The sequence below is a fragment of the Rhizobium sp. BK602 genome (assembly GCF_014195095.1).
Classification (GTDB): domain Bacteria; phylum Pseudomonadota; class Alphaproteobacteria; order Rhizobiales; family Rhizobiaceae; genus Rhizobium.
Map to the genome: position 1 here is coordinate 662,547 of NZ_JACIBC010000002.1, position 112,007 is coordinate 774,553.

Annotated in this window: 112 protein-coding genes and 1 tRNA gene (2 of these 113 cut by a window edge); 43 read left to right on the forward strand and 70 right to left on the reverse strand. The window is 62.0% G+C overall.

Annotated features, from left to right (window positions below):
- The 3 genes from FHX11_RS08775 to FHX11_RS08785 form a co-directional block, all read right to left on the reverse strand.
- Positions 1-362, reverse strand: partial view of a PIN domain-containing protein gene (locus FHX11_RS08775; protein ID WP_184357045.1) — the 5' portion only. 4 nt of this gene lie to the left of the window's left edge; only the first 362 of its 366 coding nucleotides appear in the window; the start codon lies at positions 360-362; the stop codon falls past the left edge of the window.
- Complete coding sequence (locus tag FHX11_RS08780; RefSeq protein WP_184357047.1) at positions 359-556, reverse strand: type II toxin-antitoxin system VapB family antitoxin; 198 nt, start codon at positions 554-556, stop codon at positions 359-361. The genes FHX11_RS08775 and FHX11_RS08780 overlap by 4 nt, the downstream gene beginning before the upstream one ends.
- A gap of 102 nt (positions 557-658) precedes the next feature.
- Positions 659-1,561, reverse strand: coding sequence for a DMT family transporter (locus FHX11_RS08785; protein WP_184357049.1), 903 nt, complete (start codon positions 1,559-1,561; stop codon positions 659-661).
- Between the two features lie 145 nt (positions 1,562-1,706).
- Here FHX11_RS08785 and FHX11_RS08790 point away from each other — a divergent pair, with 145 nt between their 5' ends.
- Positions 1,707-2,180 carry an Lrp/AsnC family transcriptional regulator gene (locus tag FHX11_RS08790; RefSeq protein ID WP_184357051.1) on the forward strand — a complete coding sequence of 158 codons (474 nt, stop codon included), beginning with the start codon at positions 1,707-1,709 and terminating at the stop codon, positions 2,178-2,180.
- Between the two features lie 49 nt (positions 2,181-2,229).
- Here FHX11_RS08790 and mgtE read toward each other — a convergent pair whose 3' ends face one another.
- Positions 2,230-3,603, reverse strand: coding sequence for a magnesium transporter (gene mgtE, locus FHX11_RS08795; protein WP_184357053.1), 1,374 nt, complete (start codon positions 3,601-3,603; stop codon positions 2,230-2,232).
- A 354-nt stretch (positions 3,604-3,957) separates the two neighbouring features.
- Entirely contained in the window at positions 3,958-4,971 is a 1,014-nt protein-coding gene (locus FHX11_RS08800) for a zinc-binding alcohol dehydrogenase family protein (protein ID WP_184357055.1), read from the reverse strand.
- 103 nt (positions 4,972-5,074) lie between these two features.
- On the opposite strand from FHX11_RS08800, the gene FHX11_RS08805 reads away from it, so the two are divergent.
- Positions 5,075-5,482, forward strand: coding sequence for a helix-turn-helix domain-containing protein (locus FHX11_RS08805; protein ID WP_184357057.1), 408 nt, complete (start codon positions 5,075-5,077; stop codon positions 5,480-5,482).
- Here FHX11_RS08805 and FHX11_RS08810 read toward each other — a convergent pair.
- A complete protein-coding gene (locus FHX11_RS08810) occupies positions 5,444-6,661 on the reverse strand; it encodes an MFS transporter (protein ID WP_184357059.1) in 1,218 nt (405 codons plus the stop codon). The genes FHX11_RS08805 and FHX11_RS08810 overlap by 39 nt on opposite strands.
- Before the next feature lie 331 nt (positions 6,662-6,992).
- On the opposite strand from FHX11_RS08810, the gene FHX11_RS08815 reads away from it, so the two are divergent.
- Positions 6,993-7,940: a diacylglycerol kinase family protein gene (locus FHX11_RS08815; protein ID WP_184357061.1), complete on the forward strand. Its 948-nt coding sequence runs from the start codon at positions 6,993-6,995 to the stop codon at positions 7,938-7,940.
- A 6-nt stretch (positions 7,941-7,946) separates the two neighbouring features.
- Here FHX11_RS08815 and FHX11_RS08820 read toward each other — a convergent pair whose 3' ends face one another.
- A complete protein-coding gene (locus tag FHX11_RS08820; RefSeq protein WP_184357063.1) occupies positions 7,947-9,287 on the reverse strand; it encodes a glutamine synthetase family protein in 1,341 nt (446 codons plus the stop codon).
- Positions 9,288-9,369: 82 nt separating this feature from the next.
- Between FHX11_RS08820 and FHX11_RS08825 the strand changes: the two genes are divergently transcribed.
- The gene (locus FHX11_RS08825) at positions 9,370-10,737 is read left to right on the forward strand and encodes an aspartate aminotransferase family protein (RefSeq protein WP_184357065.1); all 1,368 of its coding nucleotides are present in this window, start codon (positions 9,370-9,372) and stop codon (positions 10,735-10,737) included.
- On the opposite strand, the gene FHX11_RS08830 is transcribed toward FHX11_RS08825, so the two are convergent.
- The 3 genes from FHX11_RS08830 to FHX11_RS08840 are packed head-to-tail and all read right to left on the reverse strand — an operon-like array spanning position 10,734 to position 13,881.
- A complete protein-coding gene (locus FHX11_RS08830) occupies positions 10,734-11,357 on the reverse strand; it encodes an NUDIX hydrolase (RefSeq protein ID WP_184357068.1) in 624 nt (207 codons plus the stop codon). The two genes, FHX11_RS08825 and FHX11_RS08830, sit on opposite strands and share 4 nt — an antisense overlap.
- Before the next feature lie 15 nt (positions 11,358-11,372).
- Positions 11,373-12,869, reverse strand: coding sequence for a glycosyltransferase family 39 protein (locus FHX11_RS08835; RefSeq protein WP_184357070.1), 1,497 nt, complete (start codon positions 12,867-12,869; stop codon positions 11,373-11,375).
- Positions 12,862-13,881 (reverse strand): glycosyltransferase family 2 protein, encoded by a 1,020-nt coding sequence (locus tag FHX11_RS08840; protein ID WP_184357072.1) that lies wholly within the window; start codon positions 13,879-13,881, stop codon positions 12,862-12,864. The genes FHX11_RS08835 and FHX11_RS08840 overlap by 8 nt, the downstream gene beginning before the upstream one ends.
- 94 nt (positions 13,882-13,975) lie before the next feature.
- On the opposite strand from FHX11_RS08840, the gene FHX11_RS08845 reads away from it, so the two are divergent.
- Positions 13,976-14,935, forward strand: a complete 960-nt coding sequence (locus tag FHX11_RS08845; RefSeq protein ID WP_184357074.1) for a lysylphosphatidylglycerol synthase domain-containing protein — start codon at positions 13,976-13,978, stop codon at positions 14,933-14,935.
- Positions 14,936-14,941: 6 nt separating this feature from the next.
- Here the strand turns inward: FHX11_RS08845 and FHX11_RS08850 are convergent, their stop codons facing one another.
- Genes FHX11_RS08850 through FHX11_RS08865 form a run of 4 tightly spaced genes read right to left on the reverse strand, consistent with a single transcriptional unit; the run spans position 14,942 to position 17,322 of the window.
- A complete protein-coding gene (locus FHX11_RS08850) occupies positions 14,942-16,183 on the reverse strand; it encodes an RNA polymerase sigma factor (protein WP_184357531.1) in 1,242 nt (413 codons plus the stop codon).
- Between the two features lie 24 nt (positions 16,184-16,207).
- Positions 16,208-16,570 (reverse strand): YciI family protein, encoded by a 363-nt coding sequence (locus FHX11_RS08855; protein ID WP_184357076.1) that lies wholly within the window; start codon positions 16,568-16,570, stop codon positions 16,208-16,210.
- Between the two features lie 19 nt (positions 16,571-16,589).
- On the reverse strand, positions 16,590-16,952 hold the full coding sequence (locus tag FHX11_RS08860; RefSeq protein WP_184357077.1) for a YciI family protein: 363 nt from the start codon (positions 16,950-16,952) through the stop codon (positions 16,590-16,592).
- Between the two features lie 10 nt (positions 16,953-16,962).
- Complete coding sequence (locus FHX11_RS08865; RefSeq protein ID WP_184357079.1) at positions 16,963-17,322, reverse strand: YciI family protein; 360 nt, start codon at positions 17,320-17,322, stop codon at positions 16,963-16,965.
- A gap of 154 nt (positions 17,323-17,476) precedes the next feature.
- Here FHX11_RS08865 and FHX11_RS08870 point away from each other — a divergent pair, with 154 nt between their 5' ends.
- Positions 17,477-17,707 carry a hypothetical protein gene (locus tag FHX11_RS08870; RefSeq protein ID WP_184357081.1) on the forward strand — a complete coding sequence of 77 codons (231 nt, stop codon included), beginning with the start codon at positions 17,477-17,479 and terminating at the stop codon, positions 17,705-17,707.
- A gap of 33 nt (positions 17,708-17,740) precedes the next feature.
- Here the strand turns inward: FHX11_RS08870 and FHX11_RS08875 are convergent, their stop codons facing one another.
- The 3 genes from FHX11_RS08875 to FHX11_RS08885 all read right to left on the reverse strand — a co-directional run bounded on the left by FHX11_RS08875 (position 17,741) and on the right by FHX11_RS08885 (position 20,148).
- Positions 17,741-19,243 (reverse strand): AMP nucleosidase, encoded by a 1,503-nt coding sequence (locus tag FHX11_RS08875; protein ID WP_184357083.1) that lies wholly within the window; start codon positions 19,241-19,243, stop codon positions 17,741-17,743.
- A gap of 119 nt (positions 19,244-19,362) precedes the next feature.
- Positions 19,363-19,542: a hypothetical protein gene (locus FHX11_RS08880; protein WP_184357085.1), complete on the reverse strand. Its 180-nt coding sequence runs from the start codon at positions 19,540-19,542 to the stop codon at positions 19,363-19,365.
- Positions 19,543-19,809: 267 nt separating this feature from the next.
- Positions 19,810-20,148 (reverse strand): DUF2147 domain-containing protein, encoded by a 339-nt coding sequence (locus FHX11_RS08885; RefSeq protein ID WP_184357087.1) that lies wholly within the window; start codon positions 20,146-20,148, stop codon positions 19,810-19,812.
- Between the two features lie 518 nt (positions 20,149-20,666).
- On the opposite strand from FHX11_RS08885, the gene FHX11_RS08890 reads away from it, so the two are divergent.
- On the forward strand, positions 20,667-20,930 hold the full coding sequence (locus FHX11_RS08890) for a sel1 repeat family protein (RefSeq protein ID WP_184357089.1): 264 nt from the start codon (positions 20,667-20,669) through the stop codon (positions 20,928-20,930).
- A 295-nt stretch (positions 20,931-21,225) separates the two neighbouring features.
- Entirely contained in the window at positions 21,226-22,965 is a 1,740-nt protein-coding gene (locus FHX11_RS08895; protein WP_184357092.1) for a rhomboid family intramembrane serine protease, read from the forward strand.
- A gap of 98 nt (positions 22,966-23,063) precedes the next feature.
- On the opposite strand, the gene FHX11_RS08900 is transcribed toward FHX11_RS08895, so the two are convergent.
- Entirely contained in the window at positions 23,064-24,176 is a 1,113-nt protein-coding gene (locus tag FHX11_RS08900) for a pyridoxal phosphate-dependent aminotransferase (RefSeq protein ID WP_184357094.1), read from the reverse strand.
- A 91-nt stretch (positions 24,177-24,267) separates the two neighbouring features.
- The gene (locus FHX11_RS08905; protein WP_184357095.1) at positions 24,268-24,660 is read right to left on the reverse strand and encodes a PilZ domain-containing protein; all 393 of its coding nucleotides are present in this window, start codon (positions 24,658-24,660) and stop codon (positions 24,268-24,270) included.
- A 204-nt stretch (positions 24,661-24,864) separates the two neighbouring features.
- Between FHX11_RS08905 and FHX11_RS08910 the strand changes: the two genes are divergently transcribed.
- The 3 genes from FHX11_RS08910 to FHX11_RS08920 all read left to right on the forward strand — a co-directional run bounded on the left by FHX11_RS08910 (position 24,865) and on the right by FHX11_RS08920 (position 27,402).
- Positions 24,865-25,311, forward strand: coding sequence for a host attachment family protein (locus FHX11_RS08910; protein WP_184357097.1), 447 nt, complete (start codon positions 24,865-24,867; stop codon positions 25,309-25,311).
- A gap of 222 nt (positions 25,312-25,533) precedes the next feature.
- Positions 25,534-25,977: a glyoxalase superfamily protein gene (locus FHX11_RS08915; RefSeq protein ID WP_184357098.1), complete on the forward strand. Its 444-nt coding sequence runs from the start codon at positions 25,534-25,536 to the stop codon at positions 25,975-25,977.
- Positions 25,978-26,040: 63 nt separating this feature from the next.
- Positions 26,041-27,402 carry an MATE family efflux transporter gene (locus tag FHX11_RS08920; RefSeq protein WP_184357100.1) on the forward strand — a complete coding sequence of 454 codons (1,362 nt, stop codon included), beginning with the start codon at positions 26,041-26,043 and terminating at the stop codon, positions 27,400-27,402.
- A 51-nt stretch (positions 27,403-27,453) separates the two neighbouring features.
- Here FHX11_RS08920 and iolB read toward each other — a convergent pair whose 3' ends face one another.
- The 5 genes from iolB to FHX11_RS08945 form a co-directional block, all read right to left on the reverse strand.
- The gene (gene iolB, locus FHX11_RS08925) at positions 27,454-28,251 is read right to left on the reverse strand and encodes a 5-deoxy-glucuronate isomerase (RefSeq protein ID WP_184357102.1); all 798 of its coding nucleotides are present in this window, start codon (positions 28,249-28,251) and stop codon (positions 27,454-27,456) included.
- An 85-nt stretch (positions 28,252-28,336) separates the two neighbouring features.
- Positions 28,337-29,254, reverse strand: coding sequence for a myo-inosose-2 dehydratase (gene iolE / locus FHX11_RS08930; protein ID WP_184357104.1), 918 nt, complete (start codon positions 29,252-29,254; stop codon positions 28,337-28,339).
- 68 nt (positions 29,255-29,322) lie between these two features.
- A complete protein-coding gene (gene iolD, locus FHX11_RS08935; protein ID WP_184357106.1) occupies positions 29,323-31,173 on the reverse strand; it encodes a 3D-(3,5/4)-trihydroxycyclohexane-1,2-dione acylhydrolase (decyclizing) in 1,851 nt (616 codons plus the stop codon).
- A gap of 24 nt (positions 31,174-31,197) precedes the next feature.
- Complete coding sequence (gene iolC / locus FHX11_RS08940; RefSeq protein ID WP_184357108.1) at positions 31,198-33,132, reverse strand: 5-dehydro-2-deoxygluconokinase; 1,935 nt, start codon at positions 33,130-33,132, stop codon at positions 31,198-31,200.
- A 183-nt stretch (positions 33,133-33,315) separates the two neighbouring features.
- Positions 33,316-34,191: a MurR/RpiR family transcriptional regulator gene (locus tag FHX11_RS08945; RefSeq protein ID WP_184357110.1), complete on the reverse strand. Its 876-nt coding sequence runs from the start codon at positions 34,189-34,191 to the stop codon at positions 33,316-33,318.
- A 235-nt stretch (positions 34,192-34,426) separates the two neighbouring features.
- Between FHX11_RS08945 and FHX11_RS08950 the strand changes: the two genes are divergently transcribed.
- The 3 genes from FHX11_RS08950 (at position 34,427) to FHX11_RS08960 (ending at position 37,127) form a co-directional block, all read left to right on the forward strand.
- Positions 34,427-35,545, forward strand: a complete 1,119-nt coding sequence (locus FHX11_RS08950; RefSeq protein ID WP_184357112.1) for a Gfo/Idh/MocA family oxidoreductase — start codon at positions 34,427-34,429, stop codon at positions 35,543-35,545.
- A gap of 142 nt (positions 35,546-35,687) precedes the next feature.
- Entirely contained in the window at positions 35,688-36,905 is a 1,218-nt protein-coding gene (locus FHX11_RS08955; RefSeq protein WP_184357113.1) for an FAD-dependent oxidoreductase, read from the forward strand.
- A 132-nt stretch (positions 36,906-37,037) separates the two neighbouring features.
- Positions 37,038-37,127: transfer RNA gene (locus tag FHX11_RS08960), tRNA-Ser, on the forward strand.
- Positions 37,128-37,203: 76 nt separating this feature from the next.
- On the opposite strand, the gene arsC is transcribed toward FHX11_RS08960, so the two are convergent.
- On the reverse strand, positions 37,204-37,629 hold the full coding sequence (gene arsC, locus FHX11_RS08965; RefSeq protein WP_184357116.1) for an arsenate reductase (glutaredoxin): 426 nt from the start codon (positions 37,627-37,629) through the stop codon (positions 37,204-37,206).
- A gap of 691 nt (positions 37,630-38,320) precedes the next feature.
- On the opposite strand from arsC, the gene FHX11_RS08970 reads away from it, so the two are divergent.
- Together FHX11_RS08970 and FHX11_RS08975 are read left to right on the forward strand one after the other, a co-directional pair.
- Complete coding sequence (locus FHX11_RS08970; RefSeq protein ID WP_184357118.1) at positions 38,321-39,382, forward strand: porin; 1,062 nt, start codon at positions 38,321-38,323, stop codon at positions 39,380-39,382.
- 581 nt (positions 39,383-39,963) lie between these two features.
- A complete protein-coding gene (locus tag FHX11_RS08975) occupies positions 39,964-41,031 on the forward strand; it encodes a porin (protein WP_184357120.1) in 1,068 nt (355 codons plus the stop codon).
- Between the two features lie 132 nt (positions 41,032-41,163).
- On the opposite strand, the gene FHX11_RS08980 is transcribed toward FHX11_RS08975, so the two are convergent.
- Positions 41,164-42,054: an alpha/beta hydrolase gene (locus FHX11_RS08980; protein WP_184357122.1), complete on the reverse strand. Its 891-nt coding sequence runs from the start codon at positions 42,052-42,054 to the stop codon at positions 41,164-41,166.
- Positions 42,055-42,134: 80 nt separating this feature from the next.
- A complete protein-coding gene (locus FHX11_RS08985) occupies positions 42,135-44,189 on the reverse strand; it encodes a lytic transglycosylase domain-containing protein (protein WP_184357124.1) in 2,055 nt (684 codons plus the stop codon).
- A gap of 217 nt (positions 44,190-44,406) precedes the next feature.
- Here FHX11_RS08985 and dapA point away from each other — a divergent pair, with 217 nt between their 5' ends.
- Positions 44,407-45,291 (forward strand): 4-hydroxy-tetrahydrodipicolinate synthase, encoded by an 885-nt coding sequence (gene dapA, locus FHX11_RS08990; protein WP_184357126.1) that lies wholly within the window; start codon positions 44,407-44,409, stop codon positions 45,289-45,291.
- A gap of 133 nt (positions 45,292-45,424) precedes the next feature.
- On the forward strand, positions 45,425-45,904 hold the full coding sequence (smpB, locus tag FHX11_RS08995; protein WP_184357128.1) for an SsrA-binding protein SmpB: 480 nt from the start codon (positions 45,425-45,427) through the stop codon (positions 45,902-45,904).
- A gap of 249 nt (positions 45,905-46,153) precedes the next feature.
- Here the strand turns inward: smpB and FHX11_RS09000 are convergent, their stop codons facing one another.
- Positions 46,154-46,735 (reverse strand): NYN domain-containing protein, encoded by a 582-nt coding sequence (locus tag FHX11_RS09000; protein WP_184357130.1) that lies wholly within the window; start codon positions 46,733-46,735, stop codon positions 46,154-46,156.
- Positions 46,736-47,044: 309 nt separating this feature from the next.
- Here FHX11_RS09000 and rpoZ point away from each other — a divergent pair, with 309 nt between their 5' ends.
- From rpoZ to recO, 10 genes are all read left to right on the forward strand, one after another.
- On the forward strand, positions 47,045-47,449 hold the full coding sequence (gene rpoZ, locus FHX11_RS09005) for a DNA-directed RNA polymerase subunit omega (RefSeq protein WP_184357133.1): 405 nt from the start codon (positions 47,045-47,047) through the stop codon (positions 47,447-47,449).
- Between the two features lie 101 nt (positions 47,450-47,550).
- A complete protein-coding gene (locus tag FHX11_RS09010; RefSeq protein WP_184357135.1) occupies positions 47,551-49,782 on the forward strand; it encodes a bifunctional (p)ppGpp synthetase/guanosine-3',5'-bis(diphosphate) 3'-pyrophosphohydrolase in 2,232 nt (743 codons plus the stop codon).
- Positions 49,783-49,973: 191 nt separating this feature from the next.
- Positions 49,974-50,123 (forward strand): DUF3563 family protein, encoded by a 150-nt coding sequence (locus FHX11_RS09015; RefSeq protein WP_184357137.1) that lies wholly within the window; start codon positions 49,974-49,976, stop codon positions 50,121-50,123.
- A 223-nt stretch (positions 50,124-50,346) separates the two neighbouring features.
- Complete coding sequence (locus tag FHX11_RS09020; RefSeq protein WP_184357139.1) at positions 50,347-50,934, forward strand: DUF2062 domain-containing protein; 588 nt, start codon at positions 50,347-50,349, stop codon at positions 50,932-50,934.
- A gap of 36 nt (positions 50,935-50,970) precedes the next feature.
- Positions 50,971-51,375, forward strand: a complete 405-nt coding sequence (gene acpS, locus FHX11_RS09025) for a holo-ACP synthase (protein WP_184357141.1) — start codon at positions 50,971-50,973, stop codon at positions 51,373-51,375.
- A 115-nt stretch (positions 51,376-51,490) separates the two neighbouring features.
- On the forward strand, positions 51,491-52,237 hold the full coding sequence (gene lepB / locus FHX11_RS09030; protein ID WP_184357143.1) for a signal peptidase I: 747 nt from the start codon (positions 51,491-51,493) through the stop codon (positions 52,235-52,237).
- Entirely contained in the window at positions 52,234-52,953 is a 720-nt protein-coding gene (gene rnc, locus FHX11_RS09035) for a ribonuclease III (RefSeq protein WP_184357146.1), read from the forward strand. The genes lepB and rnc overlap by 4 nt, the downstream gene beginning before the upstream one ends.
- 8 nt (positions 52,954-52,961) lie before the next feature.
- Entirely contained in the window at positions 52,962-53,906 is a 945-nt protein-coding gene (era, locus tag FHX11_RS09040; protein ID WP_184357148.1) for a GTPase Era, read from the forward strand.
- A 689-nt stretch (positions 53,907-54,595) separates the two neighbouring features.
- The gene (locus tag FHX11_RS09045; RefSeq protein ID WP_184357150.1) at positions 54,596-54,970 is read left to right on the forward strand and encodes a response regulator; all 375 of its coding nucleotides are present in this window, start codon (positions 54,596-54,598) and stop codon (positions 54,968-54,970) included.
- A 58-nt stretch (positions 54,971-55,028) separates the two neighbouring features.
- Positions 55,029-55,808: a DNA repair protein RecO gene (recO, locus tag FHX11_RS09050; RefSeq protein ID WP_184357152.1), complete on the forward strand. Its 780-nt coding sequence runs from the start codon at positions 55,029-55,031 to the stop codon at positions 55,806-55,808.
- An 84-nt stretch (positions 55,809-55,892) separates the two neighbouring features.
- Here recO and FHX11_RS09055 read toward each other — a convergent pair whose 3' ends face one another.
- The 3 genes from FHX11_RS09055 to FHX11_RS09065 all read right to left on the reverse strand — a co-directional run bounded on the left by FHX11_RS09055 (position 55,893) and on the right by FHX11_RS09065 (position 60,255).
- Positions 55,893-56,741, reverse strand: coding sequence for an MOSC domain-containing protein (locus FHX11_RS09055; protein ID WP_184357154.1), 849 nt, complete (start codon positions 56,739-56,741; stop codon positions 55,893-55,895).
- Between the two features lie 10 nt (positions 56,742-56,751).
- The gene (locus FHX11_RS09060) at positions 56,752-57,405 is read right to left on the reverse strand and encodes an HD domain-containing protein (protein ID WP_184357156.1); all 654 of its coding nucleotides are present in this window, start codon (positions 57,403-57,405) and stop codon (positions 56,752-56,754) included.
- A 72-nt stretch (positions 57,406-57,477) separates the two neighbouring features.
- Entirely contained in the window at positions 57,478-60,255 is a 2,778-nt protein-coding gene (locus FHX11_RS09065; protein WP_184357158.1) for a DUF2339 domain-containing protein, read from the reverse strand.
- Positions 60,256-60,557: 302 nt separating this feature from the next.
- On the opposite strand from FHX11_RS09065, the gene FHX11_RS09070 reads away from it, so the two are divergent.
- Together FHX11_RS09070 and FHX11_RS09075 are read left to right on the forward strand one after the other, a co-directional pair.
- A complete protein-coding gene (locus FHX11_RS09070; RefSeq protein WP_184357160.1) occupies positions 60,558-60,920 on the forward strand; it encodes a hypothetical protein in 363 nt (120 codons plus the stop codon).
- A 141-nt stretch (positions 60,921-61,061) separates the two neighbouring features.
- Positions 61,062-61,568 (forward strand): superoxide dismutase family protein, encoded by a 507-nt coding sequence (locus FHX11_RS09075; protein ID WP_184357162.1) that lies wholly within the window; start codon positions 61,062-61,064, stop codon positions 61,566-61,568.
- A gap of 40 nt (positions 61,569-61,608) precedes the next feature.
- On the opposite strand, the gene FHX11_RS09080 is transcribed toward FHX11_RS09075, so the two are convergent.
- The 7 genes from FHX11_RS09080 to FHX11_RS09110 all read right to left on the reverse strand — a co-directional run bounded on the left by FHX11_RS09080 (position 61,609) and on the right by FHX11_RS09110 (position 65,774).
- Complete coding sequence (locus FHX11_RS09080; RefSeq protein WP_184357164.1) at positions 61,609-62,142, reverse strand: tyrosine phosphatase family protein; 534 nt, start codon at positions 62,140-62,142, stop codon at positions 61,609-61,611.
- On the reverse strand, positions 62,139-62,756 hold the full coding sequence (locus tag FHX11_RS09085; RefSeq protein WP_184357166.1) for an HD family hydrolase: 618 nt from the start codon (positions 62,754-62,756) through the stop codon (positions 62,139-62,141). The genes FHX11_RS09080 and FHX11_RS09085 overlap by 4 nt, the downstream gene beginning before the upstream one ends.
- A complete protein-coding gene (locus FHX11_RS09090) occupies positions 62,753-63,595 on the reverse strand; it encodes a folate-binding protein YgfZ (RefSeq protein ID WP_184357168.1) in 843 nt (280 codons plus the stop codon). Before FHX11_RS09090 ends, FHX11_RS09085 begins: the two co-directional genes overlap by 4 nt.
- Before the next feature lie 73 nt (positions 63,596-63,668).
- Positions 63,669-64,436 carry a hypothetical protein gene (locus FHX11_RS09095; RefSeq protein WP_184357170.1) on the reverse strand — a complete coding sequence of 256 codons (768 nt, stop codon included), beginning with the start codon at positions 64,434-64,436 and terminating at the stop codon, positions 63,669-63,671.
- A 15-nt stretch (positions 64,437-64,451) separates the two neighbouring features.
- Positions 64,452-64,709, reverse strand: a complete 258-nt coding sequence (locus FHX11_RS09100) for a hypothetical protein (RefSeq protein WP_184357172.1) — start codon at positions 64,707-64,709, stop codon at positions 64,452-64,454.
- A 104-nt stretch (positions 64,710-64,813) separates the two neighbouring features.
- A complete protein-coding gene (locus FHX11_RS09105; RefSeq protein ID WP_184357174.1) occupies positions 64,814-65,251 on the reverse strand; it encodes a TIGR02301 family protein in 438 nt (145 codons plus the stop codon).
- Between the two features lie 103 nt (positions 65,252-65,354).
- Complete coding sequence (locus FHX11_RS09110) at positions 65,355-65,774, reverse strand: NUDIX domain-containing protein (RefSeq protein ID WP_184357176.1); 420 nt, start codon at positions 65,772-65,774, stop codon at positions 65,355-65,357.
- 147 nt (positions 65,775-65,921) lie between these two features.
- On the opposite strand from FHX11_RS09110, the gene FHX11_RS09115 reads away from it, so the two are divergent.
- On the forward strand, positions 65,922-66,242 hold the full coding sequence (locus FHX11_RS09115; RefSeq protein ID WP_184357532.1) for a YnfA family protein: 321 nt from the start codon (positions 65,922-65,924) through the stop codon (positions 66,240-66,242).
- Positions 66,243-66,285: 43 nt separating this feature from the next.
- Positions 66,286-67,050 (forward strand): SOS response-associated peptidase, encoded by a 765-nt coding sequence (locus FHX11_RS09120; protein ID WP_184357178.1) that lies wholly within the window; start codon positions 66,286-66,288, stop codon positions 67,048-67,050.
- Between the two features lie 89 nt (positions 67,051-67,139).
- Here the strand turns inward: FHX11_RS09120 and FHX11_RS09125 are convergent, their stop codons facing one another.
- The 6 genes from FHX11_RS09125 to FHX11_RS09150 all read right to left on the reverse strand — a co-directional run bounded on the left by FHX11_RS09125 (position 67,140) and on the right by FHX11_RS09150 (position 74,159).
- A complete protein-coding gene (locus FHX11_RS09125) occupies positions 67,140-67,283 on the reverse strand; it encodes a hypothetical protein (RefSeq protein WP_184357180.1) in 144 nt (47 codons plus the stop codon).
- 280 nt (positions 67,284-67,563) lie between these two features.
- Positions 67,564-68,424, reverse strand: coding sequence for a CDP-diacylglycerol--serine O-phosphatidyltransferase (gene pssA, locus FHX11_RS09130; protein WP_184357182.1), 861 nt, complete (start codon positions 68,422-68,424; stop codon positions 67,564-67,566).
- A gap of 20 nt (positions 68,425-68,444) precedes the next feature.
- Positions 68,445-69,143: a phosphatidylserine decarboxylase gene (locus FHX11_RS09135; protein WP_184357184.1), complete on the reverse strand. Its 699-nt coding sequence runs from the start codon at positions 69,141-69,143 to the stop codon at positions 68,445-68,447.
- 146 nt (positions 69,144-69,289) lie between these two features.
- Positions 69,290-69,988, reverse strand: a complete 699-nt coding sequence (locus tag FHX11_RS09140; protein WP_184357186.1) for a phosphatase PAP2 family protein — start codon at positions 69,986-69,988, stop codon at positions 69,290-69,292.
- A gap of 75 nt (positions 69,989-70,063) precedes the next feature.
- Complete coding sequence (locus FHX11_RS09145) at positions 70,064-71,950, reverse strand: ABC transporter ATP-binding protein/permease (RefSeq protein ID WP_184357188.1); 1,887 nt, start codon at positions 71,948-71,950, stop codon at positions 70,064-70,066.
- A gap of 199 nt (positions 71,951-72,149) precedes the next feature.
- Positions 72,150-74,159: a LysM peptidoglycan-binding domain-containing protein gene (locus tag FHX11_RS09150; RefSeq protein WP_184357533.1), complete on the reverse strand. Its 2,010-nt coding sequence runs from the start codon at positions 74,157-74,159 to the stop codon at positions 72,150-72,152.
- Between the two features lie 155 nt (positions 74,160-74,314).
- Here FHX11_RS09150 and FHX11_RS09155 point away from each other — a divergent pair, with 155 nt between their 5' ends.
- Complete coding sequence (locus FHX11_RS09155; RefSeq protein WP_184357190.1) at positions 74,315-74,938, forward strand: TIGR00730 family Rossman fold protein; 624 nt, start codon at positions 74,315-74,317, stop codon at positions 74,936-74,938.
- Between the two features lie 28 nt (positions 74,939-74,966).
- Here FHX11_RS09155 and rarD read toward each other — a convergent pair whose 3' ends face one another.
- From rarD to FHX11_RS09230, 15 genes are all read right to left on the reverse strand, one after another.
- Entirely contained in the window at positions 74,967-75,878 is a 912-nt protein-coding gene (rarD, locus tag FHX11_RS09160) for an EamA family transporter RarD (protein ID WP_184357192.1), read from the reverse strand.
- A gap of 109 nt (positions 75,879-75,987) precedes the next feature.
- Entirely contained in the window at positions 75,988-77,604 is a 1,617-nt protein-coding gene (gene cimA, locus FHX11_RS09165) for a citramalate synthase (protein WP_184357194.1), read from the reverse strand.
- A gap of 77 nt (positions 77,605-77,681) precedes the next feature.
- The gene (gene pip, locus FHX11_RS09170) at positions 77,682-78,641 is read right to left on the reverse strand and encodes a prolyl aminopeptidase (protein ID WP_184357196.1); all 960 of its coding nucleotides are present in this window, start codon (positions 78,639-78,641) and stop codon (positions 77,682-77,684) included.
- Complete coding sequence (locus tag FHX11_RS09175; protein ID WP_184357198.1) at positions 78,638-79,114, reverse strand: GFA family protein; 477 nt, start codon at positions 79,112-79,114, stop codon at positions 78,638-78,640. Before FHX11_RS09175 ends, pip begins: the two co-directional genes overlap by 4 nt.
- Complete coding sequence (locus FHX11_RS09180; protein WP_184357199.1) at positions 79,107-79,598, reverse strand: GFA family protein; 492 nt, start codon at positions 79,596-79,598, stop codon at positions 79,107-79,109. The genes FHX11_RS09175 and FHX11_RS09180 overlap by 8 nt, the downstream gene beginning before the upstream one ends.
- The gene (locus FHX11_RS09185) at positions 79,595-80,077 is read right to left on the reverse strand and encodes a GFA family protein (protein ID WP_184357201.1); all 483 of its coding nucleotides are present in this window, start codon (positions 80,075-80,077) and stop codon (positions 79,595-79,597) included. The genes FHX11_RS09180 and FHX11_RS09185 overlap by 4 nt, the downstream gene beginning before the upstream one ends.
- A gap of 148 nt (positions 80,078-80,225) precedes the next feature.
- Positions 80,226-81,617 (reverse strand): cysteine--tRNA ligase, encoded by a 1,392-nt coding sequence (gene cysS, locus FHX11_RS09190; RefSeq protein ID WP_184357203.1) that lies wholly within the window; start codon positions 81,615-81,617, stop codon positions 80,226-80,228.
- 225 nt (positions 81,618-81,842) lie between these two features.
- Positions 81,843-82,583, reverse strand: a complete 741-nt coding sequence (locus tag FHX11_RS09195) for an SDR family NAD(P)-dependent oxidoreductase (protein WP_184357205.1) — start codon at positions 82,581-82,583, stop codon at positions 81,843-81,845.
- A gap of 69 nt (positions 82,584-82,652) precedes the next feature.
- Entirely contained in the window at positions 82,653-84,137 is a 1,485-nt protein-coding gene (gene purF / locus FHX11_RS09200; RefSeq protein ID WP_184357207.1) for an amidophosphoribosyltransferase, read from the reverse strand.
- Between the two features lie 163 nt (positions 84,138-84,300).
- Positions 84,301-84,921 carry a CvpA family protein gene (locus tag FHX11_RS09205; protein WP_184357209.1) on the reverse strand — a complete coding sequence of 207 codons (621 nt, stop codon included), beginning with the start codon at positions 84,919-84,921 and terminating at the stop codon, positions 84,301-84,303.
- 71 nt (positions 84,922-84,992) lie between these two features.
- Entirely contained in the window at positions 84,993-86,417 is a 1,425-nt protein-coding gene (gene radA / locus FHX11_RS09210; RefSeq protein WP_184357211.1) for a DNA repair protein RadA, read from the reverse strand.
- A 195-nt stretch (positions 86,418-86,612) separates the two neighbouring features.
- On the reverse strand, positions 86,613-86,930 hold the full coding sequence (locus tag FHX11_RS29835; protein WP_348649691.1) for a type II toxin-antitoxin system RelE/ParE family toxin: 318 nt from the start codon (positions 86,928-86,930) through the stop codon (positions 86,613-86,615).
- A complete protein-coding gene (locus tag FHX11_RS09220) occupies positions 86,927-87,181 on the reverse strand; it encodes a type II toxin-antitoxin system ParD family antitoxin (protein WP_184357213.1) in 255 nt (84 codons plus the stop codon). Before FHX11_RS09220 ends, FHX11_RS29835 begins: the two co-directional genes overlap by 4 nt.
- A gap of 44 nt (positions 87,182-87,225) precedes the next feature.
- Positions 87,226-88,389 carry an alanine racemase gene (alr, locus tag FHX11_RS09225; protein WP_184357215.1) on the reverse strand — a complete coding sequence of 388 codons (1,164 nt, stop codon included), beginning with the start codon at positions 88,387-88,389 and terminating at the stop codon, positions 87,226-87,228.
- Positions 88,390-88,500: 111 nt separating this feature from the next.
- On the reverse strand, positions 88,501-89,997 hold the full coding sequence (locus FHX11_RS09230) for a replicative DNA helicase (RefSeq protein ID WP_184357217.1): 1,497 nt from the start codon (positions 89,995-89,997) through the stop codon (positions 88,501-88,503).
- Positions 89,998-90,344: 347 nt separating this feature from the next.
- On the opposite strand from FHX11_RS09230, the gene FHX11_RS09235 reads away from it, so the two are divergent.
- From FHX11_RS09235 to FHX11_RS09245, 3 genes are read left to right on the forward strand one after another with little or no spacing between them, the layout of a single operon-like run.
- Entirely contained in the window at positions 90,345-90,788 is a 444-nt protein-coding gene (locus FHX11_RS09235; RefSeq protein WP_184357219.1) for a MarR family transcriptional regulator, read from the forward strand.
- Between the two features lie 8 nt (positions 90,789-90,796).
- The gene (locus FHX11_RS09240; RefSeq protein ID WP_184357220.1) at positions 90,797-92,443 is read left to right on the forward strand and encodes an MFS transporter; all 1,647 of its coding nucleotides are present in this window, start codon (positions 90,797-90,799) and stop codon (positions 92,441-92,443) included.
- A 17-nt stretch (positions 92,444-92,460) separates the two neighbouring features.
- On the forward strand, positions 92,461-93,525 hold the full coding sequence (locus tag FHX11_RS09245) for an HlyD family secretion protein (RefSeq protein ID WP_184357221.1): 1,065 nt from the start codon (positions 92,461-92,463) through the stop codon (positions 93,523-93,525).
- Positions 93,526-93,669: 144 nt separating this feature from the next.
- Here the strand turns inward: FHX11_RS09245 and rplI are convergent, their stop codons facing one another.
- The 6 genes from rplI to FHX11_RS09275 all read right to left on the reverse strand — a co-directional run bounded on the left by rplI (position 93,670) and on the right by FHX11_RS09275 (position 98,439).
- On the reverse strand, positions 93,670-94,251 hold the full coding sequence (gene rplI / locus FHX11_RS09250; RefSeq protein ID WP_184357222.1) for a 50S ribosomal protein L9: 582 nt from the start codon (positions 94,249-94,251) through the stop codon (positions 93,670-93,672).
- 20 nt (positions 94,252-94,271) lie between these two features.
- Entirely contained in the window at positions 94,272-95,252 is a 981-nt protein-coding gene (locus FHX11_RS09255; RefSeq protein WP_184357223.1) for a DUF2232 domain-containing protein, read from the reverse strand.
- Between the two features lie 163 nt (positions 95,253-95,415).
- Complete coding sequence (gene rpsR / locus FHX11_RS09260) at positions 95,416-95,664, reverse strand: 30S ribosomal protein S18 (protein ID WP_004122103.1); 249 nt, start codon at positions 95,662-95,664, stop codon at positions 95,416-95,418.
- A gap of 12 nt (positions 95,665-95,676) precedes the next feature.
- On the reverse strand, positions 95,677-96,123 hold the full coding sequence (rpsF, locus tag FHX11_RS09265; protein WP_112506918.1) for a 30S ribosomal protein S6: 447 nt from the start codon (positions 96,121-96,123) through the stop codon (positions 95,677-95,679).
- Between the two features lie 294 nt (positions 96,124-96,417).
- The gene (locus FHX11_RS09270; RefSeq protein ID WP_246780929.1) at positions 96,418-97,053 is read right to left on the reverse strand and encodes an FkbM family methyltransferase; all 636 of its coding nucleotides are present in this window, start codon (positions 97,051-97,053) and stop codon (positions 96,418-96,420) included.
- 342 nt (positions 97,054-97,395) lie between these two features.
- Entirely contained in the window at positions 97,396-98,439 is a 1,044-nt protein-coding gene (locus tag FHX11_RS09275) for an aldo/keto reductase (protein ID WP_184357226.1), read from the reverse strand.
- 196 nt (positions 98,440-98,635) lie between these two features.
- On the opposite strand from FHX11_RS09275, the gene fabD reads away from it, so the two are divergent.
- The 7 genes from fabD to gmk all read left to right on the forward strand — a co-directional run bounded on the left by fabD (position 98,636) and on the right by gmk (position 105,496).
- Positions 98,636-99,580, forward strand: coding sequence for an ACP S-malonyltransferase (fabD, locus tag FHX11_RS09280; protein ID WP_184357228.1), 945 nt, complete (start codon positions 98,636-98,638; stop codon positions 99,578-99,580).
- A gap of 83 nt (positions 99,581-99,663) precedes the next feature.
- Positions 99,664-100,401, forward strand: coding sequence for a 3-oxoacyl-[acyl-carrier-protein] reductase (gene fabG, locus FHX11_RS09285; RefSeq protein WP_184357229.1), 738 nt, complete (start codon positions 99,664-99,666; stop codon positions 100,399-100,401).
- A 289-nt stretch (positions 100,402-100,690) separates the two neighbouring features.
- Positions 100,691-100,927: an acyl carrier protein gene (locus FHX11_RS09290; RefSeq protein ID WP_184357231.1), complete on the forward strand. Its 237-nt coding sequence runs from the start codon at positions 100,691-100,693 to the stop codon at positions 100,925-100,927.
- A gap of 111 nt (positions 100,928-101,038) precedes the next feature.
- A complete protein-coding gene (gene fabF / locus FHX11_RS09295) occupies positions 101,039-102,301 on the forward strand; it encodes a beta-ketoacyl-ACP synthase II (RefSeq protein ID WP_184357233.1) in 1,263 nt (420 codons plus the stop codon).
- 221 nt (positions 102,302-102,522) lie between these two features.
- The gene (gene mltG, locus FHX11_RS09300; RefSeq protein ID WP_348649692.1) at positions 102,523-103,740 is read left to right on the forward strand and encodes an endolytic transglycosylase MltG; all 1,218 of its coding nucleotides are present in this window, start codon (positions 102,523-102,525) and stop codon (positions 103,738-103,740) included.
- A 202-nt stretch (positions 103,741-103,942) separates the two neighbouring features.
- Positions 103,943-104,830 (forward strand): YicC/YloC family endoribonuclease, encoded by an 888-nt coding sequence (locus FHX11_RS09305; RefSeq protein WP_184357237.1) that lies wholly within the window; start codon positions 103,943-103,945, stop codon positions 104,828-104,830.
- 3 nt (positions 104,831-104,833) lie between these two features.
- Entirely contained in the window at positions 104,834-105,496 is a 663-nt protein-coding gene (gene gmk, locus FHX11_RS09310; protein ID WP_184357239.1) for a guanylate kinase, read from the forward strand.
- A 61-nt stretch (positions 105,497-105,557) separates the two neighbouring features.
- Here gmk and rsmA read toward each other — a convergent pair whose 3' ends face one another.
- From rsmA to lptG, 5 genes are all read right to left on the reverse strand, one after another.
- On the reverse strand, positions 105,558-106,388 hold the full coding sequence (gene rsmA / locus FHX11_RS09315; RefSeq protein ID WP_184357240.1) for a 16S rRNA (adenine(1518)-N(6)/adenine(1519)-N(6))-dimethyltransferase RsmA: 831 nt from the start codon (positions 106,386-106,388) through the stop codon (positions 105,558-105,560).
- Positions 106,388-107,410: a 4-hydroxythreonine-4-phosphate dehydrogenase PdxA gene (pdxA, locus tag FHX11_RS09320; RefSeq protein WP_184357242.1), complete on the reverse strand. Its 1,023-nt coding sequence runs from the start codon at positions 107,408-107,410 to the stop codon at positions 106,388-106,390. The genes rsmA and pdxA overlap by 1 nt, the downstream gene beginning before the upstream one ends.
- An 8-nt stretch (positions 107,411-107,418) precedes the next feature.
- Positions 107,419-108,312 carry a peptidylprolyl isomerase gene (locus FHX11_RS09325; RefSeq protein WP_246780949.1) on the reverse strand — a complete coding sequence of 298 codons (894 nt, stop codon included), beginning with the start codon at positions 108,310-108,312 and terminating at the stop codon, positions 107,419-107,421.
- Between the two features lie 263 nt (positions 108,313-108,575).
- Complete coding sequence (locus tag FHX11_RS09330; protein ID WP_184357246.1) at positions 108,576-110,954, reverse strand: LPS-assembly protein LptD; 2,379 nt, start codon at positions 110,952-110,954, stop codon at positions 108,576-108,578.
- Positions 110,955-112,007, reverse strand: partial view of an LPS export ABC transporter permease LptG gene (lptG, locus tag FHX11_RS09335; protein WP_184357249.1) — the 3' portion only. Its footprint extends 33 nt past the window's final position; the window shows 1,053 of its 1,086 coding nt (coding positions 34-1,086); its start codon lies beyond the right edge, outside the window; its stop codon occupies positions 110,955-110,957.

Below are 112,007 nucleotides of genomic sequence, written 5' to 3' on the forward strand. Positions count from 1 at the left end.
AGTCGTGGCGAGATTCCGAGGTTCTCGACAATGCGTTGAAGTCGCTTGTCGCGGGTCCAAAGATAGGTTCCGGGTGTGAGCATCGCGGCGGCGGCAAGATGCGCATCGACATAGCCGATTCCGGCACCCTGCAATTTATTGCTCCGGATGAAGTAAAGGACATCGTCATCCGACGCTTTTCCAATCGAGTGCAGCCGTTTCATGCTTTGCATGACGAGATCATACTGTCGCAGATTGCCAAGGCCGATTTCGCCGATGACGAAGGGATGGACAAGGACTTGCTTCTGTTCCAGCAGGGATTGGAGACGAGCGTCCAGCGAATGAAAATGATCGATCCAGATCGATGTATCGACCAGGATCATTCGGCGCCAAACTGACGGCGAGGAGGGGCGGTGATATCAGGTTCCGTACCGCCGAGACGGATCAATGTTCTTGCCGCTTCGCGTTCGACGAGGGCCTTCAATGCTTCGCGCACGATCGCCGAGGTTTCGGCCAAGCCGGTCACTTCGCGTGCATCCGCAAGCAGCTTGTCGTCGATGGCGACCGTGGTTCGCATGGAAATCTCCTTCGTCATCAAAATTAGCATCGGATGATGTCGCTTTCAATGCCGAGGGCCGCCCGTGGGCCGCCCTCTTCCGGTCTTCTGCGAATGGTGCGTCTATTTCCGCGACAGCAATCCGGTCGACAATGCCACGCCCATTCCAGTGACGGCTGCTGCTGCAATCTCCGCCAGGCCGAGCGGCTCGCCGAGCAGCAGTCCGCCGCCGAAGGTGGCGAGGACCGGGGTGATGGCGGTGAAGGCGGCGGCCTGCGTGCCGCCCAGCGCCTGTACGGCAAGACCATAGGCGAGGGTGGCGGCAAGCCCGGAAAGCAGGCCTTGGCTCACGACCTGCAGCCCGATTTCCGGCAGTGGCACCGAGGCGAGCGAGCTGCCGAAGACGAAAGCCAACGCGACATGGATGAGGAACGACCAGGCCGCGATAATGGCGCTTGCCTGAATGGCGTTCAGGCCGGAGCGGCGAAACGCGTGGGTGTAACCGGCCCAGAGCAGGGCGCCGAGCGGCAGCAGCGTGAAGCTCACCCAGGAAACCTCGGCGCCGGAAAGGCTGCGCACCAGAAGAATGACGACGCCGGCGACGATGCCGCCGAGACCGAGCCAGCGGGTGATATCCGGACGCTCGCGAAACAGCAGCACGCCGATCAGCGCGGCCGCCAGCGGCATGGACCCGCCGAGCAGAATGCCGGCCGAGGCGGCGGGCGTGAAGTGGATGGCAAAGGTGGTCAATTGGAAGAAAAGCGCGCCCGAGCCGCAGACCATCAGCGCCAGCAGCTTCAGCGGTATGCCTTTCGGCAACAGTCCCGTGCGCAGCCACACGGGGGAGAGCACCAGCGCCGGAATGCCGTAGCGGATCAGGCCGAGGTCGATCGTGCCCATCTGCGTTTCAGCAGTATGGCGCGTGGCAAGAATCCAGTTGGCCCAGATCAGCACGGTAATGATGGCGCCGGCATAGCCGATCGCGGTGGGCATCGTCTTGCGGGAGGAGAAAGCCAAAGCGGTCATCGACATATCCTTTCTAACCGTCCGGATCATCATCCGGTTGAAGAAAAGATAGCGCCGGAGGCCGAGGCATGTCCTTGCTAGTTATGGCTCAGAGAAAGTGCTATGAGCAATGATCTGCCAATAGAGGCGATGAAAGTTTTTAGAAATGCCAAAATTGGATAAATTCGATATCGCCATCCTCAACTGCCTGCAGGAGGATGCGCGCGCCACCAATGTCGAGATTGCCGAGAAGGTGAATCTTTCGCCGTCGCCCTGTCTGCGGCGCATCCGCAATCTGGAGAAATCCGGTCTCCTGCGCGGTTACCGCGCCGATATCGACCGCAAGGAGGCAGGCCTCGGCTTGACGGTTTTCGTCGAGCTCAAGGTCGGGCATCACTCGAAGGAAAATTCGGAGGCGCAGCAGGCGGCATTGCTCGCCATACCGGAAATCGTCGCCTGTCACCTGATTTCGGGAACGGCCGATTTTCTGGCGGAAGTGGTGGTTGAGGATCTGGCTGCCTATGAGAAGGTGATGTCGGAAAAGCTTTTGGTTCTTCCGGGTATCGTCGATCTGCGCTCGAATTTTGCCATCCGGACCATCAAGACCAATGGCGCGCTGAAGCTGCCGCCGCCAGACTGAAACGGAAAAAGGGCCGCAGCCGGCCCTTTCAATGTCGGTATTTTCGTCGTCAGAGCATCGTGCCGCTGAGGATCAGCAATGCCACGGAGAAGTAGATGACCAGCCCCGTCACGTCGACCAGCGTCGCCACAAAGGGGGCCGAGGCGCTGGCCGGGTCGAGCCGCAGCTTCTGCAGCAGGAACGGCAGCATCGAGCCGGCCAGCGACCCGAAGGTGACGATGCCGATCAGGGCGGCAAAGACCGTGATCCCAACCAGCTGCCAGTGCGGACCGTAGTCGAACAGGCCGATGCTCTGCCACAGCACGATGCGGGCGAAGCCGACCAGGCCGAGGATGGAGCCGAGCACGATGCCGGTCGGCAGTTCGCGCAAGGCGACGCGCCACCAGTCGGACAGCTTGAGTTCGCCGAGCGCCAGCGCCCGGATGATCAGCGAGGTCGCCTGCGAGCCGGAATTGCCGCCCGAGCTCATGATCAGCGGGATGAACAGCGTCAGCACGACGGCCTTTTCCAGCTCGCCTTCGAAATGCTGCATGGCGCTTGCCGTCAGCATCTCGCCGAGGAAGAGGGCGGCGAGCCAGCCGGCGCGCTTGCGGATCATGCCGGCAAAGCCGATCTTCATATAGGGCTGGCCGAGCGCTTCCATGCCGCCGAACTTCTGTGCATCTTCCGTCGTGTCGGCGATCATCGTGTCGATGACGTCGTCGACGGTGACGATGCCCAGCATGCGACAGTTTTCGTCGACCACCGGCAGGGCCAGCAGATCGTGGCGGCGGATGAGGCGGGCGACGTCTTCCTGCTTCATCAGCGGCGGCGCCGTCACCGGCTGGCCTTTCTGCGCGACCGTGAGGATACAGGCATCCGGCTCGCCGGTGATCAGCCGGCGCAGCGTTACGACATGCAGCAGCGCATGCGTCTCGTCGTCCAGCACGTAGATGGCATAGACGGTCTCCCGCGAGCGTTCGACCTGGCGAACGTGATTGAGGGTCTGCGCGACGGTCCAGCTTTGATAGGCGCTGACGAACTCCGTCGTCATGATGCCGCCGGCGGTACGCGGCGGATAGCCCATCAGGCCCTGGATCGCGACGCGGACCGGCTCGTCGAGGCGGGCGAAGAGCCGGCCACGAGTATCGCCATCCAGCTCCAGCAACACGTCGGCGACGCGGTCGTTGGACATGCCATGCAGCAGCCGTGCCGCATCCGCATTGCTCATGGTTGCCAGAATAGCGGAAGCGTTGCGCAGCTCCGGCCGGTCGAGAATACGCACGGCGCGCTCTTCCGGCATCTTGGCGAGGATGCGAGCGGCCTCTTTCGCTTCGATCGCGTTCAGCGACTCAACGCGTTCCGCGATGGTGACGGCGCGGTTGTTATTGATGAATGCACGAGCGGCATTGCCAGCCCGCACGGGAAAGCTGTTGATGTTCATTATAGCTCGCCTTTCCAGTCGATCTGCCGTCGTGGCGGATCGTGGCGAGCCGACAGGAGTCGGTTACTGCACGAAGGCCACTGACGGCAAAGGCAATCGACTACTACTGTCGCTAGGCATCGTAAGATGGCTCCGGTTAATCGGCATGGAAAACGCCGTTCCCCACGTAGGGGCAGAAGTCGCTCCGAAGTGGCGAAAAGTCAAGTGGCGGAGACGGTTAATGCCATAATGTCGCAGTAAAATTTTCTTTGGGCGGCTAACGGTTTGTGCATTGCAGCAACCACTGTTGCAAAAAGGTCGAAAGCAGCGTGGCCGGGCGGCATGCACCCGGCCGTTCGAGCACGTGAAGGCGCTTCAGAAACCAGCCAGAACGACCTTGCCTTTCATCTTTCCCGTCTCGACCAAAGCATGCGCCTTCTTGAGATTGGCGGCGTTGATCGTGCCGAGCGTTTCGGTGAGCGTCGTTCGGATCTTGCCGGTATCGACCAGTTCGGCGACCTTCGTGAGCAACTTGTGCTGTTCGATCATGTCGGCCGTGTTGAAGAGCGGGCGGGTGAACATCAACTCCCAATGGACCGAAACCGATTTGCGCTTGAAGGGGACGATATCGAGCACCTTCGGATCGTCGATCAATCCGAAGCGGCCCTGCGGCGCGATGGTCTCGACGATCGACGCGAGATGATCGCCGGTGTTGGTGGTCGAGAAGACGAAAGCCGGGGCGCCGATGCCGAGGGCGGCGATCTGCGGGGCCAATGGCTTGGCGTGATCGATCACATGATGGGCGCCGAGTTCCTTCACCCATGCCTGGGTTTCCGGCCGCGAGGCGGTGGCGATCACGGTCAGGCCCGTCAGCGCCCGGGCGATCTGGATGGCGACCGAGCCGACGCCACCAGCGCCGCCGATGATGAGAATGGCGTTGGCGGCGCCCGAAACCGGGTGCTGCACCTTGAGGCGATCGAACAGCATCTCATAGGCGGTGATCGAGGTCAGCGGCAGGGCCGCGGCAGCGGCGAAATCGAGGCTCTTCGGTTTGGCGCCGACAATACGCTCATCCACCAGATGAAACTCCGCGTTCGAGCCGCCGCGATGGATGGCGCCGGCATAGAAGACCGCGTCGCCGGGCTTGAACAGGGTGACCTCCGGGCCGGCAGCCTTGACGATACCGGCCGCGTCCCAGCCCAGCACCTTGTATTCGCCGTCAGCGGGAGCGACGCCGGCGCGGACTTTGACATCGACAGGGTTGACGGAGACAGCCCAGATTTCGATCAGCAGATCGCGGCCCTTGGGGTCGGGGATCGGGAGATCGATGTCGACAAGCGACGTTTCGGCGGAAATGGGCTGCGGGATCTTGTAGGCGACGGCACGCATGGCAAAGCTCCTGTCTTCGTTGCACAGGGTCCAGATGCGTCTTATGATCGGATGATGCAAGAATGCACAAATTCTGTACGTAGTACCCAAAAGGATACTGTCGATGTCTCTGCCTCGCGCCAAGCTGGTCAAGAATTTCCCCGGTTGCCCGGTCGAGGCGACGCTGAGCCTGCTCGATGGCAAGTGGAAGGGCGTAATCCTGTTCCATCTGATGGAGGGGACGCTGCGCTTCAATGAGATCCGCCGCAAATTGCCATCGGTGACGCAGCGCATGCTGACGAAGCAGCTACGGGAACTGGAAGTGTCCGGCCTGGTGTCGCGCACCGTGTTCCCGGTGGTGCCGCCACGCGTCGACTATGCGCTGACGCCGCTTGGCGCCAGCTTGGAGCCGATCATCAAGGCGATGGCGGTCTGGGGTGAGGAAAATGTCCTATGTCATGCCGGCAGGCAGGAGCTGCGGCTTTCGCCCGCCTCATGCGCTCCGGCCGCTGCGCTCCAGGGCAACCGATAGGCCGAAGACGGCCAGGCCGAGAACGGAGAGGACCGCGCCGACATAGCCGGTCGCGGCCGCCGTGAAGCCCCAGGAGATCACCAGTCCGCCGAGCCAGGCGCCGAGCGCATTGGCGATGTTGAAGGCGGAATGGTTGGAGGCGGCGGCGAGCGTCTGCGCGTCGGCTGCGACATCCATCAGGCGCGTCTGCACGGCAGGGCAGGCGGCAAAACCGCAGCCGATCAGGAAGACGCAGAGACAGAGCATCACCGGATTGGCGGCGGTCAGCGAAAACAGCGTCATGATGATCACGTTGAAGACCATCATGCCGCCGATCGTGCCCTTGAGCGAGAGGTCGCCCAGACGCGAGCCGACGACATTGCCGACATTCATGCCGATGCCGAAGAGGGCAAGCACGAAGGGCACCATGCTCGCTCCCATACCGGCAACCTGTGTGGTCGTCGTCGCGACATAGCTGAAGATCGAGAACATGCCGCCGAAGCCGACTGCGGCGATGCCGAGCGTCAGCCAGACCTGAATGCGGCGCAAGGCTCCGAGTTCGCGAGTGATGCTGGCGCCTTCCTCGACCTTGTCTTTCGGCAGGAACAGGGCGATGAGCAGCATGGTCACCAGTCCGACGCCGCCGACCATCATGAAGGCGGCCCGCCAGTTCAGGATCTGTCCGAGGAAGGTGGCGATCGGCGTGCCGATCAGCGTGGCGATCGTCAGGCCGAGCATGACCTGGCCGACGGCGCGCACGCGGCGATGAACCGGCACCATAGAGGCCGCAACGAGCGCCGCGACACCGAAATAGGCGCCATGCGGCAGGCCGGTGATGAAGCGCAGCGCCGCGAAGCTTTCGAAAGTCGGGGCGAGGGCGCTGGAGATATTGCCGGCGGCAAAGATCGCCATCATCAGCAAGAGCAGCGTGCGCCGCGCCATTTTCGCCGCGAGAATGGCGATGACCGGCGCACCGACGACGACACCGAGCGCATAGGCGCTGATGACATGGCCGGCCTGTGGGGTGGAGACGCCGAAGGCATTGGCGACCTCGGGCAGCAGGCCCATGATGACGAATTCGCCGGTGCCGATGCCGAAGCTGCCGACGGCGAGCGCCAGCGTCACGAGGGCGATCGCGGTGCGCGACGGCGCCTCGAGCGCGGTTTGGGAATCGACGACGTCGGCGGTGATATCGCTCACGAAAACTCCATGGCGGTGATCATGCGCAAGTGCCGCGAAGCGGGCAGTAAAACCCGGCATGCGGGGTTCGGGCACAGCATAAAATGAAAAGATCGGAAGGCACGAACATGCCTCATGCGATAGTATCGGACAGGCTGTTGCCTCTGTCGCGTGCATTTTTTGCAGCGCAGCATGTCGTTTGGCGCATATGTATCCGGGTCATGCGCCCGCGGCGATTGCCGCGAGCGGCGGCGAATGCTTGAAATCGCCCGCGTTGAAACCATCTGAGAGAGACGGGCGCGGGAAATCGTTCCTTCCCGCGAGACAATCAGGCGCAAAATCCAGAGCATCGATGAAACTGATCGGCTTTTTCAACCGCGACGGCGGCACGTTCAAGACCACGGATATGACCGCTTACGAAACGAGGGCGGAGCAGGTTTTCCGGGATGCCGGCCATGATTTCGAAGGCGTGGTCGTCTCCGGAAACGAGGTCGTCGCCGCCATGGAGCGGGCGGCGCGGCGCGACGATATCGACGGTATCGTCGCCGGCGGCGGTGATGGCACGATTTCCGCCGCAGCGGCCGTCGCCTGGAAAAACGGCGTGGCGCTCGGCGTCATTCCGGCCGGCACCATGAATCTCTTCGCGCGGTCGCTGAAATTGCCGCTGGATATCTGGCAGGTGCTGGAGGTGCTGGCGACCGGCGAGGTGGAGCAGGTCGACATCGGCAGCGCCAATGGCCGGCCTTTCGTTCACCAGTTCTCGGCTGGCCTGCATGCGCGCATGGTGCGCTATCGCAATGGCTATACCTACCGTTCCCGCATCGGCAAAATGTCGGCCAGCACCAGGGCCGCATTGGGCGTTATCGTCAATCCGCCGGAATTCGATGTCGATTTCGAAGCCGAGGGCGTTCGTGAGCGCCGGCATGTTTCGGCGATTTCGGTCTCCAACAATCCGTTCGGCGCCAATGCGTTGCTCTATGCCGACGACCTCCGTAGCGGCGAGCTCGGCTTCTATACGGCAAGACCGCTGCGGCCGCTTGGTGTCGCCCGGCTCGCCGTCGATATGCTGCGCGGTCGGTTTCGCGACAATGCCGACGTCATGGTGATGCATGCGCGCGAGGTGCATCTGCACTTCCCGAAGCTGCGCAGCCTCGCCAATTGCGTCATGGACGGCGAGCTGCTGCCGCTGGAGCGCGACGTTACGCTCAAGCTGCATGCTGGCGAGCTGAAGGTGATGATCCGGCAGGGTACGGCGGCGCGTTCTGCCGAGGAAGAGGCGATCCGCAGTGCGGTCGTCTGACGTTCTTCAAAACCGCGGCAGATAGGTCCGATAATCGAAATCGGAGACGGTGCGCAGGTGGCGGATGGCTTCCTTGCGCTTGGTGTCGCCATAGAGCCTCTGATACCGCTCCCCGAAAATATCGGCGATGAAGGAAGAGGCGCTGAAGCGCTCCACGGCGGTCAGGAAATCATGCGTCAGCCGTGGCGCATCGTTGGGCACATGGCTCGGCGTCGTCTCCTCGCCGGGATCGAGATCACGCTCCAGTCCGAGCAGCATGCCGCCGAGGATCGCCGCCAGCATCAGGTAGGGATTGGCGTCGGCGCCGGCAACGCGATGTTCGATGCGCGCGCCCGGCCCATCCTTTTCGGGGATGCGCACGGCCGTGCCGCGATGGCCGTAACCCCAGGTGAGGTCGACCGGCGCGAAGGAGCCCGGCTGGAAGCGGCGATAGGAATTGGCGAAGGGCGCGAAGACGAGCTGCGCTTCCTGTAGTGTTTGCAGCAGGCCGGCGCAGACTGATTTCAGTTTTACCGGCTCGCCGCCCGCCGCATCGAGGATATTGCGGCCCTGGTCGTCGACGATGCTGGCATGCACATGCAGGCCCGAGCCGGCATGATCGCTATAGGGTTTCGCCATGCAGGTTGATTTCAGGCCATGCTTGCGCGCTGCCTGTTCGGCGACCCGTTTCAGCAGGATGCAGTCGTCGGCGGCGGCAAGGGCATCCGGTCGATGCAGCAGATTGACCTCGAACTGGCCGGGGCCGAATTCCGCTGTCGTCGCGTCGGCCGGGAGGTTCTGCGCCTTGGCATAGGCGCGCAGGGTTTCGAGATAGTCGCCAAGCAGGTCGACGGCATCCATGTCATAGAGCTGATAGCCGTTCGGCTCGCCGCGATAGGTCAGCGCCGGCGGTGGCGAAGGGATGCCGCGCTCGCGCCAGTCGCCGGCGAGAAGATAGAATTCCAGCTCGGTGGCGACGACAGGCGTCAGGCCAAGCGCCTTGTAGCGCTCGAGGACGGAAATGAGGATCGCGCGCGGATCCTGGAAGCTCGGACTGCCGTCGAGTTCGTGCATGGTGGCGAGAACCTGCTTCGAGCCGGCCGGAGCCCAGGGCATGTCGGAGAGCGTGCGCGGATCGGCGACGCAGGTGCCGTCGGGATCGCCGATGGTTAGCGACAGGCCGGTGAGGTCGTCATTGTCGTCGCCCCAGATATCCAGTGACTGCGTCGAGGTCGGCAGGCGCACCGCGCCGGACCAGACCTTCTTTTCCGCTTCGATGGGGATCTGCTTGCCGCGCAGCCGGCCATTCATGTCTGATATCAGCACTTCGATGCGTGCCATACCCTTGGTCGCGTTGTCAGCCGCCATGCCCTTGTCATTCCCCGATGCTCACGTCATGGTCGTAAACGATCGAAGCCAGCCTTTCAATCCGATAGGGATTCTGCAAACGATGTCCGATACTTCCAGCCGCTCCAATCTCGCCGCCATCGATGCTGCTCATCATCTCCATCCCTTTGCTGACATGAAGAAGCTGAATGCCGACGGCGCGCGGATCATCCAAAGTGGCGAGGGGGTCTATATCTTCGACAGCAACGGCCGAAAATATCTCGATGGCTTTGCCGGGCTCTGGTGCGTCAATATCGGCTACGGGCGAACGGAAATTGCCGATGCCGCCATCCGGCAGATGAACGAGCTGCCCTACTACAATACCTTCTTCGGCACGACGACGACGCCGGCGACGCTGCTCTCGGAGAAGGTCTGCGCCCATGCCGGGCCGCATTTCAACCATGTCTTCTTCACCAATTCGGGCTCGGAAGCCAACGACACCTGGTTCCGCATGGCGCGCGTCTATTGGAGCGCCGTGGGCAAGCCGACGAAGAAGGCGGTGATCGCCCGCCGTAACGGCTACCATGGGTCCACCGTCGCGGGTGCCAGCATGGGCGGCATGAAATACATGCATGAGCAGGGCGATTTGCCGATCCCCGGCGTCGTTCATATCGGCCAGCCCTATTGGTACGGCGAAGGCGGGGATCTCTCGCCGGACGAGTTCGGCCTCAAGGTCGCCCGCGAGCTGGAGGAAAAGATCGACGAGCTGGGCGAGGACAATGTCGCGGCCTTCATCGCCGAACCGGTGCAGGGCGCCGGCGGCGTCATCATTCCGCCGGCGACCTACTGGCCGGAAATCGCCTGCATCTGCAAGGCGAGGAACATTTTGCTGGTCTGCGACGAGGTGATCTGCGGCTTCGGAAGGCTCGGTTCCTGGTTCGGCTATCAGCATTTCGCGGTCGAGCCCGATCTCGCGCCGATCGCCAAGGGCCTGTCATCGGGCTATCTGCCGATCGGCGGGGTGCTGGTCAGCGATCGCGTCGCCGATGTGCTGATCAACGATGTCGGCGAGTTCAATCATGGCTTTACCTATTCCGGCCATCCGGTCTGCGCCGCAGCCGCGCTGGAAAATCTTCGCATTATCGAGGATGAGCGGCTGATCGAGCGCGTCCGCGACGATATCGGCCCCTATTTCGCCAAAGCCTGGGGCAGTCTCGCCGATCACGACATGGTGGGCGAAGCGGTGAGCATCGGGCTGATGGGCGCGCTCCAACTTGCCGCCGACAAATCCACCCGCCGCCGCTTCGAAAAGCCGGATGCCATCGGTTCGGCCGTGCGCAACCACGCCTTGACCAACGGTCTCGTCCTGCGCGCCACTGCCGACCGCATGCTGGCCTCGCCGCCGCTGATTATCAGTCGTGACGAGGTGGACGCCATGGTGCGCATCACACGGCTGGCGCTCGATGCGGTATGGGCGGCGGTAAAGGGCTAGTCAGCCCTGGCCGTCGTGGGAGGCGCATCCCATTTGCCTGCCCTGTGCAGGGCAAGCGTCAGCGCCGCGACATGGATGACCTGGATCATCTTGCCTTCCAGCGCCAGCTCGACCGCCTGCCGGATCGGCATGCGGACGAGGCGGATGCGCTCCGTCGGATCGTCCGCCGGCCTGGCCGTGAGTTCGACATTGCGGGCGAGCACGATATGGCAAAGATTGGTGTGGGTGGCCGGATTGGCGGCTAGGCTGCCGACATGTTCCCAATCGGCGGCGGACAGGCCGGTCTCTTCCCGCAACTCCCGCGCCGCCGTCTCGATCGGGCTGGCATCGCTCGCATCCACCGCTCCGCCGGGAAGCTCCAGCGCGACCACGCCGAGACCGTGGCGATATTGCTGGACGAGATAGATGTTGTCCTCGGCATCGAGGGCTATCACTTGTACCCAATCAGGATATTCCAGCACGTAATAGGGCGCGATCTCGATGCCTTCCGCCGTCACGCAGCTATCGGCCCTGACCTTCAGCCAGCGGTCGCGATGCACATATTCGGAGCTCTTGACCTGCCAGGGCGGCAGATCCGCTATAGCGTTGACGATGCTTGACGGTCTGTCGGTCGGGTCCATGCGTGCTTCCCGCGCTTATTTCGGATAGATCCAACAATAGGCGAAAGAAGCCATGTCGCCAGCTTTGCCGTGGATATAGGGTAGATCCATGAGCCTGATGTCGGGTGTCGCATATTGCGGGCCGAGCGTGTCATGCAGCCAGCTCGTCAACATTGCCGGCATCGCCGCATCGTTCGGCCCCGGCCGCCAGGCAACGAGGATCGGCCTGTCGGCGGTCCACTGGTAATCGGCCTTCAGGTTTCCGAAGAAGAGCGACATGGTCGGCACGTCGGGCAATTGCAGATGCAGGTTGCCGCCCGGCAGCCAAGTGTCCGTCAGCACCAGTCCGGGCCGTTTGCCCTCCGCCGCCACGACCTGCCGCACGAAGGCGGGGTAGGGGGTGTTGTAGTGATCGTAGGAGCCGAAGAGCGTCGGAAACACGACGCGGGCGAGCAGCAGCGCCGGGATAACCAGCATCATCACCAGCGGGATATAGACGAAACGCCTGCAAAAATCCGCCGGCTTGACGCCGGCCAGTTCCATCTTCAGGCAGAGATAGATCGGCATGAGGAAGAGGAAGGGCAGCAGCCAGCGGTCGCGCAGCGCCGTCATGCCGATCGTGACGATCAGGACCAGCACCAAAAGGCCGATGACGACGAACAGCACGTCGAAGAAACGCGTCCACTCGTTCGATTGCCGCAAGCTGCCGAAGAAGGTCCTGCCGAAGACGAGCGCATAGACGGCGAGCGTCGGCGCGCAGATCACCACGACCAGCTTCACGAATTCCAGCGGCCCCTTCACCAGCTTGGAGAAGACGCCCTTGGGCGCATCCTGCTCCATGATCCCCAGCGTGCGGCCGGAAGCGATGTCGAGATTGTGGATCAGCCAGAGCCCATGCGGCAGGAAGATCAGCGCAGCGAACAGCAGGGTGAGCAACAGGCGCTTGTCGAAGACGCGTGCCCGGCCTTGCGGATGCATCAGCACGGCGACGATGGCGGCGGCAGCAAGCAGGACGAAATTATACTTCGACAGCATGCCGAGGCCGAGGGCGATGCCGGTGAATATGTAAGCACCGGCACTCGGCGCCTTCAGCGTGCGCACTATTCCGTAGAGAAACAGGTTGATGGTCAGGAGCTGCATGACCGTATGCGTAAGGTCACGCTGCGCCTCCCAGAAGAGCTGCGGGATCGTCAGCAGCGACAATGTGGCGATCGCCGCGAAGAGCTTGTCCGACAGGATCTCCCTGGCCAGTCTGTAATAGCTGACATAGACCAGGAACAGGATGACGTTCTTGACGATGGAGATCGCCGCCAGCGACAGTCCGAAGGCGGAGACCGTGAGCGTCTGTATCCAGTTGTAGAGCGGCGGCTGGGAATCGTAGCCGAGCGTCAGCCACTGCGAGAACAATGCCTGCTGCGATTCATCGAAGCGCAGGCCGTAGGGCATCGTCAGCCGCACCGCGAATTCCAGAAGAAAGTAACCGGCAAGCAGGAGGAGGATAGCATCTGGCCGGCGGACCAGAAGTCTATGCATCCACATCGTTCCGATCGAATATCTTGCGCACGATATAGTTCGGCGAGAGATCGTCGCGATAATAGATGCGCGCGATCATTTCCGAGAGAATGCCGGTCGTGATCATCTGCACCGACGACAGCAGCAGCACGACGCCGACCAGCAGCAGCGGCCGGTTGCCGATATCGTCGCCGAAGATGAACTTGGCGATGAAGAGCCAGAGCAGGATCAGCCCGGCGAGCGCTCCTAGGCCAAGGCCGAGCGAGCCGAAGAAATGACCCGGTCGCGCCTTGTAGCGCATGAAGAACATCACCGACAGCAGGTCGAGGATGACGCGGAAGGTGCGCGATATCCCGTACTTCGATGTGCCGTGCTGGCGGGCGTGATGCGTGACCGGGACTTCGCCGATGCGCGAGCTCGGCACGACGCCGGCGACCCAGGCGGGGATGAAACGGTGCATCTCGCCCATCAGCTTCACCTGCTTGATGATCGAGGCGCGGTAGATCTTCAGGCTGCAGCCATAATCATGCAGCTTGACGCCGGTGATGCGACCGATGAGGTAATTGGCGCACCAGGAAGGGATCTTGCGCAGCAGCAACCCGTCCTGGCGGTTCTTGCGCCAGCCGACGAGCAGGTCGAGCTGCCGGCGTTCCAGCTCCTCGACCATCGAAGGGATATCCTTCGGATCGTTCTGCAGGTCGCCGTCCATGGTGGCGATCAGCCGGCCAGCGGCGGCATCGATGCCGGCCTGCATGGCGGCGGTCTGGCCGAAATTGCGCTGGAGCTCGACGATGCTCAGCGTCAGTCCCTCGCGTCCGAGCGAGCGGCGCGCGTTGACGAGCGTGGCATCCGTGCTGCCGTCATCGACCAGGATCAGTTCCCACGGCCTGGCGAAGCCCGCCATGGCCGAACAGATGCGTTCGATCAGCGGTCCGACGCTTTCTTCCTCGTTAAAGACAGGCACGACCAGCGAAAGCTCCAAAGCGCTTGCCGTATCGGTCAGGGGGCGGGTCGACTCTGCCGTTGTCTGCAACTCTTCTTTCTCCTAAAAGACCGGCAGAACCGGCCGGACGGAACGAGCGACATGTCCGGCATCAGCCTCCGCTCGCACTGGGTGCCCTAACTACATGAAGACTCCGATGGTTGCCAGCCGACAGAATTGGTTTATTCGCAACCGAATGACGCTGCTGACGCTTGCCGTCGTGCTCGCCTATGCCGCCTTCATCGAATGGTTCTGGGGCTGGAGCTCGATCCTGGCGCAATGGGGCAAGGTCGGCGCCTTGCCCATCCTCCTCGCACTGGCGCTTCTGACTGGCACCTATTTCCTGCGCACCTGGCGCATCTACGATTATTTCCCGAAGGAGACCGGCGGCCATTTCGCCGCGCTCTTCCGCGTGACGCAGGTTCACAATCTCCTCAACATCATGATGCCCTTCCGCACCGGCGAGACCAGTTTCCCGGTACTGATGCGCTCCGAATTCGGCATTCCGCTGGCGCGAGGAACCTCGGCGCTGTTCGTCATGCGGCTGCTCGACCTGCATGCGTTGCTGGCCGCAGCCGGCATCGGCCTCGCGCTTGCGTCTCCCTACCGCATGCTGGCCTGGATCGGCTGGCTCGCCTTCCTGCTCCTGCCGGTCGCGGGCTTTGCCCTGCGCCGCCCTCTGATCCGCCTTGCCGCGAAGCTATTGCCGAAGAAGATGCAGGGCCTAGTGCATGAGCTGGAACGCGGCCTGCCGGCCAATGCCGGCGCCTTTGCCCGCGCCTGGCTGACGACGGTGGTCAACTGGCTGGTGAAGGTGGCCGTGCTCGCCTGGTCACTCGGCCTGATGAACGTGACGCCGCTTTCGGCGAGCTTCGGCGGGGCGCTCGGCGGCGAGCTGTCGTCGGTGCTGCCGGTGCATGCGCCGGGCGGTGTCGGCACCTATCCGGCCGGTATCACGGCTGGGGCCATGGCCTTTGGGGCATCGAGCGCAAAGGCGGCAATCGACAATCTGGCGCAGGCCAGCATCAACGCGCATCTCCTGATCATCGTCTCGGCGCTGACGGGCACGGCGCTCGGGCTGCTCGTTTCCAGAAAACGCTCCTGAACGGACTTACGGTCGGGGTTTGCTGACAAGCTCCGCCAGCCGGTTGCGAAGAAAGGCCTGTTCGGGCGCCTGCCGGCAGAGTGAAAGCGCCGTTTCATAGGATTGCCTTGCCTCCTCGGTGCGGCCAAGTTGGCGCAGGAAATCGGCCCTGGCGGCATGGGCCAGGTGATAGCGCGCCATTCGCTCCTCGCCGAGCAGGCTATCGACGATATCGAGCCCGGCCGCCGGCCCTTGGCACATCGAGACGGCCACGGCCCGGTTGAGCTCGATCACCGGGGATGGATGGGCCAGCAGCAGCAGATCGTAGAGCGTCACGATCTGCCGCCAGTTCGTTTCTTCCGGCGTTGCGGCCCGCGCATGTTCGGCGGCGATGGCCGCCTGCAGGGCATAGTTGCCGACGCTTTCGGCCGCCATGGCCTCGGCCGCAAGCGCGAGACCCTCGTCGATCTTCACCGTATCCCAGAGCGTGCGATCCTGTTCGGCAAGCAGGACGAGATCGCCGGAGGCGCTTGTCCGCGCCGACCGCCGTGAATCCTGCAGCAGCATGATCGCCAGCAGGCCGGCGGCTTCCGGATCGGGCAGAAGCGTCAGGAGCAGGCGACCGAGCCGGATTGCCTCGGCGGCGATATCCGCGCGCACGATCGCCGCGCCGGAAGAGGCGGAATAGCCCTCGTTGAAGACCAGATAGATGACATGCAGCACCTGCGCCAATCGCTCGGGCAATTCGGCCCTGGCGGGGACTTCGTAGGGAATATGGGCAGCGCGGATGCGGTTCTTGGCGCGGACGATGCGCTGGGCGACGGTGGGGGCGGGAACGAGGAAGGCATGGGCGATCTCTTCCGTCGTCAGGCCGCAGACCTCCCGCAGCGCCATTGCCATCTGCGCCTCGGCGGGGATCAGCGGATGGCAGCAGGTGAAGACCAGCCGCAGCATGTCATCCTCGATCTCCTCGTTTTCGGCGATCTCCATGATTTCGCCCTCCGGATAAAGACGGTCGGCGATATCGGCCCTGGACGTGTCGAACCGCGCCCTCCGGCGGATATGGTCGATGGCCCGGAAGCGTCCGGTCGAGACCAGCCAGGCATAGGGATTGGCCGGGATAGTCTCCGGCGTCCATTGCTGGGCGGCGGCCATGAAGGCATCGTGCAGCGCCTCTTCCGCCCGGTCGAAATCCCCTAGCAGCCGGATTAGCGTTGCCAGCACGCGGCGCGACTGGTTGCGGTAGATATCGTCGATGGTTGCGTTCAGGGACATGGCTGCCGTTCTCGCCCGTCAGGTGTCGGGAAGGGTCAATAGCCGGATCGGGCGGATTTCGACCGCGCCGTGCCGCGCGGAGGGAATGCGACGGGCAATCTCGGTCGCGGCGGCCATGTCGGCGGCCTCGATCAGATAGAAGCCGGCCAGATGTTCCTTCGTCTCGACGAAGGGACCATCCGTCACCGTAAGCGTCGTTCCGCGGGGACGAATGACGATCGCCTTGTCGGGCAGCTCCAGCGCGTCGGAGAGGATCAGCGTGCCGTCCCGCCGCAGACCGTCGTCATAGGCGAAATGCTCGGCGACGAGGCTGTCCATCTCCCCGGAGCTCAGCGTTCCGTCCACATCGATGGACGTATGGATCATGCACAGGAACCGCATGTTCTCCTCCCTCGCTCGTCTATTCGTCCGGAAAGCGGATGTCGTAGGCGGGGCGCACCTCGATCATGCCATAGCGGGCGACGGGGAAGGTGGCAGCGATGCGGGTCGCTTCCTCCATGTCCTTCGCCTCGATCAGCACGAAACCGCCGAGATGTTCCTTTATCTCGGCGAAGGGGCCGTCGGTCACCGCCGTTTCGCCCTTGCGCACGCGCACCGTCCGGGCGGTCTCCGGTTCGCGCAGGGCATTGGCGACAAGGAGATGGCCGCTTTCGCGCAGCCGGTTGTCATTGTCGACGGAGTCCTGCGTCAGGCGCCGCCCGTCTTCCTCGCTGATACCGTTGATTTCGGCGGTGTCGAACCAGACCTGGCAAAGAAATTTCATCACCGTCTCCTTAAAGTCCGGGACCGAAGGAATAGATCGGCCGTACCTCGATGGCGCCGAGCTTTGCCAGCGGAATGCCGGCTGCGACACGGATGGCGTCGTTCAAGTCTCTGGCTTCGATCAGGATGAAGCCGCCGAGATATTCCTTGGTCTCGATGAAAGGGCCGTCCGTCACGGCTGTCTCGCCGTTGCGCACCCGCACGGTCACGGCCGAGCTCGGCGATTGCAGTGCTTCGGCATGGATCATCTGGCCGCCGGCGACGAGATCCCGGTCATAGGCGAGTGAGGCGGAATCGAGCCTCTGTCTTTCCTCGCTCGTCATGCCATCGAGTGTCGTTCCGTCGAACCAGACCTGGCAAAGATATTTCATCGCAGCCTCTCCTCTTCCATTCGCTGACAGCCATAGACGAGCGGGCCGCGCGCAAATCGACATCCCCTCGGGCAGCATGACAAAAAAATTCAACGCTGTCGAAAAGAGCCGCGCCCGCTCGACTAGGTCCGTCGTCAACAAAGGAGAGACGGACATGTACACGCTGGAAGCAGCCCTGGTGCATCAATGGTGCCACAAGGCGATGTCGGAGGAAGAGTTGATGCGGTCGGCCGATCTCGGCAAGGTCTTTCGCCGCACCGCGATCGGGTTCGCACTGTTTGCCATGCTGATCTTCCGCCTGAGCTGGGCAGGCGATCTGATGGCCGAACGGCCGCAGGTGGCAACCGCTGATCACCCGCGGCCGGCGCCGCAGGCGAGTTATTAGGAAGCTATGTGCCTCTCGATTCCCGGCGCGTTCCTACTGGAACGCCGTCTCGAAGAAGCTGCGCAGCTTGCGCGAATGCAGCGCTTCCGGCGGCATGGCGGCCAGTTTCTGGATGGCGCGGATGCCGATCTGCAGATGCTGGTTGACCTGGGTGCGGTAGAAGGCGGTCGCCATGCCCGGCAGCTTCAATTCACCGTGCAGCGGCTTGTCGGAAACGCAGAGCAGCGTGCCGTAGGGAACACGGAAGCGGAAGCCGTTGGCGGCGATGGTCGCCGATTCCATGTCGAGCGCCACCGCGCGGGCCTGCGACAGCCGCTTGACCGGTCCTGCCTGATCGCGCAGTTCCCAGTTGCGGTTGTCGATGGTGCCGACCGTGCCGGTGCGCATGATGCGCTTCAGCTCGAAACCTTCATAGCCAGTGATCTCGGCGACCGCCGCTTCCAGCGCCACCTGCACTTCGGCGAGCGCCGGGATCGGCACCCAGACCGGCAGGTCGTCGTCGAGAACGTGATCCTCGCGCATATAGGCATGCGCCAGCACGTAATCGCCGAGACGCTGGCTGTTGCGCAGGCCGGCGCAATGGCCGAGCATCAGCCAGGCATGCGGGCGCAGCACCGCGACATGGTCGGTGATCGTCTTGGCGTTGGACGGGCCGACGCCGATATTGATCAGGGTAATGCCGGCATGACCCTTCTTCTTCAGATGGTAGGCCGGCATTTGCGGCAGCCGCGGCGGGGTGGTGTCCCCCTCGGGCTGGCTGGAGCCGGCGGGCGTGATGATATTGCCGGGCTCGACGAAGGCGGTATAGCCGTCGCCGCCCTTGGCCATCAGGTCGCGCGCCCAGTTGCAGAATTCATCGACGTAGAACTGATAGTTCGTGAACAGCACGAAGTTCTGGAAGTGCTTCGCGCTCGTCGCCGTATAGTGGGAAAGGCGGGCAAGCGAATAGTCGATGCGCTGCGCGGTAAACGGCGCGAGCGGCGAAGGCTCGCCCGGCGGCGGGATATATTCGCCATTGGCGATTTCGTCGTCGGTGGTGTTCAGGTCCGGCGTATCGAAGAGGTCGCGCAGGGGAATGTCGTCGAAGCCGGCGGCGGAGGCTTCCACATGCGCGCCCTCGCCGAAGGCGAAGTGCAGCGGGATCGGCGTCGTCGATTCCGACACCACCACCGGCACATTATGGCTGCGCATTAGCAGCGTCAGCTGCTCCTTCAGATAGTGCTTGAAGAGCTGCGGCCGTGTGATCGTGGTCGTGTAGACGCCGGGCGCGGTGACATGCCCGTAGGACAGGCGCGAGTCGACATGGCCGAAGCTCGTCGTCTCGATGCTGACCTGCGGATAGAAGGCACGGTAGCGCGCGGTGATCGGCGCGCCGTTGGCGAGCTTGGTAAAGCTGTCGATCAGAAAGGCGGTGTTGCGATCGTAAAGCTCGGTCAGCGCCTCCACGGCCTTGCCGGGATCGGTAAAGCTGCGCGGCTGGAATGGGGCTGGCGAGGAGATGTCGAGGGGTGAAAAAGGGGAGATTCGGTTGCTCATGCGCCATTATAGAGTGTCGTCTTTAACAAGCAAACGACGATGCGAGGCATGGCTGAGGATTTTCGCAGCTATTTTATATCGCCGCCCTTTGGCGGTGACGGAATGCCGGCTGAGATGGCCTATTGCACGGTGGTGCAATAGGCGCTGCCCGTTTGCAGGCATGTGAAGCTGGCGCCGAAATGCGATTGCGCGCCGCTGCCGCGCCCGGTGTGATCCACCGCGACCGAAAAGCTGACCGCAAAGATGGCGGCAAACAACATGATGATGGCGAGACGCCGCGCCATGATGATCGTATCCATGTTCCTGGACCTACCCGTGCCCTATACTGGACACTGTTTTGCCATGGTCAGGCTGAACAGGTGCTGAGATACCGGTTCATCTAGCGTTCAGGAAGATTACCGCGGGATTGCGCCAGTATAGAAGATTGAACCATCAGTATTGAGGGCCTCGGAGCGCAAAATGGGACGCTCCGCATGTGCGCGGCAACATGAATTCGGCACGGAAATTGCGAGAGCCGAACAGGAGCATGTCTGTCCAGGCCGGCTCTCGCGATGGAAACGGTGTTTTTAGAGCTTCGTCCAGGTCTGTGACTTGCAGAAGATCTTCAGGACGCAGCCTTTCATCCTGACGGTATTGCCGCTCACCGTGCCTGAGCCGCTATAGGTCTTGTCTTCGGCCGGGTCGGTGAGCTCGCCGACATAGCTGTCGCCCTTGCCCTGCATCTTGCCGATCTGCCGTCCGGAATATTTGCCGGTCTTCAGCGTCACGCAATAGCTGCCGCCGCAGGATGCGATGGCGGCAGTCTCGCCCGAGGCGGTCTTCCAATTGCCGACGATCGGCTCGTCGGCAAAGGCGGTGCCGGCGCTGATAAGCAGTGCTGCGGCGATGATGGTGGCACGGATCATGTCTTTCCTCCCCGAAAGTCTTCCGCTCCCGTAGCCGGGATCGCGATGAAATTAGCTTACGCGAACGTAAAGGTAAATATGCCCTAGAGCATGATGCCGAAAAGTGTGAGCGGTTTTCGGCATCATGCTCTACTTCTTTGATCCTAGAGCCGGATTTCTCCATTTTGCCGGCCATTTTCGCCGACGGAAAACAGTCTCTCTTATCGCTGCGGCTTTTTTTGTGGTGAAGGAAGGGTTTATTTCCGGATCTTAACAGAAGGTAAAGCCTGCGCGAAAATCCTTAATTTGCAAGGGAAGCGATGTTTAACAAAATCCCAAGTTTACCAAGCATTTGTACTTTGTTTGCATCGAATTAAGCATGCATTTTAGGCGTTTTTTGAAAGCCGTCTGCGATAGTGAAGCCATCAAACGAGCGGGGCAAACCCGCCGGCCGGAAGGACCATCAAGCCGCGATAGACGGCAAGGTCCGGACCGGAAAACAGGGCAGACGCAACAAGACTGAAACAGGGATAAAACCGATGGCACGCTTCGAAACTCCGATGTCTGAAATGGCCATGATGGGTGGCAACAGCGCCGACGCCCTTTGCGAGCTGGGCGTGAACTACGCGACCGGCAGGGGCTGCAAGGCAGACCCGGTTGCCGCCCACAAATGGTTGAATATCGCCGCCATCAAGGGCAGCGACCGCGCCGCCGAGCTTCGCGCCGACGTCGCCGCCACGCTGACCAAGATGCAGCTCGCCGCAGCGCTGCGCGCCGCCCGCGAGTGGATGACCATGCACTGAAGCGTGTCACACCCGATCTAAAACAATGACCCTGGAAGAGGGGGACCGGTAGCGTGGCGGAGAGGCGCGCTGCCAATATCAAGAAAACCGCGACCGGCTGAGAACAAGGCCGGCGCGGTTTTCTTGATATTGGCAGCGCATTCGTTTTGCCTCTCAAGACGCATCTGTCAGTGCAAACGGCGAGCGCGTTATAATCGATCTATAGTTGCGCTCTGGGTTGTGATAAAGCTCTCTGAATTCGCTGCAAACGAGTAGACTTACACTCTGTTGAAGACCTTTTCTTTGAGACCTCTAAATGAACACTCAACTGTCGCTGAGATTTGAGTTTGCCTATGATAAGGGCAGATTGCTGCTATTTTCCTTGATTCTTTCGGTTTTTGCGGCTGGTTGCGTATGGATATCCTATCGCTCCGTCAGGACGGGAAACCCTTTTATCAGCCCGATCCTGATGTGGCCGTCGGCAGCGCTTTTTGGCCTTGCTGCGCTTAGTTTGCTGGTCAAGCTGTTTAAAAACGAGCCGGGACTGGTGATTTCCGGCGCCGGAATTCACATCGCGAGCTTCGCTGCCGAAACGATACCGTGGCTGGCCCTACGAGACCTCGAAAGATTTCAGGGCAGGGGAACGGACAACCTTGTACTTCGCCTCGATCCAGCCGTCGCCAGCACTTTGAGCCGACGCGGATTGATCAGCAAGCTTCCGAAGGTGCTTCGGGGTTCAGGGACGAAAGCGGGGATTTCGCTGAAAATCCTGCGGGGCGATCCGGACTGGATATTCGAGCAATGCTGGGATTTCCTAAGAAGGGCTCGCGAGGACGACCGCGCCGCCGCGATGAAAACCGGCGCCGCTACGGTATTCGATGCCGATCTCGAGACGGTGCATGCCGCCGCAACACATGGTCAGCCGTTGTTCACCTATGTGCTGATTGCCGTCCTAGCCGGCATTTATGCCGGGGAACTCGCCTTTGGCGTCGAGGCTCCAGACAAGGGTTCACCGACAATTCAAACGCTGCTGATGTTCGGAGGAATCTTTCGCAGCAGCATTCTCGTCGATGGTCAATGGTGGAGGCTTTTTACCGCGCCTTTCCTGCATGGGAATCTCCTTCACCTAGCCTTTAACTGCGTCGCTCTATGGCTGGCGGGCAGGCTGCTCGAGCGACTGGTCGGCTGGCGCTGGTTCGCTGGCCTGTTCTGTATCAGCGCCCTCGGCGGGTCCATAGCCTCGTTGCTGATCAATCCTGCCAATATCGTGGGCGTTGGAGCCTCCGGCGGGATCGTCGGCCTGTTTGCCGCCATTATCGTTCTCAGCTTTCATTTCCGCTCCGGTTCGCTGCCGACGTCACTACGAACAGGGGCAATCCGAATATTGATACCGTCCTTGATACCGTTCATATCGCAAACGCGGGACGGCATGCAGATCGACTACGCCGCGCACCTGGGGGGAGCCGTGGCCGGCGGGGCGATGGCGCTGATATTGTTGACCGCCTGGCCTCGCGTGCTTCCGCGTCCTCGTTTCAGTGTTGCGGCATTAACAATCAGCATCGCGTTTGCCGTCGTTGCAGCCGTCTCGCTCTGGCCCATCAGCCAGATTCGTGCCCAAGTTCTCACGAACCCGTTTTCACAATATTTCCAGGGCCAATATCAACTGGCGGCACAATACTTCGCCGTTGAAGCGCAACAGGACGAGAAAGCGGCTCCTTATTATCATCTCTGGCGCTATATTGCTCAAGAGCAGGGCGGAGACGCCGAGGCCGTAACCGACCTTCGCGCCGAGGCCGGCAAGCTTGATCAAGCGAAATGGCCCTACCCCGTTTACAAGCTCTTCCTCGGCGAATTGAAGCCCGCTGAGGTCATTGCCAAAGCCTCTGGCAACAACGACCTTTGCGAAGCGATCTTTTATATCGGCGAATGGCATCTGCTTCGGAAAGAGGTTCCGGATGCCCGCCAGCAATTTCAGGCCGCGTCGCTGTCCTGTCCTTCAACCTTCATGGAATATGACGGTGCCCAAGGAGAGTTGCGGAGACTTGCCGCACGGTAGTTCTCAAAACGATCCGGCGCGGGTATCGGCTTGCAGAAGTGAGGTCGATTGCTGGGCCGGCGGCAGAAATCGCAGAGGATTTTCAGCCGCCCTTGTGCTCAGCCGATCGCCTTCAGCACCTTCGGCAAGGCTTCCGCCAGGAGATCGAGATCCCGGTCGGGGCCGACGCTCACTCGGATGCAGCGATTGAGCGGCGCTACCCCCGGCATGCGGATGAAGACGCCATGCTGGATCAGGCCGTCGACGATGGCGCGGGCATAGGTGCCGTCGCGGCCCGCGTCGATGGCGACGAAATTGGTTGCCGAGGCGAGTGGCACGAGGCCGTTGTCGCGGGCAATCCCGCCGATCCGGTCGCGGGCGGCGTGGATCTTCGCAACGACCTCGGCGAGATAGGCCTGGTCCTTGAGGGCGGCGAGTGCCGCCACCGTCGCCAGCCGGTTCATGCCGAAGTGATTGCGGATCTTGTCGAAGGCCAACACTGTCTCCGGAACGCCGATGGCATAGCCGACACGGGCGCCGGCGAGGCCGTAAGCCTTGGAGAAGGTGCGGGTACGCAGCACGTTCGGCAGGTCGATCAGCGCCGAGATGGCGGGTAGGGAGCCTGCGGGGCCGGTTTCGCTATAGGCCTCGTCGAGAATGAGCAGGCAGCTTTCCGGCAGGGCGCGGGCGAAAGTGACGATTCTGTCGGCATCCCACCAGCTTCCCATCGGATTGTCCGGATTGGCGAAATAGACGAGCGGCGCGTTTTCGCGGGCGACCGCCGCCAGCAGCCCGTCGAGATCCTCGCGATCATCGACGTAGGGCACAGTCACCAGCCGCCCGCCGAAGCCGGCAACGTGGAAATTGAAGGTGGGATACCCGCCGAGCGAGGTGACGACGGGCGTTCCCGGCTCGATGACCATGCGCGCGATCAGCCCCAGCAGGCTGTCGATGCCTTCACCGACGGCGATGTTCGCAGGCTTGACGCCGAGATGCGCGGCCAGCGCCGCCTTCAGCGCGAAATTTTCCGGGTCGTTGTATTTCCAGATATCGCCGGCCCGTTCGCGCATCGCGGCAATGACCGAGGGCGCGGGGCCGAAACCGTTTTCATTGGCGCCGATGCGCGCCTGAACGGTCAGCCCGCGCTGACGCTCGATCGCTTCAGGGCCGACGAAGGGCACGGTGGAGGGAAGGGCGCTGATCAGCGGCGTGAAGCGCGAAAAGGCGGACATTCTGGCTCGATTTCCCGATTTCAGTTGCAGGGCGCAGCACAATAGGCGCTTGCCGGGTCGTTGCAAGAGCACTGATGGCCGTAAGCGGCCTCTAGCGCCGCCTGCCGCGCGCCGCCAGCGCCTCGGTATTGCCGATCATGAAGTCGGCGCGCACCACGCGTCTCAGGGTCTCCGGCTCCAGCACATTGATGAAGCGGACAAAGACACGATTGTCGATCCGGCTGACTTCGGCGCAGGCGATGCGATAGGCGAGGCCGAGAATGTTCAGATAATAGTGCTTGGGCAGGCCCACGGTCGTGCCGACGACGAAACTGGCGCCGCCCCGCGAGATATCGGTAATCTCGGCGCTGCGGATGGAAATACCGGTCAGGCAGGGGCGCACGGCGATGATGCGCGCCGGGCGGTCGACATAGAACCGTTCCCAGCTTCGTTCGTAGACTTCGGATTTGACTTTCGCCAGATGGGTTGAGCGAAGCATTGTCATTTCCCCGGTTGGAGGCGGCCGAATACATCTCGGTTACAGCATGAACCTTGCACGGAGGTTTTGCATAAGCGTCAATCGTACCGATCGAAATTTAATGAATTGGTTCTTTGGCCGCCGTCAGCGCCCGACATGTCGATTATTTGAACCCTTCGCCTCATGAGGCGTTCCATCATCAGTGTTTCCAACGCAAGGGGGAGGATGGAGATGGTCGATATCAAGATCGTACGAGGAACATGGATCGTCGTCTGCGATGGCGCCAAGGCACTGATCCTGGAGAATACCGGCGGCAGTCTCAAGCCGGATCTGCAAACACGCGAAACCCTGGAGCAGCCGAGCATGCCGGATCGCGAGATCGGGACGGACAAGCCCGGCAGGACCCATCAGTCCAATGGTGGCGGCGGCAGCGCGGTCGAGGAAACGGATTGGCAGGAACAGGCGGAGAAAGACTTCCTGAAGGGCGTCGCGGCGAAGATCGATGCGCTCGCACAGAGCAGGGAGATCAGGAGCCTGATCATCATGGCGCCGCCGCGCGCGCTCGGGGTCCTGCGGCCTCATCTCGGTGCGCAGGCACAGGCGGCCATTACCGCCGAGATTCCGAAGGATCTGACCAACCTGCCGGTTGACCAGATCGAGCGCTATCTTGCAGCGTGACGGGATAGACGTCGCTTCATGGTATGGCCGGTGCCTTGTCTTGACACCAACCTGCGCTTCGCTCATAGAAAATGCAGGTTCGAGGCGCCGGCCGCTCGCGGATGACAATCCATGGTGAAGCCCTCGCGAATATGGTCACAAGCCATTCAAGGCGTGCTGACTGACGGCAAGGCGAGCCCCGATCTGCAGTCGTAAATGCATGCCTTAGCAAAGGCTGATCCCGTGACGACCATTTATCCGTCCATCGATGAACTGAAGGCGCAAGCCAAGCGTCTGCGACATGCCATGCATGAACGCGGCGACGACGTGACCCACAGCGCCGCCCTGGAACTGCTTGCCCGGCAACATGGCTTGCGCGACTGGAACACGCTGTCGGCGCTTGCGGCAAGGCCGAATGCCGCGCCGCCGCCGCACCTGCCCTTCGGCGTCGGCTCCGCCATACGCGGCCGCTATCTGAACCAGCCGTTCACCGGCAAGGTGCTCGCCCTGTCTGCCCAACCCGGCGGCCTCTACCGGATCACCATCCATTTCGACGAGCCGGTGGATGTGGTGACCTTTGAAAGCTTCTCGGCCTTCCGGCGGCGCATCAACGCCCAGATCGATGCCGATGGCATTTCGCCGCGCAAGACCTCGGACGGCGTGCCGCATCTGGTGCTTGACGTCTGAGACCTCCCCTTCATCGATGGAGTGCGACCGCTATTGGCGGCGCACTGCCGCCTGGACACCGCCATGAGCAATCAAAACAATATTTTCCTGACCGGCTGGCTGCCGGGCGTCTTTGCCCGAACCGCCGCGCCGATCATCCTGATCACCACCGTCAACGGCCTGTTTGCCGTCATCGACGCGTATTTTCTTGGCATTTATGTCGGCGCCGACGCGCTGTCGGCGGTGAGCCTGATCTTTCCGGCGCTCATGCTGCTGGTGGCGCTGCAATCGCTGGTCTCCAACGGCATGGCCAGCATTCTGGCCCGCCGGCTCGGGGCGGGAAACCGCCAGGGCGCCATGCAGGTCTTCACGGCCGCGCATGCGCTGGCATTGGTCGTGGTGCTTCTGCTCAACCTCGTCTACTGGACGATCGGCCGGCATGTCATCGCCGCGAGCGCGGGCGGAAACATGGTGGTTGCCGCCAATGCCGATATTTTCATGGGCGTCATGGTCGCCTTCGCGCCCATCAGCTTCCTCCTGTCGCTGCATGTCGATGCCCTGCGTTGCGAGGGCAGGATCGGCTTCATGACGCTGGTGACGCTTTCCTCGACCCTACTCAACATCGCCGCCAACTGGCTGCTGATCGCCGTCGCGCATCTGGGCGTCGTCGGCTCGGCCGCCGGTTCGATCGCGGCGCAGCTCATCTGCCTGGCAATCGTGCTGGCCTATCGTTGGCGTCAGCCGGGATCGCTGCGGCTCACCACGGCGTTCCCGCTGGCGGAATGGCGCGGCATCCTCGCTTTCGGTGCGCCGATGAGCCTCGGCTTCATCGGCATATCGCTGAGCTCGGCTGCGATCCTCTTCAACCTGTCGATCTGGCATGAGGGGGATTACGTCGCGACCGTCGGCGCCTATGGCATCATCACGCGCATCATGACCTTCGCCTATCTGCCGTTGCTCGGTCTCAGCATGGCATTGCAGACCATATGCGGGCACAATCATGGTGCGGCCCTTCCGGCGCGTGTCGGCCGTGGCCTGCAGATCGCCATGCTATCGGCGCTGGTCTATTGCGCGGCGGTGGAACTGGTCGTCGAATTGTCGGCCGGCCATATGGGCAGCGCTTTCGTCAATGATCCGGTCATCATCGCCGAGGTCGGGCGCATCCTGCCCTGGACCATCGGCGCCTATTTCCTCTTCGGGCAGATGATCGTGCTGTCATCCTATTTCCAGTCGATCGGCGATGCGAAGCGGGGGGCGATCTTTGGCCTGTCGCGGCCCTATCTCTTCACGCTGCCGTTGACCTTCCTGCTGCCCTTCGCCTTTGGCGAGAGGGGCATCTGGATGGTGCCGGTCTTTGCCGAGGTGGGCATGCTGATGCTCGCCTGGCTCGTCCTGTCGCGCAATGCCAGGGATCGGGGCTGGCGATATGGATTGCTGCCGGTGTGAAACGGAAAGGCCGCGCTTTGGCGGCGCGGCCTTCCTCATGCCCTTGGGAGGTTATGCCTTTAGCAGCCACTCATGTTCCGGCGCATTGTGGAATTTCCAGATGCGCTTCGGGCCGGCCATGACGTTGAGGTAGTAGAGGTCGTAGCCATGGCAGGCGGCGCAGGGGTGATATCCCCTAGGCACCAGCGTCACGTCGCCATCCTCCAGCACCATGACCTCGTCCAGCGAGCGATCGTCGGTATAGACGCGCTGGAAGCCGAAGCCCTGCGGCGGGTTGAGGCGATGGTAATAGGTCTCCTCCAGGAAGCTTTCGTTCGGGAGATCGTCCTGATCGTGCTTGTGGGGAGGATAGGAGGAGGTGTGGCCGCCCGGCGTGATGACTTCGACGACGAGCAGCGAATGCGCCGCCCCATCGTCTTCCGGCATGATGTTGTTGACATGGCGGACATTGGTGCCCTTGCCGCGTGTCACCGGCGGGTGCGTGCCCGGCGGAATGGCGCGTGCCTCATAGGAGCCGCCGCCCGGTGCCGAGCAGACGGCCAGTTCCAGATCGGTCTCGGCGGTCACCGACCAGCTTGAACCGGCTGGAATATAGAGCGCATGGGGCGCACCCTCGAAGGGGCTCATGCGGCCGCCCAGCAGGCCGAAATCCTTGGGCCCCGCCTTGGCGCTTCCCTTGCCGCTGACCCAGACGAGGCAGACCTCGCGATCACCCGTCTCGGCCGAAGCGGTTTCGCCGGGTTTCAGACGATGGAGATCGAAGCCGACATAGGTCCAGCCGGCGCTTTCCGGCGTGACATGCGTGACGCGGCCGTGCGAGCCGTCAGGTTTGACCTTGAGATTTGGCATGGGTGTTCTTCCTCCGTTATTCGGAAAACGCCCCTCGCCAGCCGTTCCCGCGAGCGGCAGGTCGGCGAGAGGCTTTCGTCTCCCGTTATCCCTTGGGAAAGCCTTCGGTTTCCACCGTATAGCCGGCTGCGGTCATGACCCGCATCAATTCGGCATGGCCGATCTCGGCCATTTTCTGCGGCGGCGCCTTGCGTGGGTCCTGTTCGGCCTCGACCACGAACCAGCCTTCATAGCCGTAATCCGCAAAACGCTTGACGATGGCGCCGAAATCGAGCGAGCCGTCGCCCGGCACGGTGAAGGCGCCGAGCGCCACCGCGTCGAGGAAGGACTGCCGGCTGCGATCCAGCCCGTCGACGACGGGCTTGCGGATATCCTTGACGTGGACGTGATTGATACGGGCATGGTGGTTGTCGATCGCGCGCAGCACGTCGCCGCCGGCAAAGGCCAGATGGCCGGCATCGAGCAGCAGCGGAATGCCTGCGCCGGAATTGCGCATGAAGGCGTCGAGTTCCGGCTCGGTTTCGACGACGGCTGCCATGTGGTGATGGTAGGAGAGCGGCATGCCCTGTTCGGCGCACCATTCGCCGAATTCGGTGACGCGGCGGGCATAGGCCTTCATCTCGTCATCGGACAGGCGCGGTTTGGTGGCGAGCGGCTTGGAGCGGTCGCCCTGGATCGACCGGCCGACTTCGCCATAGACGATGCAGGGCGCGTTGACCGCCTTGAACAGCGCGATCATCGGGGCGATGCGGTCCTTGTTGGCGGCCAGCTCCTCATTGACCAGCGTGCCGGAGAACCAGCCGCCGCAGAGCGTCACGTCGGCGGCGCGCAGGATCGGCAGCATCTCGTCGGGATTGCTGGGAAAGCGCCGGCCCTGTTCCATGCCGGTGAAACCGGCGCCGCGCGATTGCCGCAGGCATTCCTCGAGGGATACGTCGTCGCTGAGCTCGGGAAGATCGTCGTTCCACCAGGCGATGGGCGACATGCCAAGTTTGGCCTTCATCAATAGTCTCCTTAAAGGCATTGTTTGGAGGAGCGCCGACGCTCCTCCAGAAATAGGACGAAAATCGATCAGCCGATCCGCTGGGCGGCACGGGCTTTTTCGTAAGCCGCGCGGGCCTTGTTGACCTGTTCGCGCGGGCTGACCTCGGGCACGGCGACATCCCACCAATGGCCGCCTTCGTCGGTGGTGATCAGCGGATCGGTGTCGATGACGATGACGGAGGTGCGATCATTCGTCTTCGAGGCCTCGATCGCCTGTTCCAGCTCGGCGATGGAGCCGACCTTGACTGCGACGGCCCCCATGCTCTCGGCATGGGCGCGGAAGTCGATGTCCGGCATGACCTCGTAACGCGAATCCTTGAGCAGATTGTTGAAGTTCGCGCCGCCGGTCGCCATCTGCAGGCGGTTGATGCAGCCGTAGCCCCGGTTGTCCAAAAGGACGACGGTGAGCTTCAGGCCGAGCATGACCGAGGTCGCCAGTTCCGAATTCAGCATCATGTAGGAGCCGTCGCCGACCATGACGATGACGTCCTTGTCCGGTCGCGCCATCTTGGCGCCAAGGCCGCCGGCAATCTCGTAGCCCATGCAGGAGAAGCCGTATTCCATATGGTAGCTGCCGGGCACGGTCGCCGGCCAGAGCTTGTGCAGCTCGCCCGGCAGGCCGCCGGCGGCGCAAAGCGCGATGCTGTTCTCGCCGCCGATGGTGCGCGTGACGGCGCCGATCACCTGGGCGTCGGAGGGGAGCGCCGCATTGGTGGTTGCCATCGCCCTGGCGGCGGCCTCCAGCCAGACCCGCTTTTCCCGCGTCGCCTTCTCGGCGAGTGCCGCCGGTGCCCGCCAGCCGGCGAGCCCGGCCGAAAGCGCCTTCAACCCTTCGCGCGCGTCGCAAACGAGCGGCCGTCCGTCATGCTTCGATGCGTCGTAGGCGGCGATGTTGAGACCGAGAATGGAAAGCTTCTCGTTCTTGAACAGTGCCCAGGAGCCGGTGGTGAAGTCCTGGCAGCGCGTGCCGACTGCGATGATCAGGTCGGTATCTTCAGCGATGGCGTTCGCAGCCGAGGTCCCCGTCACACCGACGGAGCCCAGCGCCAGCGGATGGCGTTCGTCAATGGCCGATTTGCCGGCCTGGCTGACGACGACGGGCACGCCGTGCGTTTCCGCAAACTCAGTCAGTTCCTTGGTCGCCCGCGAATAGAGCACGCCGCCACCTGCAATGATGACCGGCTTCTCGGCCTTGCGGATGAGCGCAATCGCCTCGGCCAGTTCATCGGCGTCCGGCTGCGGGCGGCGCTGCGTCCAGACCCGTTCCTCGAAGAAGCTTTCGGGATAGTCATAGGCTTCCGCCTGCACGTCCTGGCACAGCGAGAGCGTCACCGGGCCGCAATCGAGCGGATCGGTCAGCACCTGCATGGCGCGTTTCAGTGCCGTGATGATCTGCTCGGGGCGGGTGATGCGGTCGAAATAGCGGGAGACGGGACGGAAAGCGTCGTTGGCGGAGACGGTGCCGTCGCCGAAATCCTCGATCTGCTGCAGCACCGGATCGGGCGCGCGGTTGGCGAAGACGTCGCCGGGAAGGAAGAGGACGGGAATGCGGTTGACATGCGCGACGCCCGCGGCGGTGACCATGTTCAGCGCGCCGGGACCGATAGAGGTCGTGCAGGCCATGAAGCGCTGGCGGAAGCTCGCCTTGGCATAGGCGATGGCCGCATGCGCCATGCCCTGTTCGTTATGAGCGCGGTAGGTCGGCAGCTCCTCGCGCACCTGATAGAGCGCCTCGCCGATGCCGGCGACGTTGCCATGGCCGAAGATCGCCCAGACGCCGCCGAAGATCGGCACCTTGCGGCCGTCGATCACGGTCATCTGCTTCTTGAGGAAATGCGTGACGGCCTGTGCCATCGTCAATCGGATCGTCTTGCCCATGGGGCGCCTCCCAAATGCTATTAATTATCGCGGGCTGCGGGTTTTCAACCACGCATCCGTCAATTGCCGGAAGCGGCCGGCCATGTCGGCGATCGCTTCCTCGTCGTTCATGCCGCCCGACAGCCAGGCGCGCGCCGCATCGGCAAAGATCGTCCGCCCGACGGCAAAGCCCTTGACAGACGGTGCGGCCAGCGTCGCCTCGAAGCTGCGGATCAGTTCTTCCGCCGGCGCTTCCAGGCCGAGCAGCACGATACCGCGGCACCATGGATCATTTTTGGCGATCACGGCATCGATTTTTTTCCAGGCGGCCGTGGAGTCCTGCGGCTCCAGCTTCCACCAGTCCGGCTTGATGCCGAGCGCGTAGAGCTCTTCCATCGCCGTCGGGATCGTGTCGTCGGTCAAGGGGCCGTTCTTGCTGGCGATGATTTCGACCAGCAGCTCGCGGCCAACCTTGCGAGCGGCTTCGAACAGCGTGCGCAGCTTCTCCTGCTGCTCTGCCTTCAGCTCCTTTGGATCGTCCGGGTGGTAGAAGCAAAGGCACTTGATGCAATGGTTGAGCGGCCATTCGACGAGCTGCGAGCCGATATCCTGGCTGAATTCGAATTTCAGCGGCTTGGAGCCGGGCAATTCCACAGGGCGGCCGATCCAGGAGAAGTCCTTGGTCGCGGCGTCGAAAAAGGCGTCGCGGCCGAAACGCTCGTCGATCAGCATGCCGTAGCCCCGGCGACCGTCGGCGACCCGTGCCGCCGCCTCGACCGCCAGCCGCTTGAAGGCAACGATACGATCATGGCCGACGCCGAGTTCGTCGGCGACGCTGACGAGCTGCGAACGGTGATCGATGGCGAGCGCCATCAACAGCGGGATATCGCCGCGCCGGGTCGAGGCCCAATGGATGTGGTTGATCGCCTCGTCCTTGCGCAGTGCCCGATGCTTGCTGCCCGTCTTCAGGAAGAAGTCGAGTTCGGCCCAGGTCGGATATTCCGGCGAGCACAGCAGGCGCGAGACCGCGAAGGCACCGCAGGCATTCGCCCAGGTGGCGCAGGTCTTCAGCGGTTCGTCGCGCAGGTAGCCGCGCAGGAAGCCGGACATGAAGGCGTCGCCGGCGCCGAGCACGTTGAAGACTTCGATCGGGAAACCTTCGCCGACGATGCCGGCCTCGAGGTCGTCCGAGATCGGCCCGTCATAGACGATGCAGCCCATGGCGCCGCGCTTCAGCACGATGGTTGCCGGGGAAAGGCGGCGGATTTCCTTGAGCGCGCCGAGCACGTTGTCGACGCCCGAGCCGATCATGATCTCCTCTTCGGTGCCGACGATCAGGTCGCAATCCGGCAGCGTCTCCTTCATCTTGGCGGAAACGCGCTCCGACTTCACATAACGCTCGAAACCCTCGGCATGGCCGGCGAGGCCCCAGAGGTTGGGACGGTAGTCGATATCGAAGATCACCTTGCGGCCGTTCGCCTTGGCGATGCGGATCGCCTTGCGCTGTGCTGCCTCGGTATTTGGCTTGGAGAAATGCGTGCCGGAGACCAGCACGGCGCGGGAAGACTTGATGAACTCCTCGTCGATGTCGTTTTCATCCAGCGCCATGTCGGCGCAGTCGGAACGATAGAAGATCATCGGCGAGACGCCTTCGGCCTCGACCGCCAGCAGCACCAGCGCCGTCAGGCGTTCCTTGTCGGTGGCGATCCCCTTGATATCAACGCCTTCGCGCGCCGTCTGCTCGCGGATGAAGCGGCCCATCTGCTCGTTGCCGACACGGGTGATGAGACCGGATTTCAGGCCGAGCCGCGCCGTGCCGATGGCGATATTGGCAGGGCAGCCGCCGACCGATTTGGCGAAGGAGCCGATATCTTCCAGGCGCGAGCCGATCTGCTGACCGTAAAGGTCGACGGAGGAGCGGCCGATGGTGATCACATCGAGTGCCGTCTCCGGCCGAGCGCCAGGATTGTCGTGTGCCATGATGTCCTCCCGTCCAGGCATGATCCCGGTAAACCCTCAGTTTTCCTCGAGATCACGCGTCATTAATAAAGCCGTTCCGTCTTCGTCTCGTCCGGCCGGTGGTCGATTTCGCGGCCATCTCCCATGATCGCGAATATAGCTACAATGAAACAGTGGTTCCGAAATTTTGTCAATTCGGAATATTTATTCCATTTTCGTTTTCTGAGGTTTTGCAACGCTATCGGTGCGCCGCCGTTCAGCGATGGCGACGGGGAAGGCCATGATCAGCGCCATCGATGCCGATAGCGAGCGAAAGCCGGCGAAATCGGCTTCGGCTACCTCGAACCAATGGGTGGCGCAGGCGGTGAGCGGCGAAAAGGCCGAATCGGTGATGGCGATGACCGGCACGTTGCGCGCGGCGAGATCCTGCGCCTGCATCAGGCTTTCGGCTGCGTAGGGAGAGAAGCTGGCGGCAATCGCCGCATCCTTCTCCGTTGCAAACCGCGCGATTTCACCATCGATCCCGTTCGGCGAGGCGACGATCTGGTGACGGATGTTCAGCTTGGAGAAGGCATAGGTCAGATGCGCCGTCAGCGGATAGGAGCGCCGTTTGGCGATGAGATAGATAGTCTCGGCCGAGGCCAGCACATCCACGGCCTTGGCGAAACTATCGGTCTCGATAGTGGCCGCGAGCTTGTTGATCGATTGGCTGGCGGCTGAAAGAAAGCCGGAGAGAATGCCGGCCTCTTCGTCCTTCAGGCCTGATTGCTCGAGCGTGATCAGCCGCTCCTCATAGCTCAGCGTCCGGTCGCGAAGTCTTTCGCGGAAGATGCTCTGCAGATCGGAAAAGCCGCCATAGCCGAGATGATGGGCAAGGCGCACCAGCGTCGAGGGCTGGACGTCGGCGGCCGCGGCAATGCTTGCCGTCGTGCCGAAGGCGATCTCATCTGGATTGCCCAATGCGAAGGCGGCGACCTGTGCCAGGCGCTTCGGCATGGAATCTCGGCGCTCGATGATGGTGCTGCGCAGGCTTTCGAAATCCCGCGGCACCTTGTTTCGCGCTTCGATACTGTTGTCCATCCCTCCGCCTTTCCAGGCGCTCCGCCCGTCAATGAAACAAATATTCCATATTTCGAACGATAACGGATTTTGAAACTCTCGGCACGAATATTTTTATCTATCTGAATAAAAACAAATAAATTGAATTTTTGTGGATGGTGCATGATTGCGGCCCGATGAGTCGGCTTGTCAAAACGGTCCAAATATTCCAAAAATCGCGCCGCGCTTCAGGAGGAAGCTGACGGAGGGAATGAATATGAAGCCGTTGGGCGTCGGGTTGATCGGAACCGGTTACATGGGCAAATGCCATGCTTTGGCATGGAATGCGGTCAAGACCGTCTTCGGTGACGTCGAGCGGCCGCGCCTCGTGCATCTTGCCGAGGCCAATGCCGATCTGGCGAGACAGCGCGGCGACGAATTCGGTTTCGAAAAGGCCACCGCCGACTGGCGCGAACTGATCGTCGATCCTGACGTCGATGTCGTCTCCGTCACCACGCCCAATCAATTCCATCCGGAAATGGCGATCGCGGCGCTTGAGGCCGGCAAGCATGTCTGGTGCGAAAAGCCGATGGCGCCGGGCTATGCGGACGCCGAACGCATGCTGAGCGCAGCCAGGGCGTCCGGCAAGGTCGCCATCCTCGGCTACAATTATATCCAGAATCCGATCATGCGGCATATCAAGGCGCTGATCGGCGAGGGCGCCATCGGCGAGGTCAATCATATCCGCGTCGAAATGGACGAGGATTTCATGGCCGATCCCGAAGGCCTGTTCTACTGGAAAAGCGAGCTTGCCTCCGGCTATGGCGCGCTCGACGATTTCGCCGTGCATCCGCTGTCGCTGCTCTGGTTCCTGTTCGGCCATGTCGAGGCCGTCATCACCGATATGGGCAAGCCCTATGCCGAGCGTCCCCTGAAGGAGGGCGGCCGGCGTGCCGTTGAGAATCACGATCTCGCCAATGTGCTGATGCGTCTCGGCGGCGGCATTTCCGCCGTGCTGATGGCGAATCGTTCCGCCTGGGGCCGCAAGGGCCGGATCGCGCTGCAGATCTTCGGTTCGAAGGGCTCCATCGTCTACGATCAGGAGCGCATGAACGAGTTCGAGCTCTATCAGGCAGCGGGCAGAGGCTCCGAACAGGGCTTCCGCAAGATCCTGGCGGCACCCGCCCACGGGCCTTACGACCGCTTCATCCCCGCTCCGGGCCACGGACTTGGCTTCAACGACCTGAAGATCATCGAATGCCGCGAACTGATCCGCGCCATTTCCGGCGAGGCGGCCTCCGTCGTCTCCTTCGCCGACGGCTTACGCATCGAGAAATCGGTGCATGCCATGGCGCAGGCCTTCCACGAACGTCGCTGGGTCGAAATCCCGGCCTGAGCTCGCCCTCATTTCCGCCCGATCCTGGATGCAAGGTCAGTCGCAATTGACGCTTGCAAAGGTAGGCGTTACCCCTGAAATCCATGCGCGCGCCGCCCTATGTCAGGATGGCGCGCAGCCATAACAAAATGGAGTGAGGATCGTGACGGGCAGATTGGTCATTGTCGGGGCCGGGCAGGCCGGTTTCGCGCTTGCCGCCAAATTGCGGGCGCTCGGGGATTCCAGGCCGATCACCATCGTCGGCGCGGAAGAAAACCTCCCCTATCAGCGGCCACCGCTGACCAAGAAATACCTGCTCGGCGAAATGGCCTTCGATCGCCTGCTGTTTCGTCCGCAACAATGGTACGCGGACAACAATGTCGAGATTCGCCTGTCGACCTGGGTCGAACAGATCAATCGGGATGCCAGGCAAGTCATCATGCAGGACGGCTCGACGCTGGCCTATGAGACGCTGGCGCTGGCGACCGGCGCCGCGCCGCGCCGCCTGCCGCCGGCCGTGGGCGGGGCCCTCGAAGGCGTCTATCTCGCTCGCGACAAGCGCGATGCCGATCAGCTTGCCGGCGAAATGCGCGCCGGTCGCCGCGTGCTGATCATCGGCGGCGGCTATATTGGTCTGGAAGCGGCGGCCGTCGCACGCCATCGCGGCCTCGAAGTCACGCTGATCGAGATGGCCGACCGAATCCTCCAGCGTGTCGCGGCCAAGGAAACCGCCGATATCTTCAGGGCGATCCACCGGCAGCACGATGTGGTCATCCGCGAGAAGACCGGCCTGAAGCAGCTTATCGGCAGGAACGGCCATGTCGTCGCCGCTGAATTGTCCGACGGCTCCACGATCGACGTCGATTTCGTCATCGTCGGCATCGGCGTCGCCCCGAACGACCGTCTCGCCAAGGAGGCGGGGCTGGAGGTCGGCAATGGCATCATCGTCGATTCGTTCGCCCGCACCTCCGATCCCTCGGTCTTTGCCGTGGGCGATTGCGCCGAATTGCCCTGGAACGGCAGCCGCATCCGTCTCGAATCGGTACAGAATGCCGTCGACCAGGCTGAGGCAGCGGCAGGAATCATCGCCGGTGGCGATGTCCCCTATGATCCGAAACCATGGTTCTGGTCGGACCAGTATGATGTGAAGCTGCAGATCGCCGGCTTCAATCTCGGCTATGACGAGACCCTGCTGCGCCCCGGCGCCCGCGAAGGATCGGCGTCCGTCTGGTATTTCAAGCAGGGCCGCTTCATTGCCGTCGATGCCGTCAACGACGCGAAGGCCTATGTTACCGGCAAGAAGCTATTGGAAACCGGCATCAATCCGGCAAAGCCCGTTCTGGCCGATCCCGCCGCGGACCTCAAGCAGCTCCTCGCCTAGGATGGAGGGGCTGTGAGCGGACGGATCCGGTTCCTCCCTGTGCATGCGTACATAGCAGAATGCGGGTAGAACCTGGATGCAGGCGAAAAAGCACTTGCGTCGACAAATGAATGGCCCTATCAGGGCCGCACCGGAGAGGTGGCCGAGTGGTCGAAGGCGCTCCCCTGCTAAGGGAGTATACCAGAAATGGTATCGTGGGTTCGAATCCCATCTTCTCCGCCATTTTCCCAAACAGCGATGAAAATGACCACGTTTCGGACGCCGGCATTATGGGGCCTATCCGGCCATAGATGCCGCTTCACGCCGACGCGACGCGGCGGCCATGCTCGTCCACAATGCGCTCGCCATCTTCCTTGAAGAATTCACCCAGCTGCGGCGGTAGCAGATCGAGAACCTCTTCGGATGGACGGCAGAGCTTCACGCCTTTCGGGCTCACCACGATCGGCCGGTTGATCAGGATGGGATGGTTCAGCATCGCGTCGAGCAGCTGATCGTCCGCCAGGTTCGAATCACCAAGGCCAAGTTCGGCATAGGGCGTCCCCTTTTCCCGCAGCAGATCGCGCGCGGTAATTCCCATTCGCGCAATGAGCTGAACAAGCATCGCGCGGGACGGCGGCGTTTTCAGATATTCGATGACATGCGGCTCGATGCCGGCATTGCGGATCAGCGCCAGGGCATTGCGCGAAGTGCCGCAATTTGGATTGTGATAAATGATGACGTCCATGATCCACCTCGCGGTTGCGGCTGTCCGGGGGCGGGAGGCCCTCGGGGGCTGCGATAAGATGAAGATATGGGGCGACAGGATGGGCGTCGAGATGGAATCGCACGGCCGCTGCTCGCAGAGGCTTTCGCGGTTGTTGCCTCGCTAGCCGGCAAGGCCGATTCCCTGTCATGCCGTTGCAATCTCGCGGATGGATACTCTGCGAATGTGCTTCGCGTCGAATCGATTGCCGTAGAATCGCGTCTATGCCGCTGCGGCTCCGCGGGTGTCGGCGGTGTCCATGTTGGTTCGGGGCTGCCGACGCCGCGGGAGCAAATGTCGGAAATGACGAAGGCGGCGTCGTGAAGGCCACGGATATGCCTTGGATCGGCCATGGTTACGGGCGGCTCCGTCTCCATGTCGTTTTTCAAAGCCGGCCTGTAAGTATCCGTACATCAAGGATTTTCTTAACAAAGCCTAAATAAATGTGGCGCCCGCGTTGCTGACTTGTGTCCTTTCGGCAACAGGAATTGCGGAAGGCTCATGCGAAACCGCCTTTCCGACAAGATGTAGATTGCGTGACAGTTCGCGTCTTGTATTTTCAAATTCGGAAGCGAGGGCGATTGATCGTCCACTTCTTGAAACACGAGGATGGGGCAGGGAATACCTTCGGGTAGTTCTCATTCTCGACTGAAACTTTGACTGGAGGTCAATAATGAACATCAAGAGCCTTCTTCTCGGCTCCGCTGCTGCGCTTGCAGCAGTTTCCGGTGCTCACGCGGCTGACGCTGTTGTTGCCGCTGAGCCGGAGCCGCTCGAATACGTCCGCATCTGCGACGCATACGGCGCTGGCTACTTCTTCATTCCGGGCACCGAAACCTGCCTCAAGATCGGTGGTAAGGTCCGTACGGAAGGTCAGTGGTACGACGCATACAACCCGCAGCACACCACGGGTACGCTCTGGCACACCCGCGCTGAGTTGAACGTCAACACCGCGACCGACACCGAGTACGGCCCGCTGAAGACCGAAACCATCATCCGTTGGGACTGGAATGACGGTAACTCCACCAGCACCAACCTGCTGTGGGCTTACATCAGCCTCGGTGGCTTCACCGTTGGTAAGACGGACTCCCAGTTCAACCAGTTCACCGGTTACGCCGGCGACGTCATCAACGACGACGTTGTCTATGACGGCCCGTACGAACTCAACCAGATCACCTACAACTACGACGCCGGCAACGGCTTCACGGCTGTAGTTTCGTTGGAAGACAGCAACTCCGGTCCGGGCGCCACGGGCGTTAACGGCGAAGACAGCCACAACCACTACGCTCCGGACGCTGTCGTCGGTGTTGGCTACAAGGCTGGCAACTTCGGCTTCAAGGTCGTTGGCGGTTACGACTCGATCGTTGAAGAAGGCGCTATCAAGGCTCGCGTCGACGCTGACTTCGGCGCATTCTCGGCCTTCTTGATGGGTGGCTGGAACACGGACGGCGACAAGCTGAACAAGTACGCTGGCTCGAACGGTGGCGGTGACGCTGCTGACATCGGCTGGGGCGATTGGGCAGTTTGGGGCGGCGTTGGCGTTCCGATCAACGAAAAGCTGAAGTGGAACCTGCAGCTCGCCTACACCGACTCGAAGATCTTCGCCGCGACCACGAACGTCAAGTGGAACCCGGTTAAGAACCTGCTCATCGAGCCGGAAGTTTCCTACACCAACTGGGATTCGATCAACGAAGACCAGTGGGCTGGTATCCTCCGCTTTGAGCGTTCTTTCTAATCTGGTCTGACTTCGGTCATATCCGATTGATCACGAAAGTGACGAAAAGCCCGGCTTTCGAGCCGGGCTTTTTGCGTTTCCGATAGAATCGTTCGTCTCTGGCGTTCGACGGCAAACGCATAGATATCTGCAATTCATGAATTGGAGCATGTCGCGCAAAACTGTGCAGCGAGCGGTTTTGCGAGCACGGCATGCGCGACATCAAAGACCTGAAGCGCAAGGAGCGAATCTGAAAGATCGCGATGCGCTTTAGATATTCGTCGAGAAATGCAGCCTTTATGATGCATTGCTTTTATGCGGGCGGGATTGAGTAAAGTTTACGATTGAACTTGTTGTTCATGTGACAATTTTACGACGTGATTTTTGTGCAACGCGAAATTCGAAACCGGCGTCACATACGCGTATAGTTTGTCTCGGATATTGCTCTGAAAAATCTGATCTGTAGGTTCAGAATCGGAAGCGGGGCTTATTAGTTCCGCTTCTCCCAGATCAGGGGTCAACTTTGAAACAAGGTGGGGTAGGGGCACGTCGTTTTTCGGCGCGATTTCTTATGCCTAATTTATATTAGAACTGGAGTTACTATGAACATCAAGAGCCTTCTTCTCGGCTCCGCTGCTGCGCTGGCAGCAGTTTCCGGTGCTCATGCAGCCGATGCCATCGTCGCTGCCGAGCCCGAGCCGCTGGAATATGTTCGCATCTGCGACGCCTATGGCGCCGGCTACTTCTTCATCCCGGGCACCGAAACCTGCCTCAAGATCGGTGGCCGCGTTCGTACGGAAGGCGGCTGGTACAACGCCTACAAGGCTGGCCAGGACGCAGGTGCTCGCGGTACCTATTGGCATACCCGCGCTGAACTCTCCCTCGACACCGCGACCGACACCGAATACGGTCCGCTGAAGACCAACACTGTTGTTCGTTGGGACTGGAACGACGGCAACTCGACGACGACGAAGCTCCTCTGGGCCAACATCAGCCTCGGTGGTTTCCTCGTCGGTAAGGCTGATTCGCAGTATTCGACCTTCCTCGGCTATGCCGGCGACGTCATCAACGACGACGTGATCGAGTACGGTATCAATGGCACCGACGAACTGAACCAGATCACCTACAAGTATGATGCCGGCAATGGCTTCACGGCCGTCATCTCGCTGGAAGATTCCAATTCCGGCACGGGCGCAACCGGTGCCAACGGCGAAGACAGCTCCGACCACTATGCTCCGGACGTTGTTGCCGGTGCGGGCTACAAGGCCGGCGCATGGCAGTTCCGCGTTGTAGGCGGTTACGACTCCATCGTTGAAGAAGGCGCCGTCAAGGCTCGCGTCGATGCCGACTTCGGCGTTCTCACCGCTTTCGTTATGGGCGGCTGGAACACGGATGGCGACAAGCTCAACAAGTATGCCGGTGCCGGCGGTGCTGGCCTCGGTTGGGGCGACTGGGCTGTCTGGGGTGGCGTTGGCGTTCCGGTCAACGACAAGCTGAAGTGGAACCTGCAGCTTTCCTACGACGACCTGAAGACCTTCGCTGCGACGACGAACGTCAAGTTCAACCCGGTCAAGGACCTGCTGATCGAGCCGGAACTGACCTACGTGAACTATGACGCCGTCAACAAGGACACCTGGGCTGGTATCGTCCGCTTCCAGCGCACCTTCTAATTCGGCTCGAACCGGATTTGACATAGCTCATATTCTGATCTGACCTCCGATCAGAAGGGACTGGCCCGGTTTTCCCAACCGGGCCATTTCTGTTTTGCCCTGAGTTCGCCGCCATGCGGGCATGCGCAGGCATCAGGTCGATGCGAGAAAATCCTTGATGGCAGCCGGGATATCCCCGAGGTGGAGGATCGGCGCATGTCCTTGCCCGATGGCGGTCTTTATCGTCATGCCGGGATGACGCCTCGCCATTTCGCCGGTGGTGGCCGTCGCCAGCAGCGTTGAATTCTCCCCACGAATCACCATCAGCGGGATGTCTCGGAATGCCTCGAATTGCGGCCAGAGATCCGGGATCGGCGCCTCGAGGTCGAGTGCCTGCATTTGTACGGCTATGGCCGGATCGTAATCGGCCACCATCGTCCCGTCTCTCACGGTATAGATCGCCCGCGCCATGTCGTCCCAGTCTTCCTGCGTAAGAGCCGTGAAGGCGTGGCCGTGGTTTTCGCGCAGGATGTTCACAGCCTCGCGCCAATCCGCCGGCCGCCTGTCGCGGTTCAGATAGTCGCGGATGGCGACGAGCCCCTCCTTTTCCAGAACAGGCCCGATATCATTGAGAATAACCGCCTTCAGAATCTCGGGGCGAATGGCAGCCAGCAGATGCAGGATGAGGCCGCCACGGGATGTGCCGATGAAGACGGCCTCGGATAGTCCGAGCGCGGCGCACATGGCGAGCACATCCTGAGCCTCGATCGCCAGATTGTAATGGCTCTTGTCGTCATCCCAGGCCGACAGGCCGCGTCCGCGCGAATCGAGCGTCAGCACGCGACGCGGCGCGATCGGATCGCCCGACAGCAGCAGCGCCAATTGATGGAAGTCCCGCGAATTGCGGGTGAGCCCCGGCAGGCAGATGACGGGCGGCAAGTCCGCGCCCAATGATCTGCCGCCATAGTCGCGGATATAAAGTATCAGACCGTCCGGCGTGGAGATGGTTCTGGCTAGGAAGCCGCTTTCGTCGTCGCTGCTCATGGATGCTCCCCTCACGGATCTTCATCGGGGATGTAACGCCATTTTGCCGTTTCGGACAATCGGGCTTGCGGATGGTGAACTTAGCCGCGGCCGTAGATCAGATCGCGCTCGATATCGCTCTTCTGGCCGAGGCGCGCCTTATAGACCTGATAATTCTCCATGACGCGCTGGACGTAGTTGCGCGTTTCGGGGAAGGGGATGCGCTCGATCCAGTCGACGACGTCGTCGATCGACTTGCCGCGCGGATCGCCATAGCGGCTGATCCATTCCGGCACTTTGTTCGGACCGGCATTATAGGCGATGAAGGTCAGGATATAGGAGCCGCCGAAGGCATCGATCTGTTCACCGAGATAATGGGCGCCGAGAGTGGCGTTGTAGCCGGCATCCTGCGTCAGCTTGGCGTCGGAATAGGCCATGCCGTGACGGCCGGCCACGGCCTTGGCCGTCTTCGGCAGAAGCTGCAGCAGGCCGCGCGCATTGGCCGAGGAGACCGCCGCCGGATTGAAGGCGCTTTCCTGCCGGGCGATCGCATAGGCGAGCGCCTTGCCGGAGCCGGAAATATTGGCGTTGTCCGGAATGACGCCGATCGGGAAAGCGAGTGCGGCGACATCGATGCCGCGGCCGTAGGCGATCTTGCCGACCTGCAGCGAAAGCTGGTGATTGCCTGAACGCTCGGCGCGCGCCGCCAGCAGCGCGATTTCACCGGGGCTCTGCAATTGCTTGGCGAGCGCCCGATAGAGCGCGTCGGCGCGCCAGCCATGGCCGGCTGCCTCCAGCCGCGTGATGGCCTGAACGGCCTCCAGCGTCTGGAAGCGCTGCCGATCTTCGGTGGTCGGCGCGGGATAGGCGACGTTCAGCATCCGCCGGCCGAGTTTTTCGGCGGCGAGCTGGCCATAGAATGTGCTCGGATAGGAGGCTGCCTTGGCATAGAACTCGGCCGCCTCGCCGGGGCCGCCGGCTTCGGCGGAGCGGCCGAGCCAGTACCAGGCGCGCGACAGCGAGATCGGGCCGTTCGACACTTGCAGGATCTTGCGGAAATGCGTGGCGGCGGCCGCGCCGTCCTGCAGTCCGCGCAGCGCGTACCAGCCGGCATGGAATTCCGCCTCGCCGACATCCTGCGGGCTTTCCGCCGCGCTGACATCGACGACGCGATAGGCGGCCTTGAAGTTGCCCTGATCCACCAGGCCGCGGCTGACGATGCGCTGTTCGTTCCACCATGCGCCGGCATTGACGAGGCTCGCGCGGTCGCGCGGCATCTGCGTCAGCAGGCTGGCGGCGTCGTCATATTTGTCCTGGCGGCGCAGATTCTCGATCCGCATGAAGAGATAGGCGGGGTCCTTTCGCCATTGTGCATCGATGGTGGCGAGCAGGGTTCCCGCATTGGCCGAGCGGTTGTTGACCGCCGCCCAGGCCTTGTAGAGCGATTGCGCCTTGCCGAGATCGCCGAAGCGCTTGGCCTGCGCGGTGCGGTCGCGATAGAGCAGATAATCCATGCGCGCCTTGTGGTCGGCGGGCGACAGCAGGCCGGCGAATTCGGCGAGGATCTTGTCCTCGAAGGATTTGTCCAGCGCCTCGTTGCGCCAGATCTTGCGGATGAGCTTGGCGGCTTGTGCGGATGCGCCGCGCGACATCAGCGCCCGCGACAGGATCACGCTGCCTTCCGGCGTTTCCGGCTGCGTATTGCCGAAGGCGGCAAGCACCTGATCGGCCGGCGGATTTTCGGTATAGAGTGCCCGCTCGGAATTGGCGCGCAGGCTGCCGAGGCCCGGCCAGCTGACAAGCTCGCGCGCCGCCGCGGCGATTTCGCCGGAGGGAACGCCGGGCTGGCCGGATGTGGCGATCGCCCAGGTCAGGATATGTCGGTCGAGCGTGCCCTGGTTCATGCCGTTGCGAATGGCGAGCGCCTGCATCGGGTTCTTGCTGGAGAGGGCGTCGAGACCGGCCTTGAGGTCGCCGCTGAGAGGAGCGATTGCGGAGCCACGAGGGATCGAGCCCGTGCTCAGCGGGTCCGTCGTGGTCATTGCCACGTCGGTCGCCCTTGCTGTCGGCGTCTGTTCAGTGGGAAGTTGTGACGCAAAACTACCCCACGCGACCGCCACGCCTACAGCCGTCAGGATCACGAGAGGTCTTTTCATCCGGCTACTCACAACAAAAAACAGGTCCCCTCCATTTGCCGAAATTTACATTAACGAAACCTTAGCGCTGGTCCGAATTTCAATCAATTATGATATCGGAAACTGTCCTTCACCAGCGAAAGCGTGCTTGTCGGCGTCACGCTGGCGCTTTATGGTGCGCGGATTCATAACCATGGATTGCGGCTGAAGCGTGGAAGCGCGCCGCGAGGAGACTTGCATGTTCCAGGGGTCCATTCCCGCTCTCGTTACGCCCTTTACCGATGCTGGCAAGGTGGATGAAGCGTCCTTCGCTTCCCATGTCGATTGGCAGATCAAAGAGGGCAGCAGCGGGCTTGTTCCCGTTGGCACCACGGGTGAATCGCCGACCCTGTCGCACGAGGAGCATAAGCGCGTCGTCGAGCTCTCCATCGAGGTAGCGAACAAGCGCGTTCCGGTCATGGCCGGCGCCGGCTCCAACAATACCCGCGAGGCGATCGAGCTTGCCCAGCACGCCGAAAAGGTGGGCGCCGATGCCGTTCTGGTCGTTACCCCTTACTATAACAAGCCGACGCAGAAGGGGCTTTACGCGCATTTCTCGGCGATCGCCGAAGCGGTGAAGCTGCCGATCTACATCTACAACATCCCCGGCCGTTCGGTTGTCGATATGACGCCGGAGACCATGGGGGCGCTCGCCAAGGCCTATGGCAACATCGTCGGCGTCAAGGACGCCACCGGCAAGATCGAACGGGTTTCCGAGCAGCGGATCACCTGCGGCAGCGACTTCCGTCAGCTGTCCGGCGAGGACGCGACGGCGCTCGGCTTCAACGCCCATGGCGGCGTCGGCTGCATCTCGGTCACCGCCAATGTGGCGCCGCGCCTTTGCGCGGAGTTTCAGGCCGCCACACTCGCCGGCGACTATGCCAAGGCGCTCGCCTATCAGGACCGGCTGATGCCCCTGCATAAGGCGATCTTCCTGGAGCCCGGCCTTTGCGGCGCCAAGTACGGCCTCTCCCGTCTTGGCCGCATGAGCCGCAATGTTCGCTCGCCGCTGCTCTCGACGCTGGAGCCGGGCACGGAAGCGGCCATCGATGCCGCGATGCGCCATGCCGGCCTGTTGAACTGACGCCGATACGCAAGGCAGTCCTATTCGAGGCCGCTCTCTTCACAAGGAGGGCGGTCTCGCTTATTTAGGGGGCAGGAACCTTGGCGCGCCGATGGCCGCTGCCGGAAATGACGCACGAAAAAGAAGAAGAACCATGGCACCCAAAGGCAGCCAACGCGTGGTGAAGAAGGTTGTCGCGGAGAACCGCAAGGCCCGCTTCAATTATGAGATCATCGATACCTACGAGGCCGGCCTCGTGCTGAAGGGCACGGAGGTCAAATCGCTGCGCGAGGGCAAGGCCAATATCGCCGAATCCTACGCTTCCGACGAGGACGGCGAGATCTGGCTGATCAACTCCTACCTGCCGGAATATCTGCAGGCGAACCGCTTCAATCACGAGCCGCGCCGCCGCCGCAAGCTGTTGCTTTCGGGCCGCGAGATCGGCCGGCTGCGCTCCGCCGTCAACCGCGAAGGCATGACGCTCATCCCGTTGAAAATCTATTTCAACGATAGCGGCCGCGCCAAGCTCGAGCTGGCGCTCGCCAAGGGTAAGAAGATCCACGACAAGCGCGAATCCGAGAAGGAACGCGACTGGAACCGGCAGAAGAGCCGGATTCTCAAGGACAATGGGTGAGAGTGAGGGTGAGGAGCGGTCGGGCAAAGCCCGAGCAATCGATCCAGTGAATCGATTGCAGCGACGAACGCCCTGAGCCGAAAGCGAAGGGCCGGCTGTTACGGCAAACTCGGATACGCAACAGCTTGCGGACGATCACCACCATTATGAATTAAACGCAGCGACGAACGCCCCTTCGGCGGGTTCAGGATGCCAAAGCGAAGGGCCGGGTGTGCGGCAAACGCTGAACGAGTCCGCCGCACCCCGTGATTACTCGTCGACCTCTACCGCCGGCGCCGTCTCGACCGGGCGTTGCGGGCGGTCGGAGGGGTCGCGGCCGATTTCCGCCTTCAGCGACACGAGGTCGATGAAATGGTCGGCCTGGCGGCGAAGGTCGTCGGCGATCATCGGCGGCTGGGTGGCCATGGTGGAGATGACCGACACCTTACGGCCGCGGCGCTGCAGCGCTTCCACCAGGGTGGTGAAGTCGCCGTCGCCGGAGAAGATCACCAGGTGATCGACCGTTTCCGACTGTTCCATCGCGTCGATCGCCAGCTCGATATCCATGTTGCCCTTGATCTTGCGGCGCCCCATGGAGTCGGTGAATTCCTTGGCCGGCTTGGTGATGACCTTGTAGCCGTTATAGTCGAGCCAATCGATCAGCGGACGGATCGAGGAGTACTCCTGATCCTCGATGAGGGCCGTATAGTAATAGGCACGCAGCAGATATCCACGCTTCTGAAAGGCCTTCAGCAGCTTGCGATAGTCGATATCGAAACCAAGGCTCTTGGATGCGGCGTAGAGATTGGCGCCGTCTATGAAAAGTGCAATTTTTTCGCGTGGGTCGAACATCGCTTACATATCCACTGTTATCAAAACGCAATCATTGTACGCAAAATCTAGTCAAAACAACGCCTTGCTTGACGCCGGCGAATAATTCGCATTACTTTATGAATTATTCATATAACCGAGATGTAGGGCACGTTTCGCGATATTCCAAGCAATTTTAAGTAGAATCCATGATTTGTCTATTGAATTTTAGCGGATTGTGGAGGGATTGGGAGGGCCGGAGCAGGAAAAACTTGAATTTGCCTTCGTTTGCTTGTATCGGCGTGCTACTCCGAGACATGATGACGAAATCACGACCGTAAAGGACAGGCAATGGCCCGTGTCACAGTAGAAGATTGCATTGATAAAGTAGAGAACCGGTTCGAGCTCGTATTGCTCGCCAGCCATCGCGCGCGCCTGATTTCGCAGGGTTCCTCGATCACCATCGACCGCGATAACGACAAGAACCCGGTGGTTGCCCTGCGCGAAATCGCCGACGAGACGCTGTCTCCCGACGATCTGAAGGAAGATCTGATCCATTCGCTGCAGAAGCATGTCGAAGTCGACGAGCCCGAGCCCGATCCGGCAAGCCTGCTGGCCGCCGGCGCCAGTGCAGCTGCCTCCGGCGACGAGGAAGAAGATGCTCCGGAAGCCGTCACCTTCGACCAGATGTCGGAAGAAGAGCTTCTGGCCGGTATCGAAGGCCTTGTTCCGCCGGAAAAAAGCGACGATTACTGATCGCCGATCTTGATGCTCCATTCAGGAGCGATATGATGACTTGATGCGTGCGCCGGTCGTATTGACTGGCGCGCTTTTGTTTTTGCGGGAGTAGCTTGGGAATGATGCGGCAATACGAGCTTGTCGAGCGCGTGCAGAAGTACAAGCCCGATGCCAATGAAGCTCTGCTCAACAAGGCCTATGTCTACGCGATGCAGAAACATGGGCAGCAAAAGCGCGCCAGCGGCGATCCCTACATCTCCCATCCTCTCGAAGTCGCCGCCATCCTGACCGACATGCGCCTGGATGAATCGACGATCGCCGTCGCCCTGCTGCATGACACGATCGAGGATACGACCGCGACGCGCGCCGAAATCGACGAATTGTTCGGCGAGGATATCGGCCGCCTGGTCGAGGGGTTGACCAAGATCAAGAAGCTCGATCTCGTCACCAAGAAGGCGAAGCAGGCCGAAAACCTGCGCAAGCTGCTGCTGGCCATTTCCGACGATGTCCGCGTCCTCCTCGTCAAGCTGGCCGATCGCCTGCACAATATGCGCACGCTCGACCACATGTCGCCGGAAAAGCGTGCCCGCATTTCCGAGGAAACGATGGAAATCTATGCGCCGCTTGCCGGTCGCATGGGTATGCAGGACATGCGCGAGGAGCTTGAGGAGCTTTCCTTCCGCCATATCAATCCCGAGGCGCATGACACGGTCACCAAGCGTCTCCAGGAGCTGTCGCGGCGTAATGAAGGCCTGGTGAAGAAGATCGAGACCGAGTTGCGCGACCTGCTGGTCGCCAATGGCCTTGCCAATGCGATGGTCAAGGGGCGGCAGAAGAAGCCCTATTCGGTCTTCCGCAAGATGCAGTCGAAGTCGCTGTCCTTCGAGCAGCTGTCGGATGTCTACGGCTTCCGCCTGCTCGTCGACGACATTCCCTCCTGCTATCGCGCGCTCGGCATCGTACACACGCGCTGGCGCGTCGTGCCCGGCCGCTTCAAGGATTACATCTCCACGCCGAAGCAGAATGACTACCGCTCGCTGCACACGACCATCGTCGGCCCATCCAGCCAGCGCATCGAGCTGCAGATCCGCACCAAGCGCATGCATGAGATCGCCGAATTCGGCATCGCCGCGCATGCGCTCTATAAGGACGGCACGAATACGAGCGCCAACGGCGATGGCGAGCTGCTGTCGCGCGAAAGCAACGCCTATTCCTGGCTGCGTCACACCATCGAGGCGCTGGCGGAAGGCGACAGCCCCGAGGAATTCCTCGAACATACCAAGCTGGAGCTGTTCCAGGACCAGGTCTTCTGCTTCACGCCGAAGGGCAAGCTGATTGCGCTTCCGCGCGGCGCCACGCCGATCGATTTCGCCTATGCCGTTCACACGAACATCGGCGATACCACGGTCGGCGCCAAGATCAACGGCCGGATCATGCCGCTGGTGACGCGCCTGAACAATGGCGACGAGGTGGAGATCATCCGCTCCGGCGTGCAGGTGCCCCCGGCCGCCTGGGAGGAGATCGTCGTGACGGGCAAGGCGCGCGCCGCCATCCGCCGCGCCACGCGTCTCGCCATCCGCAAGCAATATGCCGGCCTCGGCCACCGCATTCTCGAACGCACCTTCGAGCGCGCCGGCAAGGTCTTTTCGCGCGAGGCGCTGAAGCCGGCGCTGCATCGCCTCGGCCAGAAGGACGTCGAGGATGCCATCGCCGCCGTCGGGCGAGGGGAGATGTCGTCCCTCGACGTGCTGCGCGCCGTCTATCCCGATCATCAGGACGAGCGCGTCACCGTCAAGCCGGCAGGCGACGAGGGCTGGTTCAACGTCCGCAGCGCGTCGGGCATGATCTTCAAGATCCCCGGCAAGACCAAGGCCGATCTCGCCGCCAGCGTCGAGGGTGCCGACGCCTTGCCGATCCGCGGTCTCGCCGCCGATGTCGAGGTGCATTTCGCGCCGACCGGCGCCGTTCCCGGCGACCGCATCGTCGGGATCATGGAAAAAGGCAAGGGCATCACCATCTATCCTATCCAGTCGCCGGTGCTGCAGCGTTTCGACGATCAGCCGGAACGCTGGATCGATGTGCGCTGGGATCTGGACGAAGCCAACAAGTCCCGCTTCGGCGCCCGCATCCTCATCAATGCGCTGAACGAGCCGGGGACGCTTGCCAAGGTCGCGCAGACCGTGGCCGACATCGACGTCAATATCCGTATCCTCAACACGGTGCGCGTTGCCGCCGACTTCACGGAGATGGCGCTGGATGTCGAAGTCTGGGATCTGCGCCAGCTCAACCAGCTTCTGGTTCAGCTCAAGGAACTCGACTGCATCGCCACCGTGAAGCGGCTTTACGAATAATTAGCCCTGATGGTGGCCCTGATCCGGCTGGGCTGCATATTTTGTGATCATTTTATGACCAAAATCTGCCGCCCTCTTGCCTAGGTATGCGATATGCGCATGGCTGCGTCAATTTTAGAGCGGTGGTAATTAACCTTTGCAAGGCCTATCTTCTGATCATCGAAGAAACGAAACAGAGATGAGAGAAGACAATGTTTGGTCCTATCAAGAAAATCACCCGCGCCCTGCGTGTTCCGAGTGTTGAAGAACGCGAAATGGCTTACCTGAATGGTTCGCACGACCGTTTTGACCTTGAATATCGTCAGCGTCAGGTCGATCGTGGCTTGTTCCGCCAGCGTTAATCGCTGACAATACTTTCGAAATGGGTAGGGGCGTGACGTTTGCTGCGCCCTTGGAGCATCCCGCCAGCGGCGGATACTATGCTCCGGAAGTAAAGACGAGGCCGGTCCTGTGCCATGCGAGCACGCCGCGCCCTTGAGAGCCCAGGCAACGCAGCCGCACAATCGCGCGTCATACGCCTCGCCGCTCTTGTCATGACGGCCTTCCGTGCACTAGATAAGCCGCATGTTATTTCGACGCCGAAAACCACTGACGTTCAAGGAAAAGCTGCGGGAGCATCTTTGGCCCCGCAAGGGCTTTGTCCGCTCGTTCCAATATTTTGGAAAGCGGTTGGTACGCCTTGCCGCCTCGCCGCATTCGGTGGCCGCCGGCTTCGCCGCCGGGATCATGGTGTCCTGGACACCCTTCATCGGCGTGCACTTCATCATGGCGATCGTCATAGCCTATCTGATCGGTGGCAACGTGATTGCCTCCGCGCTCGGCTGCCTTGCCGCCGGCAATCCAATCACCTATCCCTTCATCTGGGGTCTCACCTGGGAAATCGGTCATCTGATCCTGGCCCGCGACAGCGGCGGCCAGGGCGAAAGCGTCGATCTGCCGGCCCTGTGGCATAAGGGCGATCTGCTGCAGATCTGGGACCCGGTGCTGAAGCCGATGCTGATCGGCGGCATTCCGCCGGCGATCGTCACCGGCATCATCGTCTATGCCCTGACCTATTACGGGGTGAAGAGCTTCAAGGCCCGGCGCAAGGAGCGGCTGATGGAACGCGCCCGCGAACGCTTGTCGCTCGCCGAAAACGCATCGGGCGTCTGAACGCGCCATCGCGACGGCCGGCTGGAGGGCCCTCTCATGATCATCGGGATCGGTAGCGACCTCATCGACATCCGCCGTGTCGAAAAATCGATCGAGCGTTTCGGCGCGCGCTTCACCGAGCGCTGTTTCACCGATATCGAGCGGGTCAAATCCGAAGGCCGCAAGAACAAGGCCGCCTCCTATGCCAAGCGCTTCGCCGCCAAGGAGGCCTGTTCGAAGGCGCTCGGCACCGGTCTGGCCCAGGGTGTCTTCTGGCGTGACATGGGCGTCGTCAACCTGCCGAGCGGCAAGCCGACCATGCAGCTGACGGGTGGTGCGGCCAGGAGGCTGGCAGCCATGCTGCCGGAAAATCACCGCCCCGTCATTCATTTGACGATAACCGATGATTTTCCGCTCGCTCAAGCCTTTGTGATTATCGAGGCCTTGCCGATCGCGGACTGAATGACAGCCGCATGTCGCTTTTGATACCGGCGCCATTGCCGCCGTGGTATGAAGCGGGTACAGAGTGCCTGAATGTGAAGTGCGCCGGTGGGGTGCGAAAAAGGAATAAGACTGCGTGTCCGAGAAAGCCGAAAAACAGCAGAACGCCCTCTGGGAGAACATCAAGGTTATCGTGCAGGCTCTGCTCCTTGCTATGATCATCCGCACGGTGCTGTTCCAGCCATTCACCATTCCGTCCGGCTCGATGATGCCGACGCTTCTTGTCGGAGACTATATCTTCGTCAACAAGTTCGCCTATGGTTACTCCAAGTATTCGCTGCCTTTCTCGCCGGATCTTTTCAGCGGCCGGATTTTCGGCAGCGCGCCGAAGCGGGGCGACGTCGTGGTGTTCCGCTTCCCGCCGAACCCGGACGTCGACTACATCAAGCGCGTCATCGGCCTGCCGGGCGACCGCATCCAGGTGAAGAACGACATTCTCTACATCAATGGCCAGGCCGTCCCGCGCGAGCCGCATGGCACCTTCGCCTCGGATTACAGCCAGGAGCCGGGCGACAGCATCCCCGTCTATAGCGAACGCCTGCCCGATACCGGCAAGGTCTTCGATACGCTGGATCTCTCGCCGACATCCCGTGGCGACAATACCCAGGAATATGTCGTTCCCGCGGATCACTACTTCATGATGGGCGACAACCGCGACAATTCCGACGACAGTCGTTTCGACGTCGGCTACGTGCCTTTCGAGAACCTGATCGGCCGCGCCAGCGTGATCTTCTTCTCGCTCGGCCACGACACGTCGTTCCGCGAGATCTGGAAATGGCCGACCAACATGCGTTGGGACCGCCTCTTCAAGGTTGTCGAATGACGAAGGCGCAGACGCTCTCGCCGGCGGATCGTGCCAGGCTCGAAGCCGCGATTGGCCATGAATTCGCCGAGAAGGAGCGCCTCGACTGGGCACTGACGCATGCCAGCGCCCGTACGCACAAGGCCGGAAACTACGAGCGGCTGGAATTTCTCGGCGACCGGGTTCTCGGCCTGTGCATCGCCGAGCTTCTGTTCCGCACCTTCGGCTCGGCGACCGAGGGCGAGCTTTCCGTGCGTCTGAACCAGCTGGTCAGCGCCGAGACCTGCGCCGCCGTTGCCGACGAGATGCAACTGCATCTCTTCATCCGCACCGGTGCCGATGTGAAGAAATTGACCGGCAAGCGCATGCTGAACGTGCGCGCCGATGTCGTCGAGAGCCTGATTGCGGCGCTCTATCTCGACGGCGGCCTCGAAGTGGCGCGCAAGTTCATCCTGCGCTATTGGGAGGGCCGCGCTGTCCGGCCAGACGGCGCAAGGCGCGATGCCAAGACGGAATTGCAGGAATGGGCACACGCGAAATTTGGCGTGACGCCTGTTTATAGGGTTGATGACCGTAGCGGACCGGATCATGATCCCCGCTTCACGGTGACGGTGGAAGTGGCGGGAACAGCGCCCGAGACCGGTATAGAACGCTCCAAGCGCGCCGCCGAGCAGGTGGCCGCGACGCGGATATTGGAGCGCGAAGGCATATGGCAGCCGCAGTCGGCTCAGAAATGACGGAAAAAATGACCAATCAGGAAGACACGGCTGCCGGCGAAGGTGCGGCTGAAAACAATGGTCCGACGCATTCGGGCTTCGTGGCCCTTATCGGCCCGACCAATGCGGGCAAGTCGACGCTCGTCAACCGGCTCGTTGGCGCCAAGGTGTCGATCGTCAGCCACAAGGTGCAGACGACGCGCGCCATCGTGCGTGGCATCGCCATCCACGACAATGCGCAGATCGTCTTCATGGACACGCCCGGCATCTTCAAGCCGCGCCGCCGCCTCGACCGCGCCATGGTGACCTCGGCCTGGGGCGGGGCTAAGGATGCCGATCTGATCATGCTGCTGATCGACAGCGAGCGGGGTTTGCGCGGCGATGCCGAGGCCATTCTCGAAGGGCTGAAGGACGTCTCCCAGCCGAAGATCCTGGTGCTCAACAAGATCGACCGCGTCCGCCGCGAGGACCTGCTGGCGCTGGCCGCCGCCGCCAACGAGAAGATCGCCTTCGACCAGACCTTCATGATCTCCGCCGAAAACGGCTCCGGCTGCGACGATGTCATGGATTATCTGGCGAAGACCCTGCCCGAGGGCCCGTGGTATTATCCGGAAGACCAGATCTCCGATCTGCCGATGCGCCAGCTCGCCGCCGAAATCACCCGCGAAAAGCTGTTCCTGCGCCTGCATCAGGAGCTTCCCTATTCCTCGCATGTCGAGACGGAAAAATGGGAAGAGCGCAAGGACGGCTCGGTTCGCATCGAGCAGGTGATCTATGTCGAGCGCGAAAGCCAGAAGAAGATCGCCCTCGGTAAATCGGGCGAGACGATCAAGGCGATCTCGACCGCGTCGCGCAAGGAGCTGTCCGAAATTCTCGAGCAGCCTGTGCATCTCTTCCTCTTCGTCAAGGTGCGCGAGAACTGGGGCGACGATCCCGAGCGCTTCCGCGAAATGGGCCTGGAATTTCCGCGCTGACGGACTACTGCATTCAGCAGGTGCTCTCTACCGTAACCGTCATCTAGTGGGCCGCGCGCATCAGCGCGGCCTGAATGGCTGCGGAACCTGTTGATTTCTCCATCTTTTTTTGCTCGGTCATTAGAGTATCGGCGGTTGCCATTCCTGACGGCAAACCTTGCCCGCCCATTGGAGCGATCTTTTGCACGCTCCGTGCAGCCTCTTCCCAACTCCCGCGTATAAAGTCCTGAAAACGTTTTCGGAACGTCTATCGAGCTGAAGGCGCGATATGTGTCGCCCTGTGCCGAATGCGAAAAGTTCCCGCGCCCGTTCCGGTTGAATGGACCTGATTCGGGTCAATGCCTCTCACCCGGCGTCCGATATTGACACAGGCCGCTCATGTCTTTTTTTAATGACAGGAGCAAGTGTATCAGCATGAACTACAATTCTCGTCACTTTTCGACCAGTTTCACCTTTTACTAACCGCGGCGGCAAAAGCGATTGGAGCATGAGGGCGAGCCCATAGTACCGCGGTACGAAAAGTGCGAAGCGGGTTGTGGCAAGGTCATGTCACAAGAGACTGAGCCAGCACGGATGGGGGCATGCCATCCATTCAACACGGGCCGATGATTGGCACCGGAGGGAATAGATGTGGAACTTTTTACGGGGCACGCCGCCGCAAGGCGCGCGTATGCGGGGGTGGCGCTGATATGACGGTTCAGCGCGCGCTCATTCTGGAAGACAATCTGATCATTGCCATGGAGGCGGAGGAGATTCTTCGCCTTGTCGGTGTCGAGGAGGTGGAGATCGCCTCGAACCTGGAACAGGCGGTCAACGCCGTTCATACGGATCACTATGATTTTGCGATGCTGGATGTGAATCTGGGGGAGTCGATGAGTTTCGGCTTTGCCCGCTTGCTGGTCGAGCGCGGTATCCCCTTCGGCTTCGTCAGCGGCTATTCCGATACGCTCGATTTCCCGCCGGACCTGCGGCATGTGCCGCTCCTGAACAAGCCTTTCGACGAGGCGGCCATGCGGATTTTCGTCGACAAGCTGTCGGCCTCGGGCGGATCGTCCGACATGTGACAGCGCCCGCGGTTTGTCCTAAACTCGAATCACGACAACCTGCGGGACAAACCGGCCGATGCAGTGGCAGGACCATGCGATCATCTTGGGCGTCAAGCGCCTCGGCGAGACCAGCGTCGTCGCCGAGGTGATGACGCGTGCCCGCGGCCGGCACATGGGGCTGGTGCGTTCCGGACGCTCGCGCGCCATGCAGCCGGTGCTGCAGGCGGGCAATCTGGTCGAGGTGACATGGCGCGCGCGCCTGCACGAGCATCTCGGTGAATTCCGCATGGAGCCGGTGCGGCTGCGGGCGGCGCGGCTGATGGAGACGGCGACGGCCGTCTATGGCGTGCAGGCCATGGGCGCACTCCTGCGCCTGCTGCCCGAGCGCGATCCGCATCCGCATCTTTATGATGCGCTCGACGTTATCCTCGAAAACCTGCAGAATCCCATGGATGCGGGCGAGCTTTTCGTTCGTTTCGAACTGGCCGTGCTCAACGATCTCGGCTACGGCCTCGACCTCACCGAATGCGCCGCGACTGGCGTACATGAGGATCTGGCTTTCGTGTCGCCGAAGAGCGGACGGGCCGTCTGCCGCGCGGCGGGCCAGCCCTGGGCCGACAAGATGCTGGCGCTGCCACCCTTCCTCGCCACCGGGGCCGTCGTTGCGGCGGATGGCGAAAGCCTCGCCGATGCCTTCCGCCTGACCGGCTTCTTCCTGCACCGCCACGTCTACGAGCCGCGCGGCATCGAGATCGCCGCGGCGCGCGACGGTTTCATCCAGGCGGCCTTGAAGGCGATGAAGGCGGCTCTGCCGCACGAGACGGAACAACCGACCGCGCTTGCCGCCAAGCGCTGAAAGCCGGACAGGATAATGTTCTAGCCTATTGTTTTGACGCAATTCCGGACGGAAAGCGGCTCACGCAATTTTCCTGGAATTGCTCTAGCGCCGCTTGAAGGCCCAGCCTTCCGGCCGTTCCTCGATCACCGTCACCGCATCGCCGATCTTCACCGTCCCTTCGCCGCGCGGCGCCACGTTCCAGCCGAAAAGCGGGCCGGGGACGCGGCGGTCGGCGGACATGCGCACGCGGCCCATTGCCGGCATCGGGTTCGGCACGTCGCGCGAGCCGGTCTTCTGATCCTGCGTCGTCATGATGCAGCGGGCGCAGGGCTTGACGAGATCGAGACGAATGCCGCCGATCTCGATCGCCGCCCAGCGGTCCTCCGGCCATTCCTCGTCGCAATCGATGACGATGTTCGGCCGGAAACGCTCCATGCCGACGGAACCTTCGCCATGGGCGGCGAGATTGGCGTTGAGCGCCTTCAGCGAGCCGGTCGTGGTGACGAGGATCGGGTATCCGTCGCTAAAGGTGACCGGCGTGTCCTCGCCGGCCCATTCCGGGCTGGCGATGCGCTTGGCAAGCCGGTCGAAGAAAACCATCCTGACCTCGCGGCCGAGCCAGCCTGACAGCGCCCTATTCGTCTCGTGGTCGGCGACAGAGGCACTGACGGCCGATTTCCACACCACGACGTCCATGCGGTTGTCCGGATGCGGCGGCGGCACGATGATGTCGGGCTTGCCCTCCATCTTCAGCCGCAGATAGGAGGGGGCCGGCTGGATATCGATACGGGCGAGATCCTGCAATTCGCGCTGGGTGATGAAATTGCCCGAGGGGTCCACAAGCATGGCGCGGCGGTCGCCGGCGAGGCCGAAGGCGTCGATGGCGGCGGAGGGAATGGCGATGCCGCGGGCGCTCTTGAGCGGATAGATGAAGAGATCGCTGACCTGCATGGGATGGCCCTCAGATTTCGTCGATGAACATTGCCAGCACGGTCTTCAGCCGCTCATGCCGGGCTGCAGCGAAGCGGCGGCCGGCTTCGGTCTGGAAACCATCCGCCAGTTTGAACAGCTTCGTCTCGAAATGGTCAATGGCGAAGCGCTTGTCGTCCAGCGGCCGTTCGGTCGCGAGCGGATCGAAGGGGTCGTACAGGCCGGAGCCCAAGCGGCCGGCGATGTAGAAACAGCGGGCGGCGCCCACCATGCCGATTGCGTCCAGCCGGTCGGCATCCTGCAATATCTTCGCCTCGAGCGTTTCCGGCGCGATATTGGCGGAGAAGCTGTGCGTGGTGATCGCATGCGCGACAGCGGCGACGTCCTCGCTTGCCCATCCCATATCCTGCAGGAGGCCCGAGGCCTTCTCGGCGGCAAGCCGCGACGCCTGGGCGCGATGCGGCGAATTCTTTTCGACCGCGACGCAATCATGCAGCAGCACGGCGGCGGCAAGGATGCGGGCGTTGCCGCCTTCCTCGCTCTGAATGGCCATGGCGTTCCGGAAGACGCGCAGGATATGGGCAATGTCGTGCGAACCGTCATCGCCGTCGGCCGCATGGGGTATGAGGTCGGCGGCCAGCGTTTCGAACGGGGCAAAGGCCCGCGCCATTTTGGTGATGTCCATCGTCGGCCTCATGTCGCAAGAATATGTCGGAATGATCCTGCCGTTCCTACCGGGCCTGGAGATTCGCCGCAATCATTCCGTCGTTCTCCTGCCCGTCAGGACCTTCTGATAGAACAGGCCGATGCCGATCAGCACCGCGCCGAGGCCGATGAAGGACAGCGCCCGCAGGAAGCCTTCGAGATTCGCCATGTCGATCAGGAAGACCTTGACGACCGCGACGAAGACCAGCGCGGCCGATGCAAAACGCAGGCTGCGGGCATCGAAGCGCGCGCCGAGCCAGAGCAGGGCGATGCCGATCAATAGCCAGACGACGGAATAGGAATAGAGCTCTCCCTGGATGAAACCGTTCCAGAACGGGATATATTCGCCCTGCCAGAAGCGGCGCACCGACAGCGTCGCCCAGGAAAAGGCCATGACCGCGCCGGCAACGGCCAGCATGGTCACATAGGGCAGGGGGCGCCTGTTGCGCGCATAGAGCGCCAGCCCGCCATAGCCAACCGCCGGCAGGAGATAGCCGAGCAGCAGCAGGTTAAAGACCGGAATCCGGCCCGTGCTCTCGCCGGTGATGAAGGGGTTCAGGCCCAGCAGATGCAAGGTCAGGATCGAGACGACGGAGAGGACGCCGACCGCCATGCCGCCATAGCGGAAGACCGGGCTCGACGCGCTGAGGTCGAGCGCCATCAGCGTCGCCGAGGCGCCGATCGCCAGCAGGGTGTAGATCGCCTGTTCGCCGAGCGTCGGCACATTCGAATTCAGGACGCCGCCGTTCATCGCATGGCGCACAAGAATGGCGATTGTCAGCAGCACCAGAATGCTTGCCAATGCCTGCAGGGCACTGCGCAGCTTCTGGCCGGGTAAATGCCTGACCTGAAACGCGGCCCAGACGGCGAGTGCGGCCGGAATGCCGTAGCCGGCTAGCAGCATGTTGAAGACTGGCGTCGTGCCGAGCTCGGACGGATCGACGATGGTCGGCTGCCAGGCGATGCGTCCCATGGTGAAGATCAGCGCCGCGACCATCGCCCAGGGCATGACAGGCCAGTCGCGCAGGCGCCCGGCCGATAGATAGGCGAGGCCGAGCAGCGGCAGCAGGATGGTGGCGGTTGCCCCATGGGCAAGCGTGTGCAGGGCAAAGACTGCGGCGGCAAAGGAGCCGGCGGCCAGGATGTTCACGGTCAGCGCCCTGCCGCCCTCGGAAGAGCGGCGGGATTGCCATTCCGCCAGCGCTAGCAGGACAATGCCTAGCCCGATGCCGTAGAGGCCATGCAGCCAGTCGCGCGTCCAGTTGCCGAAATTGATGAAGCTGATCGTGGCGATCGCCAGTGGCGTCACCGCCATGATGAGGCTCCACAGGGAAGCAAAGGACTTCTCGCTGCCACCGAACCGGCGGAGGAAGAAGGCGCCGATCAAAGTGAAGAGCGCGCCCAGCCCGAGGCCCTCGAGCACGACGATGTCATAGAGTGCGGAGGAGCTGTCGGTAATCTCCACGCCGCCGATCGTATGCGAGAGCGCCAGGAACATGCCGCTCACGGCAGCGGCCGCCGACAGGATCGCCGCGCAGCCGGCATGGAGACGGCCGGCCCCGAAGGCGGCAACCGACGCGACGATGGCTGCGAACAGGAAGGTCGCTTCCGTCAGCGGATATCCGTAGCGGACACTATCGACCAGGAGGAAGAGTGCGACGGCGAGCGCGCCGACGGCTGCCGTCAGCGTCACCCCGAGCGGCGGCCGGGCGAGGAAATCTGCCCAGTCGCTGACGGGAGGCGTAGCGGCGGGAGGCGCGGCCGGGGTCTCCTCCTGCGGGGCCGGTTCGTCGCTGCTCTCTGCTGCAATCGCTGCGGCCGCCTCATACCGTCCCGGCCAGAGGAAGATCGTTCCGGCGATCATCGCCAGCATGGCTACCGTCACCGGCGTCAGTTCCACGATGGGGCTGAAAGTGATGAAGAGCAGCGGCCAGAGGCTGAGCAGCGCATTGGCGGCGGCCGGCACGATCAGCCAGCGGCGCAGCCGCGAGGCGGCAATGGTGGCGAGCCAGGTGAAGGTGAGGTAGCCGAACAGCACCCATGGCTGCGGCGCGGTCGAGGCGATCAGTGCCGGCGTGATCATCGAGGCCAGCAGGCCGAGGCCGGCAAGCGCTTGCCCATGCAGCAGCGACAGGCCGAGCGTGGCAAGCGAAATCAGCGCCAGCAGCAGGAAGGCGGTGGTCGGCCCGATGAAGCCGTAAATGCCATGCGCCGCATAGGTCGAGCCGAACAGCGCGACGACGCCCGCCGCCGTCAGCACGCCGGGGATCATCGCATTCTGGAAGGTATTGGCAAGGACAGGCGCGGAACGGCGGCGGATCACCTCGCCGGCGGCCACGAGGACGAGGCCGAAGATCGCAGCCAGCGCCAGCCGGACGCCGGGGCTGAGCAGGCCGCTCTCGATCGAATATTTGACCATGAAGATGCCGCCGAGCGCCAGCGCGATGCCGCCGACCCAGACGGCCCATCGGGCGCCGATCGTGCTCTCCAGGCTTTCGTTGGCCGCTGCGGTTGCCGGCGCCGGAAGGCCGGTTTCCTCGATCGGATCTGCGGTCATGCGCGCGGCGATGGCGGCCTTTTCCGCCTCCACCTCGGCCTCGCTGCCATCGGGGAGTTCGGTGACCGCATCCGCCAGTGGCCGCGAGTCGGCTTCGGCCTCGATACCGGGAGTTTCCATCGCCGCCGATTCGCCGTCAGCCACGGCAAGCACCCGGCCGGCTATGGCATTTTGCAGCTCCTGAACGCGGCTTTCGAGTTTCTTTAGCCGCAGGTTGTAGCTTCGCAGGATCAAAATACCCGCGATCACAACGATGATCAGCAGCAAACTCATGACGTTTCCTCCATGGGCTTTCGCCGCTTACCTTATACGAAATAGATCCGCCGGTAAGGGAAATTCAGAGGATTTTCTCATGATTTCAGTGGATTAACCGGAAAGATGGCTGGCCCGTGGTCGCGTTGGCCGCCATTTCATTATTAGGATTCATTAATTTATAACTAGGAAACTATTGTTAATACTCATTAACAATTCGTCTTTACCAGCGCGGCGAAGCAGCTTATCAGGGAGTAGTTCAATCGAAATGTATTGCGTACAAACGACGTCGCATGAGGCGGCTCCTACCCTAGGAGGTTTGTATGTCCCATGTATCTTCCATATCCAACAGTTCCTATGCCTATCGCGGCACGCTGTCGCGGCTGGATGCGAACGGTGATGGCATTTTGAGCCGCGAGGAACGCGAGGCTGACGAGCGTCCAGGCATCATCGAGGCCGATGCGGGCGAGAGTGAAAGCAGCACCTACGGCACGGTCAGCAGCATTGGCAACAGCGGCGCATTGGGAAGCCTCATGGCGAAGCTCATCCAATTGCCGAGCAGCGGTGTGGCGACGGTGGAGGGAACTTCTGACGTCAATGGCACCGCCGATCTCGATGAGCTGACGGCGGCGGACGCCTATAACAGCACCTACGGTCAGTACGACGTCGACGATATGGCGGCTTGATCCGCTTGCCCTGATGTCGTTGCGGTTCGCCGGGCTGCGGCGGGCCGTCTGTTTGTTATTGGAATCATTCATTTCCTTCCGACGGGAACACCTGTCCTTCTAATGCGTTGCATTGACAATGCCAGAAGGGGAGGAATTTCCATGAGAGCGATCATCATTGCCGCGGTCGTGGCTTTGTCGGCGGCGCTGCCCGCTTCGGCGCAGACCAAGCAGACGGCAATCGCCAATTTCGTCGGTGCCGACGGCAAGCAGTCGGGACGGGCGGTGTTGACCGAGGCGAAGACCGGCGTGCTGATCGAGCTCGATGTTTCCGGCCTGCCGGCCAATCGCTGGGTGGCCTTCCATATTCACGAAAACGATCGCTGCGACCATACGCACGGCTTCGAATCCGCGGGCGGTCATTTCAATCCCAACAAGGCGGAGCACGGGCTGCTCGCCGCCAATGGACCGCATGCCGGCGACATGCCCAATCAATATGTCGACCAGGACGGCAAGCTGCGTGCGCAGGTGTTCAACGGCATGGTGCTGCTGGACGGCAAGAACGGCATTCGCGGCCGAACGCTGATGATCCACGCCGAATCGGACGATTACCGCAGCCAGCCGGTCGGCGGCGCCGGCAAGCGGCTGGCCTGCGCGGTCATTCAATAGCCATTCTCAAGGCGAGGGGGCGGCGCGAACGCAGCTTCCTTTATTCGGAACTGCCACGCGCAAACAGCGGCAGCACGAACGGCGCATTTCCGTCCGCATCGGCGCCGCGTCCGATTGCCTTGATGGCTGCGACCAGCCGGCCCTTGCGGCCGAGCATCTCGTCGCCGAGCGCTACCAGCCGTGCATTCGGTGTCGCATAGGGCGAAGCCGCGCGCAGGCGATGGACCAGAGCTGCGTCCTCCTCCTCCGGGTGAACGGCGAGCGCCGCGATCAGCGCCGCCGCCGGCGAGCGCGAGACCCCCATCCAGCAATGGATGAGCAGCGGTGACGCGCGGTCCCAGCTTTGGGCAAAATCGATGATCTCCCGCACATGTGTTTCCTGCGGCGCGACGAGGTCGCCGGTGCCGGCAAAGCTGATGTCGTTCATGCCGAGCAGGAGATGCCGGTCCGCCCTGATCACGGCCGGTCGGTGAAAGGCCTGCTCCTTGGCCATCAGGCTGATCATCTCGCGGGCGCCATGGCGGACGGCCATTTCCGCGATGCGTGCCAGCGGCGAGACGACGATCGCCGTCATGCCTGAACTTTCGCGTCGGCGCGTTCGGCATCGATCGCCTCGAAGCGCTTCAGGAAGAGGCGTTGTGCCTCGAGTGCCGGCATCGGCTCGATCGGCAGCATGTCCTGCGTGATGCCGCGCGGCTGCCCGAAGAGCTTGCGCGCCTCCTGCGGCGTGAAGCCGGCAAGCAGCGTCGCCTCGAAATAGGCCGAGACCGTATCCGCCTTCTTGATCTTTTCCTTCAGGCGCGGCGCGCAATGCGGCGGCAGGGCGAAACGACGGTAGATCGCTGCCTCCAGCCGCCTCTCCACGTCCTTGTAGTCGCCGCCGACGACGGATTTGAACGGCGAGATCATGTCGCCGATGACATATTCCGGCGCATCGTGCAGCAGCGCCGCCAGCAGTTCGTCCGGCGTCGCCGGATTGAGGTGGCGGAAGATCGCCTCGACCACGAGGCTATGCTGCGCCACCGAAAAGGCGTGATCGCCGAAGGTCTGGCCGTTCCAGCGGGCGACGCGGGCAAGTCCATGGGCGATGTCGCCGATCTCGACATCGAGCGGCGAGGGGTCGAGCAGATCGAGCCTGCGCCCCGACAGCATGCGTTGCCAGGCACGCGGCGTATTGGCGGATGTCATGCCGAGGCCTCGTCGGCCTGTGCCGGAAAGGAAAGCCCGGACCAGGCGGGCAGCGCGAGCGAGACTTCCTCATCTGCAGCGAGGATCGGCGTGCCGGCCGCCATGGCTTCGCCTGCGCGATCGATGCGGACGATGGCAAGGCCGCTGGCGCCCTCGGTCGAGCCGAGCGTGCCGATCGGCTTGCCGCCTGCCGTCAGTTCAGTCCCGCTTGCGGGCAGGGCGCCGCCGCTGCCGCTGACGATGACGACCCGCCGGCGGGCGGTGCCGCGATGCTGCATGCGGGACACGACTTCCTGGCCGACATAGCAACCCTTGCGGAAGCCGAGGCCGCCGTTCAGATCCATCAGCACGTCATGTGGAAATGCGTCCTGCAAGGCGAAATCGCGGCCGGAGACGGCGATGCCGTTGACGATGCGCAATGCCTCGTAAAGCGCCTCGGCGTCGTCTCCGTGATGGCCGGGCGTGCGCGTCAAGGCGATGCCTGCCTTGGCGAAGCGGCTGTCCTTGCGGCCATCGGCTGCAGCCTCTCCCCAAGCGACGGTGACGCCTTCGGTGTCCTCGATCGCGAACTCGACCGGTGCGCGCAGGCGATACATGGTGAGACGCTTCAGCAGTCCGTCCCGCTGCGCGGCATCGGTTTCCAGGAGAAAGCCGGCTCCGTCCCGCCAGATCATGAAATCGAACAGGATCTTGCCCTGTGGTGTCAGCAGCGCGCCCGGCCGGGCTTCGTCCACGCCGAGCGAGGCAAGGTCGGTGGTGATGAGATTATGGAGGAAAGGCTCCGCCTCCGCGCCGGTGACGCGTAGAAGGGAGCGGTCTTTCAGGAATACGGATGGCATGGTGGACCCGTCGATTTCGCCTATCGCTCAGAGGTAGGGCCTCCGCTTGCGAACCGCAAGTTTTTCGGCCGGCTCATTCCCCGGAGGTGAAGAATTTCCATTTGCCGTCCGGCGTGATGCCGACGCGATAGAAATTATAGCCGCCGAATTCCAGCATGTCGGAGAAATCGCCGGCGGTGACGATGCGCATCAGGTCGACCTTTTCCGGCGCGGTCAGGGTCTTGATGTCCTTCTCGGCGAAATAGGGCCAGACATACATTTCGTCCGGCGTGCCCTGGCCGACATGGGCGCAGGCGCTCGACAGGATATCGAGAAGGATCGAGAGAATCTCGATGCCGTCGGAATCGCCCGAAAGGTCGTGCAGGGTCTTGATCGGATCTTCGCCAGGATCGTCCGCCGTCACCTGCGTCTGGTTGAGGCCGCCGCCGATATTCATGAGCGGGCGCAGGCGCTCGAGGTCACCGGAGGCGGCAGCCTCGACGATGGTCTCGCGCAGCTTGCGCACCGGCTCCGGCACCTTGCTGATGTCATAAATGATTTCCGCCGGCTTTCCCTTGTTCGAGGTATCGGCGGACGCGGCGCTGTTGCTCTCTCCCGTCTGGTTCTTGACCAGCGGATCGGGCATGGGCAGCGTCTTGGAAGGCGCTTCGAGCGCCTGCTCGATCGGCTTGTCCTGGCCCTGCTGGGTGGATTTGCCCGCGGCGCCCGATTGAGACGCGGAGGGGTTCATCAGGGAGAAGGCAAGTGCCGGCAGGGGCGAGGCCAAGCTGCCGACGAACATGGTCGCGGCGGCGAGGGAGGCAATGGAGCGTCGCAATTCATTGCCCGGCATGATGTGCATAGGGATCTCTGGCTGTTATTGCAGGGTGCGGTTCGGAGAGAACTCACCAGCAAGCATGCGTTCCCGGAGCGATTCGAGCAAGGCTTCCGCGCCCTGTTCTCCACGAATGCGGATGGTTTCGCGGATGGCGTGGGCGATGGCGGCGTCGGCGATGATCTCGGGCTCGATGCCATCGGCCATTCCGTCGGCCCAAGCTTCGTTCTGGTATTCCAGCGCTGCCTGCATCTTTTCATGGACGATCATGTCGTCGATTTCGTTCAGGCTGGCTTCCATCGTTTCTTTCCTCGAGACATCCATGTCCTTACCACTTGCTTAACGACTTTATCAGCCTTTTCCTAAAACGACACGGCTCGCTATGAAAAGGGGTTAATAAATCGTCAATTTCCAAAGCGAGCGGTTATTTCTGTAGCAAGTGTTGCACCTTCGTTACGGTAGCGCTCCTCGGCGACCACCGCCTGCGGCGTGCAATTCGTGTAAACCGAAGCAAAGGAACGATACCCACGGTTGAATGCCGCGGTCAGCCGCTCCCGCCGTTTCGGCTCGTTCTTCGTTTCCGTATCCAGCAATTGCTGCATTCCGGTTCGCCAGCCATCCTCGGCCTTCGGGTTACAGAGATTGCGCAGATAGTTGATGGAACCGAGAATTTCGGCGAGCCGCGAAAGCTGCTCGTCATAGGGCGTCGGCCGTTCGGCCTCGCCATCATTGCCGGGCGCCTGCACGGTCGGAACAGTCGCCGTCGGCTGCGCAAAGGCCGGAACTGCGGCCACAAGCGCGGCGCAGATCAGCAGCGGATCGATGAGGCGACGATGAATCATGTGCCCAGTTGATACGGCAAGCATGACGGGAACAAGGCGAAAGGCTCGCTTTCCACGCTGTTATTGTTAAGCATCGTTAACGCGAGAAGGGATATGCGCCGGATCAGCCGCGGGCGGCGGCGAGCCGCTCGACGCATTCGAGGACGCTTGCCGGCACGGGCAGGGTGCGTACCTCCTCGAGCGTATACCAGCCGATCGCCGCCGCATCGTCGGCTGCCTCGGCGGTTGCATCCCGGTCGGCATCGACCAGAAATACCGAGAGGAGGAAATGGCTGGTGAGCTTCCCGTCTGCTGCATGGCTGCGAAGGTCGTAAGTCTCGAAAAGACGCGGGTTGCGAGCAATAATTCCTGTCTCTTCCCTGAATTCCCGCAGGGCCGCCTCGGCCGGCGGTTCGCCTTCTTCGGCCCGTCCGCCGGGAAAGGCATACATGTCGGCGGATGGCGGATTGCGGCGCAGTACCAGCAGGAAGCGGCCGTCTCGTTCAAGGATGGCGGAAGAGGCGGGGCGAGGAGGCGGGGTCATGGGATTTCGGAGTCCGTCAAAAATGTCGCGCGGCGATGGGAGCTTTCCATCCCCAGGATAAGGCTCTTGTTGCGCGGGATGAAAGCCTTTTTACTCGCCGGCGACAACCGCGATTCGAAAGCGTCGCCTGAGCGGCCGGATATCATGATCACCTATGGACTGTATGCCCTGGCCGCCCTGGCTGAAATCGGCGGCTGCTTCGCCTTCTGGGCATGGCTGCGGCTGGGAAAGCCGATCTGGTGGCTAGCGCCCGGCCTCGTGTCGCTGGCGCTCTTTGCCTGGCTGCTGGCCCTGGTGCCGAGCGAGGCTGCCGGGCGCACCTTCGCCGCCTATGGCGGCGTCTATATCGTCGCCTCGATTCTCTGGCTCTGGCTGGTCGAGGGGCGGCTGCCGGATCGATGGGATATGTCCGGCGCGATGGTCTGCCTGGCGGGGGCTGCGGTCATCCTCTTCGGCCCGCGCGGTTGAGCTTCTCCTTGACCCCGGGCGTCCGGGGTGCAAAACAAGCCGCATGTGCGGACGCTATGCTTTGACATCGACGGCGGACTATGTGGGCGAGGCGCTGGGCGTCCTGATGAGCGAGGGCTTCCCCGCGCGCTACAATATCGCGCCGACACAGCCGATCCTGGTCGTGGTGGCCGGCGACCGGCAGGATCGTGGCAGCAATCTGCCCGATCGCCGCGCGCTGCTGGTGCGCTGGGGCTTCACGCCGGCCTGGGTGAAGGACCCCAAGGACTTTCCCCTCTTGATCAATGCGCGCTCCGAAACCGCCATCGGCAAAGCCTCGTTTCGCGCCGCCATGCGGCACCGGCGCATCCTGATCCCCGCTTCGGGCTTCTACGAATGGCATCGTCCGCCGAAGGAGAGCGGTGAGAAGTCGCAGGCCTATTGGATTCGCCCGCGCAACGGCGGCGTCATCGCCTTTGCCGGACTGATGGAGACATGGTCGTCGGCCGATGGTTCCGAGGTCGATACCGGTGCGATCCTGACGACGGCCGCCAACAGGGCGATACGTCATATCCATGACCGTATGCCCGTCGTCATCAAGCCGGAGGATTTTACCCGCTGGCTGGATTGCAAGACGCAGGAACCGCGCGAGGTTCTCGATCTGATGGCGCCGGTTCAAGAGGATTTCTTCGAGGCGATCCCCGTTTCGGATCGCGTCAACAAGGTCGCCAATATGGGGCCCGACCTGCAGGAACCGGTGGAGATCGAAACACCGGTCAAGCCGTCGAAGAAGCCGGATACCGACAATGGCCAGCTAAGCCTCCTCTAAGAGGATGGATTTCAGCGGCTTGTCTCAAGATTGGCCGCGCTGTGGGCCGCCGGCACAAGGCGGCGTCGCCGTTGCGCAGCCGGACGGCGTCAGGCGATCTTTTTCTTCAGCGGCGGCTTGGCCTTCAGCATCAGATGCGCTGCCAGCACGGCCTTCAGGCCGAGCGGACGATAAAGCATGCTGGGATCGATCTTTGCCTGCGGTTGTGCCGCTTCGTTTTTCTTGGTGGTCATGGGGTTACTCCTCACCGTATTCCCGTATGGATTTGCCGATTCACGACATGTCGCTAATTTGTCGTAAATCTTGACAAATCAAAGGCATTTGCCGATCAGCTTTTGTAAACACCGACCATAATTCGCGAGCCGAGCGCGAAAATGCGACGGATGAATTATCCATTATAGATAATAATTTCTTTATTAATGGTTGCAAAAGAGGCGGCAGAGCGGCCGCGAATGCGGCTGCCGAGCCGGTGGAGAGACGGCTGCTGGATGGTCTGGATCGCTTGGGTTCTCGCTAGATATGCCGGCCGATATCGTCGTTGGAATCGTCGACATCCGGGTCGGCGGGGCCGTTGATGACGAAGGTGCCGTATTTGCGCGCCCAGGAGCGGGCGCCAAGCGGCAGCGACAGCAGGTAGACGATCACGGTTACCACCATGACATGCCAAGTGTAGCTCATCAGCAGCGCCACATAGACGACGAGCGCCAGCATGATCGGCAATACGAGATCGCGGCGAATGCCGTTGCCTCCCGTCTTGCCGGACCAGACAGGCAGGCGGCTGACCAGCAGAAAGCCGATGAGCACGGTATAGGCGGCACCCCAATAAGCGAAAGTCCGGCTGGGCTCTACGCCCAGAAAGCCGAGATAGACCGGCAGCAGCACCAGCATGGCGCCGGCTGGCGCCGGCACGCCGACGAAATATTCCGACTGCCAGGACGCCTTGTGCTCGCGTTCCTCCATGACATTGAAGCGCGCAAGCCTGAGGCCGAGGGCAATGGTGTAGATCAGGGCTGCGATCCAGCCGAGCGAGCGGGCCTGATCTAGGAGGAAGACATAGACGACAAGCGCCGGCGCGACGCCGAAGTTGACGATGTCGGCAAGCGAATCCATCTGCGCGCCGAATTTGGACGTGGCCTTCATCAGCCGCGCCACGCGTCCGTCGACGCCGTCGAGGAAGGCGGCAACCAGCACGGCGACGACAGCGAGTTCATAGCGGTTTTCGAAAGCGAGACGGATGCCGGTCAGGCCCGCGCAGATCGCCAGGACGGTGATCATGTTCGGTACCATCAGCCGCAACGGAATCTCCCGGAGGCGCGGCCCGCGCGCCTCGTCATTGGGACCATTCGGCTCGAAGGGTGGAAAGGGCGTCTTCATCCTGCTCGTTTCCTTGGGGTTCAGCTGCGGCGGCTAAGGGTCGGGCCCTTCGGCGAGCCGAATTCGGCGATCACGGTCTCGCCGGCGATGGCCCGCTGGCCGACCGCAACACGCGCGACCGCGCCCTGAGGCAGGAAGACGTCGACGCGCGAGCCGAAGCGGATCAGGCCGAAACGCTCGCCGGCATCGAGCGGCTCGCCGTCATGGACGAAGCACAGGATGCGGCGGGCAACGAGGCCGGCGATCTGCACGACGCCGATTTCGCCGTGCTTGGTCTCGATGGTGAGGCCGTTGCGTTCGTTCTGCTCGCTCGCTTTGTCCAGTTCGGCATTGAGGAAGCTGCCCTGACGATAGGCGATCGTGGTGATGCGTCCGCGCATCGGCGCGCGGTTCACGTGGCAATCGAAGACATTCATGAAGATCGAGATGCGCAGCATCGGCTCGCTGCCGAGATCGAGCTCGGCCGGCGGCGTCACCATCTGCACGCCGGAAACCTTGCCGTCGGCGGGCGATATGGCGAGATCGTCGTCCTGCGGCGTCATCCGTTCGGGATCGCGGAAGAAGTAGGCGCACCAGAGCGTAAGGATGAGGCCGATCCAGAAGAGCGGCTTGAAGATCCAGCCGAGAACCAGCGATGCAACAAAGAAACCTGCGACGAAAGGATAGCCTTCCTTGTGCACGGGGACGATTACGTTGCGTACGCTGTTCAACAAGCTCATCGATGGCGGCTCCTGTGATTGCCAGTGGACGGTGACTACAGGCAAAAGCCGTCATGAGCAATGGTTTCGCGCATTCGCCCCCAGGCGAAACCCACCGGCAGGAGGCTGCCGGACGGGATTCCGGCAGCCGATCGATCCTATTCGGCTCAGAGGCCGAGTGCGGCACGCAGCTCTTGCCGAGCGGCTTCATATTCGGCCTTGTAATCCTCATGCGTCGTGATGGTCTGCGCGATGACCGTGCCGGCAATGCGGCCGGTCTCGATATCGGAAGCGTAGTGAATGCCGCCGACGAGGCGGTTGTGACCATATTCCCAGGCGCGGGCCATGATGGCGGCCTTCTTTTCCGGCACCATGTTGGACAGCACGATGCCCATCAGCGTTCCGAGCGTCGTGTGGCCGGACGGATAGGAGCCGGATTTCGACAGTGGCACGATGGGCTTGACGAGATCGCTGTAGAGATGCGGACGCGGGCGCTTCCAGACATCCTTGGCCGGATCGACCACGGCGCCTTCGGTCTCGACGATGCGATCGAAGAAGGCCGAGAATTTCGGCAGGTTTTCCTTGGTGAACTTCGGATTGTCGATGACGTCGGAGAAGCGCCAGACGTTTTCCTCGGCATCGGCGACGGCGCGGGCGGCCATCTCCGGGGTGCGGGTCACCTGGATGGTGAGGATTTCCGCCAGTTCGGCCTTCGTCCGGGCGGAATCGTTGGCGGGTGGCGGGGGCAGGAGGTCGAGGAGATTGATTTCCTTGGCGTCGGTAAACGGCTGGGCATCGCCGGCGAGAGCCGGCGCGGCAAAGCCGATGGCAAGGGCGAGCGTGAGGGTTCGGGCGAGATTGCGCATTCGGGGGGGCCTCTTCGAATGAGTGACCGCTCTCGCTACCAAGCGGATATCTCAGTCTCGTGACATCAGCCCGTTTCAGCGCGCCGGCGCCAGCCGGTTGACCACGCCGAGGTCGTCGTTTTCGCGTACCTGCTTCAGATGTTCTTCCGCCTGCGTCGCTTCGCGCTGGCGGTTCCACATGGAGGCATAGAGCCCGTTCTGTTCCAGAAGGGCGGCATGCGTGCCGCGTTCGGCGATCTCGCCGCTTTTCAGCACGATGATTTCGTCGGCGCCGATGACGGTGGAGAGCCGGTGGGCGATGACCAGCGTCGTGCGGTTCTCGGAAACGACGTCCAGCGCCGTCTGGATTTCCCGCTCGGTTGTCGTGTCGAGCGCCGAGGTCGCCTCGTCGAGGATGAGCACCGGCGGCGCCTTGAGGATGGTGCGGGCGATGGCGACGCGCTGCTTTTCGCCGCCGGAGAGTTTCAATCCACGCTCGCCGACCTTGGTGTCGAAACCTTCGGGCAGCTGGCGGATGAAGTCGCCGATCTGCGCGATTTCCGCCGCCGCCGTCACCTCGGCGTCGCTGGCGCCCGGCCGGCCATAGCGGATGTTGTAGGCGACGGTATCGTTGAAGAGAACCGTATCCTGCGGCACCATGCCGATCACCTTGCGCAGGCTCTTCTGGGTCACGCCGCGCACGTCCTGGCCGTCGATGCTGATCGTCCCGCTTTGCACGTCGTAGAAGCGGTAGAGCAGCCGCGACAGGGTCGATTTACCGGCGCCCGACGGCCCGACGACGGCGACTGTCTTGCCGGCCGGCACCTCGAAGGAAATTCCCTTGAGGATCGGGCGGGCGGCGTCATAGGCGAAATGCACGTCCTTGAAGGCGATGGCGCCCTGGCCGATCACCAATTCCCTGGCATCGGGGGCATCCGTCACTTCCGGCTTAACCTCCAGCAGGTCGAACATCTCCTCGATGTCGGTCAGTCCCTGGCGGATTTCGCGATAGACGAAGCCGATGAAATTCAGTGGCACCGACAGCTGCAACAGCATGGCATTGATGAAGACGAAATCGCCGACCGTCTGATGGCCGTTGAGAACGGACCAGCCGGAAACCACCATCATGACCGTGGTGCCGAGACCGAAGATCACCCCCTGGCCGAAGTTCAGCCAGCCGAGCGACGTCCAGACGCCGGTCGCCGCCTTTTCGTATCGCGCCATCGACTGGTCGAAGCGCTTGGCCTCCATCTCCTCATTGCCGAAATACTTGACCGTCTCGAAGTTCAGGAGCGAGTCGATCGCCTTGGTGTTGGCGTCGGTATCGCTCTGGTTCATCGTGCGGCGAATGGAGATGCGCCAGTCGCTCGCCTTCACGGTGAACCAGATATAGAGCCAGACGGTGACGGCGGTGATGGCGAGATAGGAAAAGCCGTAGCCGCGCCAGAAGATGATGGCGGTCAAAAGGAATTCGATGAAGGTCGGAACGGTGTTTAGGATGGTGAAGCGGACGATCGTCTCAATGCCCTTCGTGCCGCGCTCGATGATGCGCGACAGGCCGCCGGTCTTACGCTCGAGATGGAAGCGCAGCGACAGCTCGTGCATATGGACGAAGGTCTTGTAGGCAAGCTGGCGCACGGCATATTGCCCGACACTGGCAAAGAGCGAATCCCGCAGCTGGTTGAGGCCGAGCTGGATCAGACGGGTGACGTTCGTGGCAATGATCAGCGCGATGGCGCCGATCATGAAGGCGGGCAGGATGCCCTGCATGTCGAGCTTGCCGTTCAGCGCATCGACCGACCATTTGAAGAAATAGGGAACCAGCAGCAGGAAGAATTTCGAGATCAGCAGGAAGACCGTTGCCCAGACCACCCGCATTTTCAGGTCCATGCGCCCGGCCGGCCACATATAAGGCCAGAGATTGACGAGCGTATTCAATGGATTGCTGGAATCCGCCGATATGGTCTTCTTGCGGTCTGCCATGTCCGTCTCCGGCGAATGTTTGCAGCGGCCCGGCAATGGCGTGTCGTCGCGCAGCCTGGCTGAAAAGGCTCCGTCGGATCGGGATCGGAGCGATGAGGGTTGGCGGCACGCTTATAACATTTTCACGCCGGATAAAAGCAGCGGCCGGGCGTTGATCGCGCCCGGCCGCTGCTTCTCGTCATAGTGTAGGGCAGGTGTCTTACAGGTGCTCGCCCGACAGCCGCTTACGATGCAGCTCTTCCGCATTGGGCAGGGCATCCTTGGGCAGGCCGAAGACCTGCCCCGGCAGGATACGGTCCGGATTGTTGATCTTGTCCTCGTTGGCGAGATAGATCGTCGTGTAGCGCACGCCGGCACCGTAGATGCGGCGGGAAATCTGCCAGAGCGTATCGCCGCGGCGGATGATGACGGCGTTGGTGTCCTGCGCCAGCGGTGCCTGCTGCAGGACCTTGGGGCCGTTGGCGGACGTTTCGGCGTTCGCTGGCGCCGGGTTCATCGGCTTGGTGACGGTGGCGATCATCTGCTCGAGATTGGCCAGTGCGGCGCCGACCGATTGCGGATCTTTCGGCAGGGACTGAAGCGCGGAAAGCGCTTTGATGGCCGCGTTCGATGCATCGGTTGCGTGCTGCTTCAGGGCAGCATCCGCGCCGACCGCCGGGCGGAATTCCGAGAGCGACTTCAGCGCGATTTCCGTTCCCGAACGCGCGGCGGCGAGTTGCTCGGCATTCGGCTGCTTGCCGTCGGCGAAGAGGCTCTTCAGCAAGGCGAAAGCCTTGCTGGCGTTTTCCGTGAGCTTGCCGAGTTCGCCTTCGTCGAGCGGCACCATGGTCGTCGCGGGGGCGCTGCCGCCTGTGGCCGGCGTCTGCGCCGCGACCGTCACCTGGTTGCCTTCGGGGCGGGTGAAATTGACGCTGGTGCGCACCACGACGTCGCCGCCGTCGCCGAGGACATCGACACGGATCTTATGGTCGCCGACCGTCAGGGGCATGGTGCCGTCGACGACGAAATGTCCATCCGCCCCGGCCTTGATCTCGCCGATCAGCCGGTCGTCGGCATAGGCGCGAACCTTGGCGTTGGGTTTGGTCGTGCCGGCGACGAAGATCTTGTCGCCTTCGATTTCGACCGCATTGACCAGCACATCCGGCTCATCGCCGTTGACGCCCGCGGCCGGGTTGGCGGCATTGGCCGGTGGCTTCCCGGCGCCGGCCACATTTGTCGTGCCGTTGGCCGGTGCAGCGGGGGCAGGGGTGGCGGACGCCTGTTCGCCCGTCGTAACGCGTCCCTGCTTGGCGGTGGGCGCCGTGATGACGCGGCTCGCCTCGCCGGGCTTGGAAACCATGGCGAGAAGCTGGCTCTTGTCGTCCTTGGGCACGGAAACGGTTGCGACTTCCTCCGAGGTCACCGCCTTGCCGTCCTTGCCGATCGCGCGCAGCACCAGTTCATGGTCGCCGGGTGGCAGCGGATTGTCGAACACGGCGACGAAATCGCCGCTGGGGCCGACCTCGGTGGTGGTGACGACCTTGTCGCCGTCGAGGATTTCCAGCTTGGAATTGGGAAGGGCCGAGCCGGCGATGACGGTGGAGCCGTCCGGCTCGACGCGCAGCACGTCGAAGGTCGGCGTCGAGCTGGTGGCGGCCGCCTGCGTCTGCGGTGCCGTCTGGCCGGTGAGCGCCGCCAGTGCCTTGTCGAGTGCGGCGCCGGCATCGGCGATGTTTTCGGGAAGCGACTGCACGATGGCGAGCGCCTTGCCGGCGCCGTCATGCGCCTTGTCGACCAGGGCGGCGGTCGCGGCATCGGCTCCCTGCGGTGCGGTGAAGGCGACGATCGCCTGCAGCGCCACGATCGCCTTCGTCTTGGCGGCGGCAAAGATATCCTCGCTCGGACCCTTGCCATCCTTGAACAGCGCCTTGAGATCGGCGAGGGATGCGGTCGCCGTCGCGCCGAGATCGGTGAGCTTCTTGCCGACCTCGGCCGCGCCGGTCAGCGTGGCGGCGGCATTCTGCGTTGCCTCAGCCGCTTTTTGTGTCGCGTCATTCGCCTTTTGCGCGTTTTCGGTAATGGTGTTCTTGACCGCGTCGCTGGCTTGATTGACGGCTTCGCCGATCGGCTTTTTGTCGCCGTTGATGCGCGGCATCACAAAGAAGACCATCAGGATGGTCGCAATTACCAGCACCAACAGAGCCAGCCAGCCGGCACGGTTCTTCATCATCATTCATCTCCACGCGGCGGGGTCGTCGCAACTCTTGAAATTGCTAACGATTTCGCATGCTTTTACAAGCTTTCTCAGCCATTTCCGCATGATCCGGCACAAGTTTTCCTTTGAAATTTCTTGACTGAGCACCTGCAGCATAGTTGTTTGCTTCCATGACCGACGATTCTGCGCCCATTCGATCCATTTGCGTCTATTGCGGCTCAAGGCCGGGACGCGATCCTGCCCACATGGCGGCGGGCCGCGAACTCGGCAAGCACATCGCCGAAAGCGGGCTGCGCCTTGTCTATGGCGGCGGAACGAAGGGCATCATGGGCGCTGTTGCGAGCGGTGTCCTCTCGCATGGCGGCAAGGTGACCGGCATCATTCCGGAGTTCCTCGTCGATATGGAAGCGACGCGCCATTCGCTCGGCCAATTGGACGAGCTCATCATAACGCCGGACATGCATACGCGCAAACATGGCATGTTCGAGCGCGCCGACGCTTTCGTCGCCCTGCCGGGGGGCATCGGCACGCTGGAGGAAATCGTCGAGATCATGACCTGGGGCCAGCTCGGCCGTCATGAGAAGCCGATGGTCTTCGCCAACATCAACGGTTTCTGGGATCCGATGATGGAGCTGATCCGCCACATGACGGAAGAGGGCTTCATTCATACCAGCCACCGTGTCCAGCCGCTGGTCATCGACACGATCGCCGATATCATCCCGGCAATCCGTAAGCATGCCGCCGAAGCGCGGGGCGATCGCGGCGGCGAAGAGGCTGTCATCTCGAAGCTCTGATGCGGGATTTGCCGACCACCTTTGCCGGTCAGCGTACCCGGCTCTGGCGCAGCATCGACCAGCTATAGAGCGCCAGCCCGGCCCAGATCAGCGAGAAGGCGATCATCTGCGTCGTGCCGAAGGGTTCCTTGAACAGGAAGACGGCGATCAGGAAGATCATGGTCGGCGCGATATACTGCATGATGCCGATGGTGGAGAGTTTCAGGAGCTTCGCTCCGTTGGCGAAAATCATCAAGGGCAGGGCGGTCACCAGCCCGCAGCCGAGCAGAAGCGCCGTATCCGCGACGCCCGTGCGATAGAAATGGCCTTCGCCGCGCGCTTCCAGATAGAGAATGTAGAGCATCGCAGGGATGCAGAGAAGCAGCACCTCCAGCAGGAAGCCCTGATTTGCCCCAACCGGCAGCGTCTTGCGGAAAAAGGCATAGAAGCCCCAGGACAAGGTCAGCGTCAGTGCCACCCAAGGCACGGTACCGGCCTGAATGGTCAGAATGACCACCGCCACCGCGGCAAGGCAGATCGCGACGATCTGCACCGGCGCCAGCTTCTCCTTCAACAGCAAAGCGCCGAGCGCGATGCTGAACAGTGGATTGATGAAATAGCCGAGCGCCGCATCGAGCGAATGTCCAGCACTGATTGCCCAGACATAGGTGCCCCAATTGATGGTCACGAGCGCCGCCGTCAGCGACGCCATGGCAATCGTGCGCGGATTGCCGAATGCCGCCCTGATGTCGCCCAGACGACCGAGCGCCAGAAGCACGGTGCCGGCAACCGGTACGGACCAGAGAATGCGGTGGGCAATGACTTCCATGGCCGGAATATGCGCCAATGCCTTCATGTAGAGCGGCAAGACGCCCCAGAATAGGTAGGCCGTCAGCGCAAAGCCGAAGCCGCGCAGGCTGTCCTTGTTCTCGATCTCAGGTACAGCCGTATTGATGGCCATGGATATTTCCCGTCCCATGATTTTCTTTGGAACGGGATTACTCCAGTGCGCGCCGCCGCGCCAATTCATTTCCTTGACAGCATGGTCAAGCTTTTTGATGGGCGGCGGATCACTCCGCCGCTATTCTGCCAGCCATGTGCCGGTTCTTCATCAGCTTGTAGATGACCGAATCCATCAGCGCCTGGAAGGAAGCGTCGATGATGTTTTCCGAAACGCCGACCGTCCACCAGCGCACGCCGCTGCTGTCGGTGGATTCGATCAGGACGCGGGTTATGGCCTCCGTACCGCCATTGAGGATACGCACCTTGAAGTCGGCCAGTTCCAGATCGTCGATCTCGTGCTGGTATTTGCCGAAATCCTTGCGCAGCGCCAGGTCGAGCGCGTTGACCGGGCCGTCGCCCTCGGCAACCGACATGATGGTCTGGCCATCGATGATGATCTTGACCACCGCTTCCGAGACGATCTTCACCCGGCCATGAGAGTCGAAGCGGCGCTCGACCATGACGCGGAAACCGTCGACCGCGAAGAATTCCGGGATCGTGCCGAGCGTGCGGCGGGCTAGCAGCTCGAAGCTGGCGTCTGCGCCTTCATAGGCATAGCCGGTGGCTTCCCGTTCCTTGACGATCTGGATCAGCCGGTCGAGCTTCGGGTCGTCCTTGCCGACCTCGATGCCGCGCCGCTTCAGCGCATTGATGAAATTCGACTTGCCGCCCTGGTCGGAGACCATGACCTTGCGGAAGTTGCCGACGCTTTCCGGCGGCACATGCTCGTAGGTGCGCGGGTCCTTCAAAAGCGCCGAGGCATGGATGCCGGCCTTGGTCGCGAAGGCGGAAGCGCCCACATAGGGCGCCTGATGGTCCGGCGAGCGGTTCAGCAATTCGTCGAAGGCATGCGACAGCCGAGTCAGGCCCAGCAGCCGTTCGCCGTCGATTGCCGTTTCGAAGCGCTCGCTATAGGTTCTCTTCAGTGCCAGCGTCGGGATCAGCGTGATCAGATTGGCGTTGCCGCAGCGCTCGCCGATGCCGTTGAGCGTGCCCTGGATCTGCCGCACGCCGGCCTCGACGGCGGCGAGCGAATTGGCGACCGCCTGGCCGGTGTCGTTATGGGCATGGATGCCAAGACAGTGGCCCGGAACGCCCTCGGCGATCACGGCCTCGACGATGGCGCGCACTTCCGGCGGCTGCGTGCCGCCATTGGTGTCGCAGAGCACCACCCAGCGCGCGCCTGCCTCATAGGCCGTCCTGGCGCAGGCGAGCGCATAGGTCGGATTGGCCTTGTAGCCGTCGAAGAAATGCTCGCAGTCGACCAGCGCCTCCTTGCCGGCGCCGACCGCCGCCTTGACGCTTTCGGCGATGCTTTCGAGGTTTTCCTCGTTGGTGCAGCCGAGCGCCACCTTGACGTGATAGTCCCAGCTCTTGGCGACGAAACAGATGGCGTCGGCCTTGGCCTGCAGGAGGCTGGCAAGGCCGGGATCGTTGGAGGCGGAGATGCCGGCGCGCTTGGTCATGCCGAAGGCGACGAAGGAGGCCGTCTGCGTCCGCTTTTCGCTGAAGAAGGCGGTATCGGTCGGATTGGCGCCAGGATAGCCGCCCTCGACATAATCGAGGCCGAATTCGTCCAGCATGGTGGCGATCGAAATCTTGTCCTCGACCGAAAAGTCGATGCCGGGCGTCTGCTGCCCGTCGCGGAGCGTCGTGTCGAATAGGTAGATCTTCTCGCGTGTCATACTGTTTCCTCCGGCGAACCGGTTCTTCTTGCTCAGTCGCTTCCTCTCCGCGCCGACGGGAGAGGCCTTACTCGGCATTACACTTTCCCTGCAAACTTATCCGTCGTGCGGATCAACCGGTCGAGGATGCCGGGCTCGGAATAGGCATGACCCGCGCCCTCGATCAGATGGAATTCCGCCTTCGGCCAGGCCTTGTGCAGCGCCCAGGCATATTTGGCCGGGCAGGGCATGTCGTAGCGGCCATGGACGATGGCACCGGGAATGTCCTTCAGCCTGTGCGCATCGCGCAGAAGCTGCCCTTCCTCCATCCAGCCGGCATTGACGAAGAAGTGGTTCTCGATGCGGGCGAAGGCATGCGCATATTCCGCGTCTTCGAAGGGTGTGCTGGTCGCGGGATCCGGCAGCAGCGTGATGGTCTCGCCCTCCCAGATCGCCCAGGCCTTGGCGGCCTCCAGGCGCACGGCCTTGTCTTCATGCGTCAGCCGACGGTGATAGGCCGCCATCATCTGGTGGCGTTCTTCCGGCGGGATCGGCGCCACGAAGCGCTCCCACTTCTCGGGAAACATCTCCGAGACGCCGAACTGATAGTACCAGTCGAGCTCCGCCCTGGTCAGGGTATAGATGCCACGCACCACCAGCTCCGAAACATGGTCCGGATGGGTCTCGGCATAGGCGAGCGCCAGCGTCGATCCCCAGGAGCCGCCGAAGACCAGCCATTTGCCGACGCCCGCCATCTCGCGCAGCCGCTCGATATCGGCAACCAGATGCCAGGTGGTGTTGGCGTCCAGCCCGGCATGCGGGGTCGACCTGCCGCAGCCGCGCTGGTCGAACAGCGTCACGTCATAGAGCGCCGGATCGAACAGGCGGCGATGGCTCGGCGAGATGCCGCCGCCGGGGCCGCCATGCAGGAAGACGGCCGGCTTGGCGCCGGGCGTGCCCACGCGTTCCCAATAGATGACATGGCCGTCGCCGACGTCGAAATGGCCGGAAGCATAGGGCTCGATCTCCGGATAGAGCGTGCGCAGCGCCTCAGTCATATTTTCAGCCCTTCCGCCGGCCAGATGTCGGTGTCGTGATCGGGATGCTGGAAGGAGATGATCTGCTCCTGCCGCGCATAGAAATCAGGGTCCTGATGCACCGGCTGCTGGAAGATGGTGTCCACCCAGGGCAGGCGCGAGGCATGGTTCACCTGGATCTTCGGCGCCAGATCGTCGCGTTCGTCGAAGGCGCCGATGGCGATCTCCAGCCCGCCGGGGTGGCGATAGGTCAGCGGCGTGCCGCAATTCTTGCAGAAACCGCGGTCGATATTGACCGACGACTGGAAATAGGTCGGCGCGCCGCGCGTCCATTCCAGGCCGTCTTCCGGCGCGGTCACCAGAGCGGAGAAAAAACTGCCGAACTGCTTCTGGCACATGCGGCAATGGCAGATTGAAGGGCGGCCGAGTTGTCCGCGAATACGGAACCGCACGGCGCCGCACTGGCATCCGCCGCTTCTGGTGACTTCAGTCATCGCTCTTCTCCTCTGGCCAATGTGGGGTATCGTGATCGGGATGCTGATGGTTGGACGAGCGGATCGCCCGGTCGCGGTCGGAACCGTCTTCGTCCGGCTCCACCGGCAATCCATCCAGCGCATGGAACCATGGCATCTTTGCCGCGAGATTCGATTGCGCGACGGGCTTGACCGCCATCGGTTCGTCCAGCGAACCCAGCGTCACATTGATCGAATCCGAGCCGGGAATATCATAGAACAACGGCGTGCCGCAGGTGCTGCAAAAGCCGCGGCGCACGAGATCGGACGAATGAAACCACGACGGCTCGCCGCGTGTCAGCTCGAAGTCCGCGCGCTTGGCGCTGCCTAGCGGCAGGGCATAATTGCCGGACGCCTTTTGGCACATGCGGCAATGGCAGAGATGCGGATAGCCGAGCGTACCGGCCGAGCGGTAGCGAACCGCGCCGCATTGGCATCCGCCGCTATATCCCGCCGCCATCGTCATTCGCTCGCCTCCGGTGGCCACGCCGCCGTATCGTGATCGGGATGCTGGTAGGATACCAGCTCCAGCACGAAGGGCGCCTGTTCCGCATCTTCTTCCGTCCGGTGCCCCGGCAGCAGATGCAGCGTGTCGACGAAACCGATCTTGCCTTCCGTGCCGTATTGCACGACCGGCGGCAACAGCGAGGGATCATCGAAGGCGCCGGCCGCAACCGCGATGCCATCCGGCGCCTCATAGGTCAGCGGCGTGCCGCAATCGCCGCAGAAGCCGCGCTTGACGTAGTTGGACGACTGGAATGTCTTGCGCTCTCCGCGCGTCCATGTGAGCTCGGCGCCGCGTGTCGAGATCAAGGGCGCGTAATAGGCGCCAAAGGCCTTCTGGCACATGCGGCAATGACAGATCGACGCGTCCTTGAGCTCGCCCCGCACCCGGAAACGAACCGCACCGCACTGACAGCCGCCGGCATGGGTCGAGACGCTCATGATCTATCCTTTCCCAGAACGATAAGGATATGCATGCATATGTTGTCGATAGGATTCATTGACCTGTGGTGCCCGTCGCGCGGCAAACACCCCCAATCTCCCCCTTGTGGGGGAGATGTCACGAAGTGACAGAGGGGGGTATTCACACTCACCGCTTGACCTCCCAAGTCGTGATGCGCTCGCCCGTTGCCGGGTCCTTGCCGTCCTTCAGCTGAATGCCTTCAGCCAGGAGCTCGTCGCGAGCCCTGTCCGCTTCGGCGAAGTTCTTCGCCTTCAGCAGTTCCAGGCGTGCCCGTACCCGCCGATCGATATCCGCGACGATGGCGTCGTCCATCTCCACCTTCTGCGGCAGCAGGCCGAGCAATGCCGCGCTTGCCGCGTACACGGGCAGGGCGTTCGCATCGGCGTTGGCCGCCTGCGCCAGCGCATGCACCGCCTGGATGGCGGCCACGGTGTTGAGATCGTCCGCCAGGGCGGCGAGAACCGTGGCATCCGGAGCGGCATTGCCCGCATCGGCCGCCGGCCATTTGGCGAGAAGCCGTTCGGCTTCTTCCAGCCGCTTCACGGAAAAGTCGATCGGCTCGCGATAATGCGTCATCAGCATGGCAAGCCGCAGCACTTCGCCCGGCCATGTCCGGCCACCAAGCTTCTCCGTCTGCAGCAGCTCGTAGATGGTAACGAAATTGCCTTCCGATTTCGACATCTTGCGGCCTTCGACCTGCAGGAAGCCGTTATGCATCCAGACATTCGCCATGGCATGCGTGCCGTGGGCGCAACGCGACTGGGCGATCTCGTTCTCATGGTGCGGGAAGATCAGATCCAGCCCGCCGCCATGGATATCGAAGACGTCGCCGAGATAGCGGCCGCTCATGGCCGAGCATTCGATATGCCAGCCGGGGCGGCCGCGGCCCCAGGGGCTTTCCCAGCCGGGTTCGTTGTCGGCGGACAGCTTCCAGAGCACGAAGTCGCCGGGGCTCTTCTTGTGGGCGTCGACGGCGATGCGGGCGCCGGCCTGCTGTTCGTCGAGATTGCGCTTCGAGAGCTGGCCGTAGTCGTTCATGGACTTGGTATCGAACAGCACTTCGCCGGCAGCCTGATAGGCATGGCCCTTGGCGATCAGCTTCTCGATGATCTCGATCATCTCGGCGATATTTTCCGTCGCCCGCGGCTGCGCCGTCGGCTCCAGGCAGCCCAGCGCAGCCGTATCCCGAAAATATTGCGTCTCGGTCTTCTCCGTCACCAGGCGGATCGCCTGGTTCAGCGGCAGGCCGGGATGGTCGCGCAGCGCCCGCGCGTTGATCTTGTCGTCGACATCGGTGATGTTGCGCACATAGGTCACATGGCTTTCGCCATAGACCTGCCGCAACAGCCGGTAAAGCACGTCGAAGACGATGGCCGGCCGCGCATTGCCGATATGGGCGAAATCATAGACGGTCGGGCCGCAGACATACATGCGGACATTGTCGCGATCGATCGGCTGGAAATCGACCTTTTCGCGTGTCAGCGTGTTGTAGAACTTCAATTGCGGCTCGGCGCCCATGTCACTCTCCCAAGGCATAAATCCGAAAAAATACCGTCACCGGCAGGCCGGGGCGTTTGTCATCTTGGATTTTGGGAGACGAAAACGGCCAGGCCAGCGAAACGCTAGCGAATAATTTTCCGGCAGATAATGCAGATAACCGTTTTCATGGGCGGCTTTATCACGCGCCGGATGAATTTGGTCAAGTGGGGAGCGGGTCTGTCCCGTATGGGGAACGGGTGTTTTTTATTCCGGCATCCGGTAATCGACGAGCTTGTTCTCGCGCACGACGAAGAGCTTGCCGGTTTCAGTGACGTCGGGGCCTGCGAGCGGCAGGATCGCCTGGGCCACATCGCGGGGATGCGGCAGCGTCTCCGGGTCTTCTCCGGGCACCGCCTGGGCGCGCATGGCGGTGCGGGTGGCGCCGGGATCGACGCTGGTGATGCGCAGCGCCGTGCTCTGGGTTTCGCCGGCCCAGGTGCGGGCGAGCGCCTCGACGGCGGCCTTGGAGGCGGAGTAGGGTCCCCAGAAGGGCCGGCAGCGATGAGCGGCGGCCGACGACAGGATGATGGCGCGGCCGGCATCGGCGCGCATCAGCAGCGGCTCGACGGAACGGATCAGCCGCCAGGTGGCGGTGACGTTGATGGTCATCACCTTTTCGAACACCTTGGCCTCGACATGGCCGATCGGCGAGATGACGCCGAGCACGCCGGCATTGGCGACGAGGATGTCGAGCTTGCCCCAGCGTTCGAAGATGGAAGCGCCGAGCGCGTCGATGGCGTTCATGTCGGCGAGGTCGAAGGGCACGAGCGTCGCGGAGCCGCCGACCGCCTTGATGGCGTCGTCCAGATCCTCAAGGCCGCCCACCGTGCGGGCGCAGGCGATCACATGCGCGCCGGCCTTGGCGAGTTCCAGCGCCGTGAAATAGCCGATACCGCGCGAGGCGCCGGTAACGAGGGCGATCTTGTCCTTGAGATTGACGCTCATGCTGTCTTGATCCGAATGCTCTGTGGAGGGAAAGGGGCGGAAAAGCGCCCCTTCTCAGCCGTTACCGGGTCAGCCGTTGCTGGCAAGCATGGAGAGCTTGCGCACATTGCTGGTGCTTTCCCGGTCGAGCAGGCGGGTCGGGTAGTCGCCGGTGAAGTAGTGATCGGTGAATTGCGGCTGCGCATTGTCGCGCGGCGCACCGCCGACGGCGCGGTAGAGACCGTCGATCGACAGGAACTCTAGCGAATCGGCTCCGATGAAATCGCACATGGCCTTCAGGCTGCTGTACTGGTTGGCGAGCAGCTTGTCGGCATCCGGCGTATCGATGCCGTAGAAATCCGGATGATAGATCATCGGGCTGGCGACGCGGATATGCACTTCGCGGGCGCCGGCGTCGCGGATCATCTGCACGATCTTCACCGAGGTCGTGCCGCGCACGATGGAATCATCCACGAGGACGACGCGCTTGCCCTCGATGATGGCGCGGTTGGCGGAATGCTTCAGCTTGACGCCGAAGGCGCGGATCTGCTGCGTCGGCTCGATGAAGGTGCGGCCGACATAATGGTTGCGGATGATGCCGAGCTCGAAGGGAATGCCGCTTTCCTGCGCATAACCGATCGCCGCCGGCGTGCCGCCATCCGGCACCGGCACGACGACATCGGCCTCGATCGGGGATTCCTTGGCGAGATTGATGCCCATGTTCTTGCGGGCGACATAGACGTTGCGGCCGCCGACCACGGAATCGGGGCGGGCGAAATAGACATATTCGAACAGGCAGAGCCGCTCCGGCTTGGGCGCTTCCGGCTTGCGGGCGTCGATGGTGATCGAGCCATCGGGCTGGATCTCGCAGATAATGACTTCGCCGTTTTCGACGTCGCGGATGTATTTCGCGCCGATGATGTCGAGCGCGCAGGTTTCCGAGCAGAAGATCGGCTTGCCGTCGAGTTCGCCCATGACCAGCGGCCGGATGCCGATCGGGTCGCGGGCGGCGATCAGCTTGGTGCGCGTCATGGCGAGCATCGAATAGCCGCCTTCCATCTGGCGGATCGCGTCGATGAAGCGGTCGGAGGAGGAGGGATGCTTGGAGCGGGCGATGAGATGCAGGACGACTTCCGTGTCCGACGTCGACTGACAGATGGCGCCGTCGGCGATCAGCTGCCGGCGCATGGTCAGGCCGTTGGTGAAATTGCCGTTATGGGCAATCGCGATGCCGCCGACTTCCAGTTCGGCAAACAGCGGCTGCACGTTGCGCAGGATCGTCTCGCCCGTGGTCGAGTAGCGCACATGGCCCATGGAACGGTCGCCGGGCAGGCGGGCAAGCGTTGCCGGGTCGGTATAGTGATCGCCGACGAGGCCCATGCGCCGCTCGGAATGAAAACGCTGGCCGTCGAAGGAGACGATGCCGGCCGCTTCCTGGCCACGGTGCTGGAGGGCATGCAGCCCGAGCGCCGTCAGGGCCGCCGCATCCGGATGCCCGAGAATGCCGAAGACGCCGCATTCCTCGTGCAGCGTGTCGCCGTTGATATCATCCTCGAAGGAAAGGGAATGGTTCATGGCTGCGGGGCCTTTGCTCTCAACGTGGGCGGATCGGGGCGGCGTCACGACTGCGTTAGAATAGCTGAAAATCCGGCCGGAAAAAATATCCGGCCGGACGTTCGATCTGTGTGGCGTTCAAATGGCGATTATCGCCCGGCAGGTCAAGCCTGTAAACGCTCTGTCAATTATTCGTTTGCGGCGCGGGCGCGTCGTCGGACGGCGCCGTTTCGTTCGTCGTGCCGCTGTCGCTGCCATCCTGCGGCTGCGATTGCTGCTGATTGGGCGCGATCTTGTTGATGATCTCGGCCGGCAGAAGCGCCTGGACGTTTTCCGGAAGCTGGGCCTTCAGCTTTTCGACCATGGAATCGAGAAAGGGCTTGGATTTGGCGTTGTTGACCCAATCCGGGCGCGCCGCCGGCGCGACAAGCCAGTTCCAGAAGGCCACCACGACGACCATCAGCAGCAGGCCGCGCGCGGCGCCGAAGAGGAAGCCCAGCGTGCGGTCCAGCGCGCCGATGCGGCTGTCGATGATGAAGTCGGCGATCCTGATCGTGATGAAGGAAATGACGATCAGCGCGATGAGGAAGATGACGGCGGCGGACGCGATGGTCGCGATGCGGGTGTCGGCCGTATAGCGCAGCGCATAGGGGACCAGCAGCGGGTAGAGATAATAGGCCGCGACGGCCGAGCCGCCCCAGCTGACGATCGAGAGAATTTCGCGTGAGAAGCCGCGGACCATGGCCAGAACGGCGGAGAACAGAATGACGCCGATAACAATACCGTCGAAAATCGTAATGGGCATGTATAATCCACTCCAAGACTTGCCATGCCATGCATGGCTGCCATCGGTCTCACTCTGCGCCTCTCTTGCCGTCAAGAACGGCTGAAGTAAGGCTCATCCTCGTCTTCCGCGCGCTTGAGCGCACCCTTCGATCCGGCAATGCGCGCCACCAGATCCGGCAGGCTGTCGATCTCGCTCCAGCGACCGCCATTGCCTTTCGGCAGATCGGCGGAGCCGGCAGGCAGGAGTGCCGCGGAAAATCCTAGCTTCTCGGCTTCCTTGATGCGCTGCGCAGTATGCGCAACCGGCCGGACGGCGCCCGACAGGCTGACTTCGCCGAAATAGACGCAATCGGCGGGAAGGGCAAGACCGGCCAGGGAGGAAACCAGTGCAGAGGCAACAGCAAGGTCGGCAGCCGGCTCGGAAATGCGGTAACCACCGGCAATATTGAGATAAACGTCGTGCTGGCCGAGGCGAACGCCGCAATGCGCTTCCAGCACGGCGAGAATCATCGACAGCCTTGCCGAATCCCAGCCGACGATGGCGCGCCGGGGCGTGCCGAGCGATGTCGGGGCGACCAGCGCCTGCACCTCGACCAGCACCGGCCGTGTGCCCTCGATGCCGGCGAAGACCGCGGCGCCAGGTGCTTTCTCGTTGCGCTCCCCGAGGAATAGCTCGGACGGATTGGCCACTTCGCGCAGGCCCTTGTCCGACATTTCGAAGACGCCGATCTCGTCGGTCGGGCCGAAGCGATTCTTCACCGTGCGCAGGATGCGATAGTGATGGCCGCGATCGCCCTCGAAATAGAGGACGGCGTCGACCATGTGCTCGACGACGCGCGGCCCGGCGATCTGGCCGTCCTTGGTGACATGGCCGACGAGCACCATGGCCGCACCCGTCTGCTTGGCGAAACGGATCATCGCCTGGACGCCGGTGCGTACCTGCGTCACCGTGCCAGGCGCGGATTCGGCAAGCTCGCTCCACAGCGTCTGGATGGAATCGATGATGACGAGGTCCGGCCGTTTGCCTTCGGCGAGCGTCGCCAGAATATCCTCGACATTGGTCTCGGCCGCGAGCAGGACGTCGGTGTCGGCGGCATGCAGGCGTTGCGCGCGCAGACGCACCTGCGCCACCGCCTCTTCGCCGGAGACGTAGACGATCTTGTGGCCGCGCCGGGAGAGTGCGGCCGCCGCCTGCATCAGCAGGGTCGACTTGCCGATGCCGGGATCACCGCCGACGAGGATCGCCGAACCGCGCACGAAACCGCCGCCGGTGGCGCGGTCGAGTTCGGAGATGCCGGTATGAATGCGCGGGGCTTCCTCGATCTCGCCGGACAGCGTCGTCAGCGTCACCGCGCGGCCCTTCTTCGGCACCTTCGCCGGTCCGCCGCCGATGCCGCCCATCGGGTCTTCCTCGACGATGGTGTTCCATTCGCCGCAGCCGTCGCATTTGCCGGCCCACCGGTTATGGACCGTGCCGCAGTTCTGGCAGATGAATTGTGTACGGGCTTTTGCCATCAGATGCTGTTCTCGATCTTCGGATTTTGCGCTCGTCGAAGCGAATCGCGTCCGGCCGTCAGATAATGTCTTTCGCGGCCTATCAAAACTAATGATTTCCGTATCAGTGATATTCGTGCCGGCCTTTATGCCGGCCTTTTTTGACGGAGGGTGATGGATCGCCCGCGATCACTGCGTGTTAGACGAGATTGGCCATTAGCGATCATTGTCGACTTCGAAATCGTCAGGGTTGATCGTCTGATGCCCATGAAAGATTCGCAGGACATACAGTGACGTTTCATCAACACGGAAATAGATGCACCGATCACGATACGGAAACGCCCGCAGACCGGGTGTGACCCAGTCGCGGGACACCCCGGAGTTCCCCGATTTGGCGAGCGATTTTATTTTGGTTTCAAGGGCATTCACCAGTCGCCTTGCCGCGACCGGATTCTTTTCCGCAATATAATCGTAGATGTCGATGAGGTCGTTGATGGCATCGGTGGAAAGCGAGAAACGCCTGCTTCGGATCACTTGCGCGCCAAGGCCTTCTTGACGATGTAATCGGTCAGATCGTCAGTCGAGGAAAAGCTGACATATTCTCCATTTTCGATCTGCCGATCGGCCTTATCGATCATGGCACGCAACTCGGCAAGCTTGGCTTGCTGGCTGCGTAGAAGTCTGAGACCAGCATGGAGAACGGCATCGGCGTCTTCATAATGGCCGGCCTTCACCTGTTCTTCGATAAAGGCTTTGTCGCCATCATTCAGATGAATAGTTGCCATGACAGTCTCCTTTGCCTCCATATAGCATCTGGCCGACCGGATTCCTATTCCCCGGTCTCCTCCGCGATATACCGCCGCTCGTGCCGCAGCCCCAGGCTGGTCAGCATTTCGTAGCCGATCGTGCCTGCCGCTCTCGCTGCCTCGTCGACTGGGATGTTGCTACCGAAAAGCTCGATATAGTCACCGGCGCGAACAAGGTTTTCCGGCAGATCGGTGACGTCGAAGATGGTGAGGTCCATGGTGATGCGGCCGGCGACGGGCACCTTGCGGCCGGCGATGAAGCCATGGCCGCCGGCGATGCCGGTCTGGCGCAGCGGCACGCCGTTGCTCGACAGGCTGCGCATATAGCCATCGGCATAGCCGGCGGAAACGATCGCCAGCCGGCTGTCGCGCGCAAGCTGGAGCGTCGCTCCATAGCCAACGGTTTCGCCAGCCTTGACGGAACGGGTCTGGATGATCCGGGCTTCGGCCGTCGCCACCGGGCGCATCGGATTGGCCATGCCGGACACGGCTTCCGCGCCATAGGTGGCGATGCCGGGGCGGGTGAGGTCGAAATGATAGTCCGGGCCGAGGAAAATGCCGGCGGAGTTGGCGAGGCTCGCCTCGATGCCCTCGAAGGCGGCGCTCACCTTGCGGAAGGCTTCGAGCTGCCGACGGTTCATCGGATTGGATGGATCGTCACCGCAGGCAAGATGGCTCATGACCAGTACCGGCGCGAAGCTTGCCGGACGGGAGACGTCGTCGGCGAGCGCCAGCGCATCCTCCATCGGCAGGCCGAGCCGGTTGAAGCCGGTATCGACCTGCAGCGCGCAGGGGTAGTCGCCATAGTCCGACAGCACCGACATCCAGAAGGTGAGCTGCTCTTCCGAAGCGATGACGGGCACCAGGTCGTTTTCGAAGAAGAGCCGCTCCATGCCGGGCCAGATGCCTGAGAGCACGAAGATGCGGGCGTCGGGCGCATAGAGCCGCAAGGTCGCGCCCTCTTCGGCGGTGGCCACGAAGAAATCGCGGGCGCCGGCGAGATAGAGCGCCTCGCCGACATCCTCGATCCCCAGCCCATAGGCATCCGCCTTGACGACGGCGGCGGTGCGGGCGCGCCCGGAGCGCCGGGCCATGTCGCGCCAGTTCTCGACAAGGGCGCCGAGATCGACCGTCAGCCGCAAGCCGGCAGAGGCAAAAGCGTCGTGGTCGTCGAAATCATCTGTCATGGAGCCGCCTGAACGAAAATGGCCGGAGGGAATATTGCTCCGGCCAGGATAGTGATCATCGACGCAAAGAGAAAGTGCTGCACTGCACATCCGTGCGGCAGGCAGCTCCCATCAATGCTCCTCATATTGCATGAAGGACGAATCGGCGAGATCGGCGAAGCGGGTGAATTCCGACTGGAAGGCGAGCTTCACCGTGCCTGTCGGTCCGTGACGCTGCTTGGCGATAATGACGTCGGCCGTCCCCTTCACCTTGTCGAACAGCGCTTCCCACTCTGCATATTTCGGATCAGCCGGATCGCGCGGTTCCTGGTTCTTGACGTAATATTCCTCGCGGAACACGAAGAGCACCACGTCGGCGTCCTGTTCGATCGAGCCGGATTCGCGCAGGTCCGAAAGCTGCGGCCGCTTGTCATCGCGGCTTTCGACGGCGCGCGAGAGCTGCGAGAGCGCGATGATCGGCACGTTCAGTTCCTTGCCGAGCGCCTTCAGGCCGGTGGTGATCTGGGTGATTTCCTGGACGCGATTCTCGTTCGACTTGCCCGAGCCGGTCATCAGCTGGACGTAGTCGACGACCAGAACGTCGAGGCCGCGCTGGCGCTTCAGGCGGCGCGCGCGTGCCGACAGCTGGGCGATGGAGATACCGCCGGTCTGGTCGATATAGAGCGGCACCTTCTGCATCATCATCGAGCAGGCGACGAGCTTTTCGAAATCGGCGTCGTTGATGTCGCCGCGGCGGATCTTCGACGAGGAGACTTCCGTCTGCTCGGAGATGATACGGGTGGCGAGCTGTTCGGACGACATTTCCAGCGAATAGAAGCCGACGACGCCGCCGTTCTTCGCCTTCATGGAGCCATCCGCCTGCACTTCGCCCTCATAGGCGGCGGCGATGTTGTAGGCGATGTTGGTGGCGAGCGACGTCTTGCCCATGCCGGGACGGCCGGCAAGCACAATCAAGTCGGAGCGCTGCAGGCCGCCCATCTTGCTGTCGAGCGAATGAATGCCGGTGGAAATGCCCGACAGGCCGCCATCGCGTTCCTTGGCGACCGCCGCCATGTCGATCGCCAGCGCCACGGCATCGTTGAAGGACTGGAAGCCGCCGTCGTATCGGCCGTTTTCGGCGAGTTCGAACAGCCGGCGCTCGGTATCCTCGATCTGCGTCTGCGGCGGCATGTCGAGCGGCGCGTCGAAGGCGATGTTGACCATATCCTCGCCGATGGTAATCAGCGCCCGGCGCAGGGCGAGGTCGTAGATGGCGCGGCCGTAGTCCTCGGCATTGATGATCGAGACGGCTTCGACGGCAAGGCGCGCAAGATATTGCGCCACGGTCATGTCGCCGACCTTGTCGTCGGCGGGCACGAAATTCTTGATGGTGACCGGATTGGCGGTCTTGCCCATGCGGATGATGTCGCCCGCGACCTCGAAGATCTTGCGATGCAGCGGCTCGTAGAGATGAATGGGCTTCAGGAAGTCGGAGACGCGGTAGTAGGCATCGTTGTTGACGAGGATGGCGCCGAGAAGGGCCTGCTCGGCCTCGATATTGTTCGGAGCCTCGCGATAATGCTGTTCGGCGGGAGCAATGGCGGCGACCTTGCGCGCGGCTTCGTTCATTTTCCGTCTCTTCGTCTTTTGGAGTATCAAATGCTTTGCGACGATATGGTGTCACGGTCAACCGCGGAAGAGCGCCGATGTGCCGCGCATGGCCAATTCGCCGGCGCTATTCACGTTGTTCCACTCATCCACAGGGACAGGTTTCGGTCAGCAAAAAAAGCTTTTGTCGCCACTTTGCAACGGAACCTCCGACATGCGAATCACATACGCAAAGCATTTATTGGGCATTCTAGCCTTCTCTGTCGCCGCTGACATCCGGCTGACGGGCGATCGCCCTTGAAAAGATGCAAGAACCCGGCTATTTCGTCGGGTTCGGGTAGGTTACTAATAGTATCAAAGTAGCGATAATGTCTGGAGCGCCGCCACGCCGTGAACTGTTCGACGAGCTTTCCGCCTTTAATCGGAAGCTGAGGGCGGCGTTCGACGCCCTGGTTCGCGAACATGGCATGACGCTGGCGCGGGCGCGGGTTTTCCACAAGCTTTCGCGCAGGGACGGCATCAACCAGCGGGAACTTGCCGACGAGCTGGAACTCGAGACGCCGACGCTGGTGCGCATCCTCGATGCCATGGAAGCACAGAATTTCATCGAGCGCCGGCCGGTTCCGTCGGACCGCCGCGCCAAGCAGATCTTCATGACGGAATCCGGAAAAGTCGTTGCCGCCGAAGTCGAGGCCCTTGCCAGCGGCGTGCGCGCGGATATCCTGCAGGGCATTCCGGACGAGGATGTCGGCATGGCCCTCAAGACCATCCGCGCCATGACCGCAAATCTGCAGAACGTGGGCAAGTCATGAGGTGACTGATGAGCGGTGAGCCTGGCCCGATCGCCAATGCGGACAACAGTGCCGCATCCGCCGCACCTCAGCCCATGCCGCGCTGGAAAGTGCCGCTCTATATCCTCGCTTCCGTCATGTTCTTCCTGACGCAAGGGCTCGGGCTCAATCTCGCCCTGGCCAACCTCACGCAGATCCAGGGTACGATCGCCGCAACGACCACCGAATCGGCGTGGCTGTCGGCTGCCTACATGGCGCCGAATGTCAGCCTCGCCATCGCGCTGGTGAAGATCCGCATGCAGTATGGCGTGCGCAATTTCGCCGAGGTCAGCATTATTGGCTTCGTGGCCGCCTCGTTGCTCAATCTCTTTGTTTCCGACCTGCATTCGGCCATCGTCGTCCGCTTCCTGAGCGGTATCGCCGCGGCACCGCTCTCGACGCTCGGCTTCCTCTATATGCTCGAAGCCTTCGAGCCGGCACGCAAGCTGACGATCGGCGTGAGCCTGGCGATGATGAATACGCTGCTGGCCGCGCCGATCACCCGCCTGGTCTCGCCGTCGCTTCTCGATTACGGCGAATGGCGCGGGCTCTATACGCTGGAAATGGGTCTGGCGCTGATGGTGATGCCGATCATCTACCTGTTGCCCTTGACGCCGCCGCCGCGCGTGAAGGTCATCGTTTTCGGCGATATCATCAGCTATCTGCTGGTCGCCATCGGCTTCGGCTGCCTGGCCATCGTGCTTTCGGTCGGGCGCCTTTACTGGTGGCTGGAAGTGCCCTGGCTCGGTGTGCTGCTGGCGGTGAGCATCGCCACGCTGACGCTTGCCGCCATCATCGAGCTGCGCCGGGCAACGCCGCTGATCGACGTGCGATGGCTACTCAGCCCGGCGATCCTGCATCTGACCGGCATCCTGCTGGTCTTCCGCATCATCGTCGGCGAGCAGAGCGCCGTCATCATGACCTTCTATCAGAATGCCGTCGGCCTGCTCTACGACCAGCTCTCGATGCTCTACTGGATCATCCTGGCCTTCTCGATCATCGGCGGTCTCGTCTGTACGGCGCTGATGAGCTATGGCCTGAGCTGGCAGATCCAGTTCGTGGCGCTTATCATGATGGGGGCGGGCGCCTTCATGGATGCGCAGGTCACCACCCTGACGCGGCCCGAGCAGATGTATCTGAGCCAGGCGCTGGTGGCGGCCGGCGCGGCTCTTTTCCTGCCGCCTTCCATGTCCGAAGGCTTCAAGGCGGCTTTTGCGAAGGGCACACCCTATCTGGTGACCTTTTTCGTCGTCTTCACGTTCACGCAAAGCATCGGCGGCCTGCTCGCCTCGGCCTTCTACGGTACGCTGATCACCATCCGCGAGAAATTCCATTCCGCCGTGCTGACCGAGCGTGTGCTGCTGACCGATCCGCATGTCGCTCAGCGCGCCAGCCAGCTCTCCGCGTCTTACGGCAAGGTGATCGGCGACAGCGCCCTGCTGAAGGGCGAGGGGCTGACGCTGCTCGGTGCGCAGGTCAGCCGTGAGGCGAATACGCTCGCTTATGGCGACGCCTTCCTGGTGGCGGGCGTGATCGCCATGCTGTCGCTCGCCGGATTGTCCCTGCACGTCCTTTTCCGCTTCATCAAGGCGCGGCTGGCCGACGACGGGCGGCAGGCGATGGCATCCAACCCCTGAGGATATGAAATAGCTCCATGTCGAGGCTCATTCGCTCTCCCATCGAAGTCATCGCGGTTCTGGCCGGCGTCGGCGGCGTCATGCTGGTGCTCTATGCCTGGCATCTGCCGCCCTTCAAAAGCTCGGTCGAGACGACCGACGATGCCTATGTGAAAGGCTACGTCACCACCATCAGCCCGCAGGTCAGCGGCTATATCACCGACGTGCCGATCAAGGACTACAAGCTCGTCAAGCAGGGTGACGTGCTGACCAGGATCGACGACCGCATCTATCGCCAGAAGGTGGCGCAGGCGCGGGCGACGCTGGACGGGCAGAAGGCGGCTCTGGCCAATTCGCAACAGCAGGAGCAGGCCGCCAAGGCCGGCATTGCCTCCAGCCAGGCCCAGATCGACAGCGCAAATGCCGCCCTGAAACGCGCCCAGCTCGCCGCGGAGCGCGTGACGACCCTGGTCGCCAAGGGCGTGTCGACCACCAGTGAATCCGAACAGGCGCAGGCAACGCTGCAACAGGCGCAGGCGGCACTCAATCAAGCGAAGGCCGCGCTTGACGTATCGCAGCAGAACCTGACGACGATCATCGTCAACCGCGCCTCGCTGGAGGCGGGCGTCAGCGGCGCGGAAGCGGCCGTGCAGCTCGCCGATATCGACCTGCAGAATGCGACGATCGTCGCCCCGCGCGACGGCCGTGTCGGTGAAGTGGGCGTGCGTCTCGGCCAATATGTGACGCCGGGAACGCAGCTCATGGGTCTGGTGCCGGACGATGTCTGGATCATTGCCAATTTCAAGGAGACCCAGCTCGACGGCATGAAGATCGATCAGCCCGCGACCATTTCGGTCGATGCCTTCGGTCACCGTGTGCTCAAGGGCCACATCCAGCGCTTTTCGCCGGCCGCCGGCTCGGAATTCGCCGTCATCCGGCCCGACAATGCGACCGGGAATTTCACCAAGGTCGCGCAGCGCATCGGCGTCAGGATCAAGATCGACAAGGATCAGCCGCTGGCAGCCGATCTGGCGCCGGGCATGTCGGTCGTCGTGTCCGTCGACAAGGACTCCAAGCCGGAGGTGGGCGTCAACGACGACTGATGCGATCTCCGCAAAGGGTGGGAGAAAGAGAAAAGCCCGGATCGCGAGATCCGGGCTTTCTCATAACCAGCGACTTTTTCTTTTGACGCAATTCCGGACGGAAAACCGCTCCGCACTTTTCCTGGAATTGCTTCAGGCTGGAAATTATGCGTCTTCGTCTTCGAGGTTGCCGTCGGCTTCCGGATCGAAGAAGTCTTCCGGACGCAGCGCGTCTTCGTCGACGCCGTAGATGGCGTCGGCGGAGGTGAGGGTTTCGCCCTTGGCCTGACGCTCAGCTTCTTCAGCGGAACGGGCAACGTTGAGCTCGACCGTGATTTCGACTTCGGCGTGGAGGCCGATTGCAACGTTGTGCAGGCCGATAGCCTTGATCGGCGTGTTCATGTGAACCTGGCTGCGGCCGATGTTGAAGCCTTCGGCTGCGAGGATTTCAACGACGTCGCGAGCAGCGACAGAGCCGTAGAGCTGGCCGGTTTCGCCAGCCGAGCGGACGACGATGAAGGACTTGCCGCCGAGAACGTCGGCAACCTTCTGGGCTTCGCTCTTGCGCTCGAGGTTGCGGGCTTCGAGCGTTGCGCGCTCGGCTTCGAAACGGGCCTTGTTGGCGGGGTTGGCGCGCAGCGCCTTGCCGAGCGGCAGCAGGTAGTTACGGGCAAAGCCGTCGCGAACCTTGACCACTTCGCCCATCTGGCCGAGCTTGGAGATGCGTTCGAGAAGAATGACTTCCATTGTATTGTTCCTTTCAGATGTTAGATTTTCGTGTCTGGTTGTTTCTGGATATCGGCATTCTTGTTTGGGGTGAGCGCGATCGCCTTTCGCGTATCGTAGAGCCCGAGAACAAGGATGATGAAGAATGGCACCGTCAGCATGAAGGACGTCAGGTAGCAGAGGATCAGCACCGGCAGGCGCCACTCCTTGCCGCGTGTGCGGTAATGCAGGGATGCGAAGCCGGAAGCGATGAAGCCGGCGCCGAAAGCACCGAGAACGGCGGCGCCGATCATGGCCGGAGCGCCGCCGAAGAACATGGCGACGATCCCCGCGAGAAAGACGAAGATCGCATTGCGGTTCATGCGCAGCGCCGACGGAATATCCTCCCGCGGGCGCAGGCTGCGGCTCGATGCCGCGACGATGCGGACGGCGATGTAATAGGCAGCCAGCAGCATCATGACCCAGATCACGCCCCAGACGAGGGGAATGGCGTAAAGCATCAACGACTTCATCTTCACGATCGCCGCCGGATCGAGCTGAAGGTCTGGCTGCTGCTGGTTCATGACGGTGGCATAGGCGTCGACCACCTGGCCGACGACATCGGCGCCATAGCCCATGATCGCGCCGACGATGACGATGATCGCGGCCGCGAGGCCGCAGAGATGCAGCATGATGTCCGAGAGCGGATACCAGGCCGTCAAATGCTCGGGGCCGCCGAGTTCGGAAGCCGGACGCGCGAGATTGGCAAGATGGCTGAGCCATGCCGGAATCAGCGTCAGCAGCAACGTAAAGAGCCCGAAGGACGGTGATTGCCCGACCGCGCCGACGATGCCGGCCGTAACGATGGCGGTGATGACCGCCATATTGCCCCAGCCGAGGCCGGCGATCAGGATCGGGAGAGCGGAAAGCGCGCCGAACAGGATGAACAGCAACGGCTGATTGGTCGCGCCATACACGAGTAGGGCGGCGGTCAGACCGGCAAGCGCGCCGATGGTCAGCACTTTGGTGTTCAACTGTTTCACGTCGCTGTCCTGCTTCGTATCGAGCAGTTAGAGGATGCCTTCGCCACGCGGGCCTGAAAGCCGTCCCCAACATGGGGTTTCAAGGTTCCGATCCGCGCCCATCGCGAAAGGGAGAAGGGAAGGCATGGCTGCCTTCCCTCAATTCATGCAGCGTCGGCTTGAATTAAGCGACGACGTAAGGCAGCAGGCCGAGGAAACGGGCGCGCTTGATCGCCTGGGCGAGTTCGCGCTGCTTCTTCTGGGAAACGGCCGTGATGCGGGACGGAACGATCTTGCCGCGCTCGGAAATGTAGCGCTGCAGGAGACGGACGTCCTTGTAGTCGATGCGCGGCGCATTGGCGCCCGAGAACGGGCAGGTCTTGCGGCGGCGATGGAACGGACGGCGGACCGGTGCGGAGGAAACTTCAGACATTCTCAGATCTCCTTATACGCGGTCTTCGCGCGGACGGCGCGGGCGGTCTTCGCGGTCACCACGATCCGGGCGCGGACCACGATCGCCGAAGCTGCGCTCCGGACGGTCGCCATCGCGGCGCGGACGGTCGTCACGGTCGCGCTTCTGCATCATGGCGGACGGGCCGTCTTCATGCTTTTCGACAGCGATCGTCATGTAACGCAGGACGTCTTCGCTGATGCGCATCTGGCGTTCCATTTCCTGGATCGCAGCGGCCGGAGCATCGATGTCCATCAGGGCGTAGTGAGCCTTGCGGTTCTTCTTGATGCGGTAGGTGAGGGACTTGAGGCCCCAGTTTTCGATACGCCCGACTTTACCGCCGTTAGCTTCGATAACACCCTTGTACTGTTCTACGAGGGCGTCGACCTGCTGAGCGGAAATATCCTGCCGGGCAAGGAATACATGTTCGTAAAGAGCCATGGATAGCTTTGCCTTTCTTGCGTTGGTCTGAACCCGGTATTCGGCGGCTAAGCCTCAACGACTGCTCCTGAGAGGGATGACCCCAAGCAAGAAAAGCGTTTCCGAGACGGTCGAGAGCGGAGACACGGGAGGCTGGAACGCTTCCGTTCCGAACGGCTCCCCTCGCGGAAAACCGGCCCTCCGTTCAGCCACCAGCCAGAAGACCGGGTTGCGAACAGGGCGGCTTATACGGATTTTTGCGCGAAAGGCAAGGGGCCGGGCGAAATTGCGATATCCGCCGGCACCAGCGCTGTCTCAAGAGGCCGGCGCCGTGATCTCGATCGTCTTTCCGTCCCGGAGCCTCTCGGAGACATACCAGCCGTCCCACTGGGAGAACTGTTCGAAGACCCTCTTATATCCCTTGCTCTCCAGCAGCTTCTGGATCGCCCGTTCCGTCTTCGGATTGTTCTCCACCGATATCAGGTCGAACTTACGGTCGAAGCTGTAGGCCGACAATATGTCGAGTTCGCTGCCCTCGGTATCGATGGACAGATAATCCACCAGGGACGGCGCCTGATATTTTTCCAGCAGATCGTCGAGCGATATGGTTTCCACCTGGATATGCTGTCCCCGGCTGCGGACGTCGGAGAAATGGTCGCCCTTGGAAAAATCGGCGATCGAGCTGAGTTCCGGGTCGGATTCGTCCGTCGTGATAAAGGTGACGGTGTCGTCGGATTTCGAGGAGACGCATTTGTGCTCGATGAAGGCCGTTCTGTTTGCCGCGAGGTCGGCATGCCAGACGGGATTGGGCTCGGCGAGAATGCCATTCCATCCGAATTTCTTCTCGAGCAGCCAAGTGTTGCTGTTCTTCAGCCCGTTCGTCGAGCCGAACTCCACGAAAAACCCGTTTCTCTTCTCGGAAAGCTCGAAGCAGACCCACAGATCCTGCATGATCTGCGCTTTCGACCAGTCTCGCCTGGATAAGCAATAGCTAATAAATCGAACGTCTTCGTTCAGGATGATATCCGATATTTCGGGCCTGTTGAGACGAATGGCGTTGAAGATCGCCTTTTGTATAGATTTATTATTTTGAAATTTGTTGGAGATGGACGCTATGCTGGAAAAAGCAATTCTCTTTGCGTCAAGCATGCTGCCGATCCCGGTGGAATTACAGTTATAGAGAGAATAGAATAACTGACCTCTCCAATCAATACTTGTATATGTTCCGGCGCATTATGGAATAGGGATATGGGGGCGCCTTGCCCGCGCGGAGCAAGGCGCTTTCGGCTGCTATCAAATCGGCAGCGGATAAAGCCGATGGACCGCCTCGATCTCGGCGATGGCTTCCTGCGGCAGCGTCACGTCGGCCGCGGCGATATCGGTTTCGAGCTGGGCGGCCGTGGTCGCGCCGATGATGACCGAGGTCATGAAGGGCTTGGTGAGGCAATAGGCGATCGCCAGCTTGGCCGGATCGAGGTGGTATTTGGCAGCGATCTCCAGATAGGCCTTCACCGGCGCTTCCTGCAGCGGCTGCAGCCTCCCGCCGAGATCCGCATTGATCGAGCCGCGCGAGCCGGCCGGGCGCGCGCCGCCGACATATTTGCCGGTGAGCAGGCCGGCGGCGAGCGGCGAATAGGCGAGCAGGCCGACATCTTCGTGATGCGACAGTTCGGCGAGATCGAGATCGAAATGCCGGTAGAGGAGGTTGTATTCGTTCTGCGTCGTGACGACGCGCGGCAGGCCCTTCTGTTCGGCAATCGTCAGATATTTCTGTATGCCCCAGGTGGTTTCGTTGGAAAGGCCGATGGCGCGGATCTTGCCGGCCTTCACCAGTTCGCCCATCGTCTCGAGGATGTCGGTGATGTTGGCGATGGTCTTTTCGCGGTCCTGGGTGAAAGGATTGTAACGCCAGTTCTGGCGGAAGTGGAAATGGCCGCGGTTCGGCCAATGCACCTGATAGAGATCGATATAGTCGGTCTTCAGCCGCTTCAGGCTGGCGTCGATCGCGGCGCGGATATTGGCGGCATCCGCCCCCTGTCCGCCGCGCAGATAGTCGCGGCCGGGACCGGCGACTTTGGTGGCGAGCACGACGTCCTTGCGCTTGCCGGTCTTTTCGAACCAGGTGCCGATATATTCCTCGGTGCGTCCTTGAGTCTCCGCGCCGACCGGCGTCGTCGGATACATTTCGGCGGTATCGAAGAAATTGACACCCTTGTGCAGGGCATAATCCATCTGCTCGTGCGCCTCGGCCTCGCTGTTCTGCGTCCCCCAGGTCATCGTGCCCAGGCAGATCTGCGAAACGGAAATGTCGGTGCGGCCTAAATTCTTATAGTTCATGGGAAAACCCTTGCCGGTAACGGGAAAATCTCTGTGGGAGGGATCGAGCAATTTAGGCGTGAATTGAGCGAGCGCAAGAAGAAAATCGTCTCATTTCGCAGGCGCAAAAGCCGGTGGCTATGGGCTTTGCGCTATTGACTCCACCGCAAACAATGTCAATGGGAAGCGAAACGACCCCCAAAGGGAGCATTCTATAATGACTGTAGCTTTCACATTTCCCGGCCAAGGCAGCCAGACCGTCGGCATGGGCAAGGACCTCGCCGACAATTTCGCCGAAGCGCGCGCCGTTTTCGAGGAAGTCGATGAAGCGCTCGGTGAAAAGCTGTCCGACGTCATCTTCAATGGTCCGGAAGACAAGCTGACGCTGACGGCCAATGCCCAGCCGGCACTGATGGCGGTGTCCATTGCCGTCATCCGTGTGCTTCAGGCGCGCGGTCTCGACCTGAAGAGCAAGGTCTCCTATGTCGCCGGCCACTCGCTCGGCGAATATTCGGCGCTCTGTGCCGCCGGCACCTTCTCGCTGGCCGATACGGCGCGGCTGTTGCGCATTCGTGGCAATGCCATGCAGGCGGCGGTTCCGGTCGGCGTCGGCGCCATGGCCGCGATCATCGGCCTCGAACATGCCGATGTCGTCGCGGTCTGCACGGAGGCGTCGGTCCTCGGCGCCTGCCAGATCGCCAACGACAATGGCGGCGGCCAGATCGTCATTTCCGGCGAGAAGGCGGCAGTCGAGAAGGCGGCCGAGCTTGCAACGGCCAAGGGCGCCAAGCGTGCCATCCTGTTGCCGGTCTCTGCTCCCTTCCATTCCGCCCTGATGGCGCCCGCCGCCGAGGCGATGCGCGCGGCCCTTGCCGATGTTGCGAAGTCCAATCCGGTCGTGCCGGTCATCGCCAATGTCCGCGCCGCGCCGGTGACCGACGCCGCGGAAATCGTGAAGCTGCTGGTGGAGCAGGTCACGGGCCAGGTGCGCTGGCGCGAGACGGTGGAATGGTTCGCCGCCCATGATGTGACGACATTGTATGAGATCGGCGCCGGCAAGGTGTTGACCGGGCTTGCCCGGCGTATCGACAAATCGGTGAACGGCATTGCGGTGAATACGGCCGCCGATATCGATGCCGCGCTCGTAAGCCTGCTCGGCTAGAGCATGATGCGGAAAGGCATGGAGCGGTTTTCCAGCGAAGAGCGGGTTCATGCAAGTAGACATTCAGGAACGAGGGACACCAAATGCTTGATTTGACCGGCCGCAAGGCCCTGGTAACCGGCTCGTCCGGCGGTATCGGCGAAGAGATCGCAAGGCTCTTGCATAAGCAGGGCGCCATCGTCGGCCTTCACGGCACGCGTGTCGAAAAGCTCGAGGCGCTAGCCGCCGAGCTTGGCGATCGCGTCAAGATCTTCCCGGCCAACCTTTCCAATCGCGACGAAGTGAAGGCGCTCGGCGCCAAGGCGGAAGAGGAACTCGGTGGCGTCGACATCCTGGTCAACAATGCCGGCATCACCAAGGATGGCCTTTTCGTGCGCATGAGCGACGAGGATTGGGACAACGTACTGGAGGTCGACCTTACCTCGGTCTTCCTTCTCACGCGGGAACTGACCCATCCGATGATGCGCCGCCGCTATGGCCGCATCATCAACATCACCTCCGTCGTCGGCGTCACCGGCAATCCCGGACAGGCCAATTATTGTGCCGCCAAGGCCGGCATGATCGGCTTCACCAAGTCGCTGGCGCAGGAGATCGCCACCCGCAACGTGACGGTCAATTGCGTCGCGCCCGGCTTCATCGAGAGCGCGATGACCGGCAAGCTGAACGACAAGCAGAAGGAAGCGATCATGGGAGCCATTCCCATGCGGCGCATGGGCAACGGCGCCGAGATCGCCTCGGCCGTTGCTTATCTGGCTTCGTCGGAAGCAAGCTACGTCACCGGCCAGACGATTCACGTCAATGGCGGCATGGCGATGATCTGAAAAGGAAAAGTCCATTGGCGGGAACTTTCCCTCCAATAGCATGTTGAGCAACGCGGAACCCGCCATTTTCTGGCTTTGCGACGGACTTAAACCGTGTTAAGCGGGCCATGACTGTGAACAGTCGTCCCGAAAATGCAGACGGACCGGGCCGCGTGTAAGGCGGCTGGGCCGGATCTCAGGGCGGGGTTGAACAGATTTGCCGGCGGCGCCAATAGGGGTGTTGCGGGCTTTGAACAGGGTAGGGATGTCACACGGCATTCCGATCAAGACATAGGTCGAGGAAACCGACATGAGCGATATCGCAGAACGCGTAAAGAAAATTGTTATTGATCATCTTGGCGTCGAAGCCGACAAGGTTGTTGAAAGCGCCAGCTTCATCGACGACCTGGGTGCGGACTCGCTCGACACCGTCGAACTGGTCATGGCTTTCGAAGAAGAATTCGGCGTTGAAATTCCCGATGACGCTGCCGACTCGATCCTGACCGTCGGCGACGCGGTAAAGTTCATTGAAAAGGCCCAGGCCTAATCATTTGCGCTTTGTAAGGGGCGGGCTCTCGGAGTCCGCCCTATTTCGTCCGGCCGGGTCGGACGCATTCTATTCATACGCATGGCATAAGAGGACGGGGGTCTGCGGGCGATGAGACGTGTCGTTATCACGGGTACCGGCATGGTATCACCTTTGGGCTGTGGCACGGAAGTGTCCTGGTCGCGCTTGATCGCCGGCCACAACGGCGCGCGTCTCGTGACGGAATTCGAGGTCGAAGACCTTCCCGCGAAGATCGCCTGCCGCGTTCCGGTCGGCGACGGCAGTGACGGCACGTTCAATGCCGACGACTGGATGGAGCCGAAGGAACAGCGCAAGGTCGATCCTTTCATCATCTATGGCATGGCAGCGGCCGACATGGCGCTGGCCGATGCCGGCTGGCATCCGACCTCGGATGAGGACCAGATCGCGACCGGCGTCATGATCGGTTCGGGCATCGGCGGCCTGGAGGGCATTGTCGAGGCCGGCTATACGCTGCGCGACAAGGGGCCGCGGCGCATTTCGCCCTTCTTCATTCCCGGACGTCTCATCAATCTCGTTTCCGGCCAGGTTTCGATCCGCCATAAGCTGCGCGGTCCGAACCATGCGGTCGTCACGGCCTGTTCCACCGGCGCGCATGCGATCGGCGATGCCGCTCGCCTGATCATGCTCGGCGATGCCGACGTCATGGTCGCCGGTGGTGCCGAAGCCCCGGTCTGCCGCATCTCGCTCGCCGGCTTTGCCGCCTGCAAGGCGCTGTCGACGGAATATAACGACACCCCGCAGAAGGCCTCGCGCCCCTATGACCGCGACCGCGACGGTTTCGTCATGGGCGAGGGTGCCGGCATCGTCGTTCTGGAAGAGCTGGAGCACGCCAAGGCGCGCGGCGCCAAGATCTATGCTGAGGTGGTCGGGTATGGCCTGTCCGGCGACGCCTATCATATCACCGCTCCGTCCTCGGACGGCGAGGGTGCATTCCGCTGCATGACATCGGCCCTGAAGCGTGCTGGCCTGACGCCGGCGGATGTCGACTATATCAATGCGCATGGCACGTCGACCATGGCCGATACGATCGAGCTCGGCGCCGTCGAGCGGCTGGTGGGCGATGCCGCATCGAAGATTTCCATGTCTTCGACCAAGTCGGCGACCGGCCATCTGCTCGGTGCCGCCGGCGCGATCGAGGCGATCTTCTCCGCGCTCGCCATTCGCGACAACATCGCGCCGCCGACGCTGAACCTCGACAATCCGGAGCGGGAAACGGCCATCGATCTCGTTCCCCACAAGGCCCGCAAGCGGGACATCAACGTCGCCCTGTCGAATTCTTTCGGCTTTGGCGGCACGAACGCGTCGCTTGTCCTGCGGCGCTATCAGGCATAATAACTGCGCGTAGATTCGGAAGGCGGACGTTGCCTTCCGGCAAGGCCATGCGCCATCCTTGATTGTTGCCGCGCGTTTTTCGCGTCTCCCGGAGGCGCATCGCGGTAATGTCTGATCGGTCGAAGGCGGAGCTCCCTCGAGCTCCGCTTTATCTCCTGAACCTGTTTTTTGCCGCATTGCTTGGCCAAAGAGCAGGCAACGACAAGAGGAAGGGATTGCCGGTGAGCGATACGAATCAGAGCAACGGAACTCCGAACGGGCAGAAGGGGCCGATCATCCCGAAATCGGCCAGCGAAGCCCTGCGTCCGGAGCGCGTTCCCGATCCGCCGAAGCGCTCGCGAAAAGCCCGCAGCCAGATGGTGATCTTCCTGAATTTCCTGATGACGCTGGCGGTCTTCGTCGTCGCCGTCGCGGTCATCGGCGCCTATTACGCCATCTCGATCTATCAGAGCCCCGGTCCGCTGACGACCAATACCAATTTCATCGTGCGCAATGGCGCGAGCCTCAACGAGATCGCCACCCGGCTCGAATCCAACAATATCATCTCCGATCCGCGCATCTTCCGCTGGCTGACCACCACCTATCTGCGCAATGGCGAGACGCTGCGCTCCGGCGAATACGAGATCAAGGCCGGCGCTTCCATGAAGGACATCATGGAATTGCTGAAGTCCGGCAAGTCGATCCTCTATTCGGTGACCTTGCCGGAAGGGCTGACGGTGCGTCAGATCTTCAACAAGCTCGAAGCCGACACGGTGCTGGAAGGCGATCTGCCGTCGGCGCTGCCGCAGGAAGGCAGCCTGCGCCCCGATACCTACAAGTTTACCCGCGGCACCAAGCGCACCGAGATCGTTCAGCAGATGGCGGCGGCTCAGGAAAAGCTGGTCGACCAGATCTGGGAGAAGCGCGATCCGAACCTGTCGCTGGCCGGCAAGCAGGAATTCGTCACGCTCGCTTCGATCGTCGAGAAGGAGACGGGCCTTGCGGATGAGCGCGCCCATGTCGCCTCCGTCTTCCTCAATCGCCTCGGCAAGGGCATGCGCCTGCAGTCCGATCCGACGATCATCTACGGCCTCTTCGGCGGCGACGGAAAGCCGGCCGACCGTCCGATCTACCAATCGGACCTGAAGAAAGAGACGGCCTACAACACCTATATCATCAAGGGCCTGCCGCCCACGCCGATCGCCAATCCGGGCCGGGATGCGCTGGAAGCCGTCGCCAATCCCTGGAAGACGCAGGATCTTTACTTCGTCGCCGACGGCACGGGCGGCCACGTCTTTGCCGCGACGCTGGAAGATCACAATGCCAATGTCCGGCGCTGGCGCAAGCTGGTTGCCGAGAAGGGCGGAGATCCGAGCGCGATCGCCGTCGACGGGCAGCCGGATGACGGCGCCGCCGCTACCCCGACTTCGGCCCCGCAGCAAAAGAAGAAGACGAACTGATCCTTGTCATCCTGTGCTTTCGTAGGGACGCACGGACGGACTCACTTTATATTCGTCCGCAATTGGCCGAGTCTCGGCGAATGAGGGACCAAAGCAATTCCCGGAAAGCCGCGCAGCGGTTTTCCGCCCGGAATGCGTAAAGACAATTGGATGGAGCGTTTCGGCGAGGTGCTGAAGCGTTTTGGAATTATCGGAGGCTTGCATGGCATTGCAGTCCATGACCGGTTTTGCCCGGCGTGAAGGAACGAGCGGGCGCTGTCGCTGGGCATGGGAATTGCGATCGGTCAACGGCAAGGGGCTGGATGCCCGCCTGCGCTTGCCGCCCGGCCTGGAGCGTCTGGAGACCGATGCGCGCAAGCGGATCGCCGATCGCTTCACGCGCGGCAACCTGCAGGTCGGCCTTTCCGTATCCTTCGACGAAAGCCGCGTCGAAGCCGTCGTCAATCAGAATGCGCTGGCAACGGTGCTGGCCTTGCGCAATCAGCTTGCCGGCGTCATCGATCCGGCGCCGCTGCGGCTGGATACGCTTCTCGGCATTCGTGGTATCGTGGAGTTCAAGGAAGCCGAGGAGAGCGAGGAGGCACTCGCCACGCTCGATGCCGACATCATTGCCGGCCTTGACGCAGCGCTTGGCGATCTTGCCGAGATGCGCAAGCAGGAGGGGCGGGCGCTCGGCGAGATCCTGCTCGGCCATGTCGCGACGATCGAGGCGCTGACCGTGGCGGTGGAGCGCGATCCATCGCGTTCGCCGCAGGAGATCGCCGCGAAGCTATCGGCGCAGCTTGCCCTGCTGCTCGACGGCGCGGCCGGCCTCGATCGCGACCGGCTGCATGCCGAAGCGGCGCTGATCGCCACTAGGGCGGACCTGCGCGAGGAGATCGACCGGCTGAAGGCGCATGTGGCCGCCGCCCGCGATCTGATCGCCAAGGGCGGCCCCGTCGGACGCAAGCTCGATTTTCTTGCACAGGAATTTAACCGGGAATCGAATACAATCTGTTCGAAATCCAATGCGGCGGCCGTCACGGCCGCCGGGATCGAATTGAAAGTAGTCATCGACCAGTTCCGTGAACAGGTCCAGAATCTGGAGTAGGCCATGAAGCCGGCGACATCCACATCCATTCCGATTGCCCGCCGGGGGCTGATGCTTGCCATTTCCTCGCCCTCGGGCGCCGGCAAATCGACCATCGCGCGCACGCTGCTCGACACCGACAAGCAGGTCGGTCTGTCCGTCAGCGTCACGACGCGCCAGCGCCGACCGAGCGAGATCGCCGGCGTTCACTATCATTTCGTGTCGCAGCGCGAGTTCGAGCGCCTTCGCGATTCCGATTCCCTCCTGGAATGGGCCGAAGTGCATGGCAATTTCTACGGCACGCCGCGCGAGCCGGTGGAAACGGCGATGGCCGAAGGCCGCGACATGCTGTTCGACATCGACTGGCAGGGGGCGCAACAGCTTCAGGAGAAGATGCCCGCCGACGTCGTCTCCATCTTCGTCCTGCCGCCGACGATGACGGAGCTGCAATCGCGCCTGCACCGCCGCGCCGAGGATTCGGAAGAGGTGATCGCCACCCGGCTTGCCAATTCCCGCTCCGAGATCGGTCATTGGCGCGAATATGACTATGTCATCATCAACGACGACCTGAATGCTGCCTTCGATGCGGTGCAGTCGATCGTCAAGGCCGAGCGCCTGCGCCGCGACCGCCGCCACGGCATGTTCGATTTCGTGCGTGGCCTTCTGGAAGAAACGCCGCAGCTCTAATTCCCGACCGGAAACTTCCGGTCCGACCGGAAACTCCTGTCCGGCCGGAAACTTCCGATTCTCAGAGGCAATTCGCCAGCCGGCAGAATTCCTCGACGGAGAGCGTTTCGGCCCGCCGTTGCGGGTCGATATCGGCCTTGTGCAGCAGCGTCTCGCCGCCAAGGGGCTTCAGGCTCTGCCGCAGCATCTTCCGGCGCTGGCCGAAGGCGGCCTGCGTCACTTTTTCCAGCTTGTCGACGGCGCAGGGGATCGGGTTTTCCCTGGGCGTCAGATGCACGACCGTCGAGGTGACCTTCGGCGGCGGCGTGAAGGCCTGAGGTGAGATGTCGAAGGCCATGTGAGCCTTCGTGCGCCAGCCACAGAGAACGCCGAGGCGGCCATAATGGTCGTCATCCTCGCCTGCAATGATCCGCTGTCCGACTTCCTTCTGGAACATCAGCGTCAGCGATTGCCAGAAGGGCGGCCAGCGGTCCGGCAGCAGCCAGTTCACCAGCAGTTGCGTGCCGACATTGTAGGGCAGGTTGGCGATGATCTTGACCGGGCTCTCCGGCGGCGCCATCGCGGCAAAATCCACCTTCAGCGCGTCGCCTTCGATGACCTCGAGCCGGCCGGGATAATGATCGGCGATTTCGGCAAGCGCCGGCAGGCAGCGCGCGTCGCGCTCCACGGCGATGACCTTGGCGGCGCCGAGCGCCAGGATGGCGCGCGTCAATCCGCCCGGGCCTGGGCCGACTTCGAAGACGGTAACGCCTTCCAGCGAACCGGCGGTGCGGGCGACCTTCTGTGTCAGGTTGAGATCGAGCAGGAAGTTCTGGCCGAGCGCCTTGCGCGCATCCAGGCCATGGCGCTGGATCACGTCGCGAAGCGGCGGCAGTCCGTCAAGAGCGGCCATCAGTGATTGCTTCCCGTCTTGCTGATCTCGCTTGCCAGCTTGAGCGCGGCCACGAGGCTGTCCTCCTTGGCGATGCCCTTGCCGGCGATGCCGAAGGCCGTACCATGGTCCGGCGATGTCCGGACAAAGGGCAGGCCGAGCGTCACATTGACGGAATCGTCGAAACCGAGCGCCTTGGCGGGGATCAAGGCCTGATCATGATACATGCAGATGGCCACGTCATAGCGGCGGCGTGCATCGTCATGGAACATGGTGTCGGCGGGAAGGGGGCCGACGGCGTCGATGCCATCCTTGCGCAGTATTTCGATTGCCGGATGGATGATTTCCGCGTCTTCCTTGCCGAGCGCGCCGTTCTCGCCGGCATGCGGATTGAGGCCGGCGATTGCCAGCCGCGGTCTGGCGATGCCGAAGCGGGTCCTGAGATCGTGATCGGTGATCCTGCAGGTCTCGACGATGAGATCGGTCGTCAGCGCGCCGGGCACGTCCTTTAGCGGGATATGAATGGTGACGGGGATGGCGCGCAGCTTCGGTCCGGCCAGCAGCATCACAGGCATGACCGGCTTACCCGTCGCGCGCGTTGCGAGATCGGCGAGGAACTCCGTATGGCCGGGAAAGCCGAAGCCGGCATCGTAAAGCACCGATTTGGCAATCGGATTGGTGACGACGGCAGCGGCGGCACCGCTCATGCTGAGTGCGACCGCCGTCTCGATTGCCGCGATCGTTCCCTTGGCGGTGGCGACTTGTGGCTCTCCGGCGACGACCTGCACGCCGGCAGCTATGGGCTGCACCGGCAAGGCGTCCGCGAAAATCCTGCTGGCGGTCGATGGGTCGGCTTGCCGCAGGGGCACATCCAGCTTCAGTTGCCGGGCTCGTGCCCCAAGCACATCGGGATCACCGAGAAAGAGAAAGGGCTTCAAACCAAGCTCGCCGCGGCGGAGCCAGGCGGCGAGCGTGATGTCAGGTCCGATACCTGCGGGGTCCCCCTGCGTGAGCGCCAGGGGGCGGGAAGGGCGCTGCGGCATCGCGGCAATCAGCGATAGAGGATCTGCGCCTTGGAGCGCAGTTCGTCCACATACTTCTTGTCGTTGGCGCTGACGCCCTGGGCATTGGCCTTGCCGAGATCTTCCGCGCGGAAGACGGCGGCGGCGGCAACGTCGTCATTCACCTGACGCTGCGAGCAGATGGCGACATATTCGACGCCGCGATCGGTCACGACAGAGCTGGTCGTATTGCCCTGGGCTTTTTCGAGCAGCGGCTTCCAGATCTCCGGCAGATCGGGGGCCAGCACGCGGCCGAGATCCTGTATGGAGACGTCATGCATCGTCGCGGCGAAGACTTTCGCCTGGTCGCAGCCCGGGAATTTCGAACGCGAGGCATCCGCCTCGGCCTTGCGCTTGTTGAGGATCGCGTTGCGCTTGGCGGACGGGACGACGAAGATCACCTGCTTCAGGAAGTATTCCGTGGTGACCGGCTTCGCCTTGTTTTCCGTCATGCGCGTCACGAGGTCGTCATTCGACAGGCGATTGCTGTTGCCCGAACCGAAGCGAGCATTGACGACGCGCGGCCAGCTCATGGAGATGGCGATATAGGATTTGAAGTGATCGACGCCGACGCCCATCTTGTCGAGGATCTGGCTCAGCTGCTGCGGCGACATCTTGTTGCTGGCGGCAAAGCGGTTGAAGGCGTTGTCGACGTCCGTCGTCGAGACCGACATGCGCACGCGGGCGATTTCCGCGCGCTTCAGCGTCTCGTCGATAAGCTGCTCCTGCGCCAGCTTGTTGAGGTCGCCCTTCTGGCGCTGCAATTTCAGGAAGTTGACGCGTTTGGCGATATCGCCCGAGGTGATCGCCGAATTGTTGACGACAACCCTTACTTCGCTTGCCGCAAAGGCAACATCGCTGCTCGGCACGGCGAATGTGGCCATGACCAACGCCGCGGCCCCGAATAGCACAGCGCGCATCGGTGTCTTTCCAGAGAACATCAATTACCCCTTCCCAAAGTCCTTACCCGCACTGCATCACATTGGGACGCCATTGGCGCAATACGGCAATTTTGGGCCATATGTCTACAACAAGCACGACGAATTGCAAAATCCTTGCGGCGAAACAATGACGCGAAAGTAATGACCACAGGTTTCAAAACAAAAGGGCCGGCTTGGAGGCCGGCCCTTTGTTTGAGCTTGATCGATCAGAACGTCGCATCCTGGGTGTTGCCCAGATTGACGTCGCCGAGTGTGCGGAATGTCAGCCGCGCGCCGACCGACCAGTCGCTGGCCGATGCGTCCGTCGAATCCTTCTTGTTCAGGAAGGAAATGCTGAAGATCGTGCACTCGTCCTCGTAGGAAAGACCGACACCCTGGCGCGTAATCTCGCTGTTGTTGATGTCGTAGTTGATCGTCCCGAAGACCGACCAATATTCCTTGAACTTGATCTGGGCGCGCGACTGGATTTCGTCCTGGTCCGACGTGAAGCCATATTGCGGCTGGGCGGCAATATGGGTGTAGGTCAGCGAAGTCTGGAAGACATCGTTGGAGAAGCCGAGCGAAGTATCGCCGCGGCGGAAGGCGAAATCCTTCTCGTCGAAGCGATAGGACGTCGACAGCGAGATGCCTTGCGGCGTCGTGATGCCGAACATCGTCACATAGTCGGAACGGGTGGTTTCAAGCCCCGAATCCGCGCCGACGCCGGCAAGGTCGGTGGAGGCGAAGGAGTTGCGGCCGGCAAGCTGGAAGGATTGCCCGAAAATATGCTGCAACTTGTAGCCATTGTCGAAGCTGCCCGTGTAGCGCCAGCCCAAATTGGCGCGCGTGCCGCCCTCGACGCGGTCGAAGCCGGAGAACTTGTCGCGATCGAACAGGTTGGTCGCATCGAAGACGAAGCTCTGCGCATCCTCGTTCGGCAGGCGTCCGGCAAGCTGCTCGTCCGGGCGCACATAGAGCTGCGCGATCGGCTCGAACACATGCGTGCTGTTGCTTGTCGTGATGAGGAACGGGTACTTGGCCTCGAGGCCGGCCGTCACCATGCCGCGCGTGGCGTAGTCGCTGGTGTCGTAATTGCCCGAATAGTCGCCGCTAGGCGCATCCATGCCCAGGCCGTAGACATCGCCGCGGGCGGCAGCCAGCGGCGTCAGCACCAGACCTTGATCGGTGGTGAAGGTACGCTGCCACTGCAGTTCCGTGCTGAGGCGGGTATAGTTTCCGGAAAGACCGAGGAAGCGATCGTTCAGGCTGGAGTCGCCAAGGCTATTGACGTTGTCGAGCACGGAGGCCTTGTCACGCGACAGATGCGTGAAGTTTACGGTCGCCGACAGCTCGCCGCCATAGACGGAGTTCGGGTCGACGTAATGATAGTCGACGCTCGGATAGACGACCGCCTGCTGTTTCTCGGCGGTGCTGTTATTATCGGTGTCCTGGACGTCGTAATAGAAGGCGCGCATATCGAAATAATTGCGCTTGCCGAGACCCGTCAGGTAGGCTTGGCTGGTATGCGTGCTCTGGTTGAGGCCATCCAGCCCATAGGTGCGCGAGAAGTTGTTGTCGCTCTGCACCATGACATCCCAGCCGAACGTCCAGCGTGGATTGATTTTGAAATCGGCCTTCGAGGCGATCATGCCGCGAGCCTTGTGCTCGGCGTCGCTGGTGCCGGCGGTAAACGCCCCCGGATCCATCTGATTGATCCCGGCAATGCGCAGAACATGCGTGCCGTTCTCAAGCCGCTGGCGGAATTCACCTTCGAGCAGCAGGCCCTGGTTCGTGTAGCCGGTGGCGCTGATGGTCGCGTCCATGCTCGGCGAGATCACGTAATAATAGGGTACCTTCAGACCGAAGCCGAGATGCTGTGAAATGCTCGCCGAGGGGAACAGGAAGCCGGATTTGCGCTTCACCGTGTTGTCGGGAACCGTGATCCACGGAATGTAGGCGATCGGCTGACCGAACAGCTCGAACCGCGCATGCTCGAGGCGGACGGTATGCGTAACGCCATTTTGCACCACGCGCTGCGCCTTGACCTGCCACAGCGGCGCGCGGCCTTGTTCGGAGCAGGCCTGACAGGCGGTGTAGACGCCCTTGGTCAGAATCATCTGCGTTCCGCCGACACGCTCGCCCTTTTCGGCGGCGAGGCGGGTATTGTCAGGCATTTCAATGCGCAAGGCATTGACGAAACCGTCGGAGAAGCTGTCGGTGACATCCATTTTGTCACCGTACATGCGGTTGCCGTCCGGGCTGATCAGCTCGACATTGCCGAGAGCCGTCATCCGGCCACTCTTCTGATTATATTCAACTTTCTGGGCGACCATCTTGTAGCCGCCATAGTTGATCTGAACGGCACCGGTGGCGGTGACGATCTGCGTATCCTTGTTGTAGACCAGTTCGTTGGACGAAAGGACCAGCTTGGAGCCTTCCGGAACATTGACCTTGATCGGGGCGGTCGCTGCACCGGCGCCGCCATTGTTGTTATTGTTGGCCTGGGCGTAAACCGCAACCGGGCTCATGACATATGCGCATGCGGCCGTGCCCGTAACCAGGGCAGCCACAAACTTCCTAATACTCTTGCGGTTGCCTGCCGCCACTTAGCCGTCCTCCTGATGAAGCAGGATCGTTGCTCCGAATGCCAATGCGACGATCACGGGTATCCATGTCGCCACGAAGGGAGGAACCACTCCGCTGCTCCCGAATGCCTTTACAAGCACGGTGACAACATAAAGCACGAAGCCTGAGAGGATTCCACCCAGAATCACGGAACGCGATTGGTTGAATCTACTGAATTTTAGGGACACGGTTGCTGCTATCAGCGTCATTGCCACCAAAAGGAATGGCTGCGACAGCAGCGAGTGAAATTGCGTTTCAAGGGCCTTTGTCGAGATGCCGAAGGACTTTGCAATCGCGATTCGATTAGAAAGATCATAAAAAGCAATGGTTTCCGGCTGCGCGAGGCGCTCGGAGACGAAATCCTGTTTCAGATTCGTACGAACTTGCGTCGTGCTCTTGTGCGCCGGGATTTCGCCGGGGCTGCGCTCGACGACATTGTTAAGAAGCCAGTAACCATCTTCCAATTTTGCCGACTGGGCATCCTGCCGCAGAGTGATATTTCCCTGTGAATCGAAGTGGATAAACACGACGTTCATCAGCGTGGTGCCGTTGTCCAGAACGGCCTTGGCGCCAATGATGATGTCGTCTTTGCCATTCGATTGGCGCAGCCACGGAATCGAAAGTGTATTGCGATAGGACGGGTCGCCGCGCAGATCGGCCTCGATCGTTTCCGCCTGCCGCTGACCCCACGCCGCGATCGGATTGAGGGCGAGCATGGTGGCCAGACCCACAAGAAAGGCGCCGATCACGAAGGGCGTCATGAATTGCCAGACGGAAATGCCGGCCGCGCGCGCGATCACCAGTTCGCGGCGGCGGTTGAGCGCGATCAGCACGGTCATGCCGACGAAGAGGGCGATGAACGGCACCGTCTGCTGCAGGATGAAGGGCAGGCGGACCGCCGTCATCAACAGGCCGATCTTGACCGAATATCCGGGAAGCCCGGCAAGCCGGCCCGCGGTTTCGCTGAAATCGACGAGATAGACGATCGAGATGACGCCGAGAAGAAACCAGAGCGTCGTGACGATATAGCGGAC

Coding starts and splice junctions, on each gene's coding strand:
- FHX11_RS09105 (WP_184357174.1), bottom strand. CDS start 65,251: ATGATTCATCGTCGCCTCATCGATCCGCTGCTGATCTGCGCCGCGCTT.
- rarD (WP_184357192.1), bottom strand. CDS start 75,878: ATGGCCATCAATACGGCTGTACCTGAGATCGAGAACAAGGACAGCCTG.
- FHX11_RS09175 (WP_184357198.1), bottom strand. CDS start 79,114: ATGACTGAAGTCACCAGAAGCGGCGGATGCCAGTGCGGCGCCGTGCGG.
- FHX11_RS09055 (WP_184357154.1), bottom strand. CDS start 56,741: ATGCAGGTCAGCGATCTCTTCATCTATCCGCTCAAGAGCGCCCGCGGC.
- rpsR (WP_004122103.1), bottom strand. CDS start 95,664: ATGTCTGAAGTTTCCTCCGCACCGGTCCGCCGTCCGTTCCATCGCCGC.
- FHX11_RS09095 (WP_184357170.1), bottom strand. CDS start 64,436: ATGCACATCATGCCGGGCAATGAATTGCGACGCTCCATTGCCTCCCTC.
- FHX11_RS09270 (WP_246780929.1), bottom strand. CDS start 97,053: ATGCAGGATCTGTGGGTCTGCTTCGAGCTTTCCGAGAAGAGAAACGGG.
- pdxA (WP_184357242.1), bottom strand. CDS start 107,410: ATGCCGCAGCGCCCTTCCCGCCCCCTGGCGCTCACGCAGGGGGACCCC.
- purF (WP_184357207.1), bottom strand. CDS start 84,137: ATGAACCATTCCCTTTCCTTCGAGGATGATATCAACGGCGACACGCTG.
- FHX11_RS09240 (WP_184357220.1), top strand. CDS start 90,797: ATGAGCGGTGAGCCTGGCCCGATCGCCAATGCGGACAACAGTGCCGCA.
- cysS (WP_184357203.1), bottom strand. CDS start 81,617: ATGGGCGCCGAGCCGCAATTGAAGTTCTACAACACGCTGACACGCGAA.
- FHX11_RS08800 (WP_184357055.1), bottom strand. CDS start 4,971: ATGCGTGCCGTCGCCTACAAGATCCCGCAGCCCATTTCCGCCGAAACG.
- iolC (WP_184357108.1), bottom strand. CDS start 33,132: ATGGCACACGACAATCCTGGCGCTCGGCCGGAGACGGCACTCGATGTG.
- FHX11_RS09135 (WP_184357184.1), bottom strand. CDS start 69,143: ATGAGCTTGTTGAACAGCGTACGCAACGTAATCGTCCCCGTGCACAAG.
- smpB (WP_184357128.1), top strand. CDS start 45,425: ATGGCACCCAAAGGCAGCCAACGCGTGGTGAAGAAGGTTGTCGCGGAG.
- FHX11_RS09150 (WP_184357533.1), bottom strand. CDS start 74,159: ATGATGAAGAACCGTGCCGGCTGGCTGGCTCTGTTGGTGCTGGTAATT.
- FHX11_RS08865 (WP_184357079.1), bottom strand. CDS start 17,322: ATGAAATATCTTTGCCAGGTCTGGTTCGACGGAACGACACTCGATGGC.
- FHX11_RS08945 (WP_184357110.1), bottom strand. CDS start 34,191: ATGGACAACAGTATCGAAGCGCGAAACAAGGTGCCGCGGGATTTCGAA.
- FHX11_RS08920 (WP_184357100.1), top strand. CDS start 26,041: ATGAGCAATCAAAACAATATTTTCCTGACCGGCTGGCTGCCGGGCGTC.
- FHX11_RS08880 (WP_184357085.1), bottom strand. CDS start 19,542: ATGGATACGATCATCATGGCGCGGCGTCTCGCCATCATCATGTTGTTT.
- iolE (WP_184357104.1), bottom strand. CDS start 29,254: ATGAAGGCCAAACTTGGCATGTCGCCCATCGCCTGGTGGAACGACGAT.
- FHX11_RS09080 (WP_184357164.1), bottom strand. CDS start 62,142: ATGACGGCGATCGTCGTCTCGCCGCTGGCACGCATCGCGGAAATGGCC.
- FHX11_RS09060 (WP_184357156.1), bottom strand. CDS start 57,405: ATGGACATCACCAAAATGGCGCGGGCCTTTGCCCCGTTCGAAACGCTG.
- FHX11_RS08885 (WP_184357087.1), bottom strand. CDS start 20,148: ATGATCCGTGCCACCATCATCGCCGCAGCACTGCTTATCAGCGCCGGC.
- pip (WP_184357196.1), bottom strand. CDS start 78,641: ATGACTGAGGCGCTGCGCACGCTCTATCCGGAGATCGAGCCCTATGCT.
- FHX11_RS08910 (WP_184357097.1), top strand. CDS start 24,865: ATGGTCGATATCAAGATCGTACGAGGAACATGGATCGTCGTCTGCGAT.
- FHX11_RS08855 (WP_184357076.1), bottom strand. CDS start 16,570: ATGCGGTTCCTGTGCATGATCCATACGTCCATCGATGTGGACGGAACG.
- FHX11_RS09185 (WP_184357201.1), bottom strand. CDS start 80,077: ATGAGCGTCTCGACCCATGCCGGCGGCTGTCAGTGCGGTGCGGTTCGT.
- FHX11_RS09120 (WP_184357178.1), top strand. CDS start 66,286: ATGTGCGGACGCTATGCTTTGACATCGACGGCGGACTATGTGGGCGAG.
- FHX11_RS09100 (WP_184357172.1), bottom strand. CDS start 64,709: ATGGAAGCCAGCCTGAACGAAATCGACGACATGATCGTCCATGAAAAG.
- FHX11_RS09155 (WP_184357190.1), top strand. CDS start 74,315: ATGACCGACGATTCTGCGCCCATTCGATCCATTTGCGTCTATTGCGGC.
- fabD (WP_184357228.1), top strand. CDS start 98,636: ATGACTGTAGCTTTCACATTTCCCGGCCAAGGCAGCCAGACCGTCGGC.
- FHX11_RS08830 (WP_184357068.1), bottom strand. CDS start 11,357: ATGGACCCGACCGACAGACCGTCAAGCATCGTCAACGCTATAGCGGAT.
- recO (WP_184357152.1), top strand. CDS start 55,029: ATGCAGTGGCAGGACCATGCGATCATCTTGGGCGTCAAGCGCCTCGGC.
- dapA (WP_184357126.1), top strand. CDS start 44,407: ATGTTCCAGGGGTCCATTCCCGCTCTCGTTACGCCCTTTACCGATGCT.
- FHX11_RS09275 (WP_184357226.1), bottom strand. CDS start 98,439: ATGAACTATAAGAATTTAGGCCGCACCGACATTTCCGTTTCGCAGATC.
- FHX11_RS08905 (WP_184357095.1), bottom strand. CDS start 24,660: ATGACAATGCTTCGCTCAACCCATCTGGCGAAAGTCAAATCCGAAGTC.
- FHX11_RS09205 (WP_184357209.1), bottom strand. CDS start 84,921: ATGCCCATTACGATTTTCGACGGTATTGTTATCGGCGTCATTCTGTTC.
- FHX11_RS08950 (WP_184357112.1), top strand. CDS start 34,427: ATGAAGCCGTTGGGCGTCGGGTTGATCGGAACCGGTTACATGGGCAAA.
- rnc (WP_184357146.1), top strand. CDS start 52,234: ATGACGAAGGCGCAGACGCTCTCGCCGGCGGATCGTGCCAGGCTCGAA.
- FHX11_RS09045 (WP_184357150.1), top strand. CDS start 54,596: ATGACGGTTCAGCGCGCGCTCATTCTGGAAGACAATCTGATCATTGCC.
- FHX11_RS08805 (WP_184357057.1), top strand. CDS start 5,075: ATGTCTCTGCCTCGCGCCAAGCTGGTCAAGAATTTCCCCGGTTGCCCG.
- fabF (WP_184357233.1), top strand. CDS start 101,039: ATGAGACGTGTCGTTATCACGGGTACCGGCATGGTATCACCTTTGGGC.
- FHX11_RS08815 (WP_184357061.1), top strand. CDS start 6,993: ATGAAACTGATCGGCTTTTTCAACCGCGACGGCGGCACGTTCAAGACC.
- era (WP_184357148.1), top strand. CDS start 52,962: ATGACCAATCAGGAAGACACGGCTGCCGGCGAAGGTGCGGCTGAAAAC.
- FHX11_RS09000 (WP_184357130.1), bottom strand. CDS start 46,735: ATGTTCGACCCACGCGAAAAAATTGCACTTTTCATAGACGGCGCCAAT.
- FHX11_RS08870 (WP_184357081.1), top strand. CDS start 17,477: ATGTACACGCTGGAAGCAGCCCTGGTGCATCAATGGTGCCACAAGGCG.
- rpsF (WP_112506918.1), bottom strand. CDS start 96,123: ATGGCTCTTTACGAACATGTATTCCTTGCCCGGCAGGATATTTCCGCT.
- FHX11_RS09230 (WP_184357217.1), bottom strand. CDS start 89,997: ATGAACGAAGCCGCGCGCAAGGTCGCCGCCATTGCTCCCGCCGAACAG.
- FHX11_RS08985 (WP_184357124.1), bottom strand. CDS start 44,189: ATGAAAAGACCTCTCGTGATCCTGACGGCTGTAGGCGTGGCGGTCGCG.
- FHX11_RS08845 (WP_184357074.1), top strand. CDS start 13,976: ATGAAGACTCCGATGGTTGCCAGCCGACAGAATTGGTTTATTCGCAAC.
- FHX11_RS09140 (WP_184357186.1), bottom strand. CDS start 69,988: ATGCGCAATCTCGCCCGAACCCTCACGCTCGCCCTTGCCATCGGCTTT.
- FHX11_RS09235 (WP_184357219.1), top strand. CDS start 90,345: ATGTCTGGAGCGCCGCCACGCCGTGAACTGTTCGACGAGCTTTCCGCC.
- FHX11_RS08780 (WP_184357047.1), bottom strand. CDS start 556: ATGCGAACCACGGTCGCCATCGACGACAAGCTGCTTGCGGATGCACGC.
- FHX11_RS09085 (WP_184357166.1), bottom strand. CDS start 62,756: ATGACATCCGCCAATACGCCGCGTGCCTGGCAACGCATGCTGTCGGGG.
- FHX11_RS08900 (WP_184357094.1), bottom strand. CDS start 24,176: ATGTCCGCCTTTTCGCGCTTCACGCCGCTGATCAGCGCCCTTCCCTCC.
- radA (WP_184357211.1), bottom strand. CDS start 86,417: ATGGCAAAAGCCCGTACACAATTCATCTGCCAGAACTGCGGCACGGTC.
- FHX11_RS09065 (WP_184357158.1), bottom strand. CDS start 60,255: ATGAGTTTGCTGCTGATCATCGTTGTGATCGCGGGTATTTTGATCCTG.
- FHX11_RS09070 (WP_184357160.1), top strand. CDS start 60,558: ATGTCCCATGTATCTTCCATATCCAACAGTTCCTATGCCTATCGCGGC.
- FHX11_RS08895 (WP_184357092.1), top strand. CDS start 21,226: ATGAACACTCAACTGTCGCTGAGATTTGAGTTTGCCTATGATAAGGGC.
- FHX11_RS09220 (WP_184357213.1), bottom strand. CDS start 87,181: ATGGCAACTATTCATCTGAATGATGGCGACAAAGCCTTTATCGAAGAA.
- FHX11_RS08975 (WP_184357120.1), top strand. CDS start 39,964: ATGAACATCAAGAGCCTTCTTCTCGGCTCCGCTGCTGCGCTGGCAGCA.
- FHX11_RS08890 (WP_184357089.1), top strand. CDS start 20,667: ATGGCACGCTTCGAAACTCCGATGTCTGAAATGGCCATGATGGGTGGC.
- FHX11_RS09015 (WP_184357137.1), top strand. CDS start 49,974: ATGTTTGGTCCTATCAAGAAAATCACCCGCGCCCTGCGTGTTCCGAGT.
- FHX11_RS08825 (WP_184357065.1), top strand. CDS start 9,370: ATGTCCGATACTTCCAGCCGCTCCAATCTCGCCGCCATCGATGCTGCT.
- rpoZ (WP_184357133.1), top strand. CDS start 47,045: ATGGCCCGTGTCACAGTAGAAGATTGCATTGATAAAGTAGAGAACCGG.
- FHX11_RS09125 (WP_184357180.1), bottom strand. CDS start 67,283: ATGACCACCAAGAAAAACGAAGCGGCACAACCGCAGGCAAAGATCGAT.
- FHX11_RS09195 (WP_184357205.1), bottom strand. CDS start 82,583: ATGAGCGTCAATCTCAAGGACAAGATCGCCCTCGTTACCGGCGCCTCG.
- iolD (WP_184357106.1), bottom strand. CDS start 31,173: ATGGGCAAGACGATCCGATTGACGATGGCACAGGCCGTCACGCATTTC.
- acpS (WP_184357141.1), top strand. CDS start 50,971: ATGATCATCGGGATCGGTAGCGACCTCATCGACATCCGCCGTGTCGAA.
- FHX11_RS09245 (WP_184357221.1), top strand. CDS start 92,461: ATGTCGAGGCTCATTCGCTCTCCCATCGAAGTCATCGCGGTTCTGGCC.
- FHX11_RS09305 (WP_184357237.1), top strand. CDS start 103,943: ATGGCATTGCAGTCCATGACCGGTTTTGCCCGGCGTGAAGGAACGAGC.
- FHX11_RS08835 (WP_184357070.1), bottom strand. CDS start 12,869: ATGCATAGACTTCTGGTCCGCCGGCCAGATGCTATCCTCCTCCTGCTT.
- FHX11_RS08785 (WP_184357049.1), bottom strand. CDS start 1,561: ATGACCGCTTTGGCTTTCTCCTCCCGCAAGACGATGCCCACCGCGATC.
- FHX11_RS09090 (WP_184357168.1), bottom strand. CDS start 63,595: ATGCCATCCGTATTCCTGAAAGACCGCTCCCTTCTACGCGTCACCGGC.
- FHX11_RS08820 (WP_184357063.1), bottom strand. CDS start 9,287: ATGGCGGCTGACAACGCGACCAAGGGTATGGCACGCATCGAAGTGCTG.
- mgtE (WP_184357053.1), bottom strand. CDS start 3,603: ATGAACATCAACAGCTTTCCCGTGCGGGCTGGCAATGCCGCTCGTGCA.
- alr (WP_184357215.1), bottom strand. CDS start 88,389: ATGACAGATGATTTCGACGACCACGACGCTTTTGCCTCTGCCGGCTTG.
- FHX11_RS08790 (WP_184357051.1), top strand. CDS start 1,707: ATGCCAAAATTGGATAAATTCGATATCGCCATCCTCAACTGCCTGCAG.
- FHX11_RS09020 (WP_184357139.1), top strand. CDS start 50,347: ATGTTATTTCGACGCCGAAAACCACTGACGTTCAAGGAAAAGCTGCGG.
- FHX11_RS09010 (WP_184357135.1), top strand. CDS start 47,551: ATGATGCGGCAATACGAGCTTGTCGAGCGCGTGCAGAAGTACAAGCCC.
- iolB (WP_184357102.1), bottom strand. CDS start 28,251: ATGCCAAATCTCAAGGTCAAACCTGACGGCTCGCACGGCCGCGTCACG.
- gmk (WP_184357239.1), top strand. CDS start 104,834: ATGAAGCCGGCGACATCCACATCCATTCCGATTGCCCGCCGGGGGCTG.
- FHX11_RS09180 (WP_184357199.1), bottom strand. CDS start 79,598: ATGACGATGGCGGCGGGATATAGCGGCGGATGCCAATGCGGCGCGGTT.
- FHX11_RS09145 (WP_184357188.1), bottom strand. CDS start 71,950: ATGGCAGACCGCAAGAAGACCATATCGGCGGATTCCAGCAATCCATTG.
- fabG (WP_184357229.1), top strand. CDS start 99,664: ATGCTTGATTTGACCGGCCGCAAGGCCCTGGTAACCGGCTCGTCCGGC.
- FHX11_RS09075 (WP_184357162.1), top strand. CDS start 61,062: ATGAGAGCGATCATCATTGCCGCGGTCGTGGCTTTGTCGGCGGCGCTG.
- rsmA (WP_184357240.1), bottom strand. CDS start 106,388: ATGGCCGCTCTTGACGGACTGCCGCCGCTTCGCGACGTGATCCAGCGC.
- rplI (WP_184357222.1), bottom strand. CDS start 94,251: ATGGAAGTCATTCTTCTCGAACGCATCTCCAAGCTCGGCCAGATGGGC.
- FHX11_RS09290 (WP_184357231.1), top strand. CDS start 100,691: ATGAGCGATATCGCAGAACGCGTAAAGAAAATTGTTATTGATCATCTT.
- cimA (WP_184357194.1), bottom strand. CDS start 77,604: ATGACACGCGAGAAGATCTACCTATTCGACACGACGCTCCGCGACGGG.
- FHX11_RS08970 (WP_184357118.1), top strand. CDS start 38,321: ATGAACATCAAGAGCCTTCTTCTCGGCTCCGCTGCTGCGCTTGCAGCA.
- FHX11_RS09325 (WP_246780949.1), bottom strand. CDS start 108,312: ATGGCCACATTCGCCGTGCCGAGCAGCGATGTTGCCTTTGCGGCAAGC.
- arsC (WP_184357116.1), bottom strand. CDS start 37,629: ATGGACGTCATCATTTATCACAATCCAAATTGCGGCACTTCGCGCAAT.
- FHX11_RS09110 (WP_184357176.1), bottom strand. CDS start 65,774: ATGACCCCGCCTCCTCGCCCCGCCTCTTCCGCCATCCTTGAACGAGAC.
- FHX11_RS08875 (WP_184357083.1), bottom strand. CDS start 19,243: ATGAGCAACCGAATCTCCCCTTTTTCACCCCTCGACATCTCCTCGCCA.
- pssA (WP_184357182.1), bottom strand. CDS start 68,424: ATGAAGACGCCCTTTCCACCCTTCGAGCCGAATGGTCCCAATGACGAG.
- FHX11_RS08860 (WP_184357077.1), bottom strand. CDS start 16,952: ATGAAATTTCTTTGCCAGGTCTGGTTCGACACCGCCGAAATCAACGGT.
- FHX11_RS08980 (WP_184357122.1), bottom strand. CDS start 42,054: ATGAGCAGCGACGACGAAAGCGGCTTCCTAGCCAGAACCATCTCCACG.